Source organism: Streptomyces sp. NPDC043746 (assembly GCF_056436485.1).
In genome coordinates this window covers 1-90,218 of record NZ_JBWKCM010000027.1, presented here as the reverse complement: position 1 = coordinate 90,218, position 90,218 = coordinate 1, and the positions used below count along the sequence as shown (strand labels likewise).

Genomic DNA, 90,218 nt, shown 5'->3' with positions numbered 1-90,218 from the left:
CTCAACGCAGGCTCCAACAGACACCACCCCCCGCCCCCCTCTTCCTCTCCCCCCCCCCCCCCCCCCCCCCCCCCTCCGCCCCCCCCCCCCCCCCCCCCCCCCCCCCCCCACGGCGTTCGCGCATGCCGTGCCACGGACGGCGGTGCCCTCAGTTCCGTACCGCACCCGACCGTGCGTCGAGCCGCAGGCTCTCTTCGAAATCGGGCAGGATGCCCAGCTCCCCGGCCTCGGCGAGCGTCGGAGCCGTGCGGTCGCGCTCCGACAACAGCAGGTCGAGACCGCCCGGGAAGGGCAGGGCGATTTCCGGGTCCAGCGGGTGGATGGCGTGCTCGCGCTGCGGCTCGTACCCGGTGGACAGCAGGTACGCGATCGTGGTGTCGTCCTCAAGGGCCACGAACAGGTGCCCCACCCCGATCGGGATGTGGACCGACCGGCAGTCCACGGGGTTCAGCTCGACGCAGTCCCACATGCCGAAGGTGGGCGATCCGACCCGGGTGTCGATGATGTAGTCCAGGGCCCTGCCGCGGGTGCAGTAGGCGTACTTCCCCATGCCCGGCGGCACGGCGGTGAAGTGGATGCCGCGCACGACACCCCGCCTGGAGACGCTGTAGCTCGACTGCGCCACGGGGTACAGCGGCCGTCCCAGCGCCTCGGTGAAGACGTCCTCCTGGTAGGGGGAGAGGAAGACTCCCCGCGGGTCCCCGAACACCTGCGGGGTGAACGCGTAGGCCCCTTCGATCTTCAACTCGCGTACCTGCACCGGTTGCTCCTCACATCGTGTGACGTACTTCGTGCGGTGGTGGGGGAAAGGGCGCTCAGAACGGGCCCTGGAAGCCGGCGCTCACGCTGGCCAGGCGCGGCAGCACCGCACCCGCCTCGCCGCACACGTCCAGGCAGGCGGACACGATGCTGCTCGCGTTCGGGTGGAACGCCTCCTCCAACGGGTGCGAGACCGGCGCGGGACTGTCGGGCAGTGACACGCGCCGGACCGGGGCGCGCAGCGCGTGCGGGACGTGCTCGGCCACGACTGCGGCCACCTCGGCGGTGAACCCGTACCGCGCCCAGCTGGTGTCGGCGACGACGAGCCGGCCGGTCTTGGCGACGGACTCGCAGATGATGTCCTCGTCCAGCGGCCGCAGGCTGCGGACGTCCACCACCTCGACACTGATGCCGCGCTCGGCCAGCTGTTCGGCCGCGCGCTCCGCCTCGTGCACCATCAGCGACGCCGCCACGACGGTGACGTCGGTGCCCGCGCGCGCGATCCGGCCGACCCCGAACGGGACCGGCACCGGTTCCTCGGGCACCTCGCCGACGAGCGGGTACAGGTTGCGGTTCTCGATCAGTACGACGGGTGTGTCGCCGGTCAGGGCCTGCACGAGCATGCCTTTGGCGTCGGCCGGCGTGGCGGGCGTCGCCACGTGCAGGCCCGCGTAGTGCGCGAACGTCGCGTGCGGACTCTGCGAGTGGGTCGAACCCTGCCCCCAGCCCCGGCCGACGACGCCCCGGGTCACCACCGGCACGCCGCCCTTGTCGCCGCCGTAGGTGTAGCGCCACTTGGCAGCCATGTTCACGAGGGCGTCCATCGCCAGGAACATGAAATCCGCGCGTACGTGCACCACGAGCGGGCGCTGACCCGCCGCGGCGGCTCCGACCGCGATGCCGGCGGTGGCGTTCTCCGCGTTGGGCATGTCCACCACCCGGCCGGGGCCGAACCGCCGGAACGCCTCCTTCGTGGTGCCGAACGCCCCGGCCACGTCGTCGACGCCCTCACCGGCGACGAAGATCCTCTCGTCGCGTTCCATGCACTGCACGGTGGCTTCGCTGATGGCCTGCCAGTAGGTCAGGGTGCGCATGTCCGATCTCCTCTTGCCTGGAATGTGCCGGGGTCAGCGGGCCGCGGGCAGGTACGCGCCCGAGAGCAGCCCGGCGGTGTCGGGGAAGGGCAGGTCCTTGGCGCGGTCGACCGCCGCGTGGACCTCCCGGCGGAACTCGGCGCGCCAGGACTCCAGCAGCGCGTCGATGCCGGGGGTCTCGTCGCGCACCGCGCCGACGGCGCGCACGATGGGGCAGCCCGCCATCCAGGACTCGATCTCCTCCTGCGAGCGGTAGCCGTGGTCGTGGTCCAGGCCGGGGCCGACATGCGCACGCCAGCGGTACGTGGCGAGTTCGAGCAGAACCGGGCCCCGGCCGTCGCGCGCGTGCTCCACCGCGTCACGGGCGGCGTCCCGCACGACGAACACGTCGTTGCCGTCGACCGCGAGCGACCGCACCCCGCACGCCTCGGCGCGACCGCGCACCGAGGTGCCGGGGGCGTGCCGGACACCGAGCGGCGACGAGATGGAGTACTGGTTGTTCTCGCAGACGAAGACCACGGGGACGCGGTGCACGGCGGCGAAGTTCAGCGACTCGTAGAACACGCCCTCGTCCGCCGCCCCCTCACCGAAATAGGTGAGCGCCACCCGCCGCTCGCCGGCCCGGGCGAACGCCCATCCGGCGCCCACGGCAGCGGCGATCATCTCACCGAGGATGGCGGCGGAGCCGGCGAACCCGGCGGCCTGGTCCATCACGTGCATGGAGCCGCCCCGGCCGCGCGAGCATCCGGCCTCCTTGCCGTAGAGCTCCGCGACGAGCGCTTCGAGGTCGCCGCCCTTGGCGAGGTACGGGGCGTGCGAGCGGTGCCCCGAGTAGACCCAGTCCCGAGGGGTCGTCACCGCGCACACGCCCACCGCGGTCGCCTCCTGTCCGATGGAGAAGTGCGTGGGAGTACGCATCTCCTGCTCGTCGCGGTAGTAGTCGGCGAGCACCTCCTCCACGGTGCGGATGCGCACCATGTCCCGGATCAGCCGGGCGCGGGAAGACACCATCGTCAAGTCCTTTCTCTGGGATGTCGTCGTTGCCGTCACTGCGGCACGACCAGGAGGCTGCGCAGGCATGCGACGAGGCTGCGGGCCTCGACGTCGAGGTAGTAGCTGTGGCGCAGCAGGGCGGTGAGCTGCCGCAGGGTCACCCAGCGGAACCCGGGCCGCTCGCTCTGGTCGTCGTCCGCCTCGACGACCAGGTAGCGGTTGCGGGTGTGGTGGAAGCGGCCGCCCTCCTCGGAGAGGACGGCGTCGAACCTGATGCGTTCCGGTCCGGCGGCGAGCACCTCGTCGAGGAAGGCGGGCCGGGCCGCGGGCGGCAGGAGGGAGTAGTTGCGCGGATTGCACTGCACCGTGGGCGCGAGCTCGACCGTGTCGTTGTGGCCCGGCTCGTCCTTGGCCTGCACGAGTACGTGCAGTACGCCGTCGATGCTGCGGGTCAGGACGGCGATCAGGCCCGTACCCCCGGCCGCGACCAGGGGCTGGGTCCACTGGTCCACCTCGCGTCCGCGGGTGCGCACCCGGACGCCCATCACGTCGAAGAAGAGACCGCTCTCGTGGCTGATTCTGCCGCCCGCGGTGTGCCATCCCTCGGTTTGGTTCAACGGCACGGTGCGGGCCCGCAGTCCGGCTGTGCTGCGGGCGTCCGTGATCCAGTGCAGGACCGAGGACATCGTGTGCGCGCCCTCGTCGGCCCCGGCACCACAGGACCTGAGCAGCGCGGTGCGAAAGGCGTCCGGGCCCGTCGGCGCGCCCTCGTCCAGGGCGGGGCCTTCGAGGGGCAGACAGGACAGCACGGTGCGCGAGTCCATGTTGACCACGTCGTCCAGGGCCAGCAGCCGGTGAACCTGACCAAGCGTCATCCAGCGGAAGCCGTCCCGTACGGCGACGGGTTCGCGGACTTCGACGACCATGTTGCGGTTGCGCTTGCGGAAGAACCAGGCGCCCTGCTCGGACTGGCGCACGTCCGCCAGGACCATGTGCCGTGCGGCGTCGCGGAAGTACTCGACGTACGGGACCGGGCGGCCGCGGTGCGCGCCGGTGTAGTTGCTCCGGGTGGCCTGCACGGTGGGCGAGAGCTGGACCCCGTTGTGGTTGCCGGGCTCCATCTTGGCCTGCATCAGGAAGTGCGCGACCCCGTCGATCTCCGTCATCAGCAGTCCGAGGATGCCGGTCTCCGGCTGGTTGATGACCGGCTGGCACCACCGGTCGACGACCGCCCCCGGACGCTCGACCGACAGGCCCCCCACGGAGAAGAAGCGCCCGCTCTCGTGGACCAGATCGCCGGTGTCCAATCTGCGGTGCCAGCCGACGAGCGCGTCCAGCGGCACGGCCTCCACCTCGGCGGCGAGGCGTTCGGAGCACTCGGCGAGCCACTGGTCGCAGTCCGCGGCCGTGCCCGCGCTCGTGGACAGGGTCGCGGCCGAGCGTGCCAGGCGCAGGGCGGGCGGTACGTGTGCGGGAGGGGCCGCGGGCAGCGCGGAGACGGTCATCGCGCCGTCTCCGCCCACTCCTCGACCCGGCGCTCCAGGGTGGCGACGAGGTCGGCGGGGGAGGGCTGGGCCAGCAACTCGTCCCGCATGCGGGCGGCTCCGGCGGCGAAGCGGGGCTCGTCGAGGAGCCGGGCGACGCATGCGCGGACGGAGTCGGCCGTGGCGGCGTCGGCCGGCAGGGCGAGACCGGCGTCCAGCTCCTCCTGGCGCCGGGCGATCATCCACGTGTCGTAGCCGTAGCCGAGGACCAGCTGGGGCACGCCGTGGTGCACCGCGGTCAGCCGCGAGCCGATGCCCCCATGGTGCACGACCGCCGCACACGTGGGGAGCAGGTCGTGCAGCGGTACGAAGTCCACCAGCCGGACGTTGTCCGGGAGCGGGCCGAGCCCGGCCGCCTCGTCCCCGCCCAGCGTGGCGACGACCTCCACGTCCAGGGAGGCGAGCCCGGTGAGGATCTCGGCGACCGTGGCCCCGGTGCTCTCCAGCTCGTTGGAGCGCCCCAGGGTCAGGCACACGCGCCTGCGGCCGGCGGGTTCGCGCAGCCACTCCGGGACGACGGAGGCACCGTTGTACGGGATGTAGCGCAGCCCCTCGACGGGGCCGGCGGTGTCCAGCCGCGTGCTGGGCACCGAGGTGTCGATGGTGAACCCGCCGGTGCGCAGCCGCTCCGTCCAGGAGCCGCCGTGCCGGAGCATGACCGGCTCGAACCACTCGCGGGTCGGGTCCTCGCGGTGCGCCGGGGGCTGCTCCTCGTACCGCCGCAGGAACGCCTCGCGGGCCCGGCCGATGAAGTCGAGGCCGTACACGAACCGGGCGTGCGGCACGCCGAGGAGCTCGGCCACCACCGCGCCCGCGACGGTGAGCTGCTCCCACACCACCAGGTCGGGCTGCCAGTGGCGGGCGTACGCCAGCAACTCCTCGACCATCGGGTCGTTGTTGATCCCGGTGAACAGTGCGGGGACGAGAACCTTCTCCAGGCCCAGCAGCCCCTCCCAGCTCCAGGCCGACGCGTCGGTCATCGGCCAGTCGAAGGAGCCCAGGAAGTCGGACGCGCCCTCGCCCATCAACTGCCCGTACAGGCCGGGTTCGTAGGGGTCATCGGCGTACCAGGCGGGGGAGCCGACCGGCACCGCGGTCATGCCGGCCCCGGTGGACGTCTCCGTCAGGTCGGGGTGCCCGGCGACCCGTACCTCGTGGCCGGCCGCGCGCAGCGCCCAGGCCAGGGGCAGCATCGGCTGGAAGTGCGTCGGGTGGGGCATGCTGACGAAAAGGATCTTCACGCTGGGTACTTCCTCACTGGGCCCGACCGGTGGTGGCGGGCCGTCGTCGTTCAGCCCGTGACGACGGGGCAGGCGAGCAGGGACGGGGAGACCGGTGCGGCGGTGCGGCGGAGCAGGGGCCCGGTTGCGGGGCGGGGGCGGAGCGCGGCGAGCGTGACCAGGCCCCGCGCCGCGCACGCGACGGCGAAGGGCAGCGCGCCCGCGCGGGCCGCGCCCGGCACCAGTACGGCGGCCAGCTCGTCCCCGGAGCGCTCCGGGTCGAAGCGGTCCGGGTCGGTGAACACAGCGGGGTCGCGGTTGGCGGCCCCCAGGTGCGACACCACGCGCTCCCCGGCGGCGATCTCCTCGCCCCCCAGGACGCACCCGGTCGCCGCGGTCGCCGCTTCGAGGCGTACGGGCGGGGCCAGGCGCAGCGTCTCCAGCACGGCCCGCCGCGCGCGGTCGGGGTCCTGGTCCAGCAGGTCCCAGGAGGGTTCGCCGTCCGGTGCGAGGCCGAACGCGACGGCGCCGGTCACCAGGTCGGTCGCCATCGCGGTCCCGGCGACGGCGACGGCCAGGCCCCCCGGCGCATCCGCGGGGACGAGGTGGCGCAGGTCCGCCATGGCCTCCGCGATCGCGAGGGTGCGGTCCCGGCCCTGCGCGTAGAAGGGTGCGTCGAGTGCTCCCGCGGTCCGCGCGACGGCGGTGCGCAGGGCCTGTTCGGCGTCCGCGCCGAGCCCCCACGCGGCCGCCAGGGTGCCGAGGGCCGCGTCGCGGGCGACGGTGAGCAGGTCTGTCCCGCCGCCCGTGCGGCCCAGCGCCCGCTGCCACGCCTGATCGGCGTGGTGCAGGGACGCTGCCTCGGCATTCGGCCACGGCGCGTCCTCGCCACCGTCCGGGAGGTCGAGGAGCGGGGCGCCGCGCAGGGCGGGGGCCGACTGCGCGGCGCTGACGGACGCGTGGCGCCCGGCGACCCGGTCGCCGGTGCCGCTGCGGGTCAGCGCATGCTCGCGCAGCCGCTGCCAGTGGGCGCGGGGGTCGCTGTCGAGCCCCCGCAGCAGCGCCGCGTGGCTGTCGCCCCGCGCGGCGGCGAGCCACACCAGGGCCTGCCGCAGTTGTTGTCGGCGCGCCAGTCCGCGCTCGGTGGTGTCCACGCTGGGAGTTCCTTTCTGGCGGGGGCCGAGGAGCCCCCTGGTCACGGCTTGCGGATAGCGGGCGGGGCGCGACGGGCCCGGCGCGTCAGGTGAGCACGACCGCCCGGGCACCACCGTGGTGGGCCGGACCGCCGAGGGCATGGCCGTGCAGCCAGTCCACCGCCGCCAGCAGGTCGTCCGGGGAGAGCGACGCGAGCATCGCGTCGCGTTCGACGGCCGCCGTGCCCCGCGGGTGGTAGAGGGCGTGCCCCATCCACGAGGAGACCTCCTGGACCCGGGCGGCGCGCCTGCCGCGCCGTTCGGCGAAGAGGGCCAGGCACCCGGCCACGTCCGCGGGCGCGCCCTCCAGCACCTCGCCGAGCACCACCGCGTCCTCCAGGGCCATGCAGGCACCCTGGGCGGCGTACTGGAGCATGGCGTGCGCGGCGTCGCCCGTCAGGCAGACGCGGCCCTCGGTCCAGGTGCCGGTCGGCGGCCGGTCGCACAGCACCCAGGTCCGCCACTCCCGGCCGAGGGCGAGGAGGGCGCGTGCCCGCGGATGCAGTTCGGGGAACCCCGCGAGCACCTCGTCGCGGCTGGTGGGGACACCGGCCACGGCAGCGCGCGCCCCGTCGTCGCGCGTGATGGCCAGGTTCAGCTTCTCGCCGTTCGCGATGGGGTAGTGCACCATGTGCCAGCCGGGGCCCGCCCACAGGTTCACCGAGTTCCAGCGCAGCTCGGCCGGTACGTCCGCCATCGGCACCACGGTGCGGTGGATGGTGTGCCCCGAGACCCGCGGCGGCCCGTCGCCCAGCATCTGGGCGCGCACCCGGGAGCGGATGCCGTCCGCCCCCACCAGTGCGTCGGCCTCCACGGTCGGTCCGTCCGCGGTGATCACGTGGACTGCTTCGGGGGTGTCGCGGTAGCCGGTCACGGCCGTGCCGGGGTGCAGGACGACCCGTTCGTGCTCCTGACAGGCACTCAGCAGCGCGCTGTGCAGGTCGCCGCGCTGCACGACGGCGTACGGATCGCCGAACCTCTCCCGGTAGGCGTCGTGCAGGGGCATCTCGGTAAGCAGCGCCCCGGAGCGAGCGTCCAGCAGGCGCAGGGCCTCCACGCGCACGGCGCGCGCGCCCACCGGTTCGGCGACGCCGAGGCGCCGCAGGGCGTGGAAGGCGTTGGGGGCCAGCTGGATGCCCGCCCCGAGCTCGGCGAACTCGGGGCTGCGTTCCAGTACATGGGCGGTGTGCCCGGCTCGGGCGACGGCGAGGGCGGACGCGAGGCCGCCGATCCCGCCGCCCGCGACGGCGATGTTCAGCACGATGTCCACCTCGTGGTCGACGGGGACGGATGGGAGGACGCGAGGACGGGGCCGCTCACCGGAGTGTCCTCCGGCGCGGCGAGCAGGGTGGCCGCCGTCCGGGCCAGGACGGCCACGCCGTCCCGGCTCAGCAGCGACTCCGGATGGAACTGCAGCGAGGCGAAGCCGGGGCCGCGCAGACCGTGCACCTGTCCGCTCTCCGGGTCGCGGCTGACCTCGACGGGGGCGTCGAGCCCGGGGACCTCGACCACGCTGTCGGCGCTGGTCAGGGCGAAGGTGTTGTAGAAACCCACGACGACGGGCTCACCGAAGTGGCTGATCTTCTTCTGTACGCCCTGGTTGGGCCACTCGCGGCGCACCAGCCGCAATCCGAGGAGCAGACCGAGCACCTGGTGGCTCAGACAGACCGCGAGGAAGGGCGTCGAGGTGTCCATCAGCTGCCGGATCCAGTCGCGCAGCGCGGCGATCCGGGCGCTGCCGGTGTCGCGGGGGTCGCCGGGGCCCGGCCCCATGACCACCAGGTCGTACCCGGCGGCGTCGCCCGCGTCGTCGAAGCGACGTACGTCGACGCGGAGTCCCAGGGAGCGGAGCACCACGCCGATCATCGCGGTGAAGTTGTCCTCCGCGTCCACGACCAGGACGCGCCGGCCCTCGTACGGCCGCAGCGGGGCCGGGACGGCGGTGGTCGACGAGAGGTCCCGCCAGAACGGTGCGAGGTCCGCGTTGCGGTCCGCCAGGGCCTCGCGCACCAGCGGGTGGTCGCAGAGCCCGGAGCCGGCCGGCCGCCGGGTCGCCGAGGAACCCGCCACGCCCAGGGCGCCGAGCACGCCGCGTGCCTTGGCATGCGTCTCGGCCACCTCGGAGAGTGGGTCCGAGTCGCGCACCAGCGTCGCACCGACCGCGAGGCGCAGCCTCCGGCCCGTGACGGCCGTCGTCCGCAGCATGATCGCCGAGTCGAGCGAGGGGTTGCTGTTGACGTCCCTGCTGATCAGGGCGACGACGCCGCTGTAGTAGCCCCGCCCGCGCGGTTCGTACTCCCGTACGACGCGGCAGGCGCTCTCCAGCGGGCTGCCGATGACCGTCGGGGCGAACATCGACTCGCGGAGGATCTCGCGGACGTCCCGGGTGGTACTGCCCTGGATGAGGTACTCGGTGTGGGCGAGGGTGGCCATCTCCTTGAGGTACGGGCCGACGACGCGACCGCCCCCGTCACAGATGCGGGCCATCATCTTCAGTTCCTCGTCGACCACCATGCACAGCTCGCCGGCCTCCTTGGAGTCGGCGAGGAAGCGCATCACGTCGTCGAGGCCCGGGCCCCCGGGCGGGTAGCGCAGTGTGCCGCTGATCGGGTTCATGACGGCGGTGCCGTCGAACAGGCTGATGTGCCGCTCGGGGGTGGCGCCGACGAAGGTCCGTTCGCCGGTGTGCACCACGAACGTCCAGTACGCTCCCCGTTCGCCGCCGAGCAGCCTGCGGAACAGGCTCAGTGCCACGGTGGGCGACCAGTGGGTGAGGTCGGCGGTGAAGGCGCGGCTGATGACGAAGTTGGCCCCCGTGCCGTTGCCGATCTCCTCCTCGATGACCCGGCGCACCAGTGAGGCATACGCGGCGTCGTCCATGTCGAAGCGTGCGTTCGACAGGTCGACCGGTACGTCGGGCAGGAGGGACAGGGCTCCGTCGAGGGGGTGGGTGGCCTGGTGGAGGATGCTCAGGGCGAGCAGGGGGGAGCCGTCGTCATGGCAGGCGAAGCCCCGCTCGACGACCTGGCGGTAGGGCACCAGGACGAGGGTCTCGTGGCCGGGCCCGTCCTCCCGCGGCCGAGCGTTCAGCGGGATGTCGGCCAGCCGGGTCACCTCGCTCACGTCACCGAGCAGGAGTTCCACCGTGTCGCCCACGGCCTCGGGGCGGTGCAGCATGGCGAAGTCGGGGGCGTCCCCGGTGAGCACGCGGTCCAGGAGGTCGCCGAAGCGACAGTCCTCGGATGCCATCGCCTCAGCCCTGCCCGAGGAGGGTGCCCGCGCCGAGGTCGGCGAGGACGGTGCCCGTGGGGAGGACCACCGAGCAGCGCGCGGCGGCGTACTCCAGGGCGGACCGGTGGTGGGACGCGGAGAAGTCGGCGACGGCGTCCGCCACCAGGAAGGTCTCGATGTCATGGGTGAAGGCGTCCACGGCCGTCATCAGGCAGCCGACGTGGGCGTACACGCCGCAGATGACCAGCTGGTCGCGGCCCAGGAGCCTGAGGTGGTCCCGCAGGCCGTTCCCGTGGAACGCGCTGTAGCGCCACTTGGTGAAGACCGAGTCCGGAGCGTCCTGCGGGGACGGCGCGACCTCCTCGATGATCGCCCGGTGCTCGGGCGCGGTCCGCATGCCCGGGCCCCAGAAGTCCTTGAGCAGACCGCGCCGGCTCTCCGTCATGCCCCCGGGCTGCGCGGTGTAGACGACCGGGATGCCCAGGCTCCGGCTCCGCTCCACGAGCTTGCGGGTGTTGCCCACCAGACTGAGCGCGGGCTCCTGGTCGGCGGGGAAGGGGGCCACGAAATAGCGCTGCATGTCGTGGACCAGGACGGCGGCGCGTCGTGGATCAGGACGCCAGGAGGCCGTGTTCGCGGGGAGCTCGTCCTGCTGCGGCATGGGGTAGGGGTCGATGCCGGGTATGGCCATGGGAAGTTTCTCCTGCGGGAGTCGGACCGGGTGTCGTAAGGCCTGCGGAGGCTCGACCTGGGGACCTGCCCTCGACGTCGCGTCATCCGCCCGAAGGCGGCCGGGCAGGGATGGCGGGACAGCCCTCAACGGCCCAGGGCCGCGCCTCCGTCGACCTGGAGGTCGTGCATGGTGATGTGCGTGGCCCGCTCGGACAGCAGGAACGCCACGGCGTCCGCGACGTCCTGAGGGGCGGCGAACCTGCCGAGCGGGATGCCGACGCGGAAGTCCTCCAGGGACCCGCGCAGCGACCGGTCGGGACCGTCGTCGTCCGACCACAAGGAGCGGAGCATGGCGGTGTCGGTCGAGCCGGGGCAGACGGCGTTGCAGCGCACGCCGTGGCGTGCGAGTTCGAGGCCGAGGTTCTTGGTGAATGCCACCGCGGCGGCCTTCGACGCGGCGTACGCGGCCATCCCGGCCCGGGGGACGACGGCCGCGTTCGACGCCACCGTCACGACGGCGCCGCGGCCGCGCCCGGCCATGCGGCGCGCGACGGCGGAGGAGACCCGGAAGACGCCGGAGGCGTTGACCGCGAAGGTACGCTCCCAGTCCTCGTCGGTGAGCGACAGCACGGGCGCGGCGAGCATGAGGCCCGCCACGTTGACGAGCTGGTCGATCGGGCCCAGTCGCTCCTCCACCGCGGCGACGACCGCCTCCACCTCGGCGGCGGGCGAGGTGACGTCCGCGGCGAACGCGGTCACCGGCAGGCCCTTGTCCCGGGCCGTCCGCTCCAGTTCGGCGAGGGCGGGCGTGTCGAGGTCGACGGCGGCCACCCGCACGCCGGCCTCGGCGAGGGTGCGCACGACGGCCTGACCGATGCCGCCGGTCGCGCCGGTCACCAGCGCGACGTCGCCGACGAGCGCGGTGGCCGCCCGCCTCCCGGTGTCTTCCCTGTTCTTCAAATCTGCTTCCCTCACGTCACTCGGGGTTCGGCCGGATCGACCCCTCAGGGGCCGCCGGGTCAGGCGTGCCAGGACCTGGCGAGGTGGCCGGCCTGGGTCAGGTTGAGCCGGGGGTCGCACAGCGTGGTGTACGGACCCGCGGGGGCCTCGTCGGAGGACCAGACGCACTCGGCGACCTCCCGGGCGGTGGCCTCCAGGTGCAGGCCGCCCGCGACGCCGCGCTCGGCGAGCACCACGTCCTGGAACGCCTCGACCTCCTCGACGAGGGCCGCCACGACGCGCGTCTTGCGGCCGTCCGCGGCGAACACGGTGTTCCCGTGCATGGGGTCGCACAGCCAGATCACCGGGTGTCCGGCCGCCCGTACCCCCCGCACCAGCGGGGGGAGCGCGGTGCGGACGCGATCCGCGCCCATCCGGGCGACCAGGGTGAGCCGCCCGGGGCTGCGGCCGGGGTCCAGCGCGGCGCACAGGGCCAGCAGTTCGGCCTCGGTCGTGGTGGGGCCGATCTTGCAGGCCACCGGGTTGACGACCTGTGAGAGCAGCCGGACGTGGGCGCCCCCGGGCTGTCGGGTGCGCTCCCCGACCCAGGGCAGGTGGGTGGAGGCCAAGAGCACGCCACCGTCGGGCAGTTCGCGCAGCAGCGGCTGCTCGTAGTCGAGCAGCAGCGCCTCGTGGCTGGTGTAGACGGACGCGTCGCCGGCCGGAGCCGGTGCGCGCCCCTGCGCGGCCAGGGCCGAGTGGACGGTGGCGGCGAGGTCGTAGCACCGGAGCAGCCGGAGGGGGTCGGGGCGGCGCGCGGCCGGATCGGGCTCTGGCGCGTTCACCATCGGCCCCCGGTAGGAGGGCAGTTCGAGGTCGCCGACCTGTTCGGTGGGCCGCGAGCGCGGCTTGGCGAACTGGCCCGCCATCCGGCCGACGCGCAGGGCCCCGTGTCCGGTGCCGTCCTCCATCGCGGCGGCCAGCTCGTCGAGCAGGCGCACGGTGCCGCGCACCCCGCGCGGGGTGCAGTGGGCGGGGTCCTCCGCGCAGTCGCCCGCCTGCAGTATCCGCAGGTTCCCCGCGGCCACCTGGGCCAGCAGGGACCTGAGACGGGCTGTGTCCTCGGCGGTGACGAGGCCGGGGCGCCCGGCCAGCGTCGCGCGGACGTGTCCCAGCAACTGCCGGTCGGGCCAGCCAGGCTGCTGTTCCGCGAGGGGGCCCGGGGCTGACTCTTCGGTCCTCACCGTGTGGAATCCGGCCGTACTCTGCCCCACCTGGTTTCCCCTCCTGAAATGGCGAAATGCCCGTGCGGGCGGCGTGAAGTTCGCGTGCAAAAAGAGATCCAAGTCGAATTTCGACCGCCGCGACCGGCAATGCGGCACGTAATCGCTCTGCAAGGTACGTGCCTCGTTCGAACTCAGTCAAGTGCCGATACGTGCACTTCAGAAGCGTTTTTGCCTGCAGTGTTGATGTGTTTGCCTGCAAAGACTTCAGGAATGTGCGGTTACACGCATCGCTTTACCTGTAATTGTTTTCGGCCCCAAAGGGATAGGGCTTTACAGTCCTCTCCCGGTTGATTTAGGTTCCTGTCGTCGCGCTGTTTCGGGTGGCCGATCGTCATGCTTCGATTTCCCAGGAGGGGTAAATGCAGAAGGGCACGCACCTGCTCGTCACCGGGGGCGCGGGCTTCATCGGCTCCCACTACGTCCGCATGCTGCTCCGGTCGGCCGATGCGGAGGTGCGTGCGGTCACCGTCCTGGACAAGCTCACCTACGCCGGCAACCCCGCCAACCTGGCGGACCTGGCCGATGACGACCGGCTGCGCTTCCGCCGCGGCGACATCTGCGACCGCGCCACCCTCGACGCGCTGCTGCCCGGCATCGACGCGGTGGTGCACTTCGCCGCGGAGTCCCATGTCGACCGCTCGATCGAGGACAGCGGCGCCTTCCTGCGGACCAACGTCCTGGGGACGCAGAACCTGCTGGACGCCTCGATCCGCCACCACGTCCGCACCTTCGTGCACGTCTCCACGGACGAGGTGTACGGGTCGATCGAGCACGGCTCCTGGGACGAGAGCCACCCCGTACGGCCCAACTCCCCCTACTCCGCCTCCAAGGCGTCGTCCGACCTGCTGGCCCTGGCCTGCCACCGCACCCACGGCCTCGACGTGCGCGTCACCCGCTGCTCCAACAACTACGGCCCGATGCAGCACCCGGAGAAGGTCATCCCCCACTTCACCACCCGGCTCCTCGACGGACTCCCCGTCCCGCTGTACGGGGAGGGGGCCAATGTGCGCGACTGGCTGCACGTCGAGGACCACTGCCGGGGCATCGACCTCGTGCGCCGCGCGGGCCGCCCGGGCGAGATCTACAACCTCGGCGGCGGAAAGGAACTGAGCAACCGCCAGCTGACCCGGCGGCTGCTCGGCGCCACCGGCAGGACCTGGTCCTTGGTGGACCGGGTGGCCGACCGCAAGGGCCACGACCTGCGCTACTCGGTCGACTGGAGCAAGGCGCGGGACGAGCTCGGCTACCGGCCGCTCCACGACTTCGACACCCAACTGGCCGCCACCGTCGACTGGTACCGGGAGAACCCCGGCTGGTGGCGCCCGCTCGGTTCCGGTCGGCCACCCCGCGCCCACCGGCCCGGAGCGCTGACCGGCACCGTCAACTGACTGCTCCTAGGGCAAGGAAACCCATCGCGATGCGCGGAATTCTGCTGGCCGGAGGCTCCGGAACCAGACTGCTGCCCCTGACCACCATCAGCTCCAAACAACTGCTGCCCATCTACGACAAGCCCCTGGTGTACTACCCCCTGTCGGTGCTGATGCTCGCCGGGATGCGCGAGATCCTGGTCATCACCAACAGCAGCCACGTCGAGGCCTTCCGCGCCCTGCTCGGCGACGGCAGCCACCTCGGGCTCGACCTGCGGTACGCGGTGCAGGACGAGCCGCGCGGCATCGCCGAAGCCCTCGTCATCGGCCGGGAGTTCGCGGGCGACGAGGACGTCTGCCTGATCCTCGGCGACAACATCTTCTACGGCCAGGGCCTGCCCGCCGCGCTGCACCGAGCCGCGCAGGAGGTCGACGGCTGCACCGTCTTCGGCTACCCCGTCTCCGACCCCGAACGCTACGGCGTCGCCGTGCTCGACGCCGGCGGCGAGCTCGTGGACATCGTGGAGAAGCCCGTGGAACCGCCGTCCAACATCGCCGTCACCGGGCTGTACATGTACAGCAACGACGCCCTGGCCTACGCCGAGAAGATCTCGCCCTCGGCCCGCGGCGAGCTGGAGATCTCCGACGTCAACCGCCTGCTCGTGCAGGAGGGGCGCGGCCGGATCGTCCAGCTCGGCCGCGGCAACGCGTGGATCGACGCGGGCACCCACGACAGCCTGATGGAAGCCGGCCAGTACGTGCAGGTCCTTCAGAAGCGCCAGGGCATGCAGATCGCCTGCCTGGAGGAGACCGCCTTCCGCATGGGCTTCATCGGCATGGACCAGCTCAGGGAGCTCGCCGACCGGCTCACCGCCGGCTCCGTGTACGGCAGGCACGTCAGAGCCCTCGCCCGGGTCTGACCCCACATCGCCCCGATTCAGGAGACCCCCATGGAGAGCGCCGCGGGTGCTGCGCGCCACCACCGCCTCGATTCCCTCACCGGAGCCCGGTTCGTCGCCGCGGCCCTGGTGTTCGTCTGCCACCTCGCCACCGGCGGCCTCTTCGCCGCGGGCTCCGGCGCCGCCGACGGCCTGATGACCGCCACCAAGACCGCCGGGACCATCGGCGTCTCGTTCTTCTTCGTCCTCAGCGGCTTCGTCCTCACCTGGTCGACGCGGCCGGGGGAGACGTATGCCCGGGTGCTGCGCCGCCGCCTGGTGAAGATCTTCCCCAACCACGTGGTGACCTTCGCGCTGGCCATGGCCGTGTACGCCGCGGCCGCCACCCCCCTCGGCACGGCCGTGCTCAACCTGCTCCTGCTGCAGTCCTGGTCATCCGACCCGATGGTCTTCCTCAGCGTCAACGGGGCCAGCTGGTCGCTCTCCTGCGAGCTGCTCTTCTACGCCCTGTTCCCGTTGCTGCTCCCCCTGGTCGGCCGGATTCGCGCCGGCCGCCTGTGGTGGTGGGCCGCGGGCTTCGCCGCGGCTGTCATGCTGCTGCCGCTGGTGGCCGCCCACCTGCTCCCGTCGTCGCCCGCATTCCCGACGGTCGGGTCGTGGCTGGACGGCGTTTCCGTCAAGGGCCTGTGGTTCGTCTACATCTTCCCGCTGTCCCGGCTCCTCGAGTTCGTTCTCGGCATGCTGATGGCACGCGTGGTCCTCAGCGGCCGGTGGATCGGCCTCGGAGTGCTGCCCGCCGCCGCGCTGACCGTCGCGGCGTACGTCGTAGGCGTGTACACCCCGATGCTGTTCACCGTCGCGGCGGTCACCGTCGTCCCGCTCGCCCTGTTGATCGCGGCGCTCGCCACCGCCGACACCGAGGGCCTGCGCACGGGCCTCAAGGGCCGGGTGATGCGCCGCCTGGGCGAGGTGTCGTTCGCCTTCTACCTCCTGCACGGCATCGTGCTGGCCTGCATCGCTGAGCAACTCGCAGGCGCGGCGCACCCGTTGACAACGGTGCAGAGCGTGCTGGTCTCGCTGCTCGCCCTGGTCGTCAGCCTGCTGCTGTCCCTGGGCCTCTACCACGGGGTCGAAACACCGGTCATGCGCCGCTGGGGACGCCCCCGGCGCGCCGCGGAACCCGCGTCCCCCGTGGCCGCGAAGCTCCCCGAGCCCGCCGAGGAAGTCGCCCTGCCCCGCGCCTGATGCGGCCCGCCCGGGGGCGCCCGCCCAGGGCCCCTTCCTGTGGCCTCCCCCCCCCCGGCACACCCTTCCCGACTCCGAGTGAGGTCTTCCCTTGCGCATCCTCTTCGTCACCGGCGGCAGCCCCGCCACCGTCTACGCGCTCACCCCCCTGGCCACGGCGGCCCGCAACGCCGGTCACGAGGTGCTCGTCGCCTCCAACCAGGAGACGATGGCGGCGATCGCCGGCGCGGGACTCGCCGGTGTCTGCGTCTCCGACGTCCCCATCCGCCACCACATCACCACCGACCGGGACGGCGCGCCCGTCCTCCCGTCCGACGACCCCGACGTACGCATGCGGTCCATCGGTCACGCCTTCGGCCGCATGGCGGCGCTCTACCAGGAGCCCCTCCTCGAACTGGCTCGCACGTGGCGCCCCGACGTCGTCGTGGGCGGCACGCTCACCTACTCGGCCGCCGTCCTGGCCGCGCGCATCGGCGTGCCCTACGTGCGCCAGGCGTGGGACTCCGGTGAGCCGCAGGCCGTGGACGTGGCCGCCGAGATCGAGATGCGGCCGGAACTGGAGGCACTGGGCCTGGACGGCATCCCGGACCAGTCGCTGTGGATCGACGTCTGCCCGCCCAGCGTGCGCGACCCCGAGGCCCCGCGGGGCATCTCGATGCGGTGGATTCCCTGCAACGAGCAGCCTGTGATCGAGCCGTGGATGTACGCCAAGGGGTCCGCGCCCCGGGTCGCCATCACCGCCGGCACCAAGACGGCCCCCGGCTACTTCTTCGACTACCTGGTCGAACTGGTCCGCAAGCTGGCCCCTCTCGAGGCCGAGTTGCTGGTCAGCGCACCGGCCGCGGTCGCCGACGAGCTGAGCGCGGCGACCGGCACCAAGGTCGGCTGGCTGCCCTTCGACACGGTGGCGAGGACCTGCGACCTGCTCGTCCACCACGCGGGCGGCGGCACCGCGCTCACCGGGATGGTCTACGGCATTCCGCAGCTGCTCGTGCCCAACATGCCCAAGCTGGTGGCCCCTTCGCAGCGCCTGGCCGCCTACGGCTCCGCCCGCTGCCTCCTGCCCGGCGACGACACCCCGGACGCGCTGGCCGGTGCCGCAGAGGACCTGCTGACCCGGGAGACCTACCGTGATCGGGCCAGGGCGCTCGCCGACGAGGCCAACGCCATGCCCGTGCCCGCCGACGTGCTGAACGTGATCGAGAAGCTGGCCTGAGCCGTGTTCTACCACGTGTGCTTCGTCGTGTCCGACATCGAGCGGGCCATGGACGACCTGACACGCAGCGTCGGCGCCGAGTGGTCGGGAGTCCTGGAGGACTCCCTCGGCGAGTGGAACTACCGGCTCGCCTTCACCCGCGGCGGCCCGCCCTACATCGAACTCGTCCAGGGCCCCGAGGGCAGCCCCTGGGACTCGACCCTGGGCTCCCGCTGCCACCACCTCGGCTACTGGACCGAGGACGTGACGGCGAGCTCCGCGCGGCTGTCCGAAGCCGGTTTCGCCCAGCAGTTCAGCGCCTGCCCGCTGGGCCGGCCGTACACCTACCACAAGGTCGAGAGCCTCGGTGTCGACCTGGAAATGATGGATGCCTCCCGGCAGCCGCGCTTCGTGGCTTCCTGGGACCCGGGCGCCCCGCACATGCCCGCCTTCGACGCGGCCCCCTCCACCGACCTCCCCTGATTGGAGCGGAACACCCATGCCCGACGAGAACACCGGCGTACTGGTCGTCGGGGGCAGCACGGTGGGGCTGTGCACCGCCCTGTTCCTGTCCCGGGCCGGCATCCCCTGCACGGTCGTCGAACGGCACGAGGCCCCGCTCGCGCACCCGCGCGCGATGGGGATCGGCCCGCGCACCGTGGAGATCCTGCGTGCCGCGGGCCTCGCCGACACCGTGGACGCCCAGTGCGTGGACATGACCGGCAGCGGCCCGCAGATGTTCGCCGCGCCCACGCTCGCCGACGCCGACCTCGACGAGGAGGCGCGGCGGGCCCTGCCCCGCGACGACGCCTATGCCGGGCTGACCCCGCAGAGCCTGCGCGGCACTTGCCCTCAGGGGCGGCTGGACCGTGTGCTCATCGAGGCCGCCCGGGAGGCCGGGGCGCGCATCGCGTTCGGCACCGAACTGCGCGCCTTCACCCAGGACGAGGGAGGGGTGACCGCGCAGGTCGCCGACGACCGGGGGACCCGCGAGATCCGGGCCCGCTACCTGGTCGCCGCCGATGGCGCGCGCAGTGGTGTCCGGGACCGGCTGGGGATCGGCACCGGCGGACCCGGCGTCATCGGTGACCCCCTGATCAGCGTGCTCTTCCGGGCCGACCTGTCCGCCCTGACCCGCGGACACACCTTCGTGGTGTGTGACATCACCACCCCCGAAGCACCCGGCGGGCTGCTGCCGGTCGACGGCGGCACGGAGTGGATCTACCACTTCCGCTACCCCCGCGAATCCGGTACGAAAGCCGGCGACTTCACGCCCGAACGGTGCGCCGCGCGCATCCGCGCCGCGCTCGGCCGCGACACCGGCGTGACCCCCGAGGTGGTGAGCATCCTGCCCTGGCAGGTCCGGGGCCTGATCGCCGACCGGTTCCGTTCCGGGCGCGTCTTCCTCGCCGGGGACGCGGCGCATGCCATCCCGCCCGTCGGCGCCTTCGGCATGAACACGGGAGTGGCCGACGCCCACAACCTCGCGTGGAAGCTGGCCCACGTTCTGCACGGGACGGCGCACGAGGCGCTCCTCGACACCTACGAGGCCGAACGCCTGCCCGTCGCCCGGTCCGCGCTCGAACAGTCGACGCTGCGCCTGAAGGACCCCTCCCTGCACTGGGCGACCGGGGCCGAGGGTCGCGCGCGCAGGGCGGCGGCCGGGGCGCTCAACGCCCCCGTGGTGCACCTCGGTTACCGCTACGCCTCGGCCGTCGTGCTCGGCGCTGGGGCAGAGCCGCCCTCCACCGAGGACGTGGCCCGCAACCTGGACGGGGCGCCCGGCTCCCGCCTGCCGCACCGCTGGCTGCCCGGGGAGGAGGGCATCCGCTCCACGCTCGACCTGGTGGACGGACGCCTCACCCTCCTGACCGGCCCCGCGGGGGCGCCCTGGCTCGACGCCCTTGACAAGGCCGCGGCCTCCCTGGGCGGCGTACCGGCCGACGGGCACCGCATCGACGACGGCTCCTGGACCGCCGAGGTGGGCGTCCGCGACAACGGGGCGCTCCTCGTGCGCCCGGACGGCTTCGTCGCCTGGCGGGCCGAAAGCCTCGACCCGGCACCGGAGGCGTGCCTGGAACGCGTGCTCTGCGCGCTCCTCGCCCGCCCGTGAACGACGCCCCTCCCATCCGACACCCCTTCAGGAGACAACTGTGACAGCGGACACCGCACCGCGCACCGCACTGGTGACTGGCGGCAGCCGGGGCATCGGCCGAGCCGTCGTCGAACGGCTCGCGGGTCCGGGCCGGGTGGTGGCCGTCCACTACGGGCGGGACGACGAGGCGGCCGTGGCAGCCGTGGCGGCCGTGCGCGCCGCCGGTGGGGACGCCTTCGCGGTGCGCGCCGACCTGGCGGACGAGGAGGCCATCGCCGCCCTGGCCGCGTGTGTCGAGGAGGGACTGCTCGAGCGCACGGGGGCCCGCGGGCTCGACATACTGGTCAACAACGCGGGCGTGGGCTGCCGCGCCGACATCACCAGCCTCACCGGCGCGGACCTGGACCGGGTCTTCGCCGTCAACGTGAAGGCCCCCGTCTTCGTCGTCCAGCGGCTCCTGCCGCTGCTGCGCGACGGGGCACGGATTGTCAACGTCTCCTCGGTCGCCAACCGCATCGCCCACCCGCACGTCCTGCCGTACGCCATGAGCAAGGGGGCGCTGGAGGCGTTCAGCCGCTCCCTCGCGGCGCAACTCGGCCCGCGTGGCATCACGGTCAACACCGTCGCCCCCGGGCTGATCGAGACGGACTTCCACCGCGCGCGCATGCGCGCGCACCCCGAGGACGCCGCGGCTGCGGCGGCGCTGACCGTCTTCGGACGGCTCGGGCAGCCCGAGGACGTGGCGGACGCCGTCGCCTTTCTGGCCTCGGAGCAGGCCAGGTGGATCACCGGCGAGCGCCTGGAGACCACCGGGGGGGCCTATCTGTGAGGCACTCCGCGCGGCGGACCGGCCCCACCGATCCGCCGCGAAACCACCGTTGCACGTCCGAAAGGTCCCGACATGATCCTCAACGACATCTACCTCACGTCCCTGGGTGTACGGCTGGGCCGCCGGCTCGACCTCGAGGAGGCTGTACGGGACGGGCGCTATGCCTCCGCCGAGTACACCGCCAACGCCCTCCTCGGGGTCACGGTCTCCGATGACGCGTTCGCCCCCGACCTGGCCGTGGCCGCGGCCCGCCAGGCGCTGGAACGCGCCGGGGACGCGACGGCACCGTGCGACGTGCGCCTGCTGCTCCACGCCAGCGCCTACTTCCAGGGCCAGGACATGTGGACGCCCTCCTCCTACATCCAGCACCACACCGTCGGGGGAAGCGCCCCGGCCGTCGAGGTCGACCAGAAGTCGAACGGCGGAATGGCGGCGCTGGCACTGGCGGCCGGGCACCTCGCAGGACACGACGAGGACGCCACCGTACTCATCACCACGGGCGAGCGGTTCTGCCCGCCCGGCTTCGACCGCTTCCGCACCGAGAGCGGCACGGTGATGGCGGACGGCGGCACGGCGCTGCTCCTCGGCCGCAAGCCCGGCTTCGCCAAGGTCCTGTCCTGCGCACTGACCTCCGACCCCGCCCTGGAGCACATGTACCGCGGACGCGGCCTCAAGGACGCCCCGGCGTCCGGGGAGAAGCCGCTGAACATGCGGGCCCGCAAGGCGGACTTCATGCGCAGGAACCTCGACGACCTGGAGGCGATCTCCCTGCGGATCGCGGGGGGCATCGGCGGCTGCATCGAGCAGGCCCTGGACGAGGCGGAGACCGACGCCGCGGACGTGCGCAGCTTCGTGATGCCCCACAACGGCCAGACCGTGCGCTGGTGGAGCATGCTGGCCGACATGGGGGTGGGCCGGGAGCGGACCACCTGGGACTTCGGCCGCCAGGTCAGCCACCTCGGTTCCGGCGACCAGGTCGCGGGCCTCGATCACCTGCTCACCACGGGGCAGTTGGAAGCCGGCGACCGCGTGGTGCTCGCCGGCACCGGCTACGGCTTCAACTGGGGGGCCGCCGTGCTGGAGATCCTGCACATACCCGACTGGGCCGCCGAGTCCGACGACCAGCAGCCGTGACCGCTCCCGTACACCCACAGGAGACCCGCATGCCGATTCCCCCGCTGGCGCGCCCCGCCACCGGCCTGCCCGCCGAAGAAACAAGCCGCCAGGCACACCAGTTGATACTCGCAGGACACGGCGCCGAGGGGCAGCGCCGACTCGCCGGGGGCCGGGTCCTGGTCATCGGCGCCGACGAGATCGGCGCCCCGCTCATCGCCCATCTCGCCGACTCCGGCGTGGGGTTGATCGGTGTCGCCGACGGCTCGCCCATGAATCCGTGGGACCGCTACCTCGGACTGCCGGACGCGGAGCCCGCGGACCGGGCCACGGCCTGGACCCGCGCGCTCGGGCGCACCCATCCGTTCGTGCGCACCGTGGCGGAGGACCGGTTCGAGCTGCCGCGCGCACGCGAACTGGTCCAGGACTACGACCTCGTGGTGTGCGCGGGGGAGGACCCGGCCCGCTGCCGGCTCGTCGACGACGTCTGCGCCGAGGCGGGCATCCCCTTCGTGTGGGGCTCCATGGAGGCGACCGGAGGGCGCGTCTCGGTCTTCTGGGACCGGCACGGCCCGGGCCTCAGGGACCTGTTCCCGAAGCCTCCCGCCCCCTACTTCCGGGGCATGTCCGGCACCCTGAAGGTGGTCGGCGCCTGGCTGGGGATCGCCCTGGCCACCGAGGTGATCAAGCTGCTCACCGGTCAGGGGGAGCCGCTGGTCGGCCGGGTGACGAAGTACGACGCCATGACCGGCACGTGCGCGACCGTACCGCTGCGCCCGCACGAGCGGGCCGCGCGCCCGGCCGAACCCGCCGCCGCCGAGCCCTTCTTCGGGCTGCTCTCGCCGGAGGCGACCGAGGCCGCGCGGGAGTCCACGATCTCCGCGGAGCAGCTGAAGGAACTGCTCGACGCGGACGCGCCGGTCAACCTGGTCGACGTCCGCGAGCCGGACGAGTACGCCTTCGCCCATGTGCCGGGCTCGGTGCTCGTCCCGCAGGGGGAGTTCCTCCACGGCGACGCCGCCGCACGGCTGCCCGCGGACCGCAGGACCGTGCTGCTGTGCCGGGCGGGCATCCGCTCCGCGGAGGTCCTCGCCGTGGTCAAGCGCAGCGGTCACCGGGACGCGGTCCACCTGGGCGGGGGCATCCTGGCCTGGGCGCAGCGGATCGACCCGGCGATGCCTACCTACTGAGCCCCGCCCCCCGCCGCTGATCACAGTACGTGGTCACGGGGCGGGGTTGGGTGGGGAATTTCCTCCGCTCCGAGCCCTCGTAAGAACAATTCATTCGTGTTCCGGTGAATTGCTTGCGGCGTTGAAATGTGCGGGCGGAAAGAATGCGTTCGTATTCAATCGGAAACCCCGATGGGAACCGTGTGCCCGCCTGCCGTCCGGCAGGCGGGCACTGCGCGCGTTTCCCGGTTCAGCGCACCGGGACGCAGCGGCCCGCCTCCGTGCGGTAGGTCCACCGGGCCCCGTCGCAGGCGAGTTCCGCCACGGCGGCCACCAGACGGTCCAGGTGCTCCACGGGCGTGCCGGCGCCGAAGCTGGCCCGCACCGCGTTCACCGGTCGCTCGCCCGGCGCCAGTGGCTCGGGGGCCCCGCACTCGTCGGAGTGGTCGGGCGCGTTGCCGAGCAGGCCGCGGACCAGGGGGTGGGCGCAGAACATGCCGTCGCGCACCCCGATGCCGTACTCGGCCGAGAGCGCCGCGGCCAGGTGGGCGCTGTTCCAGCCCTCGACCACGAAGCTGATCACGCCGACCCGCGGCGCCGATCCGCCCAGCAAGGACAACACCGTGACCTCCTCGATCCCGGCCAGGCCGGCCAGGGTCCGGCGCAGCAGCGCCTCCTCGCGCGCGGCGATCGACGCGAGGCCCGCCGACGTCAGCGCCCGGCAGGCGGAGGCCAGCGCGTGCACCCCGACCACGTTCGGCGATCCGGCCTCGTGCCGCGCGGCCCCCTGCTGCCACTCGACGGACAGCGCACCGGCCCCGTGCACGACACGCCTGCTCGCTCCGCCGCCGGCCAGGTACGGTGCCGCGGCGCCGAGCCAGTCCGCGCGCCCGGCCAGCACCCCCGCCCCGAACGGCGCGTACATCTTGTGGCCCGAGAACGCGACGTAGTCCACGCCCAGTCGGGCGACGTCCACCGGGCGGTGCGGCACCAGCTGGGCGGCGTCCAGCACCACGCGCACCCCGGCCGCATGCGCGACCTCCGTGATCGACTCGACGGGCCATATCTCGCCCGTGACGTTGGAGGCGCCCGTCACGCAGACGAGGCCGGGTCGCTGCGGGTCGCGGCCCGCCAGCGTCTCGGCGACGATCTCCACGACCTCGTACGCGCTGCTCGGAGCCCGCATCACGGTGCGCCGCGCCTGCGGCCACGGCAGCAGGGCGGCGTGGTGCTCGGTCTCGAAGACGTAGACCTGGGCCCCCGCCGGGAGCGCGGCCGCCAGCAGGTTCAGCGAGTCGGTGGTCGAGCGGGTGAATACGACCTCGTCGTCGGGCCGGCAGCCGACGAAGTCGCCGACCGTCCGCCGAGCCCGCTCGAACAGGTCGGTGGACAGCTGCGACAGGTGGCCGGCACCGCGATGCACGCTGCCGTAGTAGGGCATGTAGGCGCTGACGTCGTCCCAGACGCTGCTCAGGACCGGGGCACTCGCCGCGTAGTCGAGCGCCCCGTAGGACACCTCACCGCCGGTGACGAGGGGTACGCGCACGTCGGCGCCCAGGACGGGCAGCGGCGGGCCGTAGAGCGTGTCGATGGCGGAAGGGGCGGGCGTGGTGGACACAAGGGACTCCTCGGTGGTGTGGAAGGAAGGTTGCGGCGGCCCGGGGCGGGGGGTGGGCGCGTCAGGCGGGGAGCGGCGGATGCCCCGCGCCCTCGAGGAGCCGGGGTGAGCGGGCCGCCACGACCCCGGCCTCGAAGCGGCTGCTCACGCCGAGCCTGCGCAGCAGCGCGGACACCGTGCGGCGCAGGGTGCGCGGCGACACGCGCAGTTCGCGGGCGACCTCGACGTCCTGCCGCCCCTTCGCCCACAGCCGCAGGATGACCGTCTCCTGCTCGCTGAGGACGATCTCCCGACCACCGCTGCCGACGACCGGCACGGTCGGCTCCTGAGGGGTGGCGGGCGCCGACGGCGTGTGCAGCTCGCGGGCACCGTCCCAGCAGAACTCGAAGACCCGGCCGAGAAGCTGCAGCAGTGCGGGCCGCCTGACCAGCAGCGTCGTCGACGGCGGGCAGGCCAGGGCGAACGCCTCGTCCACCAGGATCAGGCGGAACGGCAGCAGCGGTGCGACCCGCACGTGGACACCGCGCCGCGAGAGCCGCTCCAGGTAGCCGGCCGCCTGCTCGCTGTGCAGCAGGGAGCTCTGGTGGATGGTCCGGACGCCGACGCCGCCGGGCTCGTACGCGTCCGCGACCGGCCATTCGGCGATCAGCCGGCGGGCGACGGCGGACGGTTGGATGACCCGGATCTGCTGTCGGGCCATGGTGGCCACGGAGTCCAGCAGGGCCCGGACGCGGGCCGGGTCCGTGATCTCCTCGACGTCCGTCGCCGCCTGCGCGGGCCCGGCGGCGTGCACAGCGAGGGCGGCCAGCTGCGTCCGCAGGGAGCGGGTGGCCTCGTCGGCCGCGAGCAGCGCGCCCTCCTGCCTGGCGATCAGTTGGGACAGTGTTTCCACCGGAGAAAATTCCGCCCCTGAAAATGTCTGCAACAGCATCTAATTGATTTCCCGCCTTGCATGTCCGGAGCCGGTCACGGCCGATATCGGTCACCGAATGGTCTACACGGATCGACACTCTTCTGGCAAGATCGAAGCCGCTGCCGGGGAATGAGGGAGCCAAATTCCGGTCATTACTCTGCGTATTCACAGTGCAAGTGTCACCCCTTCGCAAGCGACAACTCAGACGCCGAGGCCGAACCCACCCCGGCAGGAAGGAGAAGCGAAACCGGTGAACGAGAAAGCCTCCGTGATGGACGGCCGGCCGACCGAGCGCGTCGAGGCCGGCATCGGGGACGCGGCCACCGGCCCCCGCCCCCAGTCCGCGGACGCGGCCGTGGAGGACGCCCTGCGCTTCTGGCAGCAGATGTCCCTCGCCGCCGTCCCCGACGGCGCCCCCGAACCTCGGCGCATCGACCTGCCCGGGGAACTGCGCGACGCGCTCGCCCTGCTCGAGGCCTCCGCGGAGGGCTCGCTCCACGGCGGACCCTCCGTACCCTCGGCCGGCGCGCTGTACCCGTACGAGACCTACGTCGTCACGTACGGGCCCAACGGGCCGCGGGTCTTCTCGGTGGCCGTCACCCGGCGCGGCTGCCGCCTGCTCCACGAGGGGGAGCAGGTCGCCGACGCACTGGCCCGGGGCGGGCTCGCGCTCCCGTCGCCCGAGGGCTTCCTGGTCCTCATCGCCGTACGGCCGTGGATGTCCATCCGCAAGTACGACGACCGGGGCTACCTCTACGCGCAGCTGGACGCCGCCCATCTCGGCACCCACCTGCTCTGCCTGGCCGGCCGCGGCCACCGGCGCGCCCAGTGGCTGACCAGGGCGGCCACCGGCCCCCTCGGCACCCTGCTGCGCCTGGACGAGCACCACCTCGCCCCCCACAGCGTCCTGCTGGTGGCCGACCGCACCGGCACGGGGCAGCCGTCCGTATCCGGCTGGACCTGCACGGACTGGCGGGGCATACCGCCGGTGCCCCGCGTCAGGAACGGTTCCGAGGCCCGATGCTGGCGCGGCCTGCTGCCACGCCTGCAGAGCCCGCCGGCCCCCTCCGCCGCCCCGCGTCCGCGCCCCCTGCTCGCCCCGGAGCGCGACGGCGAGGCCCACCCGCCGGCCTCCGGCACCCTGGCGGGCCTCGCCGCCCGGCGGCGCTCGGCCAAGGACTTCGGCGACGCCGAACTCCCGCTGCCGCGCCTGCGGGAGGCCCTGTCCGCCCTGGGCACCCCGCTGGTCACCGACCTGCCCGCGTCCCCCGGCTTCGGCGCCACCCTGGTCGCCCGCCGCGTCACCGGACTCGCCCCCGGCGCCTACCCGGTCCTGGGCAACGGCAAGATCGCCGCCGAACCCACCAGCACCACCCACGCGAGCGCCGAGGACATCGTGCGCTTCTGTATGGGCCAGGAGCAGCTGCGCCACACCTGCGCCGCCGTCGTCTTCCACGCACGGCACCAGAACATCTTCCGGCACGGCATGCGCGGCGTCGACGAAGCGCTGCTGCGCTCCGGGGCTCTGGCCCACCTCGTCTACCTCGGAGCCACGGCCACCGGCACCGCGGTCACCACCATCGGCGGCTTCGACGCCGGGCGCTGGCACTCCCTGGCGGGCCTCGCGGACGAGGACGAGGTCCTCTACGTCGCCATGCTCGGCACCCCCGGCACCTCCACGGTCAAGATCGACCGCCTCCAGCCCGCCCACGCCCACGGACAGCGGTGACGGCCGTGCTCACCGACCTCCTCACCCACACCCTGTGCGAGCACGGCGGCGCACCCGCCGTCGCCGACCGGCACACCACCCTGACCTACCGCGAACTCGACGCGGCCGCGGACCGGTTCGCGACCGGGCTCGCCAACCTGCCCACCGGCCGCGACCGGCCGCGCGTCGGCATCCAGGCCGCCAACTCCGCCGACTACGTGGTGGCGTACCTGGCCGCCCTGCGGGCCGACTGCGTGCCCTTCCTCATCGACCGGGCTGCCGGACCCCAGGAGACCGAGGGCATCCAGCGTGGCTGCGGACTCGACCTGCTGGTTCACGAGGAAGCCACCCCGGTGCCCGGCCACGGCTCCTGGCTCGCCGCTCCGGGCTCCCTGCACATCACCCGCTTCCCCGAGGTGGCGGACCGCCCCGAGCTGCACCGGGAGACGGAGGTCTGCCGCTTCACCTCCGGCTCCACCGGCTCCCCCAGCTGCATCGAGTTCCGCGGCGAGGCCGTCTACCGCGCAGCCGCCAACTGGGCCGAGGGCACCGGCCTTTCGGGCCAGGACACCATTCTGTGCTTCGCCTCGCTCTCCAACGGCCTGGCGTTCAACACCTCCCTGCTCTCCACGTTCCTCGTCGGCGCGTGCCTGCGCCTGGGCAGCGGACTGCCGACGGCGGGGGCGGTCACCCGCACCCTGCGCGACAGCGGGGCCACCCGCCTCATCGGCTTCCCCGCCCTGTACGAGTCGCTGATGCGCAACGGGTCGGGCCCCGGACCGCTGCCCGAACTGCGCATGGCGATCTCGTCCGCCGCACCCCTGGATCCACGCACCAAGCGGCTGTTCGAGGAGAGCACCGGCGTGCCGCTGCAGAACTACTACGGCATCGCCGAGGCCGGGCCGCTCACCTTCGCCGCCGACCCGCGCACCGACCCCGGCCTCGGCCAGGCGCTGCCCGGCGTCGAACTGCGTGCCGGCGCCGCCGGGGAGCCGGGCGTCGTCTCGGTCAGGAGCCAGTCCATGGGGACCCGCTACCTCAACGCCCCCGGGGTGCTGGAGCAGCGGATCGACCCGGACGGCTTCTACCGCACGGGCGACGTGGGCCACCTGCGGGACGGGAGCCTCGTCCTGACCGGGCGCACGAGCCAGGTCATCAACGTCGGAGGCCGAAAGATCGATGCCGTGGAGGTCTCCACGGCCCTCGCCGGGGCGCCGGGAGTGGACGACGCGGTCGTCCTGGAGATCACGGACCGGCACGGCACGGCCACCCTCGCGGCGGTGCTCGCCGGAGCCCCCGGCCTCGACCCCGCCGTACCGCGCCGGTACGTCGCCGAGCGCCTCGCCCCGTACAAGGTCCCCAGCCTCGTACGCATCGTGCCCCGCATTCCCCGGGGCACCAGCGGCAAGCCCGCCAGCGCGGAGCTCCGCCGCCTGTTCGACACAGCGCAGGACTTCCAGTGACCACACCCAAGGAGAGCGCAGCCATGACGGCCTCCCCGGACCACATCCGCCCGCACCTTGTGCGCATCGTGCTCAGGTCGGCGGAGGGCGACCTGACCGAACAGGACCTGGCGGCGGCCAACTGGTCGCTTCCCCAGGTCAGTTACTCGTCGTTGGCTTACATTCGCATGATCGACACGGTGGAGAACGAGCTCGGCGTCTACCTCGACCCGGAGGAGGAGAGCGAACACTTCGAGACGATCGACACTCTGGTTGAACTGGTCTGTCGCCACCTGCGCGAAGAGCAGGCCGTCGATGGCTGAGACCGTCCTCGGCGTCTTCGGCACGGGCGCTCTCGCCCGGGCCGTGCACCTGCTCGCCACGGAGGAGGGACTCACCGCCCACCTCCTTGACCCGCGGCGCCCCGAGCAGTGCGACACGGTGCCCGCGCCCGGCGTTCTCGTCGACTGCTCGGCGCCCGAGGCCGTCGCGCGCGCCGCCGCCCTCAGCGCCCGCCTCGACGTCCCCCTCGTGGAGTGCGTCTCCGGGCTCGACGAGCGCCACCTGCGGGCACTTGAGGAAAGGGCCTCCGGCACCGCCGTCGTCCTCGCTCCCAACCTGTCCCTGGGCAACTACCTCCAGACCCGCGCGCTGCGCCTGGTCGCCGACGTGGTCACCACCATGGGCCGCGCCGGGATCACCGGCGCGGTCCCCGAGGCGGCCGTCCTCGAACGCCACCCCGCCACCAAGCGGCACCGGCCGAGCACCACGGCCTCCCGGCTCGCCCGGCAGTGGCAGCGGCACACCGGCCGGCCCGCCGCCGACGTCGCCTCGCTGCGCTGCGGCCCCGCGGTCAGCGACCACGAGGTCCGGCTCACCTGGCCCGAGCAGACCCTGACGCTCACCCACCAGGTGGGCTCGCTCGACGCCGCCGCGGCCGGTGCGATCGGAGCGGCGCAGTGGGCCGTCGGACGCGCCCGCGGTACGTACACGATCCACCAGGTCTTCGACGACCTGCTGGCCACCATGGCGGCCGAGACCGCCGACGACGACCGGGAGGACACCCCGTGACCACGGGCACCGCAACCGGTCCGGCCTCCCGCGCCACCCTTGCACGGGTGCCCGCCCGGCTGGCCGGCCAGATCGCCGCCGGGGCGCGCATGCTCTCCCTCGACGGCCACGACGACTTCAACCAGGGTCAGATATCCGCACGGGCACCCGGCTCCGACACCTTCTTCATCAAGAACGCGCTCTGCGGGTTCGACGAGGCCACTCCCGGCCAGGTGGTGGCCGCGTCCATCGACCCCGACGCCCCCGTCGACCCACTCGCTCCGCCCGAACTCCCGCTGCACCAGGCCATCTACCGGGCGCGACCGGACGTCAACGGCATCGTGCACAGCCACGCCCCGCACACCCTCGTCTTCGGCGCCACGGACCTCGCACTGCGCCCCGTCTCGCACGACGGCGCGCACTTCACCGACGACCTCGCCCTGTTCACCCGGACCAGCAACACGGTCCTGGACCAGGCCACGGGCGACGCCATCGCCGAGGCGCTCGGCGACGCCTCGGGCGTGCTGCTGCGCAACCACGGCGGGGTGATCGTCGGCAAGAGCGTGCGGCACGCCGCGGTCTTCGCCCAGGTCCTGGAGCGGGCCTGCCGCCTGCAACTGCTCGCGGAGCAGAGCGGCGTTCCCTACACCTGGGCCACCGCCGACGACGTCGCCCTCAAGCGGGACTTCATCTACGCGGACCTGTCGGTGCGCTCCTACTGGGACTACGCGGTCCGGCGCGTCAGGCGCGTCTGGCCCGAAGCCGCCACGTGGAGATGAGTCCGGGCCGCCACGCCATCCTCGTGGCCTGCGCCACGACGGCGGCGACGGCGCCCCACGCGCACCTGCTCAGCGCCGAGGAACTGCGCCGGGCACGTGGCTACGCGCCGCACAGGGCTCACGAGTTCACTGCCGGACGCACACTGCTGCGCTGGGCGCTGGAACGCGCCCTGGGACGCTGGACACGGTCCTGCCGCATCGGCACCACCGACCGCGGCAAGCCCGTCCTGGTGGACCTGCCGGGCACCGGCATCAGCGTCTCGCACAGCCAGGGGACGATCGCCGTCGCCGTGGCAGCCGGCTGCGCGGTGGGCGTCGACGTCCAGGTCCCGGTACCGCCCACCCAGGGCCTGCTGCGTCGCTGCTGCTCATCGGCGCAGCAGCGCGAGCTGGCCGCCCTGCCCGCCGACCGGCAGGCCGTCGCGGTCGCCAGGCGCTGGGCGATCCACGAGGCGTGCGCCAAGGCCACCGGGACCACGCCGATCAACCTGCCCGCCCCGCACCCGGGAGCGCTGCTGGCCGACGGCGGAAGCCGACCGGGACTGCGCTGGCGGGTCCTGCACCCCCTGCACGGCGTCGCCGTCTGCGTCGCCTACGACCGGCCGCAGAACCCGGCCACGCTCGCCCTGGCCCTGCTCGCCCCCCACCGGGCGCCCGCACCCCGCCCCCACCCACCGGAAGATGGACCGACGTCACGATGACAGCCCTGCCCCTCACAGAAAGCCTCCCGAGGCACCTGCCGACGGAACAGGACGAGTTCGTCCGCGACCTGCTGGCGCTGACCGGGACACTGGCCGACAAGGAACTCGCGCCGCACGCCGACGAGTTCGAGGCCGCCTCGCGCTTCCCGCGCGACATCCTGCGTACGCTGGGCGGCGCCGGACTGCTGGGCCTGCCGTACCCCACCGAGTACGGGGGCGGCGGCCAGAGCCACGCAGTGCACGTGAGCGTCCTGGAGATCCTGGCCAGGCGATGGCTCGCGGTCGCCCAGTCGGTCAACATCCACGCCCTCGCGTGCTACCCGCTGGCCGCCTTCGGCACCGACGCCCAGCGCGAGCGCTGGCTGCCCGGCATGCTCGGCGGTGAGCAGCTCGGCGCGAACTGCATCTCCGAGGCCGAGGCGGGTTCCGACATCGGGGCCATTTCCTGCACGGCCAGGCGGAGTGAGGACGGCGCCACCTACACCGTCGACGGCACCAAGGCGTGGACCAGCCACGCCGGGCAGGCCGACTTCTACAACGTCTTCTGCCGCACCGGCGGCCCGGGCGTGCGCGGCCTCTCGCTGCTCCTCGCCGACGCCGCCACTCCCGGCCTCGAAGTGCAGCGCCCGGAGAAGAAGATGGGCGTGCGCTCCTCGCCCACCGCCTCGGTGCTGTTCGACGGTGCCGAGGTCGGGGCGGACCGGATGATCGGACGGCCCGGCAAGGGCTTCCTGATCGCCTCCGGACTGTTCGACCGCGGCAGGCTCGGCATCGCCGCCTGCGCGGTGGGCCTCGCCTCCGCGGCACTGGAGCACGCCGTCGCGTACGCGAAGACCCGGCGCCAGTTCGGCCGCCCCGTCATCGACTTCCAGGGCCTTTCGTTCCTGCTCGCGGACATGTCCACGCAGATCGCCGCGGCCCGCGCCCTGGTGCGCGAGGCGGCGCGGACGCTCGACTCCGGTGCGAGCGCGTCGGCGGTCACCGCCGCCGCGGCCCGCGCCAAGCTCTTCGCCACCGACACCGCGATGCGGGTCACGACGGATGCCGTCCAGGCGCTCGGCGCCTACGGCTACGTCGAGGACCACCCGGTCGAACGGTGGATGCGCGAGGCGAAGCTGCTCCAGATCATCGAGGGCACCAACCAGATCCAGCGCGTCGTCGTCGCCCGGTCCCTGTAACCCGCCGACCCGAGCTCCGAGGGAGGAACAGCATGTCAGCACACCAGTCCCGGGCGGCGGTCGAGGGCCCAGGCGATGTCCCGGCCGCCGTCGACGTGGTCGTCGTCGGCAGCGGACCGGCGGGCGCCGCGTACGCCCACCAGATCCACGCGGCGCAGCCCACGGCCCGCGTCCTGCTGGTCGAGGCGGGCCCCGTGCTCACGGACCCGCCGGGCCGACACCTGACCACGATCACCGACGCCGGGGAACAGCAGCGCGCCCGGGTCGCCGCCCAGGGCCCCCACCAGCGTCCGTACGCGACGGCCGCCGCCTCGGCCGTCGCGCACAACCAGAGCCCGGAGGAGCGCGCGCGGGCCCTCGTCGACAGGCCGGGCATGTTCGCCGTGGGCTCCGGCGACCTGACGGCCGACGGCCTGCCCGCGGCCCAGCAGGTATGCGGCGTGGGTGGCATGGGCACCCTGTGGTTCGGTGCCGCCCCGCGCGCCGGTGAGGACGAGCGCGTCGGCTCTGTGCCCCCCGCCGAGCTCGCCGAGGCGTACGAGACCGCGGAACGCCTGCTTTGTGTGGACAGTACCCAGTGCGACGACTCGCCCTTCGCCGCGCATGTGCGCCACCTGCTGGGCCGGGAACTCGACCAGGGACGCGCCGCCGACCGCACGGTGCGGGCCATGCCCCTGGCCGCCACCCGCGTCGGCGGTGAACTGCGGCGCCACGGTACGGACGTCATCCTCGGGGAACTCCCGACGGGGCCGGGCAGCAGCGTCGAACTGCGCGCGAACACCCTGTGCGAACAGGTCCTGGTGCGCGACGGGAGGGCTGCCGGCGTGCGGCTGCGCGACCGTGGCACCGGAGGCAGCCAGGTCGTGGGCGCCGACTACGTCGTGGTGGCCGCCGACCCACTGCGCACCCCGCAGCTGCTGTTCGCCTCGGGAGTGCGTCCGCGGGCGCTCGGCCGCTACCTCAACGAACACCCGCAGGTCTCGGTGATCACCGAGGTCCACGGGTACGCCGCGGCCGAGGGGGAGTGCGAGCCGCCCGGCGGGGTCACCTGGATCCCCTACGAGGGCCGGCGCTACCCCTTCCACGGCATGCTGACCCGGATCGACCCCGCCACCGTGTCGAAGGGCGCGCGGGCCCGGGAGGCGGACGTCCCCCTCGTCGCGGTGCACCTGTTCACCTCCCAGCGCCCGCGGCCCGACAACCGGCTCGAGTTCAGTGACACGGAGCGGGACTGGGCCGGCATGCCCGCCATGACGATCCACCACACCCTCGACGAGGAGGACCGCGCGACTCTCGCGGAGGCCGAGCAGGAGGCGCTGCGGCTGAGCAAGGTCCTGGGCCGCCCCGCCGAGGGCGAGCGGGCCTGGGTCCTGCCCTCGGGCAGTTCCCTGCACTACCAGGGCACCGTGCGCATGGGCGAGGACGACGACGGCACCAGCGTCTGCGACCCCGCGGGGCGGGTGTGGGGCGTCGACAACCTCTACGTCGCCGGCAACGGCGTCATCCCCACGCGTACGGCCTGCAACCCCACCCTCACCAGCGTCGCGCTGGCCGTCATCGGGGCCCGCGACATCGCACGCCGCATCAGCGGCACCGGGAGCGCCGCGTCCGCGGTCGCCGCCGCGCCGCAGGAAGGGCAGGACACGTGATCCACACCCAGCTCGGCCGCACCGGCCTGCGCGTCAGCCGCCTGGCACTCGGCACCGTCAACTTCGGCGGCCGGGTCGAGGAGGACGAGGCGCTCGACCTCATGGACCACGCCCTCGACCGGGGCATCAACCTGGTGGACACGGCCAACACCTACGGCTGGCGCGTCCACAAGGGCCACACCGAGGAGGTCATCGGCCGCTGGCTCGACAAGGAGCCGGGCCGTCGCGACCGCGTGGTCCTGGCCACCAAGGTGGGCGACCCGATGGGCGACGGGCTCAACGACGGCGGGCTGTCCGCCCGGAACATCGTCGCGGCCTGCGAGGCGTCGCTCAGGCGCCTGGGCACGGACTGGATCGACCTCTACCAGATGCACCACATCGACCGTTCCGTGCCCTGGGACGAGGTGTGGCAGGCGATGGACCTGCTGGTGGCCCAGGGCAAGGTCCGCTACGTCGGGTCGTCCAACTTCGCCGGCTGGGACATCGCGTCCGCCCAGGCGGCCGCCCAGCGCAGGAACGCCCTGGGCCTGGTCTCGGAGCAGTGCGTCTACAACCTGGTCACCCGGTACGCGGAACTGGAGGTCATCCCCGCCGCCCGGGCCCACGGCCTCGGCCTGCTGGTCTGGTCGCCCCTGCACGGCGGGCTCCTGGGCGGCGTCCTCGCCAAGCAGCGCACGGGCACGGCCGTCAAGTCCGCCCAGGGCCGCGCGGCACAGGCCCTGCGGGAGCAGTACGACACCATCCACGCCTACGAGCAGCTCTGCGCGGAGCACGGACTCGACCCGGCCGTCGTGGGCATGACCTGGACGCTCTCGCGCCCCGGGGTGACCTCCGCGGTGATCGGCCCGCGCACCCGGGCCCACGTCGACGGCGCGATCCAGGCTCTCGAACATCCCCTGCCCGAGTCGCTGACGTCGCGGCTCGACGAACTCTTCCCTCCCGTGGGCCGCGGCGGCTCCGCCCCGGACTGCTGGCTCTCCTGAACCTCACGCACACGGAACGAAGCGATAAGGAAGCACACTCCCATGAACGAGAACAAGTACACCGACCCGCGGATCGTCCCGCACGAGTCCGCGCGGGACCGCGACGCCCGCGAGCGCCTGACCAAGCTCCTCGTCGACACGCCGATCCCGCCGGAGTACCTGATCGACAACCTGCCGGTGTACCTGCGCCGCCAGCAGCTCGCCGACCTGCTGTCCATGGACGCCCTCTACCGCATGCTGCCGGAAGTGCCCGGCACCATCATGGAGTTCGGCGTGCTCCACGGCCGCCACCTGGCGACTCTGACGGCCCTGCGCAGCATCTACGAGCCGTACAACTCGCTGCGCCGCATCGTCGGCTTCGACACCTTCACGGGCTTCCCCGACGACATCAAGGACGTCGACAAGGTGAGCACCAGCGCCGTGCCGGGCCGCTTCGCCACCCCGGACGGCGAGGTCGACCACCTGCGCGAGGTGCTCGCCGCACACGAGGCCACCGAGCCCTTCGGGCACACCCAGCGCTCCTTCGTGGTCCAGGGCGACGTCCGCGAGACGGTCCCGCGCTACCTGGAGGACAACCCGGAGACGGTCATCGCGATGGCCTACTTCGACCTGGACCTGTACCAGCCGACGAAGGAACTCCTGCTGGCCATCAAGCCGCACCTGACCAAGGGCAGCATCCTGGCCTTCGACGAGCTGGCCCACCCCAAGTGGCCGGGGGAGACCACGGCGCTGCGCGAGGTCTTCGGCCTCGACATGGCCCCGCTGCGTCAGCTGCCGGGCCGCGAGCCTCCGGTCATCTACATGAAGTGGGGCGAGTGACCGCAGGTGCGGGCGGTGAGGGTGGGGGCGGTCCGGCCACGCTCCCACCCTCACCCTGACTCCGGCCACCGCTGCCCCCGGCACGCGGGTGACCGCCGGAGAAACCGGCTTCCGGGTACGGGCCGGCCGGTTCCTCCTCGTACGACGGGGCCACCCCCTATAGCATCATGATCCGTCTATATAGATGAACGACTATCGTTCATGCGGGAGGGGCTCCCCGTACACCGGGAGTTCACATAGACGGCCTTCGATCTAGTTGTCCGAACGGGGCGCGCCGCGCACCGGATCCAGAACGCCGGGGCATCCGGCAGACACGAGGGTCGAGAGTCGTGAACATTTCCACTTCGCTGCGCCGGGCGAAGGCTCCCCTGGCGCTGACGGCTGCTGTGATGCTGGCCGCGAGTGCGTGCGGAGGCGGCGACGCGGGTTCGAAGGGTGACGGGGGCGAGGGCGGCAACGGCAAGGAGCTGTCCGGCAAGGTGCTGATCGACGGCTCCAGCACGGTCGCCCCGCTGTCCAGTGCGGCATCGGAGCTGTACGCGGAGGAGCAGCCGAAGGTCCAGGTCACCGTGGCCACCTCGGGCACCGGCGGCGGCTTCAAGAAGTTCTGCGTCGGCGAGACCGACATCTCCGACGCCTCCCGTCCGATCAAGGACGAGGAGATCAAGACCTGTGAGCAGAACGGCATCAAGTACGAGCAGTTCTCCGTCGCCAACGACGCGCTGAGCGTCGTCGTCAGCAAGGACAACGACTGGGCGACCTGCCTGACCACCGCGCAGCTGAAGAAGATCTGGGAGCCCGGCTCCAAGGTGAACAACTGGAACCAGGTCGACCCGAAGTTCCCGAACGAGCCGCTGAAGCTGTTCGGTCCGGGCACCGACTCCGGCACCTTCGACTACTTCACCGACGAGATCAACGGCAAGGAGGGTGCCTCGCGGACCGACTACAGCGGCAGCGAGGACGACAACGTCATCGTCACCGGAGTCTCCGGCACCAAGGGCGGCCTGGGCTACTTCGGCTTCTCGTACTTCGAGGAGAACAAGGACAAGCTGAAGGCCGTCGCCGTCGACGGCGGCAAGGGCTGCGTGGACCCGAGCGCCGCCGCAGTCCAGGACGGCACGTACAGCCCGCTCGGCCGGCAGCTGTTCATCTACCCGTCGGACGCCGGACTGAAGAAGCCGCAGGTCCTGAACTTCGTCGAGTTCTATGTGGCGAACCACAAGAAGATCGCCGAGGACGCCCAGTTCATCCCGCTCAACGCCCAGCAGGAGAAGGATCTCCAGGTCGCCCTCGACAAGCTCAAGGCAGCCGCCAAGTGACGAGCTCCACTACCCCGTCCGCCGCAGGGACCGGTACGCGGTCCCTGCGGCGGGCCCGCCCGCGCTACGGCGAGGCCGTGGTCAAGGCCCTGCTGCTGGTGTCCGCGCTGGTCTCGGTCGCCACCACCGTCGGGATCGTCATCTCGCTGGTCCCGCCCGCGGTGGGCTTCTTCCAGCAGGTCAGCCCGGTGGAGTTCTTCACCGGCACCGAATGGACCCCGCTCTTCGCCGAAAAGAACTTCGGCGTGCTGCCGCTGGTCGCCGCCACCCTCGCCATCACCGGCATCGCGCTGCTGGTGGCCATCCCCGTCGGCCTCGGTGCCGCGATCTATCTGAGCGAGTACGCGCGCCCCCGCGTCCGCAAGGTCCTCAAGCCCAGCCTGGAAGTGCTCGCCGGCATCCCCACCGTCGTCTACGGCTTCTTCGCCATGGCGTTCATCACCCCGCTCCTCCAGGGCCTGCTGCCCGAGGGCTGGCAGCCCGAGGTCCGCAACGGCCTCTCCGCCGGCCTTGTCATGGGCGTGATGATCGTGCCGACGATCGCCTCGCTCACCGAGGACGCCCTGTCCGCGGTGCCGCACTCGCTGCGCGACGGCGCCTTCGCCCTCGGCTCCGGCAAGCGCACGGTCTCCGTCCGCGTCGTCGTCCCCGCCGCGCTGTCCGGCATCGTCGCCGCCTGCGTCCTCGGCGTCTCCCGCGCGGTCGGCGAGACCATGATCGTGCTCATCGCGGCCGGTTCGAAGCCCGACTTCACCCTGAACCCGCTGCACGAGATGGAGACGATGACCGCGTTCATCGCCCGCGCCGCCTCGGGTGACGTGCCGGTGGGCTCGATCGCGTACGACACGATCTTCGCGGTCGGCGCGCTGCTGTTCGTCGCCACCTTCCTCATGAACCTGTTCAGCATCCGTCTGGTGCGCAAGTACCGGGAGGTGTACGAGTGACCACCGCCCCCGCCCGGACACCGGCACCCGTCCGCAAGCCCGAGCGCGGCCGGCTCGCCGGGCCCCGGTTCCGGCCCAGCGAGACCCTGTTCCGCTGGCTGCTCCTGGCCTGCCTCGCCGTCGGCATCGTCTTCCTCGTCTCCCTGCTCGCCTACGTCCTCATCGAGGCGTGGCCCCGCCTGGACCCGAGGCTGTGGGAGAACTTCCCCTCCGTCCGCCGCCCCGAGAACGCCGGTGCCCAGTCCGCCATCTTCGGCACGCTCTGGGTGATCTCCTTCACCGCGCTGTTCTGCCTGCCCACCGGCATCATGGCGGCGATCTACCTGGAGGAGTACGCCGACCCCGACCGCTGGTACAACCGGCTGATCGAGCTGAACATCCAGAACCTGGCCGCCGTTCCGTCGATCATCTACGGCATCCTCGGACTCGGCCTGCTGGCCCGGCAGTTCGCCCTCGGCACCACCGTCCTGACCGCCGCGCTGACTCTGTCGCTGCTCGTCCTGCCGGTGGTCGTCATCGCCTCGCGCGAGGCGATCAGAGCCGTACCGCGCTCCATCCGGCAGGCGTCCCTCGCGCTCGGCGCGACCCAGTGGCAGACGATCCGCCGCCAGGTCCTCCCGGCCGCCGTGCCCGGCATCGCGACCGGCTCGATCCTCGCCCTGTCCCGCGCGATCGGCGAGGCCGCACCGGTGATCATGCTCGGCGCGGTCACCTTCGTGATGTTCAACCCCGAAGGCCTGCAGAGCTCCTACACCGTGCTGCCGGTCCAGATCTACAACTGGATCAGCCAGTCCCGCGAGGAGTTCCACCACCTCGCCTCCGCGGCCATCATCCTGCTCCTGGCGATCCTGCTCCTGATGAACGCCGCCGCCATCTGGCTCCGCAACCGCTACTCACGCCGCTGGTGACCCCATGACCTCGACCACCACTCCATCACCACTGGAGGCCACCATGACCCCACCCTCCGACGCCACCGCCGGCGGCACCACCCGGGCCGGCGCGAAGTCCCCGGACGTCGCCTTCCGCGAGGCGCCCGAACTGACCAGCCCCGTGTTCGAGGTCGGCGGCCTGTCCGTCTTCTACGGCGACCACGAGGCCGTACGGGACGTCAACATGACCATCGGCGAGCGGCAGATCACCGCGATGATCGGCCCCTCCGGCTGCGGCAAGTCCACCGTCCTGCGCTGCTTCAACCGCATGAACGACCTCGTGCCCGGCGCCCGCGTGGCCGGCAAGGTCCGCTACCACGACGAGGACCTGTACGGGAAGGACGTCGACCCGATCGAGGTCCGCCGCCGGATCGGCATGGTCTTCCAGAAGCCGAACCCGTTCCCCAAGTCCATCTACGACAACATCGCCTACGGTCCCCGGGTCGCCGGGACGAAGGGGAACCTGGACGACCTGGTCGAGGAGACCCTCACGCGCGCCGCGCTGTGGGACGAGGTCAAGGACAAGCTCAAGGGCTCCGCGCTCGCGCTGTCCGGAGGCCAGCAGCAGCGGCTGTGCATCGCCCGCACGATCGCGGTCAAGCCCGAGGTGATCCTCATGGACGAGCCCTGCTCTGCCCTGGACCCGATCGCCACGGCCAAGATCGAGGACCTCATGGAGCACCTCGCCCAGGAGTACACGATCGTGATCGTCACCCACAACATGCAGCAGGCCGCCCGCGTCTCGCACCGCACGGCCTTCTTCACCGCCGACGTCGACGACCACGGCGTACGCCACGGCCGGCTCGTCGAGTACGACGAGACCGCCCGGATCTTCAGCGCACCCGCCGACCAGCGCACCGAGGACTACATCTCAGGCCGCTTCGGCTGAGCCGCCCCACGCCTACCGGCCTTTGCGCGCCGCCACCGTGAAGGAGAACCACGGGTGACCCCCGACGCACCACGGCCCCCGCGACCCGACGCACCGCGCGGCGGGGGCGGCAAGGCCCACACCAACGGACCGGGCCTGCTCCTGGCCGAGCCGGACCTCGTGCTCGCGGGCCGAGCGGTGGCCCGCTTCGAGGGCGCAGGCGTCTTCGTGACCGTCTGCCACGACGGCGCCGAGGCCCTGCTCCAGGCCGGCGCCTGCCGCCCGGCCGCCATCCTGCTGGCCGCACCGCTCCCCGCGGTCGGCGCCGCGCAGGTCACCGAACTGATCGCCCGACTCCACCCGGTCCCCGTCATCGTCGGGGCCGGGCCGGACGGAGTGGACGAGGCCACCGCCGCACTCGCCGCCGGGGCCGTCGCCATCGTCGCCCGGCCCTATCGCACCGAGGAGATACTCCCGCTGCTCACCGCCGACAGGGCCGCGGGAGACGGCTCGGCGGCCCTCCTGACCGTCGGCGACATCGAGCTTGACCCGGCCGGCTTCCACGTCCATGTACGCGGACGCTCGCTGAGCTTGCCGGTCCGTGAATTCCAACTGCTGCGCTATCTGATGCAGAACCCGAACCGGGTCATCAGCCGGGCCGAGCTCACCCGCGCGCTGTGGGGCACCGACGCCCTGGACAGCAACACCCTCACCGTCCACGTTCGCCGGGTACGGAACAAGCTCCGTGACGATGCGGGCAGTTGCTGCACCATCGACGCGATCCGCGGCATGGGCTACCGGCTCGAATGCAGCGCCGACCGGACCCCGGCGCCCTCGGGCGCCTGACGCGGAAGGCACGACCGCCGAGCTCCCGCACTCCGCGGCGGGTCACGCGCTCGCGGCCTGCTCGGGCGACAGCTCGCGGACCAGACCCTCGACCCTCGCCGCCAGAGCATCCCGCACGGCCCGCGCGCTCTCGATGTCCAGTCCGCCGAGATCGGGAAGGTCCCAGTCGAGGTATCGGCGCCCGGGCTGTACGGGGCAGGCGTCGCCGCAGCCCAGGGTGACCACCACGTCCGCGGCCTGGAGGGCCTCCGACGTCAGCGGCTTGGGGAACTCCTCGCCCACGTCCAGGTCCGCTTCCGCCAGGAGCCGCCGTACGACCCGCGAGATGTCGCCGGCGGGCGCCGAGCCCGCCGTGGTGACGGTGACCGCGCCGGCGGCACGGTGACGCGCGAGGGCTGCGGCCGGCTGAGAGCGTCCGGCGTTCTCCGTGCACACGAACAGCACCTCGGGGACCGGCTTGGGACTGAGTCCCGCCCCGCGGGCCAGGGCGCTGAGCCGCTGGTCCGCGAAACGTTCGACGAGTGCGGGCAGATGGGTGCGTACCCGTGCGCGGCCCGAGAGGAGACCGGCGCACTCCGCCACGTACCGCTCGACGGTCTCGCGGGAGAACGACCGGTGGTGACGCGCGGCCGGCCGCCGGGTGATGCGGTCGAGCAGCGCGCTCGTGCTCCGAAGCGGCGGCATCGGCCGCCCGAGGTGAGTCGACTCGCCCACGGTGCCCCTCCTCGGTCCGGCCCGCGGGCCCCCGGTCGGCCCCCTCGCCAAAATAATAGATGTGTGTCTATGTTCTGACCGGGCGGAAGTGAAAGTGAACGGTCGGTGAACTCATGCCATGGCCATCTTCCGGGGAGGTGTTCCGTGCGCCGTCGCTCGTATGGTGAATAGATGGCTATCACTGCAATGGACGCGTCGCAGGACGTGCGTGCCCCGGAGACGGAGGCGTGCAACCCTCATCTCGCCTGCCTCCTGATCGACCGCGAGGAGGCGGAGCGGCTGGCGGCGGTGCTCAAGGCCATCGCCGACCCGACCCGGTTGCAGATACTGCGGCTGATCGAACGCTCCCCGGCGGCGGAGGCGTGTGTCTGCGACCTGACGGAGTGCCTGGGGCTGCGGCAGCCCACGGTCAGCCACCACTTGAAGATCATGACCGAGGCCGGGCTGCTGAAAAGGGAGCGCCGTGGCACCTGGGCCTGGTACTCGGTCGACCGTGACGGCCTGCGCCGGGTCCGGGACATCCTCGACCCCGAGACGGCCTGACCCGGCCGCATGACGAAAGCAGGCCCTGGTTCCGCCATGTCGCACTACGGCGGGACCAGGGCCTGCTCTCGCTCCCCGGCAGCGTGCTCCGGGGGCTCAGTCCGAGAGGAAGCCCTCCAGCTCCCGTACGAGGTCGGCCTTGGGCTTGGCGCCGACGATGGTCCGGGTGACCTCGCCGGCCACGTAGACGTTCATCGTGGGGATCGACATCACGCCGTACTTCATGGCGGTGTCGGGATTCTGGTCGATGTCGAGCTTGACGACCTCGATCGTGTCGCCGTGCTCGGCGGCGATGGCCTCCAAAGAGGGCGCGAGCCGACGGCACGGGCCGCACCACTCGGCCCAGAAGTCGACCAGGACGGGCTTGTCGCTCTTGAGGACGTCGGCTTCGAAGGAAGCGTCGGTCACGGTCTTGAGGGCCACGGGTGCCTCCTCGTGGGGTGTGTGGTGCGGTTCGGTCCGCGTCAGGCCGTGGCTGCGGCCATGGCCGGGGCCTTGTCGGCGAGGGCGGCGAGGTAGCGCTCGGCGTCGAGCCCTGCCGCGGCACCGGTTCCGGCGGCGGTGATGGCCTGGCGGTAGGTGTGGTCGACGACGTCCCCGGCGGCGAAGACGCCGGGAAGGTTCGTGCGGGTGGACGGGGACTCCACCGCGATGTAGCCCTCGTCGTCGAGGTCTATCTGGCCGGTGAACAGGTCGGTGCGCGGGTCGTGGCCGATCGCGATGAACAGGCCGGTGGCCGCCAGGTCGCGGGTCTCGCCGGTGAACGTGTCGCGCAGGACGACGCCGCCGAGCATGCCGTTCTCCTCCTTGATCCCGGCTATCTCGCTGTCGAACACGAAGGAGATCCGGTCGTCGGCGAAGGCGCGGTTCTGCATGACCTGGGAGGCGCGCAGGGTGGAGCGGCGGTGCACGACGGTGACCGACCTGGCGAAGCGGGTGAGGAAGGTGGCCTCTTCCATGGCGGTGTCCCCGCCGCCGACCACGACGATGTCGCGGTCACGGAAGAAGAAGCCGTCGCACGTGGCGCACCAGGAGACGCCGCGGCCGGACAGCTCGTCCTCGTTGGGCAGGCCGAGTTTGCGGTAGCCGGACCCGGTCGCGATGATCACGGACCGGGCCCGGTGAACGGTACCGGCGGAGTCGGTGAGCTCCTTGATCTCGCCGGTCAGGTCGACGGAGACGATGTCGTCGTCGATCATCTCAGCGCCGAACCGCTCGGCCTGGGCGCGCATGCTCTCCATGAGGACCGGCCCGTCGACACCGCCGGGGAAGCCGGGGAAGTTCTCGACCTCGGTCGTGGTCGTCAGCGAGCCGCCGACGAAGACCGAACTGCCGAACAGCAGCGGCTGGAGCTGCGCGCGGGCGGTGTAGAGGGCGGCTGTGTATCCGGCGGGGCCGGATCCGATGACGATGACGTTCCGGACCTCGCTCACGCGGTCTTCTCCGGGGCGATCTCCTCGATCAGGCCCTCGACGAGCTTCCGGATCTCGTCACGGATCGGGCGGACGGCCTCGACGCCCTGGCCCGCCGGGTCCTCCAGCGTCCAGTCCAGGTAGCGCTTGCCCGGGAAGACGGGGCAGGTGTCGCCGCAGCCCATGGTGATGCAGACGTCGGACGCCTGGACCGCCTCGACGGTGAGGATCTTCGGGGTCTCGGCGGTGATGTCGATGCCGACCTCGCGCATCGCCTCGACGGCGGCGGGGTTGACCTGGTCGGCGGGGGCGGAGCCGGCGGAGCGGACCTCGACGCGGTCCCCGGCCAGGTGCGACAGCCACGCGGCCGCCATCTGGGAACGGCCGGCGTTGTGGACGCAGACGAACAGGACGGAGGGCTTCTCGGACACGGCAGGTCTCTCTTGTCTCGCGACGAAATCAGGCGCGACTGAAATCAGCACCCGGTGGTGTCATCCACCACTGATGTGAGAGTATCAGTCCATGATGACGTCAGTCGACACTGAACTGATCCGGGTGCTGGGTGATCCGTTGCGCCTGCGGATCGTGACCCTGCTCGCCCGCGAGATGCTCTGCACCACCCACCTCGTGGAGGAGACCGGTGCCCGGCAGACCAATCTCTCCAACCATCTGAGAGTGCTGCGCGAGGCCGGAGTCGTGGAGACCGAGCCCTGCGGCCGCTTCACCTACTACAAGCTCCGCCCGGACGTCATCGCCTCCCTTGCCGGCCAGTTCGCCGACCTGGCCGAGTCCGCCCGTACCGCAGCCGAGAACAAGAGGGCCTGTCCGTGACCCCCACCCAAGCGCCCGCGACGACCGAGGAGCCCTCGGTCGTCGCGAAGCTTTCGACGCTCGACCGCTTCCTCGCCGTCTGGATCCTGATCGCCATGGGTCTCGGCCTCGGGCTCGGCAGGCTGATCCCCGGCCTGAACGACGCGCTCGCCAAGGTCGAGATCGGCGGCATCTCCCTGCCCATCGCCGTGGGCCTGCTGATCATGATGTACCCGGTCCTGGCCAAGGTCCGCTACGACAAGCTCGACGCCGTCACCGGCGACCGCAAGCTGATGGTCTCCTCGCTGGTCGTCAACTGGGTCCTCGGCCCGGCGCTCATGTTCGCGCTGGCCTGGATCTTCCTGCCGGACCTGCCCGAGTACCGCACCGGCCTGATCATCGTCGGCCTGGCCCGCTGCATCGCCATGGTCATCATCTGGAACGACCTCGCCTGCGGCGACCGCGAGGCGGCGGCCGTCCTCGTCGCCCTGAACTCCGTCTTCCAGGTCATCGCCTTCGGTGTCCTGGGCTGGTTCTACCTCGACCTGCTGCCCGGCTGGCTCGGCCTCGGAGCCGGCGAGACGCTCGACATCTCCATGTGGAAGATCGCGCTCAACGTCGTCATCTTCCTCGGCGTCCCGCTGGTCGCCGGCTTCCTGACCCGCCGTATCGGCGAGAACACGATGGGCCGCCAGTCCTACGAGCAGAAGTTCCTGCCCAGGATCGGGCCCTGGGCCCTGTACGGCCTGCTCTTCACCATCGTCATCCTCTTCGCCCTCCAGGGGAAGACCATCACCTCCCAGCCCCTGGACGTCGTCCGCATCGCGGTGCCGCTGCTCGTCTACTTCGCCGTGATGTGGTTCGGAACCTTCCTGCTCGGCAAGGCGATCGGCCTGAACTACGACCGGACCGCCACGCTGGCCTTCACCGCCGCGGGCAACAACTTCGAGCTCGCCATCGCGGTCGCCATCGCCACCTTCGGCGTCACCTCCGGCCAGGCCCTCTCCGGCGTCGTCGGCCCGCTCATCGAGGTCCCCGTCCTCGTGGCGCTGGTGTACGTCTCGCTGGCCTGGCGGAAGAAGTTCGCGGCCCCGGCGATGACGGCCCCTCAGGGGAAGTAGCACGTCGTACGGGATCATCCGACTGCCCCGCTGCTCGCAGCGGGGCAGTCGCGCACGAAGGGATCACCTGGCATGAACAGGCGCCACGACGTGGTCGTCATCGGCGGTGGCCAGGCCGGGCTCGCGGTCGGCTACCACCTGCGGCGCCTCGGCCTGGACTTCGTCATCCTCGACGGCCGGAGCACGCCGGGTGGTGCGTGGCGGCACACCTGGGACTCCCTGCGCCTCTTCTCCCCGGCCGCGTACTCCTCACTGCCCGGCCGGATCATGCCCCCGCAGCCCGGGGAGACGTACCCGGCCGCGGCCCATGTCGTCGACTACCTGACCGACTACGAGCAGCGCTACGAACTCCCCGTCGTCCGCCCCGTCCGCGTCGATGCGGTCCACCGCGACGGCGACGGCCTCCGGGTCGAGGGCCCAACGGGGACATGGCGTGCCCGTACCGTCGTCAGTGCCACCGGCACGTGGTGGCGCCCCTTCCTGCCCGCCGTCCCCGGGCGGTCGCGGTTCCGGGGCACCCAGCTCCACACGGTGGACTACCGCAAGCCCGCCGACCTCGCCGGCCAGAAGGTGATCGTCGTCGGAGGCGGGAACTCCGGTGCGCAGATCGCCGCCGACCTCGCGTACGACACCGACCTCACCTGGGTCACCCAGCGCCCCGCCCGCTTCCTCGCCGACGACATCGACGGCCGCGCCCTCTTCGACGCGGCGACCTCCCGTCGTCGCGCCCTGGACGAGGGGCGCACCGACACCGGTGGCGTCGCCTCCCTCGGCGACATCGTGGTCGTCCCACCCGTACGCAGAGCCCGCGACGCGGGGCTTCTCAGGGCCCAGCCGATGTTCACCCGCCTGACCGCGACCGGCGTCGAACGGGCCGACGGCACGACCGCGGAGGCCGACGCGATCATCTGGTGCACCGGATTCCGCCCCGCCCTCTCCCACCTCGCCCCGCTCGGTCTGCGCGGCCCGCGCGGCCACATCCCCACCGCGGGTACCCAGGCCCTGCGGGAGCCCCGCCTCCACCTGCTCGGCTACGGCGACTGGACCGGCCCGGCCTCGGCCACGCTGATCGGCGTCGGCCGCCCCGCCCGCGACGCCGCCCGGGCGATCGGGGAACTGCTCGGACGTCCCTGAAGCCCCCGGCCGACCGGGCGGCCCTGCCGCCCCCTCGGCGACGGAACGGCGCTGCGTCGTCGTCCACGGGGCTGGGGTCCCCCGGAGCTCTCCGTTCTGCGCGTGTTCAGCGCTGCCGCAGCGGCCGACGGTGCTGACCGCCGCTTCATATATCGTCTATCGATATCGGAATCCGTAAGAGGTGCGGCCGGGCCGCGGAGGAGTGAGCCATGAGCACGCCATCGACGCCCGCCGGCGTTCCGCATGAGCTGCGGCGACGGCTCGGCCTCTCCGATGCCGTGGTGATCGGCCTGGGGTCGATGATCGGCGCGGGGATCTTCGCCGCCCTGGCCCCGGCCGCGCAGGCCGCCGGGTCCGGGCTCCTCCTCGGCCTCGCGGTCGCCGCGGTGGTGGCGTACTGCAACGCCACGTCCTCCGCCCGGCTGGCCGCCCGGTACCCGGCCTCCGGCGGAACGTACGTCTACGGCCGCGAACGGCTCGGCGACTTCTGGGGCTACCTCGCGGGCTGGGCCTTCGTGGTCGGCAAGACGGCGTCCTGCGCGGCCATGGCCCTCACGGTCGGTTCGTACGTGTGGCCGGGGCAGGCGCACGCGGTGGCGGTGGCCGCCGTGGTGGCGCTGACCGCGGTCAACTACACCGGGGTACAGAAGTCCGCGTTGCTGACCCGGACCGTCGTCGCCGTGGTCCTGGCGGTGCTCGCCGCCGTGGTCGTCGCCGCCTTCACCTCCGGCGGGGCGGATGCCGCGCGACTGAACGTCGGTTCGGATGCCACGTTCGGCGGCGTACTCCAGGCGGCGGGGCTGCTGTTCTTCGCGTTCGCCGGGTACGCCCGCATCGCCACCCTCGGCGAGGAGGTCCGCGACCCCGCGCGCACCATCCCCCGAGCCATCCCGATCGCGCTGGGCATCACCCTGGTCGTCTACGCCCTGGTCGCCGTCTGCGTCCTCCTGGTGCTGGGCCCGCACCGACTGGCGGACACCACCGCGCCGCTGTCGGACGCCGCGCGGGCCGCGGGAGCCGACTGGCTGGCCCCGGTCGTCCGTGTCGGCGCCGCCGTCGCCGCGCTCGGCTCGCTGCTCGCGCTGATCCTCGGCGTCTCCCGTACGGCCCTGGCGATGGCCAGGGACCGGCACCTGCCGCACACCCTGGCCGCCGTCCACCCCCGCTACCGGGTGCCCCACCGGGCCGAGCTGGTGGTCGGAGCCGTGGTGGCGGTCCTCGCCGCGACAGCGGACGTGCGCGGGGCGATCGGGTTCTCCTCGTTCGGGGTGCTCGCCTACTACGCCGTCGCCAACGCCTCCGCATGGACGCTCACCCGGGCCGAGGGCCGTCCGCCCCGCCTCGTCCCCGTGGTCGGGCTGGCCGGCTGTCTGGTCCTGGCCTGCGCTTTGCCGGTCCCTTCCGTCGTCTCCGGGGCCGCCGTGCTGGCCTTCGGCGCCGTCGTCTACGGCATCCGTCGCGCCGCCGCTGCCCGGCCGAAGCCCTGAGGGGTCTCGACGTACCTCCGTCCCGACACCCAGGGCGTGAGCCGATTCGACAAGGCCGGTATCCCCGCCCCCGCTTCCTCGCCCCGCTGGACGGGGCCTTCGAGATCGTCTGCGGGGTCCCGAGGCGCAACGGGCCTACCGATGACCGCCGTGGCCGGTCAGTCCGCGGTGTCGTCGCCGAGGACTTCGTGGGCCAGTTCCCTGAGCGCCCTGCGGTCCTCGGCGAGCGCCGTCCTTCCGGCCTCCGTGGCGCGGTAGACCCGCCGCGTGCGGCCGTCGACGACGCGCTGTTCGGAGGACAGCAGGCCGTCGGCCTCCAGCCGGTGCAGCGTCGGATAGAGCGTGCCGGGGCTGATCCGGTAGCCGTGGCGCGCCAGTTCCCCGGTCATCCACGCGCCGTGGATCTCCTCCTCGGCCGCGTGATGCAGGATGTGCAGCCGCACCGCGCCCCGCTGGAACTCCCGCACTCCATCCACCTCCCCACCCGAAGGGGTAGTGACGAAACCGATATCGCTCTCCGAGTCTACGGGCGCCTGCGGCGGATTCCCGCCCGGCAGTGAACTCCACCGCCCTTCCGGTGCGAAGACACGCCCGGTGACCAGCCCGCACCTGACCGGCGGTGGGGCCCGATGCCGGGACCGGGTCCTCCGCGACCGGCTTCGCGGCGCCGTCCGATGCGCCGCCGCAGGCGCCGAGGACCAGCACGCCTGCCCCACGGCGGCCGCCGTGTCGGCCGGTCGGGGGTGTCCGGCCAGGTCAGTCGATGCGGGGGCTGCGGCGCTCGACGAGGACGGTGTCGCGCCAGCGGCCGTGGTGCCGGCCCACGCGTTCACGGGTGCCGATGATCCGGAAGCCGGCGCGCTGGTGGATGGTCAGGCTGGCGGTGTTCTCGGGGAAGATACCCGCCTGGACGGTCCAGATCCCGGCCGCCTCGGTGGAGTCGACGAGCGCCGTGAGCAGCGCGGAGGCGATGCCGCGCCCGCGGGCGTCGGGGTGCACGTACACCGAGTGCTCGACGACGCCCGCGTACGCGCACCGGTCGGAGACCTTGGAGGCGGCGATCCAGCCGAGTACCCGCCCGGTCCCGTCGACGGCGGCGAAGCGGTGCTCGGACAGTTTCGCCGCGTCGAACTCCGCCCACGTGGGGGCGGTGGCCTCGAAGGTGGCGTTGCCCTCGTCGATGCCGGCCTGGTAGATCGCGACGACCTCGTCGGCGTGGTCCGCGGTGAGCGGGGTGATGTTCACTGTCGTCCCAGGATCGCGAGTGGGCGGTGTCGAAGTGCTCCCGGCCGCGGGCGCCGACCTCGTACAACGCGGAGGTCCGCACCTCCGCGTGCACGAAGCGCATGCCGCCGCCAGGCGTGACGCTTCGGGAATCCGGGTTTCACGCCGCTTGGCACCGGCCGCCCCGCACCCCGTCCGATGGTACGGGTGGGGGCGGTCTCTCCGCCCGCGGTCTCGGCCGCGCAGCACGCCGGACGGCGATCGCGCCCGCGGGCGGTCCTCTGCCGGGGCTTCTCTGGGCCCCGGCAGAGGCCTCCGCGCGGAGAGACCGCCTTGTGCTCAGCCGTAGTAGGCCGTCCGCATCAGCTCCTGCATGTCGTCCAGCATCGGCATGCGGGGGTTGGCCGGTGCGCACTGGTCCTCGTAGGCGTTGAGAGCCTGCTGGGGCAGCGCGTCCAGGAAGGTCCGCTCGTCGACTCCCAGCGCCTTGAACGTCGGCTCGATGCCGACGGCGTCGCGCAGCCGTTCGACCGCCGCGGCGAGGGACTCCACGCCCTCGGCCGGGGTGGTGGCGGGCAGCCCCAGGGCGCGGGCGATGTCCTGGAACCGCTCGGGAGCGCGGTAGTCCTCGTACTTGGGCCAGCCGGTCAACTTCCCCGGGATGGTGCCGTTGTAGCGGATGACGTGGGGGAGGAGCACGGCGTTGGTGCGGCCGTGCGCGATGTGGAAGGTGGCGCCGAGGGTGTGGGACATGGCGTGCACGATGCCGAGGAAGGCGTTGCCGAAGGCCATGCCGGCGATGGTGCCGGCGTTGTGCATCTTCTCCCGGGCCTCCGGTGCGCTCCCGCGGTCGGTGACCGCTGCCTCCAGGTGGTCGAAGACCAGGCGGATGGCGTGCAGCGCGAGGCCGTCGGTGAAGTCGTTGGCGTAGACGGACGCGTACGCCTCGACGGCGTGCGTGAGGGCGTCGAAGCCGCTGTCGGCAGCGAGGGCCGGGGGCAGGACCGTGGTGAGCAGGGGGTCGATGATGGCCACGCTGGGCGTGAGCGCGTAGTCGGCCAGGGGGTACTTCTTGCCGGTGGCGGGGTCGGATATGACGGCGAAGGGGGTGACCTCGGCGCCGGTGCCGGAGGTGGTGGGTACGCAGACCAGACGGGCCAGCCTGCCCAGGGTGGGGAAGCGGAAGGCGCGCTTGCGGATGTCGGAGAACTTCTGCCGCATGTCGGCGAAGTCGATGCCGGGCTGCTCGTACAGCAGCCACATGACCTTGGCGGCGTCCATGGGGGATCCGCCGCCGAGGGCGATGATCGTGTCGGGGCGGAAGTCCCGCATGAGGTCGGCGCCGTGCTGGACGGAGTCGATGCTGGGCTCGGGCTGGACGTTGTCAATGATCTGGAGGGTGACCGGCTCCCGGCGCTGTTGCAGGACGCGGCTGATCCGGTCGACGAAGCCCAGACGGGTCATGGTGGCGTCGGTGACGACGGTGACGCGGTGGACGTCGGGCATGGAGGTGAGATAGCGGATGGCCTGCGGCTCGAAGTAGATCTTCGGAGGGACCTTGAACCACTGGAGGTTGTTGCGGCGGGTGGACACCCGCTTGACGTTCAGCAACTGGGCGGCGGAGACGTTGTTGGAGACCGAGGTGCTGCCCCAGGAGCCGCAGCCCAAGGTGAGTGAGGGCAGCAACCCGTTGTAGATGCCGCCGATCGCCCCTTGGGAGGAGGGGGAGTTGACGATGATCCGTGCGGTCTTCATCCGCATGCCGTACGCCTCCGCCACGGCCGTGTCCTCGGTGTGGATGACGGCGCTGTGGCCCTGGCCGTGGAAGGCGACCATGTCGGCGGCCAGCTCGAAGCCGTGACGTTCGTCCTCGGCGCGCAGCACGGCGAGGACCGGGCAGAGCTTCTCGCGGGTCAACGGCTCGTCGGGACCGACGTGTTCGGCCTCGACCAGGATGACCGAGGTGTTCTCCGGCACCGAGAACCCGGCCCGCTCGGCGATCCACACGGGGCTCTGTCCGACGGCGGCGGCGTTGACCTTGGGCTCGCAGCCGGCCCCCGAACCGCCGGTGGCCGGGAACAGGAAGGCCTCCAGCTTCGCCTTCTCCTGCGGGGTGGCCAGATGGGCGTGCAGAGTACGGAACTCGGCGAGCGCCGCGTCGTGGATCGCCGTGTCCAGGATGACGGCCTGTTCGGAGGCGCAGATCATGCCGTTGTCGAAGGACTTGGACAGCACCAGGTCGTTGACCGCCCTGCGCAGCCTGGCGCTGTGGTGGACGTAGGCGGGGACGTTGCCCGCGCCGACACCGAGTGCGGGCTTGCCGGCCGAGTAGGCGGCCCTGACCATGGCGTTGCCGCCGGTGGCGAGGACCAGGGAGACTCCGGGGTGCCGCATCAGCGTGTTGGTCGCCTCGACGGACGGGGCCTCGATCCACTGGACGCAGTGCTCCGGGGCACCGGCGGCGACGGCCGCGTCCCGCACGACGCGGGCCGCCTCGGCGCTGCACCGCTGGGCGGAGGGGTGGAACGCGAAGATCACCGGATTACGGGTCTTCAGCGCCATCAGTGCCTTGAAGATCGTGGTCGAGGTCGGGTTGGTGACGGGGGTGACCGCGGCCACCACGCCCACCGGTTCGGCGATCTCGACCATGCTCTCGATGTCGTCCCGGCCGATGACCCCGACGGTCTTCATGTGGGCCATGCTGTGCGTGACGTACTCACAGGCGAACATGTTCTTGGCCGCCTTGTCCTCGAAGACCCCGCGTCCCGTCTCCTCGACCGCCAGACGGGCCAGCGCGGTGTGCCGGTCCAGGGCTGCGACCGACGCCTTCTTGACGATGTGGTCGACCTGTTCCTGACCGAGGCCCTCGTAGTCCGCGAGCGCCTTGAGACCGTCCGTGACCAGACGGTCCACGGCGACCGTGGTGTCGGACGGGGCGTCGGTCCTGACGCGGTCCTCGGTCCGTACGTCCTGTCGGGTCATGGTGGTGTGCCTCCGTTGTCAGGGGCCGCCGTGGTGTGCGGCGATGCCGGCCAGGAGCGGCATGACGGTGGACCGTCCCGCTCCCTGCCCTCACTGTCCTTCGGTGGCGCCTGCCGCAGGAGGACCCGGAGGGACCTTTGCCGACGCCGTCCGGCCCGGCGGCGGTAGGGCCCGTCGGCCCCGGGCCGCCGGTCGACGCCGCTCCCCGCGCGTCAGGAACTCCCGGTGCGAGCGGGCCCGGCCGGTGCCGCACAGTCGTCGACGCCGAAGCCCAGAGTGTTCACCACGCCGACCACACCTTCGAGGCACCAGGCGGTGTGAACGATCTCCGCCACCCGGGAGCGGCGTTCCACCTGGCCGCTGAGAGTGACGACACCGTCGCGGACGGAGACGAGAACCGTGTCGGGTGGCAGCTCCTCCGCGCCACCGCCGATCGCCTCGGCCACCGCCCGGCGGATGTCCTCGTCCGCGCGCAGGAAGACCCGCAGGAGGTCGCGGCGCGTGGCGATGCCGATCAGGCGGTCGGCCTCGTCGACCACAGGCAGCCGCTCGACACCGCGGCGCTCCATGAGCCGGGCGGCATCCGGTACGGACTGCTCCGGGTGCACGGTGACGGCCGGGCTGGACATCATGTCCTGCGCGGTCACGGCCGGGGGTGGAGCGGAGCCCTCCCGATACGCCTGGGCGCCTACCAGGTCGCTCCCCGACAGCACACCGAGGACCTTGTCGTCGGCGTCGACCACCGGCAGTCCGCTGATCCGGTGGTGGTCGAGGAGCCGCACGACCTCCTTGAACGGTGTCGAGGGACCGGCCTGCACGACGTCCCGTGTCATGACCTCACCGACAGTGCGAGCGGGCATGATGGATTCTCCTTCATGAGCATGGGCCGGGAGACCCGGAGCCGATGGCCGACTCCGGCACCCCGCCACACGTGGCCGGCGTCGGGCGACGCCTGCTTCCTCAGGCCGCCCCGCCACGGGGACCGTGCGGGCGTCCGACGGGTACCGCCGTGGTGGGCCCGTTCGGTACGGGTCGAGGGGGCCTCGTTCGGTACCCGCTCGCAGAGCGCTCGCAAGGGGGATCTCACGGGCACCGCAGTGCCGGGCGACCCGGATGCCCCACGGCCGGTGGCCCTGCTGCCACACCTCAAGGCTGCCGCGCTCCGCAGTCTCGGACCAGGGGCGGCCGGTCCTGGTAGGAGGGGCGACCGGGCCCTGGTCACAGGGCCGGGTCGCCCCGGTGCGCCGCTTGCGACACCTCTCCTTTGTGGGCGAGGGCATCGTCGCCCGGGCCGGGCGAGCTGTGACGGTCGGGGTGAGGCCCATGCCGTCCTCGTAGCGGGTACAGCTCTTCGCCGCGTCACCAACACGACTGAGGAGTTCCCGGCGTCGGCAGCCTTGCCGCGGGCGTACAGCGTGATGTCCGTGGCCTTCGTGTCCGTCCCGGGGTGGACGGATCGGGCCGCCGCGGTCGGCGCCGGTCCGGGCGAACGCGCCCGCTGTCCTCCCGGGGCCGGCAGGCGGCCGGTCGGCCCGCTGCCCTCTCGCCCCGTCCCGTCGGAACGGCACCGGGGGCGAAGGCGACAGGTCAGGCGGTCGCCTTCGTTCGCCTTCGCCCGTCCGAGGCGCCGGACCTCACGCGGTTCCGCCGGCCGTGCGGGGCTCGCGCTGCCCGGTGGCGCGGGAGTTCCGCTCACCGTCCGCGGACGAGGCTCGGACGGCGGTGAGAGTGAAGGCCAGAGCCCCGGCGGACACGATCGCGAGCAGGACGAGGCCCACCGCGTACGACGCGTACAGCCCGAACAGCGACCCCATCAGCAGCGGTGGCAGGAACCCGCCCAGTCCGCCCGCGGCGCCGACCACTCCGGTCACCGAGCCGACCTGGCCGGGCGGGGTGCGCAGGGTCACCAGGGCGAAGGTCGCCCCGCTGCCGACGCCGAGTGCGGCGGCCATGGTCAGGAAGGCGAGGGTGCCCACAGGAGCCAGGGCGGGGGTGAACGCCTGGGCCACAGCACCGGCCACGACCGTGGCCAGCGAGCCGGCCAGCACGCGGACCGGGCCGATCCGGTCGGACAGCCAGCCTCCGAACGGGCGCATCGCCACCGCGAGGAGAACGAACCCCGCCATGCGGTTCGCCGCGTCGGCCTGGGCGAGGCCGTAGCCGGTCCTGAGGTACGTGGGCAGGTAGACGGAGAAGGCTACGTAGCCGCCGAACGCAACCGCGTACAGTGCGGACGCCTGCCAGGTGATGGGCAGCCGGAGAGTGGCGGCCAGGCGGCGTGCGGCCGGCTCGGTCGGAAGGGGCCGCCCGGGCGCGTCACGGAGCAGGAGAGCGGCGGCGGTGGCGTACACCGCGAGAACCGCGGCGGTGATCAGGAACGGCGTGGCCATGCTGGCCGCGTCGACCAGCTTCACCGTGGTCAGGGCGCTGATGGCAGTGCCGCCCATACCCGCGCCGAAGACTCCGACGGCGAGACCGCGCCGCTCGGGCGGGAACCAGGCGTTGACGAGCGGAACGCCGACAGCGAAGGCGGTTCCGCCGATACCGAGGAAGAACCCGCCGATGAGCAGGGCGGCGAGTGAGGAGTGCCCGGCCAGGCCGAGGTAGAGCACCGGGACGATGGTGGCCGCCGACACGATCGGGAACATGACCCGTCCGCCGAACCGATCGGTCAGTGCGCCGACCGGGATCCGGCCCAGGGAACCGACGACGACCGGCACCGCCACCAGCAGCGACTGCTCGAACGATGACAGGTCGAGACCGTCCTTGAACCGAGGGCCGAGCGGGCTGAGGAGCGCCCAGGCCCAGAAGTTGACGGCGAAACCGACGGTGGCGAGGGCCAGGGTCAGCCAGGCCCGGCCGGGCGTCGGCGCACCCGACGCCGTCCTGGTGCTCTCCCGCGCCGAAGTCTGGACCATGCTGTCCGCCTCTTCCCTTTTCTGTGTTTCCGCGACATGAGCAGAAGGTGATCCGCAGGGCTTCAGCCTGCGGTTCTGCGACTGCCCGGCCACTGTCGTCCTCGGGGCACCGGGACGGCATGGGCCGACGGTCCCGTGCCGCGAGGCTGACGGTCCTCCATCGCATCCGACCGGCCCCTTGGGCGAAACCGCGCCCCGCCCTGCTCACCCGGATCGGTCGGAGCGGTATCGCGGCCGTCCGCTGTCAGGACCCGCAGGTAGGGCCGACCGGCCCTACCCGGCCTCCTACCACGGCGCGGAGGATGGTGGGATGCTCGAGAACGACGCCATCCGCATTCTCGACCGGCTGGAATGCCTTCGTCTGCTGGCCGAAGTGCCGCTCGGCCGGATCGTGTACACCCGGCAGGCGCTGCCCGCGGTCCTCCCGGTCAACTTCGTCCTGGACGAGGACGACTCGGTCGTGCTGTACACCTCGGCGGTCTCCGACCTCGTGGACGCCGTCGACGGTGCCGTGGTCGCTTTCGAGGCGGACGAGTTCAGCGCGGCGACCCGGTCGGGCTGGAGCGTGGTCGTCACCGGTCGGGCCGGTGTGGTGGCCGAGCCCGACGAGCACGAACGGCTCTCGCGGTCCGGCCCGCATTCCTGGATGCCCGTACGTGACGGGGTCTTCGTGCGCATCGAGTCCGAGTTGGTCTCGGGTCGCGAGATCACGGGCACACGCGCCACCGGATGAGGCAGCTGCCGCGGGCGGGTCCCCGTGTCTGTCCGGTCGGCAGCGTGTCTGTCCGGTCGGCAGCGCCGAGGGACACGGTCAACCGGACGGGGCGGCCCCCTCACCGGAACCCGCCGACCCGGGCGTTCGCAACGATGCGGCATCCGCGGCCGCGCGCGGGGTGCGACCGCCCTCGGGGCCGTACCCGAACCGGATCAGCAGCTGCGGGCACCTCCGCCGCGAACCGCTCACGGCCGCTCGCAGATCCCCCCACTCCATCGCCTGGTGCAGTATCGAGGTGCGGACCCCGTACGAGGTCGCCGTGAGCAGCACGTGTTGCAGCGCCTGGCCCGCCCGCAGCCAGTCCTCCGGCCGGTCCCGCGCGGTCCACAACAGCGCCACCTGCGCATGGCGTTCGAAAGGCAGGGCAGGAAGATGCGGTACGGGTAGCTGACCGGTGAAGTCCCGCATCGGTATCCGGCCGGACGCGTCCAGGGCGCCCACCGCGGTGACGGGGATGCCGTACCCGCAGTCGAGTCCCGGGGTGCTGAGCCAGCCGTGCGCCTCCTCCGTGCGGCCGGGGTGGGAAGCGTTGCGGACCTCGCCCGCTTGGGTCAACCGCAGCAGACGCCTGGTCCGCACGATGTCGGGAACCTCGAGGCGCGCGCCCTGCGTACGAGCCGCGGCGACCATCTCCGTCACGATCGCCTCGGGCACGGGGCGGCCGGTGAACGGCAGCCGGCTGCTGTGCCGCCGTTCGACGGCCTCGTACAGCGGCCGCAAGGACGGCGTTCCGTCCCCGTCGGCCTCGGCCAGGTGCACGATTGCCAGCAGCTCGGGATCGTCCTCGGCGGGCAGCAGCCGGACGACGGGCACCCAGCCCAGGTACGCCGCGGCCACCCGGAGATTGAACACGGCCGCTCCTACGGAGAGGTGGCGTGCACGCAGGTCGGGATCGGTCAGGGGCAGCCGTCGTCCGGCAGCGGTACGGACTTCGACCGATCCGTTGTCCGCGTCCAGGCCGAACCGCCAGGGCTGCGTGTTGTGGATCGACGGTGCGGCCACCGCCGCGGCCAGCAGGGTCTGGACGGCCGGTGCGTCGATGTCCCGGGTCCTCATGGCGACTCTCCTTCACAAGCTCTCGCGTGCCACCCACCCTGCGCCGCCCTGCTCGCTCACGGGAGGGGCGGACGGCCCCTCCCCGCCCGCCGCATGGACCCGAACCGAGGTCCGCGTGATCCAGGGGGCAGGGCGGGGCCGACGAGCACAGCACGGAGCGCCGGGTCACCGGCCCCACGCGCCCGTGCCGTCCGCGCTCAGCCTTCCGTGTGGGCCAGCCACAGGTCGGGGCCGAAGACCTCGTAGCGGATGTGGCGCGCCGGGACACCGGACTCGAGCAACTGTGCTCTGACGGCCCGCATGAACGGCAGTGAGCCGCAGAGGTAGACATCCGTTCCGGTGGGCAGGTCCAGCCCCTTGAGGTCCATCGGACCGCAGTGGGCGCCGGGCTCCGCGGCGGCGTTCCGCTCGTACCAGAACTCCGCTCGGGCAGCGGGCAGACGGCCCACCAGGCGGTGGGTGTCCGCGAGCAGTGCATGGTCCGCCGGCGAACGATCGGCGTGCAGCACCGTGACCGGGCGGCTGGCTCCGGTCGCCACGAGGTGTTCGAGCATGCCGACCATCGGCGTGCAGCCGATGCCGGCCGAGACCAGCAGCAGAGGGCTGTCGCCCTCGTCGAGGACCACATCGCCGAACGGAGCGGACAGGGTGAGTTCGTCACCGGCCCCGACGGTGCGGTGCAGGTGGTTGGACACCTCGCCCTCGGGCGCGTCGGACAGGCCCGCCACCCGTTTGACGGTGATCCGGCGCAGCTGGTCGCCGGGGACGCCCGACAGGCTGTACTGGCGCACCTGGTGCATGCCGTCGGGCAGCCGCACCCTGACGCTGACGTACTGCCCGGCGCGGGCGGGCGGTACGGGGTCCTCGTCCGCCGGGCGCAGCAGGAAGGACACCACGTCGGAGGTCTCCTCGCGCCGTTCCACCACCGTCCACTGCCGCCACGGGTGACGGGGGTCGACCTGTGCCTCCTGGTAGAGACGGGCCTCCTGGGCGATCAGGGCACGGGCCATGAGCCAGTACACCTCGTCCCAGGCGGCGGCCACCTGCGGTGTGACCGCCTCGCCGAGCACCTCCGCGATGGCGCGGAAGAGGTACGTGTGGACGATCGTGTACTGGTCCTCGGTCACTCCGAGCGCCGCGTGCTTGTGGGCGATCCGGGAAAGAAGCGCGTCCGGTCTGGTCTCCGGATCGGCGAGCAGCGCCTGCGCGAAGGCCGCGATGGAACCGGCGAGAGCACGGCGCTGGCCACCGTTTGCCTGGTTGCCGCGGTTGAACAGCCCGTCCAGCAGCCCGGGCTGCTCGGCGAACATGGTGCTGTAGAACCGAGCGGTGATCTCGTCCAGAGCTCCGCCGACGGCGGGCAGGGTTGCGCGGACGACGGCGGCCGAATCGGGCGAAAGCATGGGTCTCCTCGACAAGGTGGTGTGCAGGGGGGTGCACTCACCATCCTGGCCACCCGGGCCCCGGGCCAGATGGGCCGATCGGCCTTCCTGGCGGGGCCGACCGGCTCGGGTGCGTCCCGGCGTCCGGCAACGGACCCGCCGGCCGGGTCGCGTGAACGCGGAGGCCCTGCCACCGACCGTCCGGAACGTGCCGTGCGTGCGCACCCGGCCACCGGGGCCGGAGCGCGGCCTGGCCGGCGCGTCATCGGCGTACAGCGGCAGGGGGTCGTCGGGGCGAGCGCGGGCCCGTGCTTCACTCCTCCCACCGGGAGCCGGAAGCCGACCGCCCTCGGCCCCGGGCCCCTGCCGGTGCCGCCTGCCTGCGGTAGACGAGATACGGCCGGGCGAGGTACCCGACCGGGGCGCTCCACACGTGCACCAGCCGGGTGAACGGCCAGGCGGCGAAGAGGATGAAGGCGGTCAGGGCGTGCAGTTGGAACAGCAGGGGCGCCCCGACGATCGCCTCGGGCTGCGGCTGGAGGACGAACAGGCCGCGGAACCACACGGAGACGGTGGAGCGGTAGTCGTAGCCGGCGCCGAAGACGTTGTGGGCGGCGGTCGCGGCGATGCCGAGCAGGACGGTCGCCGACAGCAGGGGGAAGAGCAGCTTGTCGCTGCGGTCGGTGCCGAGGCGGACCGTTCGGTTGAGCAGCCGGCGGGCGCACAGCATGCCGAGCCCGGCGACCATGGCCACGCCCGCCACCGAACCCGCCCAGACGGCGGTGGTGTGGTAGGCGTGCTCGGACATGCCGACGGCCTCCGTCCACGAGTCGGGAACGGCGAGGCCCACGACATGGCCGGCGATCACCAGGAAGGCGCCGAGGTGGAACAGCGGACTGCCCCAGCGCAGCCAGCGGTGTTCGAGGAGCTGGCTGGTGTGCGTGGTCCAGCCGAACTGGTCCTGGCGGTAGCGCCAGACGTGCCCGGCGACGAACACCGCGAGGCAGACGTAGGGAACGGCGACCCACAGCAGGAGGTCGGTGCCGCTCACCGCCGGTGCGGCCGACGGGGAGAGGAGTACGGCGTTCATCGGGTGCCTTCCCTACGGGTGGTGGTCGGATCGGCGGGCGGCACACGGGTCGGCGGAGCGGCCGTCGGCGGTACGAAGGTGCCCGGAGGGGCGAACTCCCCCTCCCCGTACGTGCCGTAGGGGTGGACGCCTACCTCCTCCTCGGGCGGCCCCTCGGCGATGAGCTGGGCCACCGCCGCACGGTCCGCGTCGGTGGGCGGCGGCAGCAGGGTGAGCAGCGCGGTCATGACGTGCCGGTACGGCGATTCGGCTTCGGTGAGCGCCCGGTTGATCAGCTCCAGCCCTCGCCGGTGCTGGCGCAGCGGCGCTTCGCCGCCGCCCGGGCCGGTCAGAGCGGCGAACTCCAGCACGACCGGTAGGTGGTCGGGCAGTTCACCCCCGTCGACGTCCCAGCCGGTGGCCCGGTAGCGCTGTTTCAGGGTGAGCAGGGCCATCCCGCGTCGGCGGGTGTCGCCGTGCAGGTAGTAGGTGAGGTAGAGGCTGCTCCTGCGGCGCAGGTCGAACGTCTCGACGTAGTGCCGCTCGACGGCGTCCGTCTCCTGCCCCGTGAGCCAGGTGGTGAAGTCGGCCAGATGGGCGGCGGCGGGCGAGGGCGGCAGCGCCTCGACGGTGCCCGCCAACTGCGCGGCGGAGGCGCCGAGTTCCTCGTCCGGGTACTGGAGCAGCAGCGAGCAGAGCCGCAGCAGCAGGGCGCGCTCCTCCCGCTCCTCGGGCGTGAGCCGGGCCGGGCGGCGGACGGCCGCCCGGATGCGGGTGCGGACGAGGGCGGGAACGCTTGCGGGCAGCGGGCTCACGCGTGGCCTCCGGTGGTCCTGCGGCGCAGGGTGGGGATGCCGAGCATCACCCGTCGTCCTCCGGCCTCCGTGGGCTCGCCGGAGGACTCGACGGGGCAGCGGTCCTCCATGGCGGTCAGCGCGGCGGCGTCTTCCCTGTGGGCTGCGGGGACGACGTAGCGGTCCTCGTACTTGGCGACGGCGAGCAGCCGGTGCAGGTCGGTGGCCTCCTGGGCGGTGAGGCCGACCGCCTTGAGCACGGCTTCGTCGCCGTCCTCGCCGAGGGCGCGCTCGCGCATGGAGGAGCGCAGGGCCGTGAGTTTCATCAGCACCCCGGCGACCACGTCGGCGTCCCCGGCGCTGAACAGCTCCGCCAGGTACTCCAGCGGGATGCGCAGCCGGGTGACGGCGGCGAAGACGTGGTCGGGGTCGTCCTGGTTTCCGCCCGCGGCGTCCACGGCGTCCAGCACGGGGGAGAGCGGCGGTACGTACCAGACCATGGGGAGGGTGCGGTACTCCGGGTGGAGCGGCAGCGCGACCCTGTACCGGACGACGAGGTCGTACACGGGGGAGTGGCGGGCCGCGGCCAGCCAGTCCTCGGGGATCCCGGCTTCCCGTGCCGCCGCGATCACGTCGGGGTCGCGCGGATCGAGGAAGACCCCGCGCTGGGCGTCGAGGAGGTCCTTCTCGTCGGGAGTGGCTGCGGCCTCGCCGACCCGGTCGGCGTCGTAGAGCAGCAGCCCGAGGTAGCGCAGCCGTCCCACGCAGGTCTCGGAGCAGACGGTGGGCTGGCCGGCCTCGATGCGCGGGAAGCAGAAGGTGCACTTCTCGGCCTTGCCGGTGACATGGTTGACGTACACCTTCTTGTACGGGCACGCCGTCACGCACATCCGCCATCCGCGGCACCTGTCCTGGTCGACCAGGACGATGCCGTCCTCGACCCGCTTGTACACGGCCCCGGACGGACAGCCCGAAACACAGGCCGGGTTGAGGCAGTGTTCGCACAGACGCGGCAGGTGGAAGAGGAAGGTCTGCTCGAACTCGAACCTCACCTTCTCGGCCCACTCGCCGGTCAGGTTCGGGTCGCCGCCGGCGTTCTCCGGAGCGCCGCCGAGACCGTCCTCCCAGTTGGCGCCCCAGGTGATGGCGGTGGGCTTGCCGGTGAGGACGGAACGCGGGCGGGCCACGGGCATGTCCTTGCCCGCCGGGGCGTTGAGGAGGTTGTCGTAGTCGTAGGTGACCGGCTCGTAGTAGTCCTCGATGGACGGCAGGTCGGGGTTGGAGAACAGCGAGAGGAGCCGCTTGACCCTGCCCCCGGAGCGCAGGACGAGACGTCCGCGCCGGTCGAGCATCCAGCCGCCCTTCCCGTGCTCCTGGTCCTCGTAGCGGCGTGGGTAGCCGACACCCGGCTTGGTCTCGACGTTGTTGAACCAGGCGTACTCGACACCCGTGCGGTTGGTCCACGTCTGCTTGCAGGTGACCGAGCAGGTGTGGCAGCCGATGCACTTGTCGAGGTTCATCACCATCGCGATCTGTGCCATGACGCGCATGTCAGTACTCCACTTGCTGGCCGCGGCGGCGGATGACGGTGACCTCGTCGCGCTGGTTGCCGGTCGGGCCGTAGTAGTTGAAGGCGTAGGTGAACTGGGCGTAGCCGCCCGCCAGATGGGTGGGCTTCAGCAGGAGACGGGTGAGCGAGTTGTGGATGCCGCCCCGTCTGCCGCTGACCTCGGTCTTCGGAACGTTCACGTTGCGGTCCTGGGCGTGGTGCATGTAGACGGTGCCCTCGGGCATGCGGTGGGTGACCACGGCGCGGGCGGCGACGACGCCGTTGCGGTTGTACGCCTCGATCCACTCGTTGTCCTTCACGCCGATCTTCTCGGCGTCGGGGGTGGACATCCAGATCGTCGGGCCGCCGCGGGACAGGTCGAGCATGTACTTGTTGTCCTGGTAGTTCGAGTGGATGGACCACTTGGAGTGCGGGGTCAGGTAGCGGACGGTGACCTCGGCGCGCCCCTCGTCGTGCAGGTGCTGGTCGCCGTAGTGCCGTGGAGCGTTCAACGGGGGCCGATAGACCGGGAGTTGTTCGCCCAGCTCGGCTATCCAGTCGTGCTGGACGAAGAAGTGCTGGCGTCCGGTGAGCGTGTGCCACGGCTTCTTGTGCTCGGTGTTGATGACGAACGGTGAGTAGCGGCGTCCACCCGTCTCCGAACCCGACCATTCGTACGAGGTGATGACCCCGCGCGGTTGGGTGCGGGTGTCGGCGAACGTGATGCGCTCCGCCTCGCGTTCGGAGGCCAGGCCCACCAGGCCCTCGCTGCCGGTCCGTCGCTCCAGCTCCCGGAAGCCCTCGGTGGCCAGGCGCCCGTTGGTGGTGCCGGACAGGGCGAGGATCGCCTCGCACATGTCGGAGGCGGTGGCGAGGGAGGGCCGCCCGGCGGCGATCCCCTCCCGGACGGCGCCGTTGTGACGCCGCAGCTCGTCGATCTCCTTGTCCGGGTGGACGGTGACGCCCTTGGTGGTGGTGCCCAGGGTGTCCAGCAGCGGGCCGACGGCGCGCATCTTCTGCGCCACGGCCGCGTAGTCCCGTTCGACGACGACGAGCTTGGGCATGGTACGCCCGGGGACCGGCTCGCACTCGCCGTTCTTCCAGTCCCGTACGGTCCCGCCGGGCTGGGCGAGTTCGTCGGGCGTGTCGTGCAGCAGCGGCACGGCGATGACGTCGGTACGGGTGCCCAGGTGCTCGGCGGCCAGCTCACTGAACCTGTCGGCCATGGTCAGGAAGGTGTCGTAGTCGGTGCGGGCCTGCCAGGGAGGGGCGATGGCCGGGGTGAAGGCGTGCACGAAGGGGTGCATGTCCGTGGTGGACAGGTCGTCCTTCTCGTACCAGGTCGCGGCCGGCAGGACGACGTCGGAGAGCAGACCGGTGGAGGTCATCCGGAAGTCCATCGTGACCAGCAGGTCGAGCTTGCCCTCGGGGGCCTCCTCCCGCCACACCACGTCCTTCGGGCGCCCCTCGGGCGGGGTCTCCTCGGAGCGTACGGCCGCGTCGGTGCCCAGCAGGTGCCGCAGGAAGTACTCGTTGCCCTTGCCGGACGAGCCCAGCAGGTTGGCCCGCCACACGGTCAGCACCCGGGGGAAGTTCGCCGGGTCGTCCGGGTCCTCGGCAGCGAACCGCAGCCTGCCGGACACGAGTTCGTCGACGATGTGCTCGGCGACCGGCCGGCCCGCGGCGGCCGCCTCGTCCGTGACGTCGAGGGGGTTGCGGTTGAAACCGGGGTGGCCGGGCGTCCAGCCCAGCCGCACGGCCTGCGCGAGAGCGTCCGCGAACGCCTTGCCCTTGAACCGGCCGCTGCCGAGGGGCGAGGCCAGCTCGTCGGGCCCGAACGCCTCGTAGCGCCACTGGTCGGAGTTGAGGTACCAGTACGACGTGCCCGCCATGTGCCGGGTGGGACGCTGCCAGTCGAAGGCGAACGACAGGTGCTGCTGCCCGGTGACCGGGCGCACCTTCTCCTGCCCCACGTAGTGCGCCCAGCCCCCACCGTTGACACCCTGGCAGCCCGTCATCGTCGTCAGTGCCAGGAACGCCCGGTAGATGGTGTCGGAGTGGAACCAGTGGTTGGTGCCCGCACCCATCGCGATCATCGAACGGCCCTGGGTCCGCTCCGCGTTGCGGGCGAACTCCCGGCCGATGCGGGCCGCCTGCACCGCCGGGACCGAGGTGACCGTCTCCTGCCAGGCCGGTGTGTACGGCTGGCTCGCGTCGTCGTACCCGGTGGGCCAGCTGCCAGGAAGTCCGGGGCGTGCCACGCCGTACTGGGCCAGCATCAGATCGAAGACCGTGGTGACCAGCCGCCCCGCGACCCGGCGCACCGGCACCCCGCGCAGCATCGTGGAGCCACCCTCGGTGGCACCCTCGTCGAAACGGGGCAGTGCCACCTCGGCCGCCTCCTCCGCCCTTTCCAGCAGCGTCAGTTCGGGTACCACCTCGCCGAGGTCGAGGTTCCACCGGCCCTCACCCGTCTCCCCCCAGCGGAAGCCGAGCGAGCCGTTCGGCACGACCGGCTCGCCGGTGGCCGAGTCGAGGAGGACGGTCTTGGAGTGGGCGTTCTCCTCGTCGTGGCCCAGGTCGGCCGCCGTCAGGAACCCGTCCGGGACGAGACCGTGCTCGTGCTCGCGCAAGGTCACCAGGAACGGAGCGTCGGTGAAGGCGCGCAGGTAGTCCCGGAAGTAGGGGACTTCGCGGTCGACGAGGAACTCGCGCAGGATCACGTGGCCCATGGCCATCGCCAGCGCCCCGTCGGTGCCGGGGTGCGGGGCCACCCACTCGTCGGCGTGCTTGACGTTGTCGGCGTAGTCGGGGCTGACCGCGACGACCTTGGTGCCGTTGTACCGGGTCTCGGTGAGGAAGTGCGCGTCGGGCGTGCGGGTCACGGGGATGTTGGAGCCCCACATGATCAGATAGCCGGCGTTCCACCAGTCCGCGGCCTCCGGCACGTCGGTCTGGTCGCCGAAGACCTGCGGCGAGGCGATCGGCAGGTCGGCGTACCAGTCGTAGAAGGACAGCAGGGTGCCGCCGATCAGCGAGTGGAACCGCGCACCGGCCGCGAACGACGCCATGGACATCGCGGGTATCGGCGAGAAGCCGGCGACGCGGTCGGGGCCGTACTCCTTGACGGTGTGCACCTGGGCGGCGGCGATCAGCTCGCCGACCTCCTCCCAGTCGGCGCGCACCAGCCCGCCCTTGCCGCGCGCCCGCTTGTACGCACGGGCCTTGGCCGGGTCGCCGGTGATCTCGGCCCAGGCCGCCACCGGGTCACCCAGGCGCTTGCGGGCCTCACGCCACATTTTCAGCAGCGCGCCGCGCACGTACGGGTAGCGGACCCTGCTGGGCGAGTAGGTGTACCAGGAGAAGGACGCCCCGCGCGGGCAGCCACGGGGCTCGTACTCGGGGCAGTCCGCGCCGATGGACGGGTAGTCGGTGGCCTGGTGCTCCCACGTGATGATGCCGTCCTTCACGTACACCATCCACGAACAGGAGCCGGTGCAGTTGACCCCGTGCGTGGAACGCACCACCCTGTCGTGGGCCCACCGGTCCCGGTAGAAGCTCTCCCACCTCGGGTCGCCTTCGCCGAACACGGCCCGGCCGTCGGCCGACACCTCGCGGCGGGTCAGCAGTCTGCGGGCCGTCAGCGGCCAGCCCGCCCCGGTGGACGACGCCTTGCGCCGTGCGTTCTGGTCGTTCTCCATGCCGGGGAACGCTATGGGCCGCGGACAGCGGCGCGCCTGGGCCGGCGGTCCCTGCCGGATGGCCTTCCAGCCCCATCCGGCGGGCCGCGACCGGGACCATCGGTACCGTGCGCGGGGTCCCCCGGTCGTCGAGAGGGACCACGGAGCCCGGGTGCGTGCCGGCCGATGACCGAACCGCGGATGCCCGCGTGCGCCACCGCCCTCCGTGCCCGCCGGACGGCCGGGCCCCCGCCCACCACCTGGCCGGCGTCCGCGACGCGGAAGCGGGGAGGAGGCGGCGGGCGCGCCCGGGCCCCGCTGGACGCGCCCCCGGGGGATCCGCTCCGACAGCCTCCGCCCTGGGTCCCCGGCAGGCCGAAGGTCCCGCCGGTCGGGGCCGCCCGGGGTCCGCCCGGTGCCCTGACCGGCACTGCCCGCCGCCTCACCGCACGACGAGTATCGGCAGTGACAAGACCGTCCGAGGAGAGGACCTGCGATGACCGCGACGGTGACAGCCGCGCCCCGGACCGCCGACGCCTGGCGGCAGTTCACGGGGAGCGGGTGGCGTGCGCGCATCGATGTGCGCGACTTCATCCAGGCCAACTACACGCCCTACGAGGGCGACGCCTCCTTCCTGACCGGCGCCACGGACCGCACACGGGCGGTATGGGAGAAGGTCAGCGCGCTGTTCCCCGAGGAGCGGCGCAAGGGCATCGCCGACGTGGACACCGCCACCCCTTCCACCATCACCTCGCACGCCCCCGGCTGGATCGACCGCGACCGCGAGCTGATCGTCGGCCTGCAGACCGACGCGCCGCTGAAGCGGGCGATCATGCCCAACGGCGGTCTGCGCATGGTGGAGAACGGGCTGAAGGCGTACGGCTACGAGCCCGACCCGTTCGTGACGAGGGTGTTCGACACCTACCGCAAGACCCACAACGCCGGCGTGTTCGACGCCTACACCCCGGCGATGCGCGCCGCCCGCAGGGTCGGCATCATCACCGGCCTGCCGGACTCCTACGGTCGCGGCCGGATCATCGGCGACTACCGGCGCGTCGCCCTCTACGGCACCGACCGGCTCGGGGGGGGGGAGGGGGGGGGGGGGGGGCCCCCCGCCCCCCCACCCCCCCCCCCCCCACCACCCCCCCACCCCGCGGGAACCGCCCCCCCCACCACCACCCCCACTAAGCCGACGGCGAGTCCACCCCGGACGTCATCCGCGACCGGGAGGAACTCGCCGAACAGGTCCGCGCCCTGGGCGAGCTGACGGCGATGGCGGCCACGTACGGCTGTGACGTCAGCCGTCCCGCGGCCACCGCCCGCGAGGCCGTGCAGTGGCTGTATCTCGGCTACCTGGCCGCCGTGAAGGAGCAGAACGGCGCGGCGATGTCGCTCGGCCGGACCTCCACCTTCCTGGACGTCTACCTCCAGCGCGACCTGGAGGACGGACTCCTCGACGAGTCGGGCGCCCAGGAACTGATCGACGACTTCGTCATCAAGCTCCGTATCGTCCGCTTCCTGCGCACCCCCGAGTACGACGCGCTGTTCTCCGGCGACCCGACCTGGGTGACGGAGTCCATCGGCGGCATCGGTGCCGACGGCCGCACGCTGGTCACCCGCACCTCCTTCCGTTTCCTGCAGACCCTCTACAACCTCGGCCCCGCTCCGGAGCCGAACCTGACCGTGCTGTGGTCGTCGCGGCTTCCGGACGGCTTCAAGGAGTTCTGCGCCCAGGTGTCCATCGACACCAGCGCCGTCCAGTACGAGTCGGACGACCTGATGCGGGTGCGCACCGGCGACGACACCGCGATCGCCTGCTGCGTCTCCGCCATGGCGGTGGGCAGGCAGATGCAGTTCTTCGGAGCCCGCGTCAACCTCGCCAAGGCCCTGCTGTATGCCGTCAACGGCGGTCAGGACGAGATGACCGGCGACCAGATCACCCCGAAGATGCCGCCCCTGACCGGTGAGTACCTCGACTACGACGAGCTGTCGGCCGCGTACGACCGCGTCCTGGACTGGCTCGCACGGACCTATGTCGACGCGCTCAACGTCATCCACTACATGCACGACAAGTACGCCTACGAGCGCCTGGAGATGGCGCTCCACGACTACCCCGTCCACCGCTTCCTGGCCTGCGGCATCGCCGGTCTGTCCGTCGCCGTGGACAGCCTGTCCGCCGTCAAGTACGCGCGGGTCAGGGTCTTCCGCGACCGGACCGGTCTGGCCGTCGACTTCCGGACCGAGGGGGAGTTCCCCGCGTACGGCAACAACGACGACCGTGCCGACAGCATCGCCGTCGACCTGGTGGAGTCCTTCATGGCGAAGGTGCGCGAGCACCCCGCCTACCGCGAGGCGGAGCACACCCAGTCCGTACTGACCATCACCTCCAACGTCGTCTACGGCAAGCACACCGGAAACACCCCTGACGGCCGGCGCGCCGGACAGCCCTTCGCCCCCGGCGCCAACCCGATGAACGGCCGCGACAAGCACGGAGTGGCCGCCTCCGCCCTCTCCGTGGCCAAGCTGCCCTACGACGCCGCCCGGGACGGCATCTCCCTGACCACCACCATCACCCCCGAGGGACTGGGTCACGTCCCCGGGGAACGCGCCGGCCACCTGGTCGGCATCCTCGACGCCTACGTCTCCGCGGGCGGCTTCCACATGAACGTCAACGTGCTGGACCGGGCCGTGCTGGAGGACGCCATGGAGCACCCGGAAAAGTACCCCGAGCTGACCATCAGAGTCTCCGGCTACGCGGTGAACTTCGTCCGTCTCACCCGCGAGCAGCAGCTCGACGTGATCAGCCGCACCTTCCACGGGGCACGGTGAGCACCGGGACGGCCGGCCGGATCCACTCCTGGGACCTGTCCACCGGCGTGGACGGTCCCGGGACCCGGTTCGTGCTCTTCGTGAGCGGTTGTCCGCTGCGCTGCCTGTACTGCGCCAATCCCGACACCTGGCACATGCGCGACGGGCGGGAGGCCACCGTCGACGAGCTGATGGCGGAGATCGGCACCTACCGGGACTTCGTCACCACGGCCGGGGGCGGGGTCACCCTCACCGGGGGAGAACCCCTGCTCCAGTCGGCCTTCGCCGGGACGCTCCTGCGCCGCTGCAAGGAGGCAGGCCTGCACACGGCCCTGGACACCTCCGGATTCCTGGGGGCCCGGGCGTCGGACGAGCTCCTCGCCGACACCGACCTGGTGCTCCTCGACATCAAGTCGTTCGACACCACCACCTACGAGAAGCTGACCGGCGGCGCACTCGCTCCCACCCTCGATTTCGTGACCCGTTTGGAGCGGCTGGGCAAGCGCGTGTGGATCAGGTACGTCCTGGTGCCCGGCTGGACCGACGACGAGTCCGCCGTCGACGGACTTGCCGCGTTCCTCTCCGGCCTGGGCTGCGTGGAGCGGGTCGACGTGCTGCCGTTCCACAAGCTCGGCGCCGCCAAGTACGACGCGCTGGGCCTCCCGTTTCCCCTGCGTGACGCGCCTGTCCCCGACCCGGCGCTGGTGGACCGGGTGAGGGGGCAGTTCCGCGAGCGCGGGCTCGCGGCCCACTGAGGCGGACGAAAGTGGGGCCGACCGGCCCTGGTCCGGGCCGTCCGGGAGGATGAGGATGCCAGCACAGGACCAGGCACACGAGGAGCGGGCGATGGCGCACAGCGAGCAGGACGGCAAGACGGGCAGCCCGATCAGGGTGTTCCTCCTGGACGACCACGAGGTGGTACGTCGAGGGGTGCACGACCTGCTGGAGGACGAGCCGGGCATCACGGTCGTCGGGGAAGCGGCGACGGCGGAGCAGGCCCTGGTGAGGGTCCCCGCCCTGCGGCCCGACGTGGCCGTGCTCGACGTGCGCCTGCCCGACGGCGACGGGGTGACCGTCTGCCGTGAACTGCGCTCGACGATGCCGGACCTGGCCTGTCTGATGCTGACCTCCTTCGACGACGAGGAGGCACTGCTGGACTCGATCATGGCGGGAGCCGCCGGCTACGTGCTGAAGCAGATCCAGGGATCGGACCTGGTCACCGCCGTGCGGACGGTTGCCCGCGGCCAGTCGCTGCTGGACGCGAGCGCCACGACCAAGCTCATGGCACGGCTGCGGGGCGGCCAGCCGGCAGAGGAGCCGGAGATGCTGCCGGGCCTGACCGACCGCGAGCGGGAGATCCTCGACCTGATCGGTGACGGGCTGACCAACCGGCAGATCGGACAGCGGCTGTACCTCGCGGAGAAGACGGTGAAGAACCACATCTCCCGCCTGCTCGCCAAACTCGGCGTGGAGCGCCGCATCCAGGCCGCGGTCATCGCCACCCAGGCCCGCGACCGCATGCGTCCCGACGGGCGCTGAGGCGACGGCCCGGCCGACGGGCCCGTGCGGCTGCGACATCCCTCGTCCCGCTCCTGCTCGAGCCGCTACTGTGGTGGTGCACGGGAGGGCTGCCGACAGGCGGTGTGGCGTTGGAGGAGCAGCTGGTGGAGAGCGCCGAGGGAGCCCGTGAGGCACGGGTACGACTGCCGCAACTGCGACTGGACGAGTTGCTGGAGGAGCTCCAGGCCCGGCTGGACGCGGCGCGCGGCACCCGGGACCGGGTGCACAGCCTGCTGGAGGCCGTGCTCTCGGTCGGTCGTGAGCTGGATCTGGAGCAGGCGCTGCGCAGCATCGTGGAGGCCGCGGCGGCGCTGGTCGACGCCGAGTACGCCGCGCTCGGTGTGATCGGTCCGGACGGCAGACGGCTGTCGGCCTTCCACACGGTGGGTGTGGGCGAGGAGCAGATCGCACGGATCGGTTCCTACCCGGAAGGCCACGGCATCCTGGGCGAGCTGATCCGCCACCCGGAGCCGTTGCGTCTGCGCAAGCTCTCCGAGCACGCGGCCTCCTACGGCTTCCCGGCCCACCACCCGCCGATGAACACCTTCCTCGGCGTCCCCATCCGGGTGCGTGACCACGTCTTCGGCAATCTGTACCTGACGGAGAAGCGCGGCGGGCAGCAGTTCGACGAGGACGACGAGTCGGTACTCGCCACGCTGGCCGTGGCGGCCGGCATCGCGATCGACAACGCCCGCCTCTACGAGGAGTCCCGGCTGCGTGAGCGCTGGCTGCGGGCGAACGCGGAGATCACCCACACGTTGATGTCCGGTGCCGACCAGGGCGGGGTGCTGCCGCTGATCGCGGAGCGTGCCGGGGACATCACCGCGTCGGCCCTGAGCGTGGTAGCCATGCCGGTGAGCGGGACGGACACTCTCGCCGTGGACATCGCGATAGGCCAGGAGGCCGACGCATGGCGGGGGGTCGTCCTGCCGGTGGACGGCACTTTCGTCGGACAGGCGTTCGTCCACCGGGCGCCTGTCAGCACCGCGGACATCGCCCGCGACTTCCCCCTCCCGACCGATCCGCCGCGCTTCGAGGGGCTGGGGCCGGCCGTCGCCGTGCCGATCGGTTCCCGCGACGAGGCCCAGGGAGTGGTCCTGCTGGTCCGGCAGTCGGGTGGCCGCGAGTTCACCGAGCAGGAGACGGAGTCGCTCCAGGTCTTCGCCGCGCAGGCCGCCGTCGCGATGGAGCTGGCGGAACGCCGCCAGGACGCCGAACAGATCACGCTGCTGGAGGACCGCGACCGGATCGCCCGCGACCTGCACGACCTGGCCATCCAACGGCTCTTCGCCACCGGCATGACGCTGCAGAGCGCCGGACGGCGCGTCCAGGACGACGTGGCTTCCGAGCGGATCCTGCGGGCGGTGGACGACCTCGACGAGACCATCAAGATCATCAGGTCGACGATCTTCGGCCTCCGCACCCGCGAGGACGAGACCGCGCCGGGCCTGCGCTCCCGCGCCGTACGCGCCATCGGTGAGGCAGCTCCTCTTCTGGGCTTCGCCCCCAGTGTCCGTATGGAGGGCCTGCTCGACACGCACGTGCCCGGCAGGACTGCCGACCACGTCATGGCCGTCCTCACGGAATCCCTGACCAACATCGCCCGGCACGCCCGTGCCGACCGCGCCGACGTGGTGCTGGACACCGACGGCAAGCAGGTCCGTCTGACGGTCACCGACAACGGCGTGGGCATCCCGGCCGGAGGCCGCCGCAGCGGCCTGGCCAACATGGCGGAACGCGCGCGGACGCTCGGCGGCGCCATGGAGCTGGAGAGCCCGGGAGGGAAGGGGGCGCGGCTCGTGTGGCACGCCCCACTGGGACAGTCGCCGGACACCGTGTAGAGCCGACCCCGCCGCGCGGCTCGGCGCGACCCGCCCACAGGGGCCGCCGGGCGCGCCCGGACGCCGACCTCCGACGTCCGTCGGCACGAGATCCCCGCACCTGCGCGGGGACTTTCGGCGGTCCGTCGGCCTGCCCGGCCTCCGCTGATCTCCGGCGCGCCACCCTCGGTCTGCGAGCCCGGTCCGTACGGGCCGTCACGGTCGGTCGAGTGGCGGGCGGTTGCCCGCTTCCGCCCCCACCGCGGATACCGCGGGGCCAACGGCACGATGCCGCACGGGCGTCCGCCGAGAGCGCCCCCTGAGGACACACGACCCGGGCGCCCCGCCGACCAGTGAGGGCGGCCGGGGCGCCGTGCGCGCTCGCCCTGCCCCCCGTCACGGTCCGCGGACGGCTGTGGGCCGAAGGGCCCTCGCCGGGAGGCCGGTGGTCCTCCCGTACGGCCCTCGCACGGGTACGTGCGGCGCCGCGGCGCGGACCTGTCGGCTCTGCCGGGGAGGAGCGGCGGGAGCCAGGCTGGGGGAGACCGAGAAGGAGTTGCCATGAGTGGTCACACGACCAGCGGAGAAGTCGACGTCCAGGTGCGCAACCGAGGACAGGTGCCGGCCGGGGCGGAAGCCTATGCCCGGAGGAAGATGCTCGTGGTGACCGGCCATGTGAGCGAACCGGTCCTGTCGGCGCAGGTGAAGCTCACGCAACCCGCCAACGCTTCGGCGGCCCGTCCGGCCATGGCCCAGGCCGTGGTGGACGTCAACGGCAGGCCGGTGCGGGCGCAGGTCGCCGCGCCCACCGTGTTCGAGGCCGTGGATCGCCTGCAGGAGCGCCTGAGCGCGCGCATCGCCCGGGTCCGGCGGCACGGGACGCGAGGACCGCGTGGTGGCGGCGCGGACGATGCGACGTGGCGGGACGGCCCGGGTCATGAGCACCGCCCGCACCGCCGGCAACTTCCCGCCGAGGAGCGCCGTGTCATCCGGCACAAGTCCTTCAGCCTGGCCCGGCAGACGCCCGAGGACGCCCTGATCGACCTGGAGGCCATGGACTACGACTTCTGGCTCTTCACCGATTTCGCCTCGGGCCACGACAGCGTGGTCTACCGGGACGCGGCCGACGGTCGGCCCCGTATGGCGTCGCTCGGGACCGCCGGCCGACCCCGGGACTTCGATGGACCGCTGGGCCTCAGCACGGTTCCCGTCCCCGCCAGCGACGTGGACGAGGCCGTCCAGCGGCTGCGCCTGACCGGTCTGCCCTTCGTCTTCTTCCACGACACCGGCTCCGGCCGGGGCAGCGTGCTCTACCACCGCTACGACGGCCACTACGGACTGATCACCCCCGCCCTGTAGCGGAACCGTCGACCCCGCACCACCGCACCACCGCACCGCCGCCTTCCGGCCCTCCCGGGATCGGACAGCCAGCGGCCGGCGGCCCGGGCGCCTCCCGGGCCGCCGACGCGCCCTTGCCTCGCCCTGCCGCCGCTCCTCGACCGGACGCACCCCGTTTTCGGAGGAAACCATGCCACCACGTACCGTCATCGCCGCTGTGGACGGCTCGGCCGAGTCGCTCGCCGCAGCGGCGTGGGCCGCCCGAGAGGCCCGCTTGCGCGGGCTGCCCCTGCGCCTCCTCCATGCCCGGGAGGACCGACTGCCGCTCCTGATCCCCGCACTGCCGGGGGGCAGCACCACCACCGGCGACGGAACGACCATGACCCGGCACGGGGTGGAGCGCGTCCTCGCCGAGACGGCCGACCGGCTGGGGGAGGAGTTTCCCGGCCTCGACGTGGGCGTCGAGCAGGCCGTCGGGCGCCCCGCGGAGGTGCTGCTCTCCGCGACGGAACGGGCGGAAGTCCTGGTGATGGGTTCGAGAGGGCTCGGCGTCCTCGGCGGTTTCCTGGCCGGATCGGTGTCCATGCCCGTCATCGCGCACGCAGAGCGTCCGGTCGTCGTCGTGCGGCCCGGCGGACCGGCCGAGCGAGCCGGGGTCGGCGGCAGCGCCGCCGACCGGGAGCGCCTCGACGTGGTCCTCGGCCTCGACCTCTCCCGGCCGTGTGCCGAGCTGATCGGCTACGCCTTCGAAGCCGCCGCCGCTCGCGCGGTCGTGCTGCGGGTCATCCACGGCTGGAACGCTCCGGCCGTCTTCGACTACGACCCCGCAGCCGCCGACCCCGGCCACCGTGTCGCCCGGGGACTGCGCGAGGCGAGCGCGCTCACGGACGTACTGCGGCCCTGGCGCAGCACGTTCCCGCAGGTCGAGGTGGTGGAACAGTGTGTCGTGGGCAAGGCAGCCCACCACCTCGTGGACGCTTCGGCGGATGCCTCGCTGCTGGTGCTGGGACGGCGTACACGCCGCACACCGTTCGCCCCGCAGGTCGGGGCCGTCACACACGCGGTGCTGCACCACGCCACGGCTCCGGTGGCCGTGGTCCCCCACCGCTGAGCGCGTACGGTCGGCCACGCCGGTCAGCGCGGACGCCGGCGCCGGTCGTCTCCGCTCGCCCGGCACACCGACTCCCCGCGGCGGCCCTGGTGGCGGTCGCGCGTCCACCGCGACCCGAGACCGGTTCGAGGCCCATCGGCCGGCGAGACCGGGGCCGCCCAGGCCCACACCAGGGACGATCGGCCCCCCTGCCGCACGCCGTCCCCGTGTGAGGCTCACACCACCACGTCGTCGTGTCCGCTGAGGTCTCCCCGTCAGCGGCAGCAGAAGGAGGCACCATGTCCGGCACCATCACCGTAGGAATGGACGGGACCGACCACGCCTCGGCCGCGGCGGACTGGGCGGCCCGGGAGGCGGAACTCCGGGGGGCGGCTCTGCGCCTGGTCCACGCCTGGATCTGGCGCCCCACCGACGTGGTGTACGTCGGAGACCGGGCGGCCGAAGAGCGCTGGGTGCGCACCATGCTCGACGAGGCCCGGTCCCGCGTCGCCGGGCGGCACCCGGCCCTGGACATCACGACCGAGCTGATCGTCGACGATCCGGTCCCCACCCTCCTGGCGGAAGCCGCACGCGCCGACATGCTGGTGCTGGGATCGCGCGGATACGGCACCCTGGCCGGCTACCTGCTCGGTTCCGTCTCGATGAAGGTGCTGCGCCACGCGGCCGGGCCGGTCGTCATGGTCGGGGAGCCGCGTTCCGCCACGCCCCGGCAGGCTCAGGAGGTGGTGATCGGCGTGGAACCCGGGCAGATGGGTGACGAGGTGCTGCGGTTCGCCTTCTCGGCCGCGGCCGAACGCGGAGCCACCCTGCGTGCCGTGCACGCCCGCAGCGTTCCGACGGCCCTCGCCTGGAGTCCGGGTTCGCTGTACGTGGTCGACAGGGCGAACGGAGCCGAGGAGGTCGACAGGCAGGCACTGGCCCAGACCCTCAAGCCGTGGCGCGACACGTATCCGCAGGTCGAGGTCGTCGAACACGTCGAGACCGGCTCGGCCTCCGAGGTCCTGCTGTCCCACGGCGACCGTGCCGCCCTCGTGGTCGTCGGACGGCGCGGCCACGAGGCCGGCCTGCGACGTCTCGGGCCGGTCACCCACGCCGTACTGCACCATGCCACGGCCCCCGTGGCGGTCGTGCCCCACGACTGTCCCCCCGGGTAGGACCGCCGCCGGCGCCCTCTCGCCGTACGGACGAAGGCGCGCGGCAGGGGATCTCAGCCCCCGCTGCTCCACGCACCTGAGGGGGCGCCGGACGGCGCTCGCCGAAGCCGTGGCCGAGCGGCAGCGGACCGGGCGGAGTCCCGGCAGGCGAGGGCGCTCACCGGCTGACGGAGCCGAGGGGCTGTCCGTCTCCGCCGCGCCGTGGTCGGTCCGACACGATGCCTTCCTCCCCCTGACCGCTCCGGCCGGAGCGGTCAGGGGGAGCGCCGACTCGCGCCCGGCGAGCGGCACCGGGTGTACCCGCCCGGTGCCGCTCGCCGGGCGCGGTTGCGCCCGTCCGCTCCCGGTCGTGCCCGTCCGCTCCCGGCCGTCCGGGGCGACGTATGACGGCGGCCGAGCGACCCCGGGCACCGGAGGGCCGGTCATCCGCGCGGATGGGGCCGGTCGGCCCCGGCGAGGGACCCGGCGGCCCCTGCTGCGAGAACCTGCCGGACGCGACGCTGGAACCAGAGCATCCGGCACCGGAGGAGACATCATGGCCCGCACGATCACCGTAGGACTCGACGGCTCGGCCGAGAGCGCAGCCGCTGCGCAATGGGCGGCGCGCGAGGCGAAGCTGCGTGACCTGCCGGTCCGGCTGATCCACGTGTGGATGCCGGTGCCGGAGCCGATGGCGCAGGCTCCGCTCCTGGGAGCGGAGACCCACCAGCACTGGACCGAGCGGGTCCCGCGCGAGGCCGCCGAGGGGCTGAGCCTGCGCCACCCGGGTGTGGAGGTGAGCACCGAGCAGCGTACCGGGACGCCGGCCCAGGCCCTCGTGGAAGCCGCCCGCGACGCGGAGCTGCTGGTCCTGGGGTCCCGGGCACTGAGCGGGCTCGGCGGATTCCTCGTGGGCTCCGTCGGACAGTCCGTGATCGCCCGTACCGAGGTGCCCGTCGTCCTGGTACGCGCCGGGGAACAGGCCACCGACGAGCACGTCGTGGATCCTGCCGGCGTTCCGTCCGACACCACCGCGTTCCGGCCCGTCGTCCTGGGCCTGGGGAGTCCCGACGACACCGTCATCGCCTTCGCCTTCGAGGAGGCACGGCGCCGGGAGACCGCCCTGTACGTGGTCCAGGCCTGGGACACGTGGCCCTACGCCGTCTACACCATCGGGCCGGGCTTCGAACACCACGAGGAGTTCACCCGGAAGCAGGCTGACGCACTCGCCGGGACCCTGCGCCCCTGGCGGCAGAAGTACCCGGAGGTCGAGGTCGTCGAGATGTCCCGCCCGGGCAGCGCCGCCACCCACCTGATCGACGCCTCCCGTGACGCCTCCCTCGTCGTCGTGGGCCGGCGGGTACGCCGTAACCCCTTCGGCACCCACATCGGTGCCGTCACCCATGCGGTGCTCCACCACGCCACCGCCCCCGTCGCCGTCGTCGCACACGAGTGACGCACATCCGGAAACCAGAGAACGAGGACATCATGAAGGCAGCGGTCGTACGCGCATTCGGTCAGCCCCTGGTCATCGAGGAACGCCCCGACCCCGAGCCCGGCCCCGGCCAGGTCCGCGTCCGCGTCGAGGCGTCCGGGCTGTGCCACACCGACATCCACGCCGCGCACGGTGACTGGCCCGTCAGACCCACCCCGCCCTTCGTGCCCGGTCACGAAGGCGTCGGCCTCGTGGAGAAGCTCGGCGAGGGCGTCACCCATCTCGCCGTCGGGGAAAGGGTCGCCGTGCCGTGGCTCGGCAGCGCGTGCGGGCGGTGCGAGCACTGCCTGTCGGGGTGGGAGACGCTGTGCGAGAGCCAGGTCAACACCGGTTACGGCTGCGACGGCGGCTACGCCGAGAAGATGCTGGCCCGGGCCGACTTCGCCCAGCCGGTGCCCGAGGGAGTCAGCGCCGTCGACGCCGCCCCGCTGACCTGCGCGGGCGTCACCACCTACAAGGCCCTGAAGGTCGCCGGTGTCCGGCCCGCACAGCTCGTCGCCGTCTCCGGTGTAGGTGGTCTCGGCCATCTGGCGGTGCAGTACGCGAAGATCGCCGGCGCCACCGTGGCCGCCATCGACGTCACCGACGAGAAGCTCGAACTCGCCCGGGAACTGGGCGCCGACATCCTCATCGACGCCCGTACACAGGACGTCGGTGCGGAGTTGAAGCGGCACGGCGGCGCCCACGCCGCCCTCGCTCTCGCCGTCAGCCCCGCCGCCTTCGAAGCGGTCAACTCGGGCCTGCGGCGCGGTGGGAAGCTCGTCATGGTGGCCCTGCCCGCGCACGGCACCATCCAGGTCCCCATCTTCGACACCGTGCTCAACGGCACTTCGGTGATCGGCTCCATCGTCGGCACCCGCCAGGACCTGGCGGAGGTCTTCCAGCTGCACGCGGCCGGCCGGACGAAGGTCGTCCAGGAGACCCGCCCGCTCACCGCCGTCAACGAATCGATCGACGAGGTCCTGCGGGGCCAGGTCAAGGCCCGCATCGTCTTCGACATCGGCGCGGGAGGCCGAGAGCGATGAACCTGCCCCTGGTCGTCGGCGTCGACGGCTCCGAGCCCAGCCTGCGGGCCGTCGACTGGGCGGCCGACGAGGCCGCCCTGCGCCGGGTGCCCCTGCGGATCGTGTACGCCTCCCTCTGGGAACGCTACGAGGGGCCCGCGCTCGCGCCGGAGGTCGGCAGCTCGTCCGGGCGGGTCGCCGCGGGGGACATCCTCGCCGCCGCGGCCCGGCGGGCGCTGCGCCATCATGCCGAGCTGCCCGTGACGACCTTCGACGTGGTGGACGAGCCGGAGAGCGCCCTCGTACGCGAAGGCCGCGACGCGTCCGCCCTGGTCGTGGGCACGCGGGGCCGCAGCGGGCTCGCCGATCTGCTTCTGGGCTCCGTCAGCCTGACCGTGGCCGCGCAGGCGGACTGCCCGGTCGTCGTGGTCCGCGGCAACCACGGCAACCGCGCTGTCGGCGGACGCCAGGAACACATCGTCGTCGGCCTGGCCGACGCGCCGACAGCGGCCGTGCGCTTCGCCTACGAGGAGGCGAAGCGGCGCGATGTCCCGTTGGAGGCGGTACGGGCGTGGCGGTGCCCCCTGCACGAGACGGTCGACCACCCCCTGATCACGGGTGACCCCGAGCGTCTGCACGAACGACGGGCGGCCGAGGAACTGGAGGCCGCGCTCGCCGAGGTTCCCGGCGAGGTCCGACTGCGGCGGCGCACGGTGGAGGGCCCCGCCCGCAGGGTCCTTCCGGCCGCCTCGCGAGGCGCGGGCCTCCTCGTCGTCGGCCGACGACGAGGAGGCCGTTCGGGGCCCCGTCTCGGACGGGTCGCCCACACGGTCCTGCACCACTCCGGCTGTCCTGTCGTGGTCGTGCCCGAGGCGAGGTGAGGGCGAGCCCCCTCCGTGGAGGAGGGGGCGGGAGGGACGTCGGCGGGACCGCACCAGGGTCCCGCCGACGTCCTGTGTCCTGTGTCCGATGACGCGTCCGTCGACCTCGGCGGGCGCGGCTCCGCGCGGGGCCGCTCGCCGTCCCCCGTGACTCGATGGCAGGGGCCCGGCCGCCGGGGAGGTGTGCGTCGGGAGCGGCGGTCCCGCTCCGGACGACCCACAACCGGTCCGGGGACCGGCCCTCTCCGAGAGTGCGGGCCTACCCCGAGCGAGCGGGCCCTCCCCGAGCGGGAAGGGAGCCCCTGCGCCCCTACTCTCGTGCGTCCGGTGCCGCCTGCCCGGATCAGGGCACCGGCGCGGCACGGCGCGGTGAGCGCTTCGTACCGGACGGGCGCGGGCCGGTGAAGCGGGTGATGACGGGGCCGGTCACGGCGAGCAGGAGGACGTAGGCGGCGACCAGGGCGCCGAGCCGGTCGTGGCCGGTGCCCATGAGGCCGATGATGACGATGGAGAACTCGCCCCGGGCGATGAGCGCGGTCCCCGCACGCAGCCGGCCCCGGCGTCCCACTCCTTCTCGGCGTGCCGCGTACCAGCCGGACGCCACCTTCGTCGCGGCGGTGACCACGGCCAGGAGCAGGGCGACCGGAAGTACCGGCAGCAGCGAGTCGGGCGGGATCGACAGGCCGATGGCGAGGAAGAAGACGGCGGCGAACAGGTCGCGCAGCGGGCTCAGTACCTTCCGTGCCCGGTCGGCGGCCTCTCCTGTGAGTGACAGTCCGACCAGGAAGGCGCCGACCGCCGCCGAGACGTGAACGGTCTCCGCGAGGGCCGCGACGACCAGTGTCACGCCCAGGACGCGCAGCAGGAGCTGCTCCGCGTCCGGGTGCGACAGCAGGCGCCCCAGGTGATGGCCCCACCAGTAGGACAGGGCGAGCGCGGCCGCGACGGCGCCCAGGGCCAGCAGCACTCCCAGCAGGGCCTGCTGCCAGGTCCCTCCGGCGGCCACCACGGCGAGCAGCGGAAGGTAGGCGGCCATCGCGAAGTCTTCCAGCACCAGCACCGACAGCACGGCCGGGGTCTCCCGGTTGCTCATTCTCCGCAGGTCGCCCAGGAGCCGGGCGATGATGCCCGAGGAGGAGATGTAGGTCACCCCGGCGAGCGCCAGGATCCCTCCGGCGTCCAGCCCGAACAACCATCCCGCCACCGCGCCGGGGGTGGCGTTCAGTACGAGGTCGACCCAGGCCGAGGGCAGATGGCGGCGCAGACTGACCGTGAACTCCGGCACCGTGAACTCGAGCCCGAGCACCAGCAGCAGAAGGACGACGCCGATGCCGGCGCCGGTCTCCACGAAGGAGCCCGCTGCCGGGACCGGGGCGAGTCCTCCCTCGCCCAGCGCCAGGCCCGCCAGGAGGTACAGCGGGACCGGGGACAGCGCGAAACGTCGTGCCAGCGTCCCGAGCAGACTCAGGAAGGCGAGGATGACGCCCAGCTCCAGCAGCAGGGCGACCGAGATACGCATCCCCTCAGCCCCGCACGAGCTGTTCCACCGCGGCGATCCCCTCGCGGGTCCCGATCACCACCAGGACGTCCCCGGCACTCAGCACCTTCTCCGGGCCGGGGGACGGGATGACCTCCTCACCACGCACGATCGCCACGATCGACGCGCCCGTCCGTGTCCGTGCCCTGGACTCTCCCAGGGGGCGGCCGACGAACGGGGTGCCGACGGGCACCTCGACCTGCCCGGCGCTGAGCCCGGGCACCTCCTTGGTCAGATCCGCGAACCGCTCGGCGATGCGCGGTGCGCCCAGGATCCCGGCGACGACGTCGGCCTCCTCGCCGGTGAGCCGGAACACGGCCCGCGCCTGGTCCGGGTCCCCTTCTCCGTAGACCGCCAGCTCGAAGTCACCCGAGCGGCGGGCGACCACGCCGATCCTGTCGCCTTCCCGGCTGACGAACTCGTAGAGCAGCCCCACACCGGGCAGCAGAACCTCGTTGACGTCCACCCGAAACCATCCCGTCCGTGTTGGGAGCCGTGGTCGTGCGGCTCGATACGCCGACCGCTGTGCCCTGGGTGTTCGGCATGTGGGGACGGCAGCTCAAGCACCGGCCCCTCCCGGCGGCGGAGGCCCACGGGTCACTCTTCCTCCCGTCGCGCGGGGGCGGACAGGGCCGACCGGCCCCGATGTCGGCCTGTCGGCCCCCGGGCGCGACGCGGTGGCCGCGCCGAGAATGGGATCAAGGGGCCGCGTGCCGGTGGCGTCCAGGACAGGAGAGCGCAGTGATCGATCCGGTGATCGTAGGAGTGGACGGTTCCGCTTCCAGTCTCGAGGCGGTCGACGTGGCGGCTCGGGAAGCGCGCCTGAGGGGAGCCCCGCTGCGGATCGTGCACGCCTTCGGCCATGCGCCGGGCCACCTGCCCGCCGCCGGCCCGGCGTGGAGCTCCGCCGACCACGGTCTGGAGCCGATGGTCCAGGGGGTGCCGGCCGATGCCGAAGCGCGGGCGCATGCGGCGGCGCCGGGCGTGTCCGTCACCCGGTCGGTGGTCGCCGGGGAGGCGCTGGAGGTGATGGAGATCGAATCACGGTCGGCGTCCTTGGCAGTCGTCGGCAGCCGGGGGCTGAGCGGGTTCTCGGGGCTGCTGCTGGGCTCGACCGCCGTGCACCTGGCCGCGCACGGTCACTGCCCGCTCATGGTGGTGCGAGGCCGCCCCGATCCGGCCGGTGCGGTGCTGTTGGCCGTGGACGGCTCCGAGGCAGGTGGGGCCGCGGTGGAGTTCGCGTTCGCCGAGGCGGCCCTGCGTGGGGCGCCGCTGGTGGCCCTGCACGTGTGGAACACCTGGAGCGAGCGCGCCTACGAGGGTCCCGGCGACCCCCTCAACGCCATGGTGGTGGACAGCGAACGGCTCCGTGAGGCCGAGCAGCGCCTGCTGGACGAGACGGTGGCCGCCTGCCGGAAGGAGTTCCCGCAGGTCAGGGTGGAACGGCGGCTGGAGCGTTCCCGGATCCGTGCCGCCCTGATCGATGCGAGCCGCGACGCCCAGCTCGTCGTGGTCGGCGCCCGGGGACACGGCGGTTTCACCGGCCTGCTGCTCGGCTCGGTCAGCCAGGCCCTGCTGCACCACGCCTACTGCCCCGTCACCGTGGTCCGCGGCCGGGGATGACCGTCCCTCAGCCGGCCCCGGCCGAGAGCGGAGTGCCGGCATGACCGTCAGTTCGGGCGAGGCCCCCCGGAGGGGTGAAGGAGGAGCTTTCGACCCACTGCGGGAGCAGCCTGAGCCGGACGTGCTCCTGCTCGTGTCCTGCCGACGGAAACGTTGCTGACCGTGGTTGTTTGGGGAGGTGATCAGCAGAGTTCGCGCCCGTGTTCTGCCTGCCTCCCAGCGCCGGTCGCTGGACGAGCTGACCGAGGATCTGGACCTGTCGTCCGGGGACACCACGTCCAAGCGTTCGGCCTTCTGGACCATGTTGGCGCTGTCGTCGGTCATCGCGGTGGGGGGAGTGCTCACGGATTCGACGGCCACCGTGATCGGCGCGATGATCATCGCACCGCTGTCCACGCCGATCATGGGTATCGCCCTGGGATCGGTGCAGCGCCGCCGCACCGGGTCGGCCAGGACCGTTGTCCTCGCGTGCCTGCTGGTGATCGCGGTGGGGATGGGCATGTCGGTGGTCCTCCCCGGTGACTACGACCTGTTGGCCAACAGCCAGATCTCGTCGCGGACATCGCCGGGCCTGATGGACCTGATCGCCGCCCTGGCGACCGGCTTCGCCGGCGCGGTGGCGCTGGCCCGCCGGGACGTCGCCGCCGTGCTGCCCGGGGTCGCGATCGCGATCTCCCTCGTGCCCCCTCTGGTGGTGGTCGGTGTGTGCCTGGGACAGCTCTCGGGGTGGTTGGCGCTGGGCGCGCTGGTCCTGTTCGTGTCGAACCTCTTCGCCCTCGTCTTCGGCGGCATCGTGGTGTTCGCCTCGCTGGGATACGCCGCGGAGGCCGACAGGAAGGCCGGACGGCCGGCCCGTAGCACCTACGCCGCCATGGCCCTGTTGTTCGCCCTCGTGTTCGTCCCGCTGACGGCCAACACCGTGGTCACCCTGCTGCTCAACGTCTGGACCGGGCGGACCATGACGGTGGCGCAGCAGTGGCTCGCCGACGAGCCGGGCGCGTCCGTCACCAGCGTCGACGCGACCTCTCGGACGATGTACATCCACGTCCGCCTCCCCGGGGACCTGCCACCGGTGGAGTCCCTGCTCCGACGGCTGGAGGGCCGGATCCCCGACGGCATCCCCGTCGTGGTGGACGCGTCCCGCGGTCGGCGCATCAATGCCGGAGTGGTCGGCGACTGAGTGCCGGGCCGGCTCCGCCCAGCGCCCGGTGGGCGGTCGGCGTCGAAGGGCTGTCCCGCAATCCCTGGTGGATCAGCGCGCGGCGTCAGATGCGGCGCATCGCAAGGCGGAGGGACGTCCGCATACTGGATGTATTCGGGCGTTCCGACAACGCGGCGAGGCGCCGTAGCTGGCGTCGTGCGCCCGCCAGGGATTGCGGGACAGCCCTGAGAGCCACGGGGCTCGGCCGTTTTCGCCGCGTCCTCTCCCGGGGGCCTCGCGGTGCCCGGACCCCGAGATCCGACACGGTCGTGGGCTGGAGGAAGGAAGCGCTGGCCACGCTCGAACGGCCGGGGCTGTCTGCCGTGCGAGGGGACCGTACGCGCCGACGCTGACCTGCCTCGCCGGCCGCTGGCCCTGGACCGGCGTGATCACCGATGCCCTGCAACGGCTCGCGGCCCTGCCGGACCCTGGCCGACCAGCAGCGTCGTGTCCCTGAGAGCAGCACCACCGCAACCGGAGCCGCGGAACCCGGCGCCCGCCCGACGCGTCAGCCGGGCCGTGAGCCCGCCCCGCCGCAGAAGAACCCGCTCCGGACGAGCCGAAAGGGTCCGCCAGCAAACTGACAGACCCTCATGCACGATCAAGTCAGCCCCGGGCGTATCACCGGAACCTCATGGCCGGGGAGCTGGTAGCCGATGCGCCGTGGGAAGAGCCCGTGAAGTAACCCTGGCATTGCTGAAATAGCGCAAAAGCCCCGGTCGAGGGCTGTGTTATGGCCGGATTCGTTCGGCCGCTAGAGGTCACCCCTTTCTTTTGTTAAAGTTCTGACCGTATGTTGTGGGTGTGGTCACGCGGAGGGGGAGTGAATGCGTGTCCTTGTGGTCGAGAGTGAAGAAGATCAGGCGGAATTACTGACAGGCGGCCTGAGAAGGCACGGCCACGACGTCATCGCGGTGGCTTCCGGGGCGGAAGCCCTGAATGCAGCGGAAGATGTCGATCTGGTGCTGCTCGATCTCGGCTTGTCCGATATTGACGGTATAGAGGTCTGCCGTCGCATTCGGGCGGCTGGTGACACTCCGATAATATCTTTCGCCGACAAAGCCGCCGAACTCGACAGAATTCTTGGTCTCCAGGCCGGTGCCGACGACTGTCTTGAGCGGCCGTATTCCTTTCGTGAGCTGATAGCGCGCATCGACGCCGTCATGCGGCGGTTCGACGGTCAGCGCAGGCCCCTGCTCTCCCGGGGCGGTCTCAGCCTCGACAGTGAATCCCGGAAGGTCGGGCTCTACGGGCGGGCGGTCGAACTCACCCGCAAGGAGTTCGACCTGCTGCACTATCTCGCCAGCCGTCCCGGTGTGGTCGTGTCCCGGCAGCGACTGATGGTCGACCTCTGGGGGCATCCCGCCGGGGCGGGGCTCAGCGCGCAGGCGAGCCGGACGATCGACACCCACGTCAGCTCGATACGGAGCAAGCTGCGGGAGAGCGGGTGGATCCTGACCGTCCGGGGCGTGGGCTTCCGCTTCTGCCAGGACTGAGCCCCGCCGAGGGTTCGACAGGCTGTCAGGCATCGGACGGGGATGTCAGCAGCCGGTCCAGGACGCCGGGGTCCTGGATGACCGAGGCGGGTGCCCCGCTGTCCACGACCAGCGTGGGCACGCCCCTGACGCCTCGCTCCCGTGCCGACCGTTCGTCCGCGCGGACGTCCTCGGTGAACTCCGTGCCCCGCAGCATCCGGCGGACCGCCGACGGCTCCAGTCCCGCCTCGACGCCCAGTTTCTCCAGCACCTCGTGGGAGGCGATGTCGAGCCCCTCGGTGTGGTAGCCGTGGAGCAGCTGTTCCAGTACCTCGTCGGCCAACCCGTGGGCGGCGCCCAGCCGGACCAGACGGTGCGCGTCGAAGGAGTTGACCGGCCGTGCCTTGTGCAGGTCGAGCCGGAGCCCCTCGGCCTCGCCGAGCGCCTGGATGTGCCGGACCCGTGCGGCTGCCCGCTCCGGAGTGGGCTGGTACTGGGCGATGACCTCCGCCGCCGTCGGACCCGCCGTCGGGCTGCCCTCCGGATCGAGTTCCAGGCTGCGCCAGACGACCTCCGCGTCCTCGCGTCCGGCGAGCGCGGTCGTCAGCCTCCTCTTCCCGATGTAGCACCAGGGGCACAGGATGTCGAAGTACACCTCGACCTGCATGAGCGAGGTCTCCTCTCAGTCGGTGACCGGCGCCGGGGCGGCGGAGCGGTCGTCGGCGGGTGTCGGGTCGTCGTCGGCCGGCTTGCCGCCGCGCCGCCGCAGGGTGAGCGTGAGCGCGGAGAGGGCCAGCAGGATGGGGATCAGGATGAGCGCGTGTACGTGCAGGCTGTGCGTGAACGCGGCGCGGGCGGTGTCGGCCAGCGCGGTGCCCACCGCCCCGGGGAGCTGCTGCGCGGCCTCCAGAGCGGCGGGCAGCGTCTCCCCGGCGGGCCCGGCGAGCCCTGCCGGTACGCCGTCGGGGAGACGGTCCGCCATGTAGCCGCCGTAGACGGCGGTGGCGACGCTGCCCAGGGTGGCGATGCCCAGCGCGCCGCCCAGTTCCGCCCCCGTCTCGGAGACGGCCGAGGCGGCGCCGGCCCGTTCGGCCGGTGCGGCGCCGACGACCAGGCCCGTGCCCAGCGCCATGAAGGGCGTGAGGCCGGCGAAGAGGAGCAGCGAGCCGGCCACCACGAAGCCGGGACCCCCGTCGACCTGGGTGAGCATGACCGGTCCGAGGACGGCCAGTGCGGCACCCGCGCTCATCAGCACGGCGGGCTGGAAGCGGGCGGCCAGCCCCGAGACCCACAGCGCCACCACCGTGCCGCCCACGGCGGTCGGCAGCTGCCAGAGACCGGCCTCCAAGGGCTCGAAGCCCAGCACCAGTTGAAGGTACTGCGAGGTGAGGAGGCTCGTTCCGAAGAGGAGCATCCCGACCACGATCATCCCCCCGGCCGGGACCGCGAACGCGGGGATCCTGAAGAGGGAGAGGTCGAGCAGCGGCGTGTCGAGCCGCCGCTGTCGCCGTACGAAGAGCGCGCCGACGACCGCACCCGCGGCGATGGCGCCCAGTGAGGACGGCCCGACGCCGTCCGCCGCGAGACTCTTGATCCCGTACACGATCGCGAGCGGTGTCACCAGGGACATCGCGACGCTGACGAGGTCGATCCTGCCGGACCCCGCCGGGCGGAACTCCGGCACCAGGAACGGCACGGTGAGCACCAGCACCAGCATGGTCGGTACGGCGACCAGGAAGACCGAGCCCCACCAGAAGTACTGCAGGAGGACACCGCCGACGAGCGGACCGAGGGCGCCGCCGCCCATGAAGCTCATCATCCAGATGGTGATGGCGAGGGTGCGCTGGGCGGGATCGCGGAAGAGGTTGCGGATCACGGAGAGCGATGAGGGCGCGAGGGATGCCGCGGCGACGCCCTGGATCGCCCGTGCGGCGATGAGCATCCCCGCACTGTCCGCGTACGCCGCGAAGATCGAGGCGCCGGTGAAGGCGACCGCCCCGGCCAGCAGGATCCGGCGGTGCCCGAGCCGGTCGCCCAGGGTGCCCATGGTGATCAGGGCACCGGCGACCATGAAGCCGTAGATGTCCGTGATCCACAGCAACTGGGGGCCGCTGGGCCCCAGATCGCGGCTGAGCGTCGGCAGCGCCAGATAGAGCACCGACATGTTCATCATGACCAGGACGGCCGGAACGCCCAGGACCGCCAGCGCGGTCCACTCCTTGGCCCCGGCCCGCTCCGGCGGGCCGGGAGACGCGGCCCTCATCGGCCGGAGTCCGGCTCACCGACGGCGAGCAGGGTCTTGCCCACGGTGGCCCGTGCCTCGATCGCGGCGTGCGCCTCGGCGGCCGACGCGAGCGGGAAGACCTGGCCGACGACCGGCCGCAGGACGCCGTCCGCCGCGAGCCGCAGCGCCTCACCGATGTAGGCGTGGGTCTCGGCGGGGCCCGGTCCCGCGAAGAGCCCGAGAGTGCGGATGCGCCGGGCGGCGAGGTCCTCCTCGTCCAGCTCGGAGTCCGCGCCGCTCGCCATGCCGTAGAGGCTGATGCGTCCACCGGTGCCCAGGGCGCCCGCCGCCGCGGTGCCGATGGCTCCGCCCACCCCGTCGAAGACGACGTCGAGATCCCCGCCGGCTGTCTCCCGGACCTGGCGGATCCACTGCTCCTGGGAGTAGTCGACGAAGGCGGCGCCGAGCGAGACGACGAGCTCGGCCTTGCGCGTGCCGCGCGCGGCGCCGATGACACGGGCGCCGGCGTGCACGGCCAGTTGGACCAGGAGGCTGCCGAGACCGCCCGCGGCGGCCTCCACCAGGACCCGTTCGCCCGGCTTGACCTCGGCCTGCCGGAACAGCAGGAGGGCCGTGCGGCCGTCGGCCAGCAGCGCGACCGCGTCCTTGAGGTCGAGGCCGGGCGGAACCGGCACCACCTCGTCGGCCCGGGCGAGGGCCCGCTCGGCGTAGCCGCCCTCCCCGCCGGTGGTGGTCACCACGGTCGTACCGACCAGGGCGGGGTCCACGCCCGGCCCCACGGCGGCGACACGGCCGCCCACGCCGTTGCCCGGGACGCGGGGGAGCGGTGGACGGCCGAAGGGGCCGTTGCCCGAGCGCACCTGCGTCTCGACGAAGGTGACGCTCGCGTACGCCACGTCGACGAGTAACTGACCAGGTCCCGGCACCGGATCCTCGACACGTCGAGCCCGCAGGACCTCCGGTCCTCCGAACTCCTCCATCACCACGGACAGCACGGTGCCTCCAAACGGATAGCTTCACTTCGTTTGGAATGTATAACGGAGTGATTCGCTTCGCAAGTGGCTACGATGGGCCCATGGCCCGAAGAGCTCCCCGATACGCAGAAGCCGAACGCAACGACCGCGCCCTCCTGGAGGCCGCCAGGAAGGTCCTCGCCATGGACGGTGCCCACGCCTCCGTGGCGGCGATCGCCGCCCGTGCCGGTGTCGGCATCGCCAGCCTCTACCGGCGGTACCGCACCAAGGAGGAGCTGTTCCAGCACCTCTGCGCACTGTCGCTCGGCCAGTGGATCCAGGCGGCGGAGGAGGGGCTCGCCCAGGAAGACCCTTGGGAGGGGCTCGTCCACTACGTCACCGCCGCCATCGAGTTCAGCGCCGGTGCGCTCGGCCCGCTGGCCGGCACGATCGAGATCACCGACGAGATGGCCGCCAAGTTCACCAGGTCCGACGAGCTGACGCGGGCTCTGGTGGACCGGGCCCACGAAGCCGGGGTGCTGCGGGCGGACGCCACGACCGTGGACGTCTCCCTGCTCGTCGAGCAGTTGGGCAAGTCGTCCCTGGTCGAGCAGTTCGAGGGGCGGGGCAGGGCCGACCTGGCCGAGGCGGCGGGCAACGCCCGCCAGCGCGTCATCGCCATCGCGCTGGACGGGCTGCGGGCCGGTCACGGCTCCCTGCCGGGCAGCCCGCCCGGCCCCGATCTCCTCGCCGAACGCTGGTAGCGCGGCCGGGGCGGGCGGCGGGCCCCGCGGCCCGTCAGGCGGCCGGGTGCGGACGCCGTTCGCTCAACGCCCGTACGACGTCGGCCTCGTGGTAGTACGTCCGGCCGTTCCGGCTCCGCCGCCGCCAGGCGCCCTGGCTCGCGAGCCGGTAGACGCTGCCGGACGGGACGCCCCACAGCCGGGTGATGTCGGAGGCGGTGAGCCACGCGGTCCTCGTCGGGGGCGGAGTGAGGGGTGCGGGGTGCGTCGCGGCGGGCGTCGCCGTCATCCGCCGCCTGAGCGCCATCAGTTGCCCGCCCGTCCAGTGGTGCGCCGGATCGACCCGGCACCGTACGGCAGGTGCCGCGGCGGAGTGCGGATGGATCAGGGACTGCAGTTGTCCCGCGCACCCCGGCTCGGGGCAGGGGCCGACCACCACCAGGCGGCGGTCACGGTCCAGGTCCGCTGCGCGTGCGGCCCGGCGGGCGGCCGCGTTCAGCTCGTGGGAGGCGTCCACGACCGCGCTGTGCGCGGCCAGCCAGCTCCAGTGACGTACGAGGAAGGCTGCCAGGGCTTCCACGGTGCGATCGGGGCCGGGCACCTGCCTGGCCTCGGCGACGAGGCCGGCCCAGGAGCCGAGGAGCGTCAGGATCTCCCGGCGCGCGTCCGACGCGTGCGTGTTGAAGGGGAGTCCGGGAGTCCCGCCCCCCGAGGTGCGTTCGCGGGGGCCGCTGACGCTCCTGCTGCCGTCGAGCAGTTCACCGCAGGTGCGGTAGAGCATGGGCAGCCGCCGGAGGTCGGTGAGGAGTGCGCCCAGGCAGTCGGGGCAGAGGAGGGCTCCCTTGGCGACGGTTCTCCGTCCGCGTCCCTCCCGGGTCTCACGCCGACGGCAGCCGGCCCCGGTGCAGAGGTGGTACGACCGGACCGTTCGAGTTTCCCGGGAATTCAAGGCTTGTTTCCCCTTCGTGAAATCTTACCGGCTTCTGGACCGCGGCGGTCCGGCCAGCCTAAAAGCCTGCGGTGAGTCCGGGCAAGGCTGTTTTGGTTTACTGGCGCGACCGCCCCCCGGGTAGCCGGAATCTCTGCGGGTTTACGATTCCTTGACATTGTCTTGTTGGATTCTTAAAGAATCACCATTGACGTGGGCGCGGCTTGCGAAGAGGCTGTTGGCTACGTTCCCCAGGCATGTGCCCGGCCCCCGGTCCGCGACGCGGATCGATGCGGGTGTCAGGGGCGCTCGTCTCTTCTCTCCGACCGTTTCCGCAGGTGAACACCGTGTATCGGGTCTGTGTCGGCCGAGTTTCGGTATGCCTGTACCGGCCGGGGCCGGCCCTGCCGGGAAGCCCATCTCTGTCCGCATGAAAGGACACCCATGTCTTCCGGAAACAAGAGCTTCGACCTTGCCGACCTGAAGCGAATTCTCAAGGAGGGGGTCGGGGCCGACGAAAGCGTCGACCTCGAAGGTGACATCCTCGACGTGGATTTCGAAGCGCTGGGATATGAGTCACTGGCCATGCTGGAGACCGGCACGAGGATCGAGCGCGAGTTCGGCATCACCCTCGACGACGAGACGGTCACCAAGACCGCCACCCCGCGTGCTCTGATCGAGGCGGTGAACGCCCAGCTGGGCTCCGTCCCGACCGTCTGACCCGCACACGGCGCATCGTCACCGCGCCGAACACCGCCGGTGAGGAGGATCGGACCGGAGATGAGGGCCGGCTGCGGCGGCCCTCACGATCGTCCGGCCATCCCGGGAACCGGCCCCCGTGGCAGCCCGAGCAGTCGCCCCCCAGAAGTGGAGTGTGCCGTGCCGACAGCCGAGAGCCGCCCGCCGACCGTCCGCGATCACCGCGCGGTCACCGATCTCCGCGACGAACTGCTGGCCCTGCGCGAGCAGGCCCGGCGCGGCCCCAGCGAGCGTGCGACCCAGGCGCAGCACGCCAAGGGCAAGCTGACCGCCCGCGAGCGCATCGAGCTGCTGCTGGACGCGGGCTCGTTCAGCGAGGTCGAGCAGCTTCGCCGCCACCGGGCCACCGGGTTCGGTCTGGAGGC

Annotated in this window: 79 protein-coding genes and 2 pseudogenes; 47 read left to right on the top strand and 34 right to left on the bottom strand. The window is 72.3% G+C overall.

Annotated features, from left to right (window positions below):
• Positions 1 to 148: 148 nt before the first annotated feature.
• The 11 genes from AC0682_RS25320 to AC0682_RS25270 form a co-directional block, all read right to left on the bottom strand.
• Positions 149 to 760, bottom strand: a complete 612-nt coding sequence (locus AC0682_RS25320; protein WP_478535266.1) for a dTDP-4-dehydrorhamnose 3,5-epimerase family protein — start codon at positions 758 to 760, stop codon at positions 149 to 151.
• 55 nt (positions 761 to 815) lie between these two features.
• Positions 816 to 1,853: an alpha-ketoacid dehydrogenase subunit beta gene (locus AC0682_RS25315; protein WP_478535265.1), complete on the bottom strand. Its 1,038-nt coding sequence runs from the start codon at positions 1,851 to 1,853 to the stop codon at positions 816 to 818.
• Between the two features lie 33 nt (positions 1,854 to 1,886).
• Positions 1,887 to 2,864 carry a thiamine pyrophosphate-dependent dehydrogenase E1 component subunit alpha gene (locus AC0682_RS25310; RefSeq protein ID WP_478535264.1) on the bottom strand — a complete coding sequence of 326 codons (978 nt, stop codon included), beginning with the start codon at positions 2,862 to 2,864 and terminating at the stop codon, positions 1,887 to 1,889.
• A 35-nt stretch (positions 2,865 to 2,899) separates the two neighbouring features.
• Positions 2,900 to 4,351, bottom strand: coding sequence for an NDP-hexose 2,3-dehydratase family protein (locus tag AC0682_RS25305; protein WP_478535262.1), 1,452 nt, complete (start codon positions 4,349 to 4,351; stop codon positions 2,900 to 2,902).
• Positions 4,348 to 5,631 carry an activator-dependent family glycosyltransferase gene (locus AC0682_RS25300; RefSeq protein ID WP_478535260.1) on the bottom strand — a complete coding sequence of 428 codons (1,284 nt, stop codon included), beginning with the start codon at positions 5,629 to 5,631 and terminating at the stop codon, positions 4,348 to 4,350. Before AC0682_RS25300 ends, AC0682_RS25305 begins: the two co-directional genes overlap by 4 nt.
• 50 nt (positions 5,632 to 5,681) lie before the next feature.
• A complete protein-coding gene (locus AC0682_RS25295) occupies positions 5,682 to 6,764 on the bottom strand; it encodes a cytochrome P450 (RefSeq protein WP_478535259.1) in 1,083 nt (360 codons plus the stop codon).
• Positions 6,765 to 6,849: 85 nt separating this feature from the next.
• Positions 6,850 to 8,064, bottom strand: coding sequence for an FAD-dependent monooxygenase (locus AC0682_RS25290; RefSeq protein ID WP_478535258.1), 1,215 nt, complete (start codon positions 8,062 to 8,064; stop codon positions 6,850 to 6,852).
• Positions 8,058 to 10,052 carry an anthranilate synthase family protein gene (locus AC0682_RS25285; protein ID WP_478535256.1) on the bottom strand — a complete coding sequence of 665 codons (1,995 nt, stop codon included), beginning with the start codon at positions 10,050 to 10,052 and terminating at the stop codon, positions 8,058 to 8,060. Before AC0682_RS25285 ends, AC0682_RS25290 begins: the two co-directional genes overlap by 7 nt.
• A gap of 4 nt (positions 10,053 to 10,056) precedes the next feature.
• Entirely contained in the window at positions 10,057 to 10,725 is a 669-nt protein-coding gene (locus AC0682_RS25280; RefSeq protein ID WP_478535255.1) for an isochorismatase family protein, read from the bottom strand.
• A 125-nt stretch (positions 10,726 to 10,850) separates the two neighbouring features.
• The gene (locus tag AC0682_RS25275) at positions 10,851 to 11,666 is read right to left on the bottom strand and encodes a 2,3-dihydro-2,3-dihydroxybenzoate dehydrogenase (protein ID WP_478535254.1); all 816 of its coding nucleotides are present in this window, start codon (positions 11,664 to 11,666) and stop codon (positions 10,851 to 10,853) included.
• A 59-nt stretch (positions 11,667 to 11,725) separates the two neighbouring features.
• A complete protein-coding gene (locus AC0682_RS25270; RefSeq protein ID WP_478535252.1) occupies positions 11,726 to 12,919 on the bottom strand; it encodes a 3-deoxy-7-phosphoheptulonate synthase in 1,194 nt (397 codons plus the stop codon).
• A 371-nt stretch (positions 12,920 to 13,290) separates the two neighbouring features.
• Between AC0682_RS25270 and rfbB the strand changes: the two genes are divergently transcribed.
• The 9 genes from rfbB (at position 13,291) to AC0682_RS25225 (ending at position 22,864) form a co-directional block, all read left to right on the top strand.
• Complete coding sequence (gene rfbB, locus AC0682_RS25265) at positions 13,291 to 14,319, top strand: dTDP-glucose 4,6-dehydratase (protein ID WP_478535250.1); 1,029 nt, start codon at positions 13,291 to 13,293, stop codon at positions 14,317 to 14,319.
• Between the two features lie 29 nt (positions 14,320 to 14,348).
• Complete coding sequence (rfbA, locus tag AC0682_RS25260; protein WP_478535249.1) at positions 14,349 to 15,218, top strand: glucose-1-phosphate thymidylyltransferase RfbA; 870 nt, start codon at positions 14,349 to 14,351, stop codon at positions 15,216 to 15,218.
• Positions 15,219 to 15,248: 30 nt separating this feature from the next.
• A complete protein-coding gene (locus AC0682_RS25255; protein ID WP_478535248.1) occupies positions 15,249 to 16,442 on the top strand; it encodes an acyltransferase family protein in 1,194 nt (397 codons plus the stop codon).
• 91 nt (positions 16,443 to 16,533) lie between these two features.
• A complete protein-coding gene (locus AC0682_RS25250) occupies positions 16,534 to 17,658 on the top strand; it encodes a glycosyltransferase (protein WP_478535246.1) in 1,125 nt (374 codons plus the stop codon).
• A gap of 3 nt (positions 17,659 to 17,661) precedes the next feature.
• Complete coding sequence (locus tag AC0682_RS25245) at positions 17,662 to 18,120, top strand: VOC family protein (protein WP_478535245.1); 459 nt, start codon at positions 17,662 to 17,664, stop codon at positions 18,118 to 18,120.
• Between the two features lie 16 nt (positions 18,121 to 18,136).
• Positions 18,137 to 19,750, top strand: a complete 1,614-nt coding sequence (locus AC0682_RS25240) for an FAD-dependent monooxygenase (protein ID WP_478535244.1) — start codon at positions 18,137 to 18,139, stop codon at positions 19,748 to 19,750.
• A 40-nt stretch (positions 19,751 to 19,790) separates the two neighbouring features.
• The gene (locus AC0682_RS25235; protein ID WP_478535243.1) at positions 19,791 to 20,561 is read left to right on the top strand and encodes an SDR family NAD(P)-dependent oxidoreductase; all 771 of its coding nucleotides are present in this window, start codon (positions 19,791 to 19,793) and stop codon (positions 20,559 to 20,561) included.
• Positions 20,562 to 20,633: 72 nt separating this feature from the next.
• Complete coding sequence (locus AC0682_RS25230) at positions 20,634 to 21,695, top strand: ketoacyl-ACP synthase III family protein (RefSeq protein WP_478535241.1); 1,062 nt, start codon at positions 20,634 to 20,636, stop codon at positions 21,693 to 21,695.
• 29 nt (positions 21,696 to 21,724) lie between these two features.
• Entirely contained in the window at positions 21,725 to 22,864 is a 1,140-nt protein-coding gene (locus AC0682_RS25225) for a ThiF family adenylyltransferase (RefSeq protein ID WP_478535240.1), read from the top strand.
• Positions 22,865 to 23,093: 229 nt separating this feature from the next.
• On the opposite strand, the gene AC0682_RS25220 is transcribed toward AC0682_RS25225, so the two are convergent.
• Both AC0682_RS25220 and AC0682_RS25215 read right to left on the bottom strand, forming a co-directional pair.
• The gene (locus AC0682_RS25220) at positions 23,094 to 24,461 is read right to left on the bottom strand and encodes an aminotransferase class V-fold PLP-dependent enzyme (RefSeq protein WP_478535239.1); all 1,368 of its coding nucleotides are present in this window, start codon (positions 24,459 to 24,461) and stop codon (positions 23,094 to 23,096) included.
• 61 nt (positions 24,462 to 24,522) lie between these two features.
• Positions 24,523 to 25,353 (bottom strand): helix-turn-helix transcriptional regulator, encoded by an 831-nt coding sequence (locus tag AC0682_RS25215; RefSeq protein WP_478535238.1) that lies wholly within the window; start codon positions 25,351 to 25,353, stop codon positions 24,523 to 24,525.
• A gap of 271 nt (positions 25,354 to 25,624) precedes the next feature.
• Between AC0682_RS25215 and AC0682_RS25210 the strand changes: the two genes are divergently transcribed.
• From AC0682_RS25210 to AC0682_RS25140, 15 genes are all read left to right on the top strand, one after another.
• Complete coding sequence (locus AC0682_RS25210; protein WP_478535237.1) at positions 25,625 to 27,103, top strand: nitroreductase family protein; 1,479 nt, start codon at positions 25,625 to 25,627, stop codon at positions 27,101 to 27,103.
• 5 nt (positions 27,104 to 27,108) lie between these two features.
• Entirely contained in the window at positions 27,109 to 28,545 is a 1,437-nt protein-coding gene (locus AC0682_RS25205; protein ID WP_478535236.1) for a class I adenylate-forming enzyme family protein, read from the top strand.
• Entirely contained in the window at positions 28,542 to 28,847 is a 306-nt protein-coding gene (locus AC0682_RS25200; RefSeq protein WP_478535234.1) for a hypothetical protein, read from the top strand. Before AC0682_RS25205 ends, AC0682_RS25200 begins: the two co-directional genes overlap by 4 nt.
• Positions 28,840 to 29,595 (top strand): dihydrodipicolinate reductase C-terminal domain-containing protein, encoded by a 756-nt coding sequence (locus AC0682_RS25195; protein ID WP_478535233.1) that lies wholly within the window; start codon positions 28,840 to 28,842, stop codon positions 29,593 to 29,595. Before AC0682_RS25200 ends, AC0682_RS25195 begins: the two co-directional genes overlap by 8 nt.
• Positions 29,592 to 30,353, top strand: a complete 762-nt coding sequence (locus AC0682_RS25190; RefSeq protein WP_478535232.1) for a class II aldolase/adducin family protein — start codon at positions 29,592 to 29,594, stop codon at positions 30,351 to 30,353. Before AC0682_RS25195 ends, AC0682_RS25190 begins: the two co-directional genes overlap by 4 nt.
• Entirely contained in the window at positions 30,350 to 31,054 is a 705-nt protein-coding gene (locus AC0682_RS25185) for a 4'-phosphopantetheinyl transferase family protein (protein WP_478535272.1), read from the top strand. Before AC0682_RS25190 ends, AC0682_RS25185 begins: the two co-directional genes overlap by 4 nt.
• Positions 31,051 to 32,232: an acyl-CoA dehydrogenase family protein gene (locus AC0682_RS25180; RefSeq protein WP_478535231.1), complete on the top strand. Its 1,182-nt coding sequence runs from the start codon at positions 31,051 to 31,053 to the stop codon at positions 32,230 to 32,232. Before AC0682_RS25185 ends, AC0682_RS25180 begins: the two co-directional genes overlap by 4 nt.
• 32 nt (positions 32,233 to 32,264) lie before the next feature.
• Complete coding sequence (locus AC0682_RS25175; RefSeq protein ID WP_478535230.1) at positions 32,265 to 33,881, top strand: GMC oxidoreductase; 1,617 nt, start codon at positions 32,265 to 32,267, stop codon at positions 33,879 to 33,881.
• A complete protein-coding gene (locus tag AC0682_RS25170) occupies positions 33,878 to 34,864 on the top strand; it encodes an aldo/keto reductase (RefSeq protein WP_478535229.1) in 987 nt (328 codons plus the stop codon). The genes AC0682_RS25175 and AC0682_RS25170 overlap by 4 nt, the downstream gene beginning before the upstream one ends.
• Before the next feature lie 42 nt (positions 34,865 to 34,906).
• A complete protein-coding gene (locus tag AC0682_RS25165; RefSeq protein ID WP_478535228.1) occupies positions 34,907 to 35,683 on the top strand; it encodes a class I SAM-dependent methyltransferase in 777 nt (258 codons plus the stop codon).
• Positions 35,684 to 36,012: 329 nt separating this feature from the next.
• Positions 36,013 to 37,002, top strand: a complete 990-nt coding sequence (locus AC0682_RS25160; protein WP_478535226.1) for a PstS family phosphate ABC transporter substrate-binding protein — start codon at positions 36,013 to 36,015, stop codon at positions 37,000 to 37,002.
• Entirely contained in the window at positions 36,999 to 37,946 is a 948-nt protein-coding gene (gene pstC, locus AC0682_RS25155; protein ID WP_478535224.1) for a phosphate ABC transporter permease subunit PstC, read from the top strand. The genes AC0682_RS25160 and pstC overlap by 4 nt, the downstream gene beginning before the upstream one ends.
• The gene (gene pstA / locus AC0682_RS25150; protein WP_478535223.1) at positions 37,943 to 38,854 is read left to right on the top strand and encodes a phosphate ABC transporter permease PstA; all 912 of its coding nucleotides are present in this window, start codon (positions 37,943 to 37,945) and stop codon (positions 38,852 to 38,854) included. Before pstC ends, pstA begins: the two co-directional genes overlap by 4 nt.
• A gap of 43 nt (positions 38,855 to 38,897) precedes the next feature.
• Complete coding sequence (pstB, locus tag AC0682_RS25145) at positions 38,898 to 39,764, top strand: phosphate ABC transporter ATP-binding protein PstB (protein ID WP_478535271.1); 867 nt, start codon at positions 38,898 to 38,900, stop codon at positions 39,762 to 39,764.
• A 54-nt stretch (positions 39,765 to 39,818) separates the two neighbouring features.
• Complete coding sequence (locus tag AC0682_RS25140) at positions 39,819 to 40,589, top strand: winged helix-turn-helix transcriptional regulator (RefSeq protein ID WP_478535222.1); 771 nt, start codon at positions 39,819 to 39,821, stop codon at positions 40,587 to 40,589.
• A 42-nt stretch (positions 40,590 to 40,631) separates the two neighbouring features.
• Here the strand turns inward: AC0682_RS25140 and AC0682_RS25135 are convergent, their stop codons facing one another.
• Positions 40,632 to 41,303, bottom strand: a complete 672-nt coding sequence (locus tag AC0682_RS25135; RefSeq protein ID WP_478535221.1) for an arsenate-mycothiol transferase ArsC — start codon at positions 41,301 to 41,303, stop codon at positions 40,632 to 40,634.
• A gap of 171 nt (positions 41,304 to 41,474) precedes the next feature.
• Here AC0682_RS25135 and AC0682_RS25130 point away from each other — a divergent pair, with 171 nt between their 5' ends.
• Positions 41,475 to 41,846 (top strand): ArsR/SmtB family transcription factor, encoded by a 372-nt coding sequence (locus AC0682_RS25130; protein ID WP_478535220.1) that lies wholly within the window; start codon positions 41,475 to 41,477, stop codon positions 41,844 to 41,846.
• Positions 41,847 to 41,942: 96 nt separating this feature from the next.
• On the opposite strand, the gene trxA is transcribed toward AC0682_RS25130, so the two are convergent.
• From trxA to AC0682_RS25115, 3 genes are read right to left on the bottom strand one after another with little or no spacing between them, the layout of a single operon-like run.
• The gene (gene trxA / locus AC0682_RS25125) at positions 41,943 to 42,269 is read right to left on the bottom strand and encodes a thioredoxin (RefSeq protein WP_478535219.1); all 327 of its coding nucleotides are present in this window, start codon (positions 42,267 to 42,269) and stop codon (positions 41,943 to 41,945) included.
• A gap of 41 nt (positions 42,270 to 42,310) precedes the next feature.
• Positions 42,311 to 43,279: a thioredoxin-disulfide reductase gene (trxB, locus tag AC0682_RS25120; RefSeq protein ID WP_478535218.1), complete on the bottom strand. Its 969-nt coding sequence runs from the start codon at positions 43,277 to 43,279 to the stop codon at positions 42,311 to 42,313.
• The gene (locus AC0682_RS25115; RefSeq protein ID WP_478535217.1) at positions 43,276 to 43,689 is read right to left on the bottom strand and encodes an arsenate reductase ArsC; all 414 of its coding nucleotides are present in this window, start codon (positions 43,687 to 43,689) and stop codon (positions 43,276 to 43,278) included. Before AC0682_RS25115 ends, trxB begins: the two co-directional genes overlap by 4 nt.
• Before the next feature lie 91 nt (positions 43,690 to 43,780).
• Between AC0682_RS25115 and AC0682_RS25110 the strand changes: the two genes are divergently transcribed.
• The 4 genes from AC0682_RS25110 to AC0682_RS25095 all read left to right on the top strand — a co-directional run bounded on the left by AC0682_RS25110 (position 43,781) and on the right by AC0682_RS25095 (position 47,810).
• Positions 43,781 to 44,089 (top strand): ArsR/SmtB family transcription factor, encoded by a 309-nt coding sequence (locus AC0682_RS25110; RefSeq protein ID WP_478535216.1) that lies wholly within the window; start codon positions 43,781 to 43,783, stop codon positions 44,087 to 44,089.
• Complete coding sequence (gene arsB / locus AC0682_RS25105) at positions 44,086 to 45,189, top strand: ACR3 family arsenite efflux transporter (RefSeq protein ID WP_478535215.1); 1,104 nt, start codon at positions 44,086 to 44,088, stop codon at positions 45,187 to 45,189. The genes AC0682_RS25110 and arsB overlap by 4 nt, the downstream gene beginning before the upstream one ends.
• Positions 45,190 to 45,261: 72 nt before the next feature.
• Positions 45,262 to 46,323: an ArsO family NAD(P)H-dependent flavin-containing monooxygenase gene (locus AC0682_RS25100; RefSeq protein ID WP_478535214.1), complete on the top strand. Its 1,062-nt coding sequence runs from the start codon at positions 45,262 to 45,264 to the stop codon at positions 46,321 to 46,323.
• 209 nt (positions 46,324 to 46,532) lie between these two features.
• Entirely contained in the window at positions 46,533 to 47,810 is a 1,278-nt protein-coding gene (locus AC0682_RS25095; protein ID WP_478535213.1) for an APC family permease, read from the top strand.
• Positions 47,811 to 47,968: 158 nt separating this feature from the next.
• On the opposite strand, the gene AC0682_RS25090 is transcribed toward AC0682_RS25095, so the two are convergent.
• The 5 genes from AC0682_RS25090 to AC0682_RS25070 form a co-directional block, all read right to left on the bottom strand.
• The gene (locus AC0682_RS25090) at positions 47,969 to 48,277 is read right to left on the bottom strand and encodes an Rv3488 family transcriptional regulator (RefSeq protein WP_478535212.1); all 309 of its coding nucleotides are present in this window, start codon (positions 48,275 to 48,277) and stop codon (positions 47,969 to 47,971) included.
• A 289-nt stretch (positions 48,278 to 48,566) separates the two neighbouring features.
• Entirely contained in the window at positions 48,567 to 49,055 is a 489-nt protein-coding gene (locus AC0682_RS25085; protein WP_478535211.1) for an N-acetyltransferase family protein, read from the bottom strand.
• Between the two features lie 318 nt (positions 49,056 to 49,373).
• Positions 49,374 to 52,016, bottom strand: coding sequence for a bifunctional acetaldehyde-CoA/alcohol dehydrogenase (gene adhE / locus AC0682_RS25080; protein ID WP_478535210.1), 2,643 nt, complete (start codon positions 52,014 to 52,016; stop codon positions 49,374 to 49,376).
• 212 nt (positions 52,017 to 52,228) lie between these two features.
• Positions 52,229 to 52,876, bottom strand: a complete 648-nt coding sequence (locus tag AC0682_RS25075; RefSeq protein WP_478535209.1) for a CBS domain-containing protein — start codon at positions 52,874 to 52,876, stop codon at positions 52,229 to 52,231.
• Between the two features lie 774 nt (positions 52,877 to 53,650).
• A complete protein-coding gene (locus AC0682_RS25070; RefSeq protein ID WP_478535208.1) occupies positions 53,651 to 54,934 on the bottom strand; it encodes a nitrate/nitrite transporter in 1,284 nt (427 codons plus the stop codon).
• A gap of 310 nt (positions 54,935 to 55,244) precedes the next feature.
• Here AC0682_RS25070 and AC0682_RS25065 point away from each other — a divergent pair, with 310 nt between their 5' ends.
• Complete coding sequence (locus AC0682_RS25065) at positions 55,245 to 55,667, top strand: pyridoxamine 5'-phosphate oxidase family protein (RefSeq protein ID WP_478535207.1); 423 nt, start codon at positions 55,245 to 55,247, stop codon at positions 55,665 to 55,667.
• A 78-nt stretch (positions 55,668 to 55,745) separates the two neighbouring features.
• Here the strand turns inward: AC0682_RS25065 and AC0682_RS25060 are convergent, their stop codons facing one another.
• From AC0682_RS25060 to AC0682_RS25035, 6 genes are all read right to left on the bottom strand, one after another.
• Complete coding sequence (locus tag AC0682_RS25060; protein WP_478535206.1) at positions 55,746 to 56,765, bottom strand: Acg family FMN-binding oxidoreductase; 1,020 nt, start codon at positions 56,763 to 56,765, stop codon at positions 55,746 to 55,748.
• Positions 56,766 to 56,962: 197 nt separating this feature from the next.
• Positions 56,963 to 58,168, bottom strand: a complete 1,206-nt coding sequence (locus tag AC0682_RS25055) for a globin domain-containing protein (RefSeq protein ID WP_478535205.1) — start codon at positions 58,166 to 58,168, stop codon at positions 56,963 to 56,965.
• Positions 58,169 to 58,460: 292 nt separating this feature from the next.
• Entirely contained in the window at positions 58,461 to 59,237 is a 777-nt protein-coding gene (gene narI / locus AC0682_RS25050; RefSeq protein ID WP_478535204.1) for a respiratory nitrate reductase subunit gamma, read from the bottom strand.
• Positions 59,234 to 60,031 carry a nitrate reductase molybdenum cofactor assembly chaperone gene (gene narJ, locus AC0682_RS25045; RefSeq protein ID WP_478535203.1) on the bottom strand — a complete coding sequence of 266 codons (798 nt, stop codon included), beginning with the start codon at positions 60,029 to 60,031 and terminating at the stop codon, positions 59,234 to 59,236. Before narJ ends, narI begins: the two co-directional genes overlap by 4 nt.
• On the bottom strand, positions 60,028 to 61,560 hold the full coding sequence (gene narH / locus AC0682_RS25040; protein ID WP_478535202.1) for a nitrate reductase subunit beta: 1,533 nt from the start codon (positions 61,558 to 61,560) through the stop codon (positions 60,028 to 60,030). Before narH ends, narJ begins: the two co-directional genes overlap by 4 nt.
• 1 nt (position 61,561) lies before the next feature.
• A complete protein-coding gene (locus tag AC0682_RS25035; protein WP_478535201.1) occupies positions 61,562 to 65,260 on the bottom strand; it encodes a nitrate reductase subunit alpha in 3,699 nt (1,232 codons plus the stop codon).
• A gap of 475 nt (positions 65,261 to 65,735) precedes the next feature.
• Here AC0682_RS25035 and AC0682_RS25030 point away from each other — a divergent pair.
• The 11 genes and pseudogenes from AC0682_RS25030 to AC0682_RS24980 all read left to right on the top strand — a co-directional run.
• A pseudogene (locus AC0682_RS25030) lies at positions 65,736 to 66,320 on the top strand (pyruvate formate lyase family protein); the annotation flags it as partial.
• A gap of 119 nt (positions 66,321 to 66,439) precedes the next feature.
• Positions 66,440 to 68,068: pseudogene (locus AC0682_RS25025) on the top strand (pyruvate formate lyase family protein); the annotation flags it as partial.
• Positions 68,065 to 68,802: a pyruvate formate-lyase-activating protein gene (pflA, locus tag AC0682_RS25020; protein ID WP_478535200.1), complete on the top strand. Its 738-nt coding sequence runs from the start codon at positions 68,065 to 68,067 to the stop codon at positions 68,800 to 68,802. The pseudogene AC0682_RS25025 and the gene pflA, both read left to right, overlap by 4 nt.
• A 91-nt stretch (positions 68,803 to 68,893) precedes the next feature.
• Entirely contained in the window at positions 68,894 to 69,586 is a 693-nt protein-coding gene (locus AC0682_RS25015) for a response regulator (RefSeq protein WP_478535270.1), read from the top strand.
• 125 nt (positions 69,587 to 69,711) lie between these two features.
• Positions 69,712 to 71,448, top strand: coding sequence for a GAF domain-containing sensor histidine kinase (locus AC0682_RS25010; protein ID WP_478535199.1), 1,737 nt, complete (start codon positions 69,712 to 69,714; stop codon positions 71,446 to 71,448).
• Between the two features lie 540 nt (positions 71,449 to 71,988).
• Complete coding sequence (locus AC0682_RS25005) at positions 71,989 to 72,786, top strand: sigma 54 modulation/S30EA ribosomal C-terminal domain-containing protein (protein ID WP_478535198.1); 798 nt, start codon at positions 71,989 to 71,991, stop codon at positions 72,784 to 72,786.
• 169 nt (positions 72,787 to 72,955) lie between these two features.
• Complete coding sequence (locus AC0682_RS25000) at positions 72,956 to 73,876, top strand: universal stress protein (protein ID WP_478535197.1); 921 nt, start codon at positions 72,956 to 72,958, stop codon at positions 73,874 to 73,876.
• Between the two features lie 278 nt (positions 73,877 to 74,154).
• Positions 74,155 to 75,030 carry a universal stress protein gene (locus tag AC0682_RS24995; protein ID WP_478535196.1) on the top strand — a complete coding sequence of 292 codons (876 nt, stop codon included), beginning with the start codon at positions 74,155 to 74,157 and terminating at the stop codon, positions 75,028 to 75,030.
• Between the two features lie 535 nt (positions 75,031 to 75,565).
• The gene (locus tag AC0682_RS24990) at positions 75,566 to 76,465 is read left to right on the top strand and encodes a universal stress protein (RefSeq protein WP_478535195.1); all 900 of its coding nucleotides are present in this window, start codon (positions 75,566 to 75,568) and stop codon (positions 76,463 to 76,465) included.
• A gap of 32 nt (positions 76,466 to 76,497) precedes the next feature.
• On the top strand, positions 76,498 to 77,529 hold the full coding sequence (locus AC0682_RS24985; protein ID WP_478535194.1) for a zinc-dependent alcohol dehydrogenase: 1,032 nt from the start codon (positions 76,498 to 76,500) through the stop codon (positions 77,527 to 77,529).
• A complete protein-coding gene (locus tag AC0682_RS24980; RefSeq protein WP_478535193.1) occupies positions 77,526 to 78,389 on the top strand; it encodes a universal stress protein in 864 nt (287 codons plus the stop codon). Before AC0682_RS24985 ends, AC0682_RS24980 begins: the two co-directional genes overlap by 4 nt.
• A gap of 343 nt (positions 78,390 to 78,732) precedes the next feature.
• On the opposite strand, the gene AC0682_RS24975 is transcribed toward AC0682_RS24980, so the two are convergent.
• Entirely contained in the window at positions 78,733 to 79,908 is a 1,176-nt protein-coding gene (locus tag AC0682_RS24975; RefSeq protein ID WP_478535192.1) for a cation:proton antiporter, read from the bottom strand.
• Positions 79,909 to 79,912: 4 nt separating this feature from the next.
• Positions 79,913 to 80,392 (bottom strand): cation:proton antiporter regulatory subunit, encoded by a 480-nt coding sequence (locus tag AC0682_RS24970; protein WP_478535191.1) that lies wholly within the window; start codon positions 80,390 to 80,392, stop codon positions 79,913 to 79,915.
• Positions 80,393 to 80,679: 287 nt separating this feature from the next.
• Here AC0682_RS24970 and AC0682_RS24965 point away from each other — a divergent pair, with 287 nt between their 5' ends.
• From AC0682_RS24965 to AC0682_RS24955, 3 genes are all read left to right on the top strand, one after another.
• Positions 80,680 to 81,549, top strand: a complete 870-nt coding sequence (locus AC0682_RS24965; RefSeq protein WP_478535268.1) for a universal stress protein — start codon at positions 80,680 to 80,682, stop codon at positions 81,547 to 81,549.
• A gap of 178 nt (positions 81,550 to 81,727) precedes the next feature.
• The gene (locus AC0682_RS24960) at positions 81,728 to 82,729 is read left to right on the top strand and encodes a TIGR00341 family protein (protein ID WP_478535190.1); all 1,002 of its coding nucleotides are present in this window, start codon (positions 81,728 to 81,730) and stop codon (positions 82,727 to 82,729) included.
• An 848-nt stretch (positions 82,730 to 83,577) separates the two neighbouring features.
• On the top strand, positions 83,578 to 84,246 hold the full coding sequence (locus AC0682_RS24955) for a response regulator transcription factor (protein WP_478535189.1): 669 nt from the start codon (positions 83,578 to 83,580) through the stop codon (positions 84,244 to 84,246).
• Positions 84,247 to 84,271: 25 nt separating this feature from the next.
• Here the strand turns inward: AC0682_RS24955 and AC0682_RS24950 are convergent, their stop codons facing one another.
• Genes AC0682_RS24950 through AC0682_RS24940 form a run of 3 tightly spaced genes read right to left on the bottom strand, consistent with a single transcriptional unit; the run spans position 84,272 to position 87,465 of the window.
• Complete coding sequence (locus AC0682_RS24950; RefSeq protein ID WP_478535188.1) at positions 84,272 to 84,892, bottom strand: DsbA family oxidoreductase; 621 nt, start codon at positions 84,890 to 84,892, stop codon at positions 84,272 to 84,274.
• Between the two features lie 15 nt (positions 84,893 to 84,907).
• Complete coding sequence (locus AC0682_RS24945; protein ID WP_478535187.1) at positions 84,908 to 86,488, bottom strand: MFS transporter; 1,581 nt, start codon at positions 86,486 to 86,488, stop codon at positions 84,908 to 84,910.
• Positions 86,485 to 87,465 carry a zinc-binding dehydrogenase gene (locus AC0682_RS24940; RefSeq protein ID WP_478535186.1) on the bottom strand — a complete coding sequence of 327 codons (981 nt, stop codon included), beginning with the start codon at positions 87,463 to 87,465 and terminating at the stop codon, positions 86,485 to 86,487. Before AC0682_RS24940 ends, AC0682_RS24945 begins: the two co-directional genes overlap by 4 nt.
• A gap of 80 nt (positions 87,466 to 87,545) precedes the next feature.
• On the opposite strand from AC0682_RS24940, the gene AC0682_RS24935 reads away from it, so the two are divergent.
• Positions 87,546 to 88,187: a TetR/AcrR family transcriptional regulator gene (locus tag AC0682_RS24935; RefSeq protein WP_478535185.1), complete on the top strand. Its 642-nt coding sequence runs from the start codon at positions 87,546 to 87,548 to the stop codon at positions 88,185 to 88,187.
• A gap of 34 nt (positions 88,188 to 88,221) precedes the next feature.
• Here the strand turns inward: AC0682_RS24935 and AC0682_RS24930 are convergent, their stop codons facing one another.
• The gene (locus AC0682_RS24930) at positions 88,222 to 89,115 is read right to left on the bottom strand and encodes a helix-turn-helix domain-containing protein (protein WP_478535184.1); all 894 of its coding nucleotides are present in this window, start codon (positions 89,113 to 89,115) and stop codon (positions 88,222 to 88,224) included.
• 423 nt (positions 89,116 to 89,538) lie between these two features.
• Between AC0682_RS24930 and AC0682_RS24925 the strand changes: the two genes are divergently transcribed.
• Positions 89,539 to 89,814 (top strand): acyl carrier protein, encoded by a 276-nt coding sequence (locus AC0682_RS24925; RefSeq protein ID WP_478535183.1) that lies wholly within the window; start codon positions 89,539 to 89,541, stop codon positions 89,812 to 89,814.
• 60 nt (positions 89,815 to 89,874) lie between these two features.
• Positions 89,875 to 90,218: carboxyl transferase domain-containing protein (locus tag AC0682_RS24920; RefSeq protein WP_478535182.1), on the top strand; the 344-nt coding region annotated here is incomplete at its 3' end.

Coding starts and splice junctions, on each gene's coding strand:
- AC0682_RS24950 (WP_478535188.1), bottom strand. CDS start 84,892: ATGCAGGTCGAGGTGTACTTCGACATCCTGTGCCCCTGGTGCTACATC.
- AC0682_RS25110 (WP_478535216.1), top strand. CDS start 43,781: ATGATGACGTCAGTCGACACTGAACTGATCCGGGTGCTGGGTGATCCG.
- AC0682_RS25310 (WP_478535264.1), bottom strand. CDS start 2,864: ATGGTGTCTTCCCGCGCCCGGCTGATCCGGGACATGGTGCGCATCCGC.
- AC0682_RS25075 (WP_478535209.1), bottom strand. CDS start 52,876: ATGCCCGCTCGCACTGTCGGTGAGGTCATGACACGGGACGTCGTGCAG.
- AC0682_RS25285 (WP_478535256.1), bottom strand. CDS start 10,052: ATGGCATCCGAGGACTGTCGCTTCGGCGACCTCCTGGACCGCGTGCTC.
- adhE (WP_478535210.1), bottom strand. CDS start 52,016: ATGACCCGACAGGACGTACGGACCGAGGACCGCGTCAGGACCGACGCC.
- AC0682_RS24935 (WP_478535185.1), top strand. CDS start 87,546: ATGGCCCGAAGAGCTCCCCGATACGCAGAAGCCGAACGCAACGACCGC.
- AC0682_RS24995 (WP_478535196.1), top strand. CDS start 74,155: ATGTCCGGCACCATCACCGTAGGAATGGACGGGACCGACCACGCCTCG.
- AC0682_RS25315 (WP_478535265.1), bottom strand. CDS start 1,853: ATGCGCACCCTGACCTACTGGCAGGCCATCAGCGAAGCCACCGTGCAG.
- AC0682_RS24955 (WP_478535189.1), top strand. CDS start 83,578: ATGCGTGTCCTTGTGGTCGAGAGTGAAGAAGATCAGGCGGAATTACTG.
- AC0682_RS25060 (WP_478535206.1), bottom strand. CDS start 56,765: ATGAGGACCCGGGACATCGACGCACCGGCCGTCCAGACCCTGCTGGCC.
- AC0682_RS24945 (WP_478535187.1), bottom strand. CDS start 86,488: ATGAGGGCCGCGTCTCCCGGCCCGCCGGAGCGGGCCGGGGCCAAGGAG.
- AC0682_RS25005 (WP_478535198.1), top strand. CDS start 71,989: ATGAGTGGTCACACGACCAGCGGAGAAGTCGACGTCCAGGTGCGCAAC.
- pstB (WP_478535271.1), top strand. CDS start 38,898: ATGACCCCACCCTCCGACGCCACCGCCGGCGGCACCACCCGGGCCGGC.
- AC0682_RS25070 (WP_478535208.1), bottom strand. CDS start 54,934: ATGGTCCAGACTTCGGCGCGGGAGAGCACCAGGACGGCGTCGGGTGCG.
- rfbB (WP_478535250.1), top strand. CDS start 13,291: ATGCAGAAGGGCACGCACCTGCTCGTCACCGGGGGCGCGGGCTTCATC.
- AC0682_RS25195 (WP_478535233.1), top strand. CDS start 28,840: ATGGCTGAGACCGTCCTCGGCGTCTTCGGCACGGGCGCTCTCGCCCGG.
- AC0682_RS25165 (WP_478535228.1), top strand. CDS start 34,907: ATGAACGAGAACAAGTACACCGACCCGCGGATCGTCCCGCACGAGTCC.
- narI (WP_478535204.1), bottom strand. CDS start 59,237: ATGAACGCCGTACTCCTCTCCCCGTCGGCCGCACCGGCGGTGAGCGGC.
- AC0682_RS25180 (WP_478535231.1), top strand. CDS start 31,051: ATGACAGCCCTGCCCCTCACAGAAAGCCTCCCGAGGCACCTGCCGACG.
- AC0682_RS25000 (WP_478535197.1), top strand. CDS start 72,956: ATGCCACCACGTACCGTCATCGCCGCTGTGGACGGCTCGGCCGAGTCG.
- AC0682_RS25015 (WP_478535270.1), top strand. CDS start 68,894: ATGGCGCACAGCGAGCAGGACGGCAAGACGGGCAGCCCGATCAGGGTG.
- AC0682_RS24990 (WP_478535195.1), top strand. CDS start 75,566: ATGGCCCGCACGATCACCGTAGGACTCGACGGCTCGGCCGAGAGCGCA.
- AC0682_RS24985 (WP_478535194.1), top strand. CDS start 76,498: ATGAAGGCAGCGGTCGTACGCGCATTCGGTCAGCCCCTGGTCATCGAG.
- AC0682_RS25225 (WP_478535240.1), top strand. CDS start 21,725: ATGCCGATTCCCCCGCTGGCGCGCCCCGCCACCGGCCTGCCCGCCGAA.
- AC0682_RS25035 (WP_478535201.1), bottom strand. CDS start 65,260: ATGGAGAACGACCAGAACGCACGGCGCAAGGCGTCGTCCACCGGGGCG.
- rfbA (WP_478535249.1), top strand. CDS start 14,349: ATGCGCGGAATTCTGCTGGCCGGAGGCTCCGGAACCAGACTGCTGCCC.
- AC0682_RS25255 (WP_478535248.1), top strand. CDS start 15,249: ATGGAGAGCGCCGCGGGTGCTGCGCGCCACCACCGCCTCGATTCCCTC.
- AC0682_RS25230 (WP_478535241.1), top strand. CDS start 20,634: ATGATCCTCAACGACATCTACCTCACGTCCCTGGGTGTACGGCTGGGC.
- AC0682_RS25280 (WP_478535255.1), bottom strand. CDS start 10,725: ATGGCCATACCCGGCATCGACCCCTACCCCATGCCGCAGCAGGACGAG.
- AC0682_RS25065 (WP_478535207.1), top strand. CDS start 55,245: ATGCTCGAGAACGACGCCATCCGCATTCTCGACCGGCTGGAATGCCTT.
- narH (WP_478535202.1), bottom strand. CDS start 61,560: ATGCGCGTCATGGCACAGATCGCGATGGTGATGAACCTCGACAAGTGC.
- AC0682_RS24925 (WP_478535183.1), top strand. CDS start 89,539: ATGTCTTCCGGAAACAAGAGCTTCGACCTTGCCGACCTGAAGCGAATT.
- AC0682_RS25305 (WP_478535262.1), bottom strand. CDS start 4,351: ATGACCGTCTCCGCGCTGCCCGCGGCCCCTCCCGCACACGTACCGCCC.
- AC0682_RS25055 (WP_478535205.1), bottom strand. CDS start 58,168: ATGCTTTCGCCCGATTCGGCCGCCGTCGTCCGCGCAACCCTGCCCGCC.
- AC0682_RS25130 (WP_478535220.1), top strand. CDS start 41,475: ATGGCTATCACTGCAATGGACGCGTCGCAGGACGTGCGTGCCCCGGAG.
- AC0682_RS24975 (WP_478535192.1), bottom strand. CDS start 79,908: ATGCGTATCTCGGTCGCCCTGCTGCTGGAGCTGGGCGTCATCCTCGCC.
- AC0682_RS25100 (WP_478535214.1), top strand. CDS start 45,262: ATGAACAGGCGCCACGACGTGGTCGTCATCGGCGGTGGCCAGGCCGGG.
- AC0682_RS25095 (WP_478535213.1), top strand. CDS start 46,533: ATGAGCACGCCATCGACGCCCGCCGGCGTTCCGCATGAGCTGCGGCGA.
- AC0682_RS25175 (WP_478535230.1), top strand. CDS start 32,265: ATGTCAGCACACCAGTCCCGGGCGGCGGTCGAGGGCCCAGGCGATGTC.
- AC0682_RS25185 (WP_478535272.1), top strand. CDS start 30,350: ATGAGTCCGGGCCGCCACGCCATCCTCGTGGCCTGCGCCACGACGGCG.
- AC0682_RS24980 (WP_478535193.1), top strand. CDS start 77,526: ATGAACCTGCCCCTGGTCGTCGGCGTCGACGGCTCCGAGCCCAGCCTG.
- AC0682_RS25240 (WP_478535244.1), top strand. CDS start 18,137: ATGCCCGACGAGAACACCGGCGTACTGGTCGTCGGGGGCAGCACGGTG.